Genomic DNA, 115,343 nt, shown 5'->3' with positions numbered 1-115,343 from the left:
CGCGGCGAGGCCCCCGTCGAGCACCCGGACGTCCCGGTGCCCGGCCCAGCGCAGCATCCACCAGGCACGGGCGGCCGCCCACCCCAGCCCGCCGTCGTAGACGACGACCGGGTGGTCCGAACGGACGCCCGCACCGCGCATGGCCGCGCCGAACACCGCGAGATCCGGCAGCGGGTGACGCCCCGTCAACCCGGCGGGACCGGCGAACGCCGTCTCCATGTCGACAAAGACGGCGCCGGGCAGGTGCCCCGCCTCGTACTCCGGAAGCCCCGCCGGCCCCCCGGGCTGGTAGCGGACGTCCAGGAGGACAGGCGGCCGTTCGACGGCGGACTCGTGCGCCCATTCGGTCGCGCTGATGGTCGGGTTGACGGCAGGTTTGCTGATGGTGTCATCCATGCCCCCATCCTGACGTAGATGACATTGCGCCGAATGGCCCCCTGGCCAGACGATGCGCGGCTGATCGATACTGGACGCCGATCGGCGCGGAATCGGAAGCGCACCGCGAATCCGGGCATTCTCCTGCGGGAACCCGTGAAATCCGGCGCGGCCGGGGGGCGTGTCACGACCGGTGGTGCAAGCATCTGGGTCGGGCACCGTCCCGTACCACCCCGCGCGCAACCGGAGCGGGACGCGCGGCCACGACCATGGTTTGCCGAGGAGAGACTGACGATGACCGAGGTATGGGGATCCTCCCGCGGGCACCGCCCGGACGGCGTCCGGGCGAGCGGTGAGGAGGAGACCCGGCGGCAGACACCGGGCACTCCTTGCTGGACCAGTCTCCTGGTGCACGACCTGGAGGCGACCCAGGAGTTCTACGGGGAGTTGTTCGGCTGGTCGTACTACAGCCCCGGCCCGCGTCAACTGGGCCCCTACGTCCGCGCCACGATCGAGGGTCACGACGTCGCCGGGCTGGGCGAGCTGCCGCCGGACCGGAAGCTGTCGAACTCCTGGACGACGTATCTCGCCAGCGACGACGCGGACGCGTCGGCGGAGTGGATCCGCTGCTCCGGCGGCACTGTCGGGGTGGGCCCGCTCGCGGCCGAGGACGCGGGGCGGCTGGTGCTGGCCGCTGATCCGGCGGGCGCCCCGTTCGGTGTCTGGCAGGGCCAGAAACTGATGGGCCCCCAGCTGACGGGCGTGCCCGGCACCCCGGTCTGGCACGAACTGGTGACGCACGACGCGTCCGTGGTGGTGAAGTTCTACCGCGCGCTGTTCGAATACGAGATGAAGCCGATGGACGAGGTGGACACCGACAGCCTGATGCTGCACCTGGACGGCCGTCCCGTCGCAGCCGTCCGCGGCGTGGGCACGAGACTGCGGCACCCGCACTGGATGACGCACTTCGAAGTCGCGGACGCGGACGCCGCCGCCAAGCGCGTCGCCGCCCTGGGCGGACGGGTGGTGGGCGCCCCGGAGGACACGGCGGCCGGACGGATCGTCACGGTCGCCGACCCCGAGGGCGCGCTCTTCACACTGCGGCGGTCGGCACGCTGATACCGGCGGAGGATTCCTCGGGATCCACCGGAAGCACGTCGGGCGAGAGCGCGGCGGCGTGCGCGGCGGCCGCGGTCAGCCGCCGACGGTGATGGCGACGGCACAGCACCTCGTAACCGACCGCCGATTCCGGCTGGTTGACGTCGCCGACCACGACCTGCGCACCCTCGACGACCATTTGTCCGCCGATCGTACGGGCGTTGTGCGTGGCACGCGCCCCGCACCAGCACAGCGCCTCCACCTGGAGGACCTCGATGCGGTCGGCGAGTTCGACCAGGCGCTGCGAGCCGGGGAAGAGCTTGGTGCGGAAGTCGGTGGTGATGCCGAAGGCGAAGACGTCGAGTTCGAGGTCGTCCACGATCCGGGCCAGCTGATCGATCTGCTCCGGGGCGAGGAACTGGGCCTCGTCGCAAATGACGTAGTCGGCGCGGCGGCCCGCCGAGAGGTGCGCGACCAGGTGCGCGTAGAAGTCGAACCCCTCCCCCGCCTCGACGGAGTCGGTGACCAGGCCGAGCCGTGAGGACAGCTTCCCTTCCCCCGCGCGGTCGTTGCGCGTGAAGATCATGCCCTGCAGGCCGCGGGTCGAGCGGTTGTGCTCGATCTGCAGAGCGAGGGTGCTCTTACCACAGTCCATGGTTCCGGAGAAGAACACCAGCTCGGGCATGGGAAGGCCAATGCCTTTCATAGGTCGGTACATCGGTGAGGGGTCGTGCGGGGGCGGCCGCCCGGTGCGCGGCGGCGCTGGGGCGGCCTTCGCTTCAGGAGCGTACTTCGAGGAGGGGCACCAGCTGTTCGACGGGCGTCATCGAACCGTGCAGTCCGACCATCTTCGACTCGTTGGGCTCGGTCTCGGTCGCGACGACGGCGATGTCGTCACGGGCGGCGGCGACCACATCGCCGATCCGCGCGTACACCCTGTCGTCTACGCCCTGTCCGGGCGGACCGAACCAGCCTGCCTCGATCGCCTCGTCCCGCCCCGCGACCCACATCTGCTCGCCGAGCACCTCGCGCCACACGGCCAGGACGTCGGCGGCGGCGCCGGGCACCGCGTAGACGTGCCGGGCGCGGGCCTCGCCGCCGAGCAGCGCCACTCCGGCCCGCAGCTCCCAGTCCTCGTCGAAGTCGATCCTCGACTCCGGGTCGAACGGGATGTCGATCATGCCGTGGTCGGCGGTGACGTACAGCGCTGAGCGCGGCGGCAGCTGCTCGGCCAGCCGCCGGGCCAGCAGGTCGACGTACATCAACTGGCCGCGCCACTCCTCGGAGTCGACGCCGAAGCGGTGGCCCTTGCCGTCCACCTCGCTGTAGTAGGTGTAGACGAGCGAGCGGTCGGCGGCGCCCAGCCGCTGGGCGGCGAAGTCCATCCGCTCCTCTCCGGAGAGGCGGCCGTGGAAGGTGCCGCCGCTGAGCGCGATCTTCGTCAGCGGGGTGTGCTCGAAGTCCGGCGCGGAGACCTGGCAGGTGGCCACCCCGGCGGCGTCCGCGAGCTGGAAGACGGTCGGGTAGGGCTGCCAGACGTGCGGGTCGGTCCACGGGCGCCAGCGCAGCTGGTTCATCAGCTGCCCGGTGGCCGGATCGGCGACGGTGTAGCCGGCCAGGCCGTGCGCCCCCGGCGGCAGGCCCGTGCCGACCGAGGCGAGGGAGGTCGCGGTGGTGGACGGGAAACCGGCGGTCATGGGCGAGCCGGTGCCGTTCATCGAGGTCGCCATCAGCGAGTGCAGGAACGGCGCTTCGTCGGGGTGCGCCCGCAGCAGCTCCCAGCCCAGGCCGTCGATCAGGAACACGCAGACCCGGTCGGCGGGCGCGAGCTCCAGGCCGGAGGAGAGTCCGGGCACGCCCAGGCCCGCCGCGACGGAGGGCAGCAGATCGGCGAGCGAGCCGGTGCCGTAGCGCGGCAGCGGTGCGGACCGGGGGTCCAGCGGGTTGGGGTCGTGCCAGGCCGTGCCCGCCATCGTCGGATGTGACATCAGCGGGAGGTCGCCACGGTCGCTTCGGAGAGGGCCTGGGCGAAGGCCAGGGTCTGGCGGACGGTGTCCGGGCCGTCACCGGCCTCGCTCACCCGCAGGCTGAGGTCGTCGGCGGTGGAGGAGCCGGTGTAGCCGTGGTCGGCGTCGCAGTTGGGGTCGCCGCAGGCGGCGGGCTCCAGGTCGATCCGGGAGACCGCGCCCCAGCCGATGGTGAGGACGACCTCGCGGGGCAGGGTGCCCGGGGTGTAGGACTCGGGGTTGGCGACGACGCGGCTGAGCACGACGGAGGAGATCCGGTCGAGCTTGACCGACTCGGTCGAGGTCGTGGCGTAGGGGGACGGCGAGGTGCCGTCGGCCGCCTGCTCGTCGGTGTGGCTGACGATGAAGCGGGTGCCGGTGAGGACGAGCACGGTCACATGGCGGCGGACCTCGTTGGAGTCGAACGTCGTCTCCTGGTGCACCAGGTACGACACGACCGGCTCCCCGCCCACGGCGGCCTCAACCGCCTCGGCCACGAGGGCCGGGTAGTAGCCGCTGCGCTCGATGGCCGCGCGCAGCCCCTGGGTCGTCGTACCGGTCTTCGCCATACGCCCATCCTACGGGGCGTACAGGGCCCCGCTGCCGGGGCCTGCCCGGTGGTTCCCGCCGCCGTGGGTGCTCCGCGTCACGTCCGGCCGGTGGTTCGCGGCCCGCCGCGGGCACCCTCTAATACGACGGCAGGCTGCGCGGACCGAGGTCGGTGCGGGCCGGGCGGGGCGCCAGGCGCACAGAGGAGCCCAGGATGTGCACCCCCTGCGGCGCGACGATCACCGGCTCCAGGTCGGCGCCGACGACCTCCGGGTGATCGTCGACCAGGCGGGAGACCCGGAGCAGCAGCTCCTCCAAGGCCGGGGTGTCGACGGGGGCGGAGCCTCGCCAGCCGAAGAGGAGCGGGGCGGTGCGCACCGAGCGGATCAGCTCGGCGGCGTCGCGGTCGGTGGCCGGCACCAGGCGGTGTGCGGTGTCGCCGAGCAGCAGCGAGGGCGCCCCGGCCAGCCCGAAGGAGAGCACGGCGCCGGCCGCCGGGTCGATGGCGGCCCGTACGACCGTGTCGACGCCGCGGGGGGCCATCGACTGCACGACCAGGCGGATCTCCTCCGGCTTGCCGAGCAGCTCGGTCAACTCGGCGTACGCCCTGCGCAGTTCCGTCTCGCTGCCGAGGTCGAGGCGGACGCCGCCGAGGTCGGCCCGGTGCCGCAGGTGCGGGGCGGTGGGCTTGAGGGCCACGGGGAAGCCGAGGCGGCGGGCGGCGCCGACGGCGCTGTCCGGGTCGGGGGCGGGCAGCGCGGGCAGCACGGCGATGCCGTAGCGGGCGAGGAGGCGCTGGGTGTCGGCGGCGGAGAGGGTGACGGCGCGGGGGCCCTTCGCGCCGTGCGCCTTGAGCAGCACCTCGATGTCGGCGGTGGCGCCCGCCTCGTCGATGTCCTCGTACTCGGGGACCCGGCCGGGCTCGGCGGCCTGGCGCCGCCAGCGCGCGTAGCGCACGGCCTCGGCGAGGGCGCCCACGGCCCGCTCGGCGGCGGGGTAGGCCGGTATCCGGACGGCGGGGGCGGGCTCGCCGTCGGCGGGCGGCGGGGTGGGCGGGGCGGCCAGCGCCTCGGCGAGGCCCGGGATCTCCAGGTGGACGACGGCCACGGGCTTGGCGGCCGGGGCCTGGGCGACCGCTTCCCGCAGCGCGCCCGCCAGCTCGGCGGCCGAGGCGTCGCCGACCCAGGGAATGGCGGTGACGACGACGGCGTCGCAGGCCCGGTCGGCGAGGGCCTCGGCGAGGGCGGCGCGGAAGTCGGCCGGGGTGGCGGCGGTGGTCAGGTCGCGGGGCAGCAGCGGCCGCAGGCCGTCGGTGAGACAGGCGTCGTAGGTGAGCAGGGCCAGGGACTCGGAATTGCCGAGGATGGCCACGCGGGGGCCCTCGGGGAGCGGCTGGGCGGCCAGCAGCAGCCCGGTGTCGGCCAGTTCGGTGACGGTGTCCACGCGGATGACGCCCGCCTGCCGGAGCAGGTCGGAGACGGTGGCGTCGGGCAGGCGGGTGCTGCGCACGGCGTGCCCGGCGGGGGCGGCGGCGCCGTGCCGGGCGCCCTTGACGACGACGAGCGGCTTGCGGGCAGAGGTGCGCCGGGCGAGGCGGGCGAACTTCCGGGGATTGCCGATGGACTCCAGGTACATCAGGGCGACGTCGGTGTCCGGGTCGTCGTGCCAGTACTGGAGGAAGTCGTTGCCCGAGACGTCGGCGCGGTTTCCGGCGGAGACGAAGGTGGAGACGCCGACGAGCCCGGCGGCGCGCCGGTGCAGCCCGCCGAGGAGGGCGATGCCGATCGCGCCGGACTGGCTGAACAGGCCGACCCGGCCGGGGGCTGGCAGCTCGGGCGAGAGCGAGGCGTTGAGCCGGACGGCTTCGGCGGTGTTCACCAGGCCGAAGGCGTTGGGCCCGATGACCCGCATGCCGTACGAGCGGGCTCGGCGGACCAGCTCGCGCTGGCGGCCCCGGCCGGCCGGGCCGCTCTCGGCATATCCGGCGGAGAGGACCACGAGCCCCTGGACACCGTGCTCGCCGCAGTCGTCGACGGCTTGCGGCACGTGCTCGGCGGGCACGGCGATGACGGCGAGGTCGACCGGGTCCGCGATCTCGCGGACGGAGCGGTGGGCGGGCACGCCCTCGGGCTCTAGCCGGGAAAGCCCTTCGGGAAAGGCCCGGTTGACGGCGTACGTACGGCCGGTGAAGCCGCCCGCGAGCACATTGCGCAGGACCGTGCGGCCCACACCGCCGGGCTCGCGGCCGGTGCCGATGACGGCGACGGAGCCGGGGGCGAGGAGGCGCTGGACGGAGCGGGCCTCGGCGTGCCGCTCGCGGGCGCGCTGGACGGCGAGGGACTTGTCGGTGGGTTCGAGGTCGAATTCCAGGCGGACGACGCCGTCCTCGAAGCTGCGCTTCTGGGTGTAGCCCGCATCCGTGAACACCTTGATCATCTTGCTGTTGGCGGGCAGCACCTCGGCGGCGAAGCGCCTGATCGAGCGCTCGCGGGCGACAGCGGCGATGTGCTCCAGCAGGGCGGAGGCGACGCCGCGGCCCTGATGGGCGTCCTGGACGAGGAAGGCGACCTCGGCCTCGCCCGCGGGCGGGGAGGCGGGGTGTCCGCCGCCGTCGGTGCGGTCGTAGCGGACGGTGGCGATGAACTCGCCGCCGACGGTGGCGGCCAGGCCGACGCGGTCGACGTAGTCGTGGTGGGTGAAGCGGTGCACGTCCCGGTCGGAGAGCCGGGGGTAGGGGGCGAAGAAGCGGTAGTACTTGGACTCGTCCGAGACCTGTTCGTAGAAGTCGACCAGGCGCTGTGCGTCGTCGGGGGTGATGGGACGGATCTGTGCGGTGCCGCCGTCGCGCAGCACGACATCGGCTTCCCAGTGGCTCGGGTACGCATGCTCGGACGGCGTCTGCATGGGGCCAGCGTACGGCGGGGCACCGACAGCCAGGAGCACCGTCCGTCCCCGTGCGCGGGGCCGGACGGCCCTCGCGCGGGCGCGCGCCGGAGCACTGCGCACCCCGTGCCACAATGGTCTAGACAACTACTCTCGACTTGAAGGGCATCACCATGGTTGAGCGCCGCGTAAACGTCGGCTGGGCCGAGGGCCTGCACGCCCGGCCCGCCTCGGTCTTCGTCCGTGCGGCGACCGCTTCGGGCGTGCCGGTCACGATCGCCAAGGCGGACGGCAACCCCGTCAACGCCGCCTCCATGCTGGCCGTGCTGGGCCTGGGCGCCCAGGGTGGCGAGGAGATCGTCCTGGCCTCCGAGGCCGACGGCGCCGAGGTCGCGCTCGACCGCCTTGCCAAGCTGGTCGCCGAGGGGCTCGAGGAGCTCCCGGAGACCGTCTGATTCACCGGAATCACCTGCGGTGAAGCCGCGGCCGCCGATTGAGGCCGCCGCGGCTTCGTCGTGGACAAGCACGGGCAGACATCCGCGCGACCCGTGCGCTATTCCCCGGCGATATTCACCCGGGAATAGCGGACCGCTGTTAAGAACGGGCAGCGGCGGTGTTTACGGATTGTTTCGGAGCCCGCACGCGGTTCGCACGGACCGGGCGCCGCAGCCGGAATTCCCCGGGCGAACGCTCGGCGCGGGCGGCGGCCAGCGAGCGGGCCCGCTCGACGTCCCCGCGGGCCACCGCGTCGACCAGGGCGCCGCACGTCTGCCACGTTTCCACGGGCCGCACGGCGGGGTCGGCCGCGTACACCCAGGCGATCTTGCGCCGGAGCTGGGTGAGCAGTGAGGCGAGGCTGGGGCTGCCGGAGGCCTGGGCGAGCGTCTCGTCGAACCAGTCGCCCAGGGGGCGCAGTTCGCCGATGCGGCCCGCGCGCGCCCGCTCCTGCCCGAGCCGGACCAGGCCGCGCAGGACCTTCAGATGCGCCTCCGTGCGCCGCTGCGCGGCGCGCGCGGCGCCCAGCGGCTCCAGCAGGGCGCGGATGTCGAGCAGGTCCGCGGCCTCCTGTTCGGTGGGCTCGGCCACGCAGGCGCCCGCATGTCTGCGGGTGGTCACGAAGCCCTCGGAGGCCAGGGTGCGCAGCGCTTCGCGCACCGGGACCCGGGAGACGCCGTAGCGGCGGGCCAGCAGCTCCTCGATGAGCCGGCTGCCGGGCGGGAAGACACCGGCGACGATGTCGTCGCGGATCGCCGTGCACACGGCGTGCGTGGAAATGCGGCCGCCCTCGCGCACCGCTTCGCCGTCACCGTTCACGTACGGGCCCGCATGGCTGAACCTCCGAATTGCCCCGCGATTCGCGGACGTCCAATACCTTGTCGGGCGACTCTATGGCAATCGTCCGCGATTTCCGATGGCTCAGGTGTTCCATGGCTATTTTTTGGCCAACGGACAGCACGAAGGCCCCGGCCGGAGCCGGGGCCTTTCGCGAAAGAGCGGGGCGGCAGCGCTTACCCGCCGGCGCTTACAGGTCGACGCCGTGCGCGCGCAGGTAGGCGACCGGGTCGATGTCCGAGCCGTACTGGGCGGTCGTACGGGCCTCGAAATGCAGGTGCGGGCCGGTGACGTTGCCAGTGGCGCCGGAGAGGCCGATCTGCTGGCCGGGGGTGACGGTCTGTCCGACGGAGACGTCGATGGAGGACAGGTGGCCGTACTGGGTGAAGGTGCCGTCGGACATCTGGATGACGACGTTGTTGCCGTAGGCGCCGCCCCAGCCGGCCTCGACGATGGTGCCCGCGCCGACCGCGTGCACGGAGGTGCCCGTCTCGGCGTGGAAGTCGACGCCGGTGTGGCTGCCGGAGGACCACAGGCTGCTGGAGGCCTTGTAGCCGGTGGAGACGTAGGAGCCCTCGATGGGCAGCACGAAGGTGTTGAGGCGCTTGCGCTCCTCGTCGCGCGCGGCGCGTTCCTTGGCGGCGCGCTCGGCGTCCGCCTTGCGCTTGGCCTCGTCGGCGTGCCGCTTGGCGTCGGCGGCCTGCTTCTTGGCGGCGGTCTCGGCCTGGAGGCGGGCGGCGGCCTCGTCGGCGGCGCTGCGCTGGGTCTCGGCCTGGGCGTCGACGCGGTCGGCCGTGTCGTCACCGATGACGATGGCCTGGGTGAGGCCGGTGTCCTCGGTGTGCGGGGCGCCGTCGGAGGCGAAGGCCGGGCCCGCCACACCGGCGACTGCACCGGCCGCGGTGAGCGTGGCTATGCCCGCCACATTGGCACCGACGCGAACGGCGCGGCTCGGACGACGGTGCTTCCCGGTGGGACGGGTGAACGCCATGAGTAGGCTGATCCTTTCCTTCCTTCTCGCCTACCGGGTTAGCTGACGGGTTCGGAGCAGGAAGGTCTCCTACGGATCCCTCGCGAGAGGGCTCCGATTCACCCCAGGGACGTGTGGGTCCCCGGCTCCCCATTGACGTGTGTCGCGGGGACTCGGCGATGGCTGTCCGGGACCGCGGTTGCGGCTCCGATCTGACGGACTGCCGCCCTGACGCTAATCGCCGTCAGATTCGAACGGCAAACAGAAGTGGGTTTTTATGACGTACGCCACACGACCAACGTGCAACCACTGCCCGAAATTGGACATAAGGGAGGCGCGGGGGGGCCCCCGGGGCCCCCCCCCCCCCCGGGGGGGGGGGGGGCGGCCCCCCCGGGGGGGGCGGTAACGCGCCACGCCCCAGGCCCCCCCCCAGAAGGGGGCGGGGGTTTTGGGGGCGGGGCCCCCCCCCCCCCCCCCCCCCCCCCCCCCCCCCCCCCCCCCCCCCCCCCCCCCCCCCCCCCCCCCCCCCCCCCCCCCCCGCCGCCCCCCCCCCCCCCCCCCCCCCGCCTCCCTTGTCATGCCGAGTGAGCCTCCGTCAGGAGGTAATGACCGTCACCTCGCCGATGCCCAGCGCCTTGACGGGCTCGGTGATTTCGGACGCGTCGCCGACGAGCACCGTCACCAGACGGTCGGCCGGGAAGGCGCTGACGACGGCCGCGGTGGCCTCCACCGTGCCGGTCTCGGCCAGGCGTTCGTAGAGCCGGGCCTGGAAGTCGTCCGGCAGGTGCTGCTCGACCTGGTCGGCGAGGGTGCCCGCGACGGCGGCCGCCGTCTCGTAGCGCAGCGGGGCGACGCCCACCAGGTTCTGCACGGCCGCCTCGCGCTCGGCCTCGGTGAGGCCCTCGGCCGCGAGGGTGCGCAGTACGGTCCACAGGTCCGCGAGCGCCGGGCCGGTGGAGGCGGTGTCCACCGAGCCGCTGATGGCGAGCAGGGAGGCGCCGGTGCCCTCGGCGCCGGAGCGCAGCACCTGACCGAAGGCGCGGACGCCGTAGGTGTAGCCCTTCTCCTCGCGCAGGACGCGGTCCAGGCGGGAGGTGAGGGTGCCGCCGAGGCAGTAGGTGCCGAGCACCTGGGCGGGCCAGACGCGGTCGTGGCGGTCGGAGCCGGTGCGGCCCAGTAGCAGCTGGGTCTGGACGGCGCCGGGGCGGTCGACGATCACGACGCGGCCGGTGTCGTCCGCCGTGATCGGCGGCATGGTGCGGGGCGGGGCGGCGTTGCCGGTCCAGGCGCCGAGGGTGGCGTCGAGGGCCTGGTCGAGGTCGACGCCGGTGAAGTCGCCGACGACCACCGCGGTCGCGGAGGCGGGGCGGATGTGGGCGTCGTAGAAGGCCCGCACCGAGGCGGCGTCGATGCGCTCCACGGTCTCCAGGGTGCCCTGGCGGGGGCGGGACATCCGGGAGTCGGCGGGGAAGAGCTCGGCCGCGAGCGCCATGGCCGCCCGGCGGGCGGGGTTGGCCAGCTCGTGCGGGATCTCGTCCAGGCGGTTGCGGACGAGGCGCTCGACCTCGTTCTCCGGGAAGGCGGGGGCGCGCAGGGCGTCGGCGAGCAGGCCGAGGGCCTTGGCCAGCCGGGAGGCGGGGACCTCCAGCGAGACGCGGACGCCGGGGTGGTCGGCGTGCGCCTCCAGGGTGGCGCCGCAGCGCTCGAGCTCGGCGGTGAACTCCTCGGCGGTGAGCTTGTCGGTGCCCTCGGAGAAGGCGCGGGCCATGATCGTGGCCACCCCGTCCAGGCCCTCGGGCTCGGCGTCCAGGGGCGCGTCGAGGCTGATTTCGACGGCGATGACCTGCTGGCCGGGGCGGTGGCAGCGGAGCAGGGTCAGGCCGTTCGCCAGATTGCCGCGCTGGGGGGCGGGGAAGGCCCAGGGGGTGGGCCGGCCGGGATGGGGCTGGGGGTGGAATTCCATGGCGGTGTCCGAGGTGTGCATGGTGGTCGCGGCGGCGTCGCTCACTGGGCCGTCTCCTCTTCCTCGTTCTCTTCGGCCGCGGCGGCGTCGGACTGGGGCGTCGGCTCGTAGACCAGCACGGCGCGGTTCTGCGAGTGCAGCCGGGTCTTGGCGACCGCCTGCACCTCTTCCGGGGTGACGTCCAGGACGCGCTGGACGGCGGTGAGGGCGAGCTGCGGATCGCCGAACAGCGTGGCGAAACGGCAGAATTCGTCGGCCCGGCCGCTCACGGTGGCGAGCCGGTCCAGCCACTCGCGCTCCAGCTGGGCCTGGGCGCGCTCCATCTCCTCGGCCGTGGGGCCTTCGAGGGCGAAGCGGGCCAGCTCCTCGTCAACGGCGGTCTCGATGTCGGGCACCTCGGCGCCGCCGGACGCCTTGACGTCCAGCCAGCCGAGCGAGGGGGCGCCCACCAGCCGCAGCAGGCCGAAGCCCGCGGCCACGGCGGTGCGGTCGTGGCGGACGAGGCGGTTGTGCAGGCGCGAGGACTCGCCGCCGCCGAGGATGGTCAGCGCCAGGTCGGCGGCGTCGGACTCGCGGGTGCCGTCGTGCGGCAGGCGGTAGGCGGCCATCAGGGCGCGGGAGGGCACCTCTTCGCGGAGGACCTCGCGCAGCTCCTCGCCCATGACGTCCGGCAGGGTGCCGTCGCGCGGGGGCTGCTTGGCGTCGTGCGCCGGGATGGAGCCGAAGTACTTCTCGATCCAGGCGAGCGTCTGCTCGGGGTCGATGTCGCCGACGACCGACAGGACCGCGTTGCCCGGCGCGTAGTAGGTGCGGAAGAAGGCGCGCGCGTCCTCCAGGGAGGCGGCGTCCAGGTCGGCCATGGAACCGATGGGCGTGTGGTGGTACGGGTGGCCGTCGGGGTAGGCCATGGCCGTCAGCTTCTCGAAGGCGGTGCCGTACGGCACGTTGTCGTACCGCTGGCGGCGCTCGTTCTTGACGACGTCGCGCTGGTTCTCCATCGACTCGTCGTCGAGCGCGGTGAGCAGCGAGCCCATGCGGTCGGCTTCCAGCCACAGGGCCAGCTCGACCTGGTGGGTGGGCATGGTCTCGAAGTAGTTGGTGCGCTCGAAGCTGGTGGTGCCGTTGAGCGAGCCGCCGGCGTTCTGCACCAGCTCGAAGTGGCCGTTGCCCTTGACCTGGGCGGAGCCCTGGAACATCAGGTGCTCGAAGAGGTGGGCGAGGCCGGTGCGGCCCTTGACCTCGTGGCGCGAGCCGACGTCGTACCAGAGGCAGACAGCCGCGACTGGGGTGAGATGGTCCTCGGAGAGCACCACCCTCAGGCCGTTGGCCAGGCGGTGCTCGGTCGCTGTCAGGCCGCCGGAACCGGCCTGTTGCGTGGCCGTGTGACCCATGGGCATGTACGTCCCTTCGATCGCTCGTTTTTCTCGCGATGCCTCGCCGCGCCGACGCGCGTGATGAACAGTGCTGTCACTGTATGCAAGCGCGCTGACATCTGGCGAAGTTCCCGGACCGCCTCACGCTCCCGGACGGGTCGCGGTCGGCGTTGTCGGTGGGGCGGTCCACAATGGACCGCGTCATTCCCGGTCGTCCCCGACCACGGCAATCGATCGAAGGAGCCGCAGCCGCGATGGCCCGCCGCAGCACGAAGACCCCGCCGCCGGAGAACTTCGAGGAGCGCATCCTCGACATCGACGTCGTCGACGAGATGCAGGGCTCCTTCCTCGAGTACGCCTACTCGGTCATCTATTCACGCGCCCTGCCGGACGCCCGCGACGGCCTCAAGCCCGTCCAGCGCCGCATCCTGCACCAGATGAACGAGATGGGGCTGCGCCCCGACCGCGGCTACGTGAAGTGCGCCCGCGTCGTCGGCGAGGTGATGGGCAAGCTCCACCCGCACGGCGACGCCTCGATCTACGACGCGCTGGTGCGCATGGCGCAGCCCTTCTCGATGCGGCTGCCGCTGGTGGACGGCCACGGCAACTTCGGCTCGCTGGGCAATGACGACCCGCCCGCGGCCATGCGTTACACCGAGGCCAGGATGGCGTCGGTCACATCGCTGATGACGGCCTCGATCGACGAGGACACCGTCGACTTCACGCCGAATTACGACGGCAGCGAGCAGGAGCCGGTGGCCCTCCCCGCCGCCTACCCCAACCTGCTGGTCAACGGCTCCTCCGGAATCGCCGTCGGCATGGCGACGAACATGCCGCCGCACAACCTGGGCGAGGTCATCGCCGCCGCCCGCCACCTCATCCGGCACCCGGCCGCCGACCTCGACACCCTGATGAAGTTCGTGCCCGGTCCCGACCTGCCCACCGGCGGCCGGATCGTCGGCCTGAGCGGTATCCGGGACGCCTATGAGACGGGCCGCGGCACTTTCAAGATCCGTGCCACCGTCTCGGTCGAGAGCGTCTCCCCGCGCCGCAAGGGCCTGGTGGTGACGGAACTGCCCTTCACCGTCGGCCCGGAGAAGGTGATCTCCAAGATCAAGGACCTGGTCGGCTCGAAGAAGCTCCAGGGCATCGCCGACGTCAAGGACCTCACCGACCGCAACCACGGCCTGCGCCTGGTTATCGAGATCAAGAACGGCTTCAACCCGGAGGCCGTGCTGGAGCAGCTCTACAAGCTGACGCCGATGGAGGAGTCCTTCGGCATCAACAACGTCGCGCTGGTGGACGGCCAGCCGCTGACGCTGGGCCTCAAGGAGCTGCTGGAGGTCTATGTCGATCACCGCTTCGAGGTGGTGCGGCGGCGCAGCGAGTTCCGGCGCGGCAAGCGGCGCGACCGGCTGCACCTGGTCGAGGGTCTGCTGGTGGCGCTCGTCGACATCGACGAGGTCATCCGAATCATTCGATCGAGTGACAACGCCTCGGAGGCGAAGAGTTCACTCATCCAGCGCTTCGGACTGTCCGAGGTACAGACGCAGTACATCCTCGACACCCCGCTGCGCCGCCTGACGAGGTTCGACCGCATCGAGCTGGAGTCGGAGCGCGACAAGCTCACCGCGGAGATCGAGGAGCTGACGCGGATCCTGGATTCCGACGCGGAGCTGCGCAAGCTGGTCTCGGCGGAACTGGCCGACGTCGCGAAGAAGTTCGGCACCGACCGGCGCACGGTGCTGCTGGAGTCGGCGGGCGCCCCGGCGTCGGCGGTACCGCTGAAGGTCGCGGACGACCCGTGCCGGGTGCTGCTGTCGTCGACGGGGCTGCTGGCCCGAACGGCCACGGGCGAGCCGTTCCCGCCCGGGGCGGGCGAGGCCAAGCGCGTCAAGCACGATGTGATCGTCTCGGCGGTGCCGGCCACGGCGCTGGGCGAGGTGGGCGCGGTGACCTCGGCCGGGCGGCTGCTGCGGCTGCGGGTGATCGACCTGCCGCAGCTGCCGGAGACGGCCGCGGCGCCCAGCCTCGCGGGCGGGGCCCCCATCGCGGAGTTCCTGTCGCTGGAAGAGGGCGAGCGGGTGGTCTGCCTGACCACGCTCGACGAATCGTCGCCGGGTCTTGCGATCGGCACGGAGCAGGGCGTCGTCAAGCGCGTGGTGCCCGACTACCCGGCCAACAAGGACGAGCTGGAGGTCATCACCCTCAAGGACGGTGACCGCATCGTCGGCGCGGTCGAGCTGCGCACCGGCGAGGAGGACCTGGTCTTCATCACCGACGACACACAGCTCCTGCGCTACCAGGCCTCGCAGGTACGGCCGCAGGGCCGGCCGGCGGGCGGCATGGCGGGCATCAAGCTGTCCTCCGGAGCGAAGGTGATCTCCTTCACGGCGGTCGACCCCGCGGAGGACGCGGCGGTGTTCACGGTCGCGGGCGCCGCGGGCGGGCTGCCGGGCTCCGCCTCGCAAGGGACGGCGAAGCTCACGCCGTTCGACCAGTACCCGCGCAAGGGCCGGGCCACCGGCGGCGTGCGCTGCCACCGCTTCCTCAAGGGCGAGGACTGCCTGGTGCTGGCCTGGGCGGGGGCTGCGCCGGCCCGCGCCGCGGCGGCGGACGGCACGCCTGCCGCACTGCCGGAGATCGACCCGCGCCGCGACGGCTCGGGCACGCCGCTGGCGAAGCCGGTGAGCGTGGTGGCCGGACCGGTGTAGGCAGCCCGGCCCTGGGGCCCGCCGGAGGGCGGGCCCTGTCAGGACTGGGCGTACCGCAGGACGCCCCACATGGAGTCGGCGTCCTGCGGCCCCTCCCCGGCTTCCGCCGGGAGGTGCCCCCATCGGCAGGCGTCGAGGCCCTCGCTCAGGGCCTGGGCGTCGATGCCGTTGCCGATCATGACGAGCTGTGTGGCGCGCGGCTCCGAACGCGCCCAGGGCGAGCGGTAGAACCGCAGGAAGTCGCCCACCGCATGGAGCGAGAACTTGTCGCGGTGCCCGCCGACGCCGAAGTGGACGAAGCCCTTGATGCGGTAGAGGCCGGCCGGCCGGGCGTCGAGGAAGTCCATCAGCCGCCGCGGGTGCATCGGCTCGTCGGAGACGAACTCGACGCTCTGGTAGGCGGCGTGCAGATGGTCGGCGTGCCCGTCTCCGTCCTCCTCGTGGCAGAGGTCTTCGAAGGACAGCTGGCGGATCGCCTCCACGTGGTCTTCGCGCGGCTTGCAGTCGAAGAGCAGCTCCGGGTCCACCCGCCCGTACGAGGCCGGGACCACCGGGGTGCCCGGGGCCAGCTCCGTGAGCCTGTCCTCCAGGCTCGCCCGGGCCGCGTCCTGGACCCGGTCGGCCTTGTTGAGGACCACGAGGTCGGCGATGCCGATGTGCCGGTCGAGTTCGGGGTGCCGGGCGCGGGTGCGGTCGAACTCCGCCGCGTCGACCACCTCGACCAGACCGCCGTAGACGATGTTCTTGTTCTCGCTGGCGAGGATCATCCGGATGATCTCCTGGGGCTCGGCGAGCCCGCTGGCCTCGACGACGATGACGTCGATGCGGGCGGCCGGGCGGGCCAGCCGGTCCAGGAAGCCGTCCAGCTCGCTGGAGTCCACGGCGCAGCACAGGCAGCCGTTGCCCAGCGACACCATGGAGTCCACCTGCCCGGCGACGCTCATGGCATCGATCTCGATGCTGCCGAAGTCGTTGACGACGGCGCCGATCCGGGTGCCTCCGCTCGTGCTCAGCAGGTGGTTGAGCAAGGTGGTCTTGCCCGACCCCAGGAACCCCGCGAGCACGATCACCGGTATCTGTCGCCTGGCCACGTCGGGCGCCTCCATCGTCGGTCGGGGCTGCGTCAGTCGAGCACCGCGGGCACGGCCTGCGGCGGGGGCGGGCCGACGTAGCGGGCCGCCGGGCGGATGATCTTGGTGTCTTCCGCCTGCTCCAGGATATTGGCGCTCCAGCCGACGACGCGGGCCGAGCAGAAGGTGGGGGTGAACATCTCCCGCGGCAGTCCGCACAGCTCCATGACGACGCCCGCGTAGAACTCCACGTTGGTGTGCAGCTCCCGGCCGGGCTTGAGCTCGGCCAGGATCGCCTCGACCTGCCGCTCGACCTCGACCGCGAACTCCACGAGCGGTCCGCCGAATTCCTGGGCGATCTCCCGCAGCATCCGCGACCGCGGGTCCTCGGTGCGGTAGACGGGGTGGCCGAAGCCCATGATCCGGTCGCCGGCCAGGACCCGTTCGCGGACCCAGGGGCCGATGCGGTCCGGCGTTCCGATGGCGTCGAGGGTGTCCAGCGCGCGGCTGGGGGCACCACCATGCAGCGGCCCGGAGAGCGCGCCGATGGCACCGCAGAGGCAGGCGGCGAGATCGGCGCCGGTGGAGGCGATGACGCGGGAGGTGAAGGTGGAGGCGTTGAAGCCGTGGTCGATGGTGGAGACCAGATAGCGCTCGATCGCACGGGCTCGGCGGGCGTCCGGTTCCGCACCCGTGAGCATGTACAGGTAGTTGGCGGCATACGGCAGGTCGTCGCGCGGTGCGACGGGCTCGAGCCCTTGGCCCAGCCGGTGCAGGGCGGTGAGCAGGGTGGGGACGGCCGCGCAGGTGGCGAGCGCGTCGGCGGTGCGCCGGGCGGCGTCGACGTCGTACAGCGGGCGCAGGCCCGCGGAGGCTCCCAGCAGGGAGAGCGCGGTGCGCAGCCCGGCCAGCGGTCCGGACACGGCACAGGCGCGGGCGATGCCCGGCAGTGCGTCGCGCACCTCCGCGGGGAGGTGGCGCAGGGCCGCGGTCTCGGCGGCGAAGGCGGCGCGCTGGGCGGCGTCCGGGAGGAAGCCGCGGGACATCAGGTGCCAGACGTCTTCGAAGGTGCGGCTCTGGGCGAGCTCGACGGCGGAGTACTGGCGGTAGTGGTAGAAGCCCTCGGTGCCGCGGACGTCCCCCAGTGCGGTGTCCGTGACGACGACGCCTGCGAGCCCGCGCGGAACTTCGGTGACCGGCATGGGTGCATCTCCCTCTGATCGATCAGACAGTGATGCGACTGTCCATGCTTGACTCAGTCGATGTCAATATTGATTGAATCAATGTGTACGGGCGGTGTGCACGGCCAGCGTGTACGCAGGAATCGGGCCACGGATACGGTGTGACGCATGGTGGAGCAGGGGACGGATGACGGCGGCCGGACGGGCGACGCGGAGGCGGGTGCGCCGGACGCGGACCGGCTGACCACGCGGGAGGTCGCCGAGCGCCTGGGCGTGAAGCCGGAGACCGTCTATGCCTACGTGAGCCGCGGCCAGCTCAGCAGCCGGCGCGGCCAGGGCGGGCGCGGCAGCACCTTCGACGCGAAGGAGGTCGAGGCCCTGGCCCGGCGCGGCCGGCGCGAGCCCTCGTTCGGCGCCGAGACGGCCATCCGTACCGGAGTCACCCTCATCGCCGAGAACCGGTACTACTACCGGGGCGTCGACGCCACCGAGCTCGCCGAGCGGTACGGCTACGAAGAGGTGGCGGACTGGCTGTGGACCGGCGAGCTGAGGCGCGGCGTCCGCTTCACCGCCCCCGAGGAGACGCTCACGGCGGCCCGCGCCGCGGTGGCGGCGCTGCCCGCGCACAGCGGGCCGACGGACCGGCTGCGGGTCGCCGCGATCGCGGCTGCCGTCGCCGACCCGCTGCGCTTCGACCTCTCCCCCGATGCCGTGCTGGGCACCGCTCGCTGCCTGATCCCCACGCTCGTCGACGCACTGCCGCCCGCCGGGCAGCAGCACCGGGGCGAGGGCCGGCTCGCCTGGCGGCTGTGGACCCGGCTGACGGCGCGCACTCCCGACGAAGCGTCACTGCGCGCCCTGGAGAGCGCGATGGTGCTGCTCATCGACCACGACCTCGCCGCCTCCACCCTCGCGGCCCGGGTGGCCGCCTCGGCGCGGGCCCACCCGTACGCGGTGGTCTCGGCCGGGCTCGGCGCGATGGACGGCCCGCTGCACGGCGCGGCGAGCGGGCTGGCCCACCGCATGCTCGCCGACGTGCTGGAGCGCGGCAGCGCGGCGGCCGTGGTGGCGGACCACCTGCGCGCCGGACGGCGCGTACCGGGGCTCGGGCACCGCCTCTACCCGGGCGCCGACCCCAGGGCCCAGGCACTCTTCGCACGGCTGGAATCGATCCCTCAGGCGGCGCGGGCTCTGGAGGCGGCCCGCGAAGTCGAGGCGACCACCGCCCGGCACATGCCGCTGCACGCCAACGTGGATCTCGCTCTGGCCGTTCTGTCGGTCTCCGCGGATATGCCGGCCGAAGCGGGGGAAACGGTGTTCGCCGTCTCCCGGACGGCGGGCTGGATCGCCCATGCGCTGGAGGAATACACCGAGCGCCCCCTGCGGCTGCGCCCCTCGGGCCAGTACAACGGGCCGCGACCGCCCCGGCCGTTGCCCTGAGGCACGTGCGTCACAAGGCAATTCGTCGTACAAGTCGGGGAGGTCCCCGGTATCGGCACACCCTAAGCCAGGTTAGGCTCACCTATGTGAGCACGTGCGCGACCGCCTCCCGCCTTCTGGCCGAACCCCTCGCCGGCACCGCCGCGACCGCGCGGACCTGGCTGCTGATCGAGCAGGCCGGCCCGTGGGGCGCCGACGCGCTCACTTCCAGCCACCTCGACTCCGAGACCGGACGGGCCCTGGACCGCGCCGCCAAGGGCACCGGCGTACGGGTCGCGCTGATCCGGCGCCCCGGACGGCATGCCGACTGCCACAGCCCCTCGTCGCAGCGAGTCTTCGCCGCCCACACCGCGCCCGGCCACTCCTGGATCCGCACCACGGAGATCACCGACCCCGCAGCGCTCCTCGCCGAGCTGGACTTCGCCGCGCTCGGTGCGGGCGAGCACGGCGGGCTGTGGCAGTCCTACGAGGGCGAACCGCTCGCCCTCGTCTGCACCAACGGCAAGCGCGACCGCTGCTGCGCCCTGCTCGGCCGCCCGCTGGCCGCGGAGCTGGCGGCGTCAGGCGGCACCGAGGTCTGGGAGGTCACCCACATCGGCGGCCACCGCTTCGCGCCGACCCTGTTCGTCCTGCCGTACGGCTACGCCTACGGGCGGGCCACCGCGCACGCGGTCAAGGACGCGCTGCACGCGGCCCGCGAGGGCCGGGTGGCGACCGCCGGATGCCGGGGCCGGTCCGCCTGGGAGCGGCCCGCCCAGGCCGCCGAACTGGCGGTCCGGGCGCTGACCGGCGAAGAGGACGCGGACGCCCTGGACGTCGCCGCGACCGAAGGCGCGGCCCCCCGCTGGCGCGTCACCGTCACCCACCACGACGGCCGCTCCTGGCGGGTGGAGGTCGAACAGGGCGCGGCCGCCCCGCCCCGCCCGGAGAGCTGCGGCCGGGCGCTCGGCACGCCCGCCCGCATGGACGTCGTCGCCATCGTCCCGGCCTGAGCGATCGACCCGGCCTGAGCGCCCGCGGGGGTCAGCCCGCCGTCCTCACGACCCCGTCTTCTTCACGAACTCCGTGGTGTAGGTCTTCTCCAGGTCCACCGTGGCGCTCTTGAGGTTGGGGTTGAAGGACTTGAGCACGTCGTGGACGGTCCTGGGGCCGTCGGCGGGCATCACCCCGTCCTTGGTGAACATCGGCAGCGTGCTCTCGATCGACTTGATGTAGAGCTCCTTGCCGCCCCCCTTGGCGTAGTCGGCCGGCATCTCCGCCGCGATCTCCTCGGGCGAGTGCTCCGACATCCACTTGAGGGTCTTGACCATGGCGTTGGCCAGCTTCTGGACGGTGTCCTTGTGGCTGTTGACCCAATTGGTGTTCATGTAGAGGCTGGAGGACGGGTAGAGGCCGCCGAGCGCGGCCTTGGAGCCGTCGGGGGTGCGCATGTCGACGAGCACCTTGCCCAAGTCCTTGGCGAGGATCTGCGCCACGGTCGGGTCGGTGGTCATGCCGCCGTCGATGGAGCCCTTCTGGAGCGCGGTGACGAAGGTCTGCCCCGCGCCGACGGCCACCGGGGTGACGTCGCTGACCGGTACCCCGTTCTTGACCGCCAAGTACTTCGTCAGGAAGTCGGTGGAGGAGCCCAGTCCGGTCACCCCGAGCTTCTTGCCCTTGAAGTCCTTGGGCGAGGTGAGGGAGGAGGCGGCCTCCTTGGAGACCACCTCCACCTCGCCCGGCGTCTGGGCCAGTTGGACCACCGACTCCACCTGCTTGCCCTTGACCTGGAGGTCGAGCGTGTGGTCGTAGAAGCCCACCACGCCCTGGACGTCGCCGGAGATCAGCGCGGTGGTGGCCTGTACGCCCGCGGGCTCGGTCAGCAGCTTGACCGTCACGCCCTCCTGCTCGAAGTAGCCGAGCTGCTGGGTGAGCACGGCGGGCAGGTAGATGACCTTGTCCAGGCCGCCGACCATGATCTTGACTGTGTCGCCCTTGAGCGAATCGGCCCCCGAGCTCGAGCTCGCGGACGACTCGTCCGCACAGCCTGCGAGGACCAGGCACAGCATCCCGGCGGTGGCCATGGCGAGGGTTCTGGAGGACTTGCCAGGTGCACGCATCATCGTTCCTTACGGTCGTATCGGGGGGTGGTGGGTACGGGCCGGTGGGGGCCCTCGGCCGCGAAGGCGGCAGGTGCGGCAGGGGTGGGTGGGGCGACAGGCGCAGGTCAGCGCTCTGCGCCCGGCCCGCCGGGCTTCCAGCGGAAGAGCCGCTTCTCCACGAAGGTCAGCAGCACCTCCGCGAGGAGCGCGACGACGGCGAGGATGACCATCGCCGCGAACACCCCCGCGGCGTTGAAGGAGCTCTGCGCGTCCATGACGAGCAGCCCGATCCCCTTGTCCGCCCCGATGTACTCGCCGACGATCGCGCCGATGAGCGCGAAGCCGAAGCTGATGTGCAGGCTGGTGAAGATCCAGGAGGTGGCCGACGGGATGACGACCTGCAGCGTCACCCGGCGGTCGCTCGCGCCCAGGATGCGGGCGTTGGCCACGAGGTTGCGGTCCACCTCGCGCGCCCCCTGGAAGGCGTTGAAGAAGACGGGGAAGAAGACCAGCACCACGGCCGAGGCGACCTTGGAAACCGTCCCGAGGCCGAACAGGATGAGGAAGATCGGCGCCAGCACGATCCGCGGCAGCGCGTTGAGGATCTTGATGAACGGGCCGAGCACATCGGCGAGGAAACGGACCCGGCCGAGGACGATGCCCAGCAGCACACCGCCCGTCACCCCGATGACCCAGCCGAGCAGGGCCTCGTAGAGCGTGTATCCGATCTGTTCGCCCAGCGAGCCGTGAGCGGTGCCGTGGGCCGTCCACTGGACGAGCTGGTCCCAGATCTTCGACGGCATCGAGAAGTTGAACGGGTCGATGGCCTTGTTCCTGGAGAGCACCTCCCAGGCGACCAGCACGGCGACAAGGAGCAGCGTCCGGGCTCCCAGGACCACCAGCTTGCGCCGTCGGGCAGCGCGCGCCCGGGCCTCGGTGCGCCCCTCGGTGCGCTTGCGTGTGACGACGGCGGCGGTGACGGACTCAGGCGACACGGGAGGCACCTCGCTCACGGGTGATACGGACTTCCTCACCGAGAGAGGCCCACATCTCGCGGTAGATTTCGATGAACTGCGGCTCCAGGCGCACCGATTCGACCTTGCGCGGCCGCGGCAGGGCGACGTCGAAGACCTCCTTCACCGTGGCCGGGCCCGCGGTCATCACCACCACCTTGTCGGCCAGCGCGATGGCCTCCTCCAGGTCGTGGGTGACGAAGACGACGGACGCGCCGCGCCCATGGGCACCGCCCCACAGCTCCAGCAGCTCGTCCGACATCAGCGCCCGGGTCTGGACGTCGAGTGCGGAGAACGGCTCGTCCATGAGCAGGATCTCCGGCTCGTTCACAAAGGTCTGCGCGAGCGCCACGCGCTTGCGCTGGCCGCCGGAGAGCTGGTGCGGATAGCGGTCTGCGAAGGCCGCCAGGCCCACGCGGCCGAGCCAGTCGCGCGCCCGCTCCCGGGCCTCCGCCTTGGGCACGCCGCGAAAGCGCGGCCCGGCCATGACGTTGGACAGCACCGACCGCCAGGGGAAGACGGCGTCCTGCTGGAAGACGAACCCGACCTCGGGCCGGATGCCGGTGACCGGCTCGCCGCCGATCAGCACCTCGCCCTCGGTCGGTTCCTCCAGGCCGCTGACGAGGGTGAGCGTGGTGGACTTGCCACAGCCGGTGGGCCCCACGACCGCCACGAACTCGCCTTGGCCGACGGCCAGATCAAGATCACGTACGGCCGTGTGCTCCCCGCCCGACGGCGTGCGGAAGACCTTGCTCGCCCCGCGCAGCTCGATCGCGGGGGCGCCGGCCGGCGGAGTGCCGTCCGGGGTGGGGCGTGGGGTGTCGCTGTTCATCCGTCCGCCTTCGTTGCCGTTCATTGCCCGGTCCCGCGCCGATCCGGCGGGGTGACCGGTTCGGGAGGCTAGGTGTGGCCTGGCACACAGGGGCAGCCTTGTGAGCGCTGTGCGACTTGAGCGCACGAAACCTGTTCTGCTCGTTTTGCTCGCACTAGCGCAACGAAACGGACACGAAGGGAGATCAAGGCGACACAGTCCGGATACGTTCGCTTCACACACCCCTACCAGAGGGACCCCTATGCACCCCCCGTGGCCCCGGCGCGTGTTCGCCCAAGTCCTGTCGTTCCAGCTGTTGATCACTACCGGAGTCACCGCGCTGACCGCCGGGCTTCTGCTGGCGTCCCTGGGGTCACAACTCGACGAGCAGGCCGAGCGCCGCGCCCTGGCCATCGCCCAGGCCACGGCCGCACAGCCCGGCATCGCCCACGACGTGCTGGCCGGCCCGCCCGACCCCGACGGCCCCGTCCAGACCGCGGCCGAGCGCATCCGCCTTGCCACCGACGCCAGTTACGTGGTGGTGGCCGACACCCGGGGCATCCGCTACTCCCACACCAACCCCGCCGAGATCGGCCGGCACGTCAGCACCGACCCGGGCCCCGCCCTGGCCGGACGCGAGTGGACCGGCATCGAGGACGGCACGCTCGGCCGCTCGGCCCGCGGCAAGGTCCCGCTGCGCGACGGCGAAGGCGCCATCGTCGGCGCCGTGTCCGTCGGTATCGCCTACGAGGACGTGCGCGGCCTGCTGCTGCATGCCCTGCCCGGCATCCTCCGCTACGCCGGAGCGGCCCTCGCGGTCGGCGCGCTGGCCGCGTTCGCCGTCTCCTGGCGACTGCGCAAGCGCACCCACGGCATCGAACTGTCCGAGATATCCGCCCTGCTCAACGAGCGGGAGGCGATGCTGCACGGCATCCGCGAGGGCGTGGTGGCGCTCGACCGGCGCGGCCGCGTACGGCTGGTCAACGACGAGGCGCAACGGCTGCTGGGCCTCGGCCCGGACGCCACCGGCCGGCCCCTGGAGGCGGTGCTGCCGCCCGGCCGGACCATGGACGTCCTGGCGGGCCGGGTGAGCGGCAAGGACCTGCTCATCGTGCGGGACGCGCGGGTGCTGGTCGCCAACCGGATGGACACGGCCGACGGCGGCGCGGTGGCGACCTTGCGCGACCGCACCGAGCTGGAACAGCTCGCCCGGGAGCTGGATGCCACCCGGGGACTGACGGAGGCGCTGCGCGCCCAGGACCACGAGCACGCCAACCGGATGCACACCGTCGTCGGGCTGCTGGAGCTGGAACTGTACGACGAGGCCGCCGAGTTCGTCGCCGAGGTCACCGGCGCGCGCCGGGCCACGGCCGAGGAGGTCACCGACCGGGTGCACGAGCCGCTGGTCAGCGCCCTGCTGGTCGGCAAGAGCGCGGTCGCGGCCGAACGCGGGGTGGCGCTGCGGGTCAGCGGACGGACACATCTGCCCGGGCAGGTGGTGGACCCGCGCGATCTGGTCACGGTGCTCGGCAACCTCGTGGACAACGCGGTGGAGGCCGTCGGGCGCGCTGCGCGTGCGGAGCGTTTTGTCGAGGTCGACCTGCGGACGGAGGGTGCCACGGTGGTGGTGCGGGTCTCGGACAACGGGCCGGGGGTCCCCGCGGGGGCACACGAGCTGGTGTTCGGTGACGGCTGGTCCACCAAGGAGCCCACCGCACACCGCCCCCGCGGGCTCGGCCTTCCGCTGGTGCGGCGGCTCGCCGAGCGGTACGGCGGCACGGCACGCGCGGGCGAACGAAAAGGAGGTGGCGCGATGTTCACGGTCGAATTGCCGGAGGCGCTACGAACACTCGAAAGAGTGAGCGGAAGACAGGGGTGAACGATGCCGGGAGCAGACAGGTGAACGGAGGCAGACCATGATCGAAGTCCTGGTCGTGGACGACGACTTCCGCGTCGCCGAGATCAACGCCGCGTACGTCGCCCGGGTCCCGGGCTTCCGCGTACGCGCCAAGGCCCACAACGCGGCCCAGGCACTGGCAGTACTGGAGGGCGGCGGCACCGACCTGGTCCTGCTCGACCAGTACTTGCCGGACGAGACCGGCCTGTCGCTCGTCCGCCGCATCCGCGAGCTCGGCCACCACACGGACGTCATCATGGTCACCGCCGCCCGCGACATCGCCACCGTGCAGACGGCGATGCGGTACGGGGCGCTGCAGTACCTGGTCAAGCCGTTCTCGTTCCCGGGGCTGCGGGTGAAGCTGGAGGCGTACGCGCAGCTGCGCCGCACCCTCGACGGGGCCGAGCAGGCGGAACAGGAAGAGGTGGACCGGATCTTCGGCACCCTGCGCACGGCCACCACGACCGCTCCCCTGCCCAAGGGCCACTCCGCGCCGACCACGGAGCTCATCCGCCGGGTGCTGCTGGGGGCGGCCCGGCCGCTGTCGGCGCACGAGGTGGCGCAGCGCTCGGGGCTGAGCCGCTCCACCGCCCAGCGCTACCTCAAACGGCTGGAGGAGTCGGGGCGGCTGAGCCTGACCTTGAAGTACGGGGAGACGGGCCGGCCGGAGCACCGGTACGTCTGGGCGACGGGCGCCTCCTGAACGGCCGGACCCGGGGCGAATTCAGGCCGGATTCAGGCCGGATTCAGGACGGATTCAGACCGGATCCGCAGGGGGATCAGGCCGGATCCAGACCGGAGCCGGGCCGGAGTCAGGCCGCTCCCGCGCCCGTCAGCGAGCGGACCTCCACCTCGGCGTGGCCGGCCGCGTCGGGGGCCTCGGACGAGGTGAGGGTGCCGAGCCAGCCGGCGAGGAAACCGAGCGGCACGGAGACCAGGCCCGGGTTGTCCAGCGGGAAGAGCCGGAAGTCGAGGCCGGGGAAGACGGCGTCCGGGGCGCCCGAGACGACCGGCGAGAAGACGACGAGCGCGAGCGCCGGCACCAGGCCCCCGTAGACCGACCAGACGGCCCCGCGGGTGGTGAAGCGCGGCCAGAAGAGCGAGTAGAGCAGGACCGGGAGGTTGGCCGAGGCGGCGACGGCGAAGGCGAGCCCCACCAGGAAGGCAACGTTGAGGTTCTGCGCGAGCAGCCCCAGGCCGATGGCGACCGCCCCGGTGCAGGCGGCGGCGGTGCGCGCGACCGCCACTTCACTGCGCGGACGGCTCCGGCGGTGCCCCACCGCCCGGCGACGGCTCAGCGAGGCGTACAGATCGTGGGCCACCGAGGCGGAGGAGGCGAGGGTGACTCCGGCGACGACGGCGAGGATCGTGGCGAAGGCGACGGCGGCCACCACCGCGAAGAGGATCGTTCCGCCCATGGAGTCCGAGCCGCCGCCCAGTTCGAGCGCCAGCAAGGGAACGGCCGTGTTCCCGGCGGGGTTTGCCGCCCGGACGGCGCTGCTGCCCAGCACCGCGGCGGCCCCGAAGCCCAGGACGATGGTCATCAGGTAGAAGCCGCCGATGAGTCCGATGGACCAGATGACCGACCGGCGGGCGGCGCGGGCGGTGGGCACGGTGTAGAAGCGCGAAAGGATGTGCGGAAGCCCCGCGGTGCCCAGCACCAGGGCGAGGGCCAGGCTGAGGAAGTCGAGCCGGGACGTCAGATCCCGGCCGTACTTCAGGCCGGGTGCCAGGAACGCGCGGCCGTGGCCGCTGTGGTCGGCGGCCGTGGTGAGCAGCTGCGAGACGTCACCGTGGAAGCGGAGCAGCACGAGGGCGGCCAGCACGGTCGTGCCGCCCATCAGCAGCACGGCCTTGACGATCTGGATCCAGGTCGTGGCGCGCATCCCGCCCAGGCTCACGTAGACGACCATCAGCGCCCCGACACCGACCACCGTCCAGGTCCGGGCCCGGCCGTCCGTACCGCCGAGCAGCAGGGAGACCAGGCTCCCGGCACCCACCATCTGTGCAACGAGGTAGAGCACGGAGACGGTGACGGAGGAGATCCCCGCAGCCCTGCGCACGGGCCGCTCACGCAGCCGCGCCACGAGCACATCGGCGAGCGTGAACCGGCCGCAGTTGCGCACGAGTTCGGCCACCAGGAACAGCACGACGAGCCAGGCGACGAGGAAGCCCACGGAGTAGAGCATGCCGTCGTAGCCGTAGAGGGCGATGAGGCCGGAGATGCCGAGGAAGGAGGCGGCGGACATGTAGTCGCCCGCGATGGCAAAACCATTCTCCAAAGGGGAGAACAGCCGCCCGCCCGCATAGAAGTCCTCGGTGGAACCGCGTCGTTGCCGCCCGAACCAGGCCGTGATGGCCAGGGTGACCACGACGAAGATGCTGAACAGGGCGACCGCCGGCCCCTGGTGCACCCCGCTCACCACCTGTCACCGCGCCGCCGCTGCCCGGGGAGCACGATGCCGGGGGCCTGCCCCTCCGGCGGCCGCCCGCTGGTGAGCGCCGGGCGCTGCTGCCCGAGGCCTCCGGCCCTGAGCGTCTCCACGGTGACAGCCCACCGCAGCTCCTGCGCCGCGGGGTCCCGCCGGAGCCTGGCGTGCCGAGCATAGGCCCAGGCCAGTAGGAAGGTGGAGGCGAACTGGGCCAGCCCCGCGAGTATGGCGACATTGAGCGCCCCCGTCACGGGCCGGGCCATCACCTCCGGCGCGGCGATCGCAGTCAGCACATAGGCCAGGTACCAGGCGAGGAACGCGGCGGTGGCGGGGAAGGCGAACCGGCGATAGCGGCGCCGCACCTCGCGGAAGACGGCGCTGCCCTGGACCTCCCGGTAGATGCCTGAGGGATCACGTACGGGGCCGTCAGGCTCGCCTCCGGCCCCGGCACCGGCCTTCCCGGCCCGGTGGGCGTCCGTCAGGCGAACCGTTACGGCATCGCGCCTCTGGCTCTTCTCCACAGACTTCTCCTCGGTCGCCGACCCCGTTGGCCGCGTGCCCAAGAATGGACAGACCGGGGAGATCCGGCGCCGCTCACCAGCGGACGTTCACCCCATCAGGTGATAGGCGCCCCCGGGGGCTGGGCAATGCCATGGTGAAAGGCGTATCGGACGGCCTGCGCCCGGTCGCGCACCCCGGTCTTGGCGAAGAGGTTGTTGATGTGCGTCTTCACCGTCGCCGTGCTGACGTGCAACCGCCGGGCGATCTCCGCGTTCGACAGGCCCTCGGCGACCAGGGCCAGCACCTCCGCCTCCCGCGCCGTCAGCCCGTCCGGCAACACCCGGGGCTCGGCCGGCCCGGCGGGCGGCCTCTGCCCACCCGACGCGGACAGCCGCTCCAGCAGCCGCAGTTGAATCGTCGGCGACAGCCCTGCCTGGCCCGACATCACATGCTCGACCGCGCGTACGATCTCGTCCCCGCCGGCATCCTTGGTCAGATAGCCACGGGCGCCGGCCTGGAGGGCGGGAAAGAGCGAATCGTCGTCGGCAAAGGTGGTGAGGACCACCACCTGGGTCGCCGGATACTCGGTCCGGATGCGCCGCGTCGCCTCCACCCCGTCGCAGCGCGGCATCCGAAGGTCCATCAGCACCACGTCCGGGGCGTGCTCCCCCACCAGACGCACCGCCTCCAGCCCGTCGGCCGCCGCACCCACCACCTCGATGCCCGGCAGCAACCCCAGCAGCATCACAATCCCCTCGCGCACCACCGTCTGGTCATCCGCAACCACCACGCGAGCGTCTCTGCGCCGGCCACCATCGAGCCCGCCGTCTCCCCCGGCACCGCCCTGGCCACCATGACCTCGACCGCTGCCGCTGTCGTGACCACCAACTCCCGCCGCCTGCCTGGCGTCAGCGGCATCACCCACACCACCAGCGCCTTCGACACCACCAGCACCGCCCATCACGCCGGCACCCGCAGACGCACCACAAAGCCCTCCTCACCGGGTCCGGCCGGACCGGCCTCCAGCATCCCGCCGAGCAGTTCGGCGCGCTCCCGCATCCCGAGCAGACCGTACCCGGCTCCGGAAGCCGCCAGACCGCCTGCAGCCCCATGAGCCCCCCGATCGCGGACGAACAGCTCCACCTCACCCTCCAGATAGGCGAATCTCATCTCCACCCGTGCGCCCGGAGCGTGCTTGCGGACGTTGGTCAGCGCCTCCTGCGCCACCCTGCGCACGGCCAGCCCCGCCTCCGGCGGCAGACTGCGCGGCTCCCCCTCCACATCCAGCCCCGCCCCCTCCGAAGCCGCCACTTCTCTCAGGAAGTCCTCCACCCGGGTCATCTCGCCGCGCAGCGCCGACAGCGCCTGCCGGGTCTCGGCCAGCCCCTCGCGCGCCATCCCCCGGGCCGCCGTCACCCGCTCGAGGATCTGCTGCCTGTCGGCCCCGCCCTCGATGAGCAGCCGCGCAGCCTCCAGATGCACCATCTGCGCCGACAGGCTGTGCGCCAGCACATCGTGTATCTCCCGGGCGATGCGGGCACGCTCGGCCATCGCCGCCGACTCCGCTTCGGCCCGCCGGGCCGCCCGCTCCTGGGCCAGCAACCGGAATCCCGCCCCCCGGGCCTCCTCGTCCAACCGCAGCGAATACCCCACCAGGATCACCCCGGCGACCGTCCCCGCCGTCGCACCTGGGCTGTCCGCAATCACCGCCGCGTATGCCGTCATGGCGACCGCCGCAGTGCCCAGCCCGTAGGCCAGCGGCAGCCGCTCCACCGCGATGGCCGCCCCCACGCACCACAACCCGGCCGCCGCCGTATGTGCCCCCGCCGACTCCGCGGCGGCCCCCACCGCCAGCACCCCCCCCAGCAACCCCACCGAAGGCCATAGTCGTTGGGCCAGCGTCGTGTGAAAGAAGCGCCAGACCGCGACCGCGCACACCACGAACCCCGCCGCCAGGGCCGCATACCCCCAGCCGTGGAAGGCTCCGCTCCGCAGGACCCGCCAGAGGAAGAACAGGATCAGGACGATCCGGAGCACCCAGGTCATCACCTGGCGGTGCCTGGGCACCCCCATTCGGGCAAGTGCCTCCCGGGCGGGCCACTCGGTCCATTTCTCGATCGCCACGGGCAGTCCCTCCCCCGGCACGTCAGCCTCGGCCACCGGCAGGAACACCGTACGCGGCGGGCGCGCTCCGGCATCTGAACCACCGCGCGAGCGCACCCGCGCGGACCACGACGATCACTGCGACATCGGGCGGACCGGACATGGGAAGAGCCTCCGAGGAACGCGGACAAACGCTGACGGCCAACGCATCCGACGCTACGCACTCGGCTCCTGCCCGGGATCGGAGCAGGGGTGGGTTCCGGGTGGATCCCGGGTGGAGAACCTCTCCACCCGGGAGTGGACACCGGCCGCCTCAGGCGTCGATGCGCGAGCGGTCCAGCGTCGCCGCCGAGTTGGTGATGAACTCCTTGCGCGGCGCGACCTCATTGCCCATCAGCAGGTCGAAGGTGCGCTCCGCCGCTTCCAGGTCGCTGATGTTGATCCGCCGCAGGGTGCGGTGGCGCGGGTCCATCGTGGTCTCCGCGAGCTGGTCGGCGTCCATCTCACCGAGACCCTTGTAGCGCTGGATGCCCTCCTTGTAGCGGATGTTCTTCCGCTCCAGCTCCAGCAGCGTCTGCCGCAGCTCGCTGTCGGAGTAGGTGTAGATGTACTTGTCCTGCCCCTTCTTGGGCTGGGTGAGCTCCACCCGGTGCAGCGGGGGGACCGCGGAGAAGACCCGGCCCTCCTCGACCATGGGCCGCATGTAGCGCTGGAAGAGGGTCAGCAGCAGGATCCGGATGTGCGCGCCGTCCACATCGGCGTCGGCCAGGAAGATGACCTTGCCGTAGCGCGCCGCGTCGATGTCGAAGGTCCGGCCGGACCCTGCCCCTATCACCTGGATGATCGCGCCGCACTCGGCGTTCTTCAGCATGTCGGAGACCGACGCCTTCTGAACGTTGAGGATCTTGCCCCGGATCGGCAGCAGCGCCTGGAACTCGGAGTTCCGCGCCAGCTTCGCCGTGCCGAGCGCCGAGTCGCCCTCGACGATGAACAGCTCGCTGCGGTCGACGTCGTCGCTGCGGCAGTCGGCGAGCTTCGCCGGGAGCGAGGAGGACTCCAGCGCCGTCTTCCGGCGCTGCGCCTCCTTGTGCTGGCGGGCCGCGATGCGCGTCCGGGCCGCGGCGACGACCTTCTCCAGCACGGCCCGCGCCTGCTGCTTGGCGTCGCGCTTGGTGGAGGTCAGGAACGCCTTGAGCTCCTTGGCGACCACGTTGGCCACGATGCGGGAGGCCGCCGAGGTGCCCAGCACCTCCTTGGTCTGCCCCTCGAACTGCGGCTCCGCCAGGCGCACGGTCACGACCGCCGTGAGCCCCTCCATGGCGTCGTCCTTGACGACGTCGTCCTCGGCGACCCGCAGCAGCTTGCTCGAGCGCAGCACCTCGTTGACGGTCTTGGTCAGCGAACGCTCGAATCCGGTCACATGCGTGCCGCCCTTGGGGGTGGCGATGATGTTGACGAAGGACTTCACCGAGGCGTCGTAGCCGGTGCCCCAGCGCAGCGCGATGTCCACGCCGAGCTCACGGGTGACCTCGGTGGGCGTCATGTGGCCACGATCGTCGAGGACCGGAACGGTCTCCTTGAAGGTGCCCTGCCCGGTCAGCCGCAGGATGTCGCAGACGGCCTTGTCCTGCGCGAGGTACTCGCAAAATTCGCTGATGCCGCCGTCGTAGCGGAAGGTCTCCTCGGTGGGGCCCTCGCCGTCCAGGTCGCGCTCGTCGCGCACGACGATCGTCAGGCCCGGCACCAGGAACGCCGTCTGCCGGGCACGCCCGTAGAGGTTCACCAGGGAGAGCTTGGCGTCCTTGAGGAAGATCTGGCGGTCCGCCCAGTAGCGGACGCGGGTGCCGGTGCGGACCTTCGGGACCTTCTTGCCCTTGAGCAGGCCGTTGGCCGGGTCGAAGGGGGCGTCGGGGCCCGATTCGGTGAAGATGCCGGGCACACCGCGGCGGAAGCTGATCGAGTGGGTCCGGCTGTTCCGGTCGACCTCGACGTCCAGCCGCGCCGAGAGCGCGTTCACGACGGAGGCGCCGACGCCGTGCAGACCGCCGGAGGCCGCGTAGGAGCCGCCGCCGAACTTGCCGCCGGCGTGCAGCTTGGTCATGACGACCTCGACGCCCGACAGGCCCGTCTTGGGCTCGACGTCCACGGGGATGCCGCGGCCGTTGTCCCGCACCTCCACCGAACCGTCGTCGTGGAGGATCACCTCGATGCGGTCGCAGAAGCCGCCCAGCGCCTCGTCGACGGAGTTGTCGATGATCTCCCAGAGACAGTGCATCAGGCCACGGCTGTCCGTCGAGCCGATGTACATGCCGGGGCGCTTGCGGACGGCTTCGAGACCCTCGAGGACGAGCAGGTGCCGCGCGGTGTAGTTGGATCCGTCCCGGTCTGCCCCGGTCAGCAATGCAGTGGACGGCACGGACATATCGGCGGTCACGCGGTTCGCTCCTCGCTGAATTTCTGGCTGGCCCGAGTGCGGGCACATGTGTGGCTCGGTCGCCGTTCAGAGAGTACCGAGGCCTGGTAGAGCCTTTGTGCCGCCACCCTTGAGAACAACCATGCTAATCGAGACTCGATCAAGCGTTCGATACCCCGATGGGGTGACGTGCACATCACGTTCCCTTCCAGGCATGAACCATTTAGGCTCCGGGCACGTCCTCAAGAACAACCCGGCAAGCCAGCCGGGAGGACGACAGCCCCCAGCGACGTGAAACCGTAAGCCCACGCAATACGGCTCATTCGCCGCCAATCGTCAAGATCCGGCTCACTCGGAAGGAAGTTTCGAGGAAAAGCCACGAGCGGGAACGTTTTCGGCCTGGTTGGATGTTGACCCTGGTACGACAGCTCGTCGAGCTAGAGAAGAGGCGACGTGACTACTGTTCTGACCCCCGCGAGCCCGCTGACGGCCGCTGACCGCTGCGACCGGTGCGGCGCTCAGGCTTACCTGCGCGTCGTTCTCATGAGCGGCGGTGAACTGCTCTTCTGCGCCCACCACGGGCGCAAGTTCGAGCCAGAACTCAAGAAGATCGCCGCGGAGATACAGGACGAGACGGAGCGGCTGACGGCCGTCCCGGCGTCCGCGTCCGACGAGGACCACTGAGTCCGCTTGGAACGCTGACACATCGCATCCGACGACGAGCGAGGTCCCGCCATCCAGGGCAGGACAGCCGCGGGCGGCCACCCCCAGAGGGAGGCCGCCCGCTCTCGTACCCTCCTCACCGCGCACCCGCGGGCCGCTTGGCCGCCGCCGGGGCCTGTGCGGCGGGCGGCGACACGGCCGGCGACTTGATCGGCTGAGGCGCAAGCGGCGGGGCAGCGGAAGGCTGCGCAGCGGGCTGGTGCAATCCGGGAAAGACCACCGGCGGCAGGATCAGCGGCGGCCCGGTGTGCGGTGGCGGTGGCACTGCAGGCGGCACAACCGGCACAGGAGCCCCAGGACCGCCCGGCGGCAGCCCGTCGGTACTGTGTGTCCGGACCAGGTCCGCGACCGACGAGACGCGCGTATAGACCCCTGGATGGCCCGGCTGGGCGCATCCGCTCCCCCAGGACACCAGGCCCACCAGCCGTCCCCGTGCCACCAGCGGTCCCCCGCTGTCCCCCTGGCAAGCGTCGCGGCCTCCCCGGGGCAGCCCCGCACAGAGCATCATGGCCGGCCGGTAGGTGCCTTCGGGCCCGCCCGGATAGGCGCGGCGGCACAGGGCATCCTGCATGATCCGCACCCGTGCGGCCCGCAGGTCCTCCGCGTACGAGCCGTCGCCGAGCATGTCCCCCCAGCCGTAGACACCGGCGGAGGTCCCCGGATCGTAGGCCGCGTCGCCCGATCGCGCCATGGCGATCGGATACCGGTCGGGCACCGGCTCCGCCAGGGTGAGGACGGCCACGTCCCCGGCGTTGGTCTCCGGGTCGAACTCCGGGTTGACCCAGGCGTCCCGCAGTGGCACCTCCTTGCCGTCGCCGCCCCGGAGGTCCCCGCGCCCGACGATGACCTTGAGATCCTTGGCCTCGGTCGGCTCCACGCCGAGCACCTCGCGGCTGAGGCAGTGCGCCGCAGTGATCACGGTCGTACGGCCCACCACGACGCCGCCGCAGAACTGCCCCGCCCGTACAGGGCCGAACCGTTCACGACTGGCCAGGGCCACCGTCCACGGCGCGTCCGCAACCCTCACGGGCTGTCCGCCGACGACGCCGCGGTCACCGGCACGCACCTGCCCGGGCACGGCCATGAGCAGCAGGACGGCGCCGACCAGCGGGTAGCTCAGGGCACGCATACACTCTCCCGACGGACCGGAGTTACTTGCATACCCAGAGTCAGGCCGATTGGCGATCACCGCATCCTGAAACAGCGGGGCCCGGCCCCAAATAGCGGAGCCGGGCCTACAGGGATCGCTGTTTCGTGCGGATCAGTCCAGGTAGTCCCGGAGCACCTGGGACCGCGACGGGTGACGCAGCTTGGACATCGTCTTGGACTCGATCTGGCGGATCCGCTCACGCGTCACGCCGTAGACCTTGCCGATCTCGTCCAGGGTCTTCGGCTGGCCGTCGGTGAGGCCGAAGCGCATGGAGACCACGCCCGCCTCGCGCTCGCTGAGGGTGTCCAGGACGGAGTGCAGCTGCTCCTGCAGGAGCGTGAAGCTGACCGCGTCGGCGGGCACGACCGCCTCGGAGTCCTCGATGAGGTCACCGAACTCGCTGTCGCCGTCCTCACCCAGGGGGGTGTGGAGGGAGATCGGCTCACGGCCGTACTTCTGGACCTCGATGACCTTCTCGGGGGTCATGTCGAGCTCCTTGGCCAGCTCCTCCGGGGTGGGCTCGCGGCCCAGGTCCTGGAGCATCTGGCGCTGCACACGCGCGAGCTTGTTGATGACCTCGACCATGTGCACCGGGATACGGATGGTGCGGGCCTGGTCGGCCATCGCGCGCGTGATCGCCTGGCGGATCCACCAGGTCGCGTAGGTGGAGAACTTGTAGCCCTTGGTGTAGTCGAACTTCTCCACCGCGCGGATCAGACCCAGGTTGCCTTCCTGGATGAGGTCCAGGAAGAGCATGCCGCGGCCGGTGTAGCGCTTGGCCAGGGAGACCACCAGACGGAGGTTGGCCTCCAGCAGGTGGTTCTTGGCCCGGCGGCCGTCCTCGGCGATGATCTCGAGCTCGCGCTTGAGCTTCGGGGCCAGCTTGTCGGAGTTCGCCAGCTTGTCCTCGGCGAACAGACCGGCCTCGATGCGCTTGGCGAGCTCGACCTCCTGCTCGGCGTTGAGCAGGGGGACCTTGCCGATCTGCTTGAGGTAGTCCTTGACCGGGTCGGCGGTGGCACCGGCCACCGCGACCTGCTGCGCGGGGGCGTCGTCCTCGTCGTCGTCGGAGAGGACGAAGCCCTTGTTCTCGCCGCTCTCGTCCTCCTCTTCCCCCTTGCCGGGGGTGGGGGTCTCGTCGAGGAGCTCTTCGTCGAGAAGCTCGTCGGAGTCCTTCTTGGCGGCGGTCTTCTTCGCCGTCGTCTTCTTGGCGGCGGTCTTCTTCGCCGTCGTCTTCTTGGCCACGGCCTTCTTGGCTGCGGCCTTCTTGGCGGGCGCCACGGACTCGTCACCCTCTGCGTCGCCGTACGCGCCGGAGGCGGCGGACGTGGACGCCGAGGAAGCCGACTGCCGTGCCGTGACCGTCTTGGAGGAGACGGCCTTGGTGGCGGTGCGCTTCGCCGGGCTCTTCGCTGCGACGCTCTTGCGGGTGCGCTTGGGCGCCTCTGCGGCACTGACCATCAGCGTCACACCCTCCTCGTCGAGGACCTGGTTGAGGCTGCGCAGAACGTTCTTCCACTGGGTTGGCGGAATCTGGTCAGCCTCGAAGGCCCGACGCACGTCGTCGCCGGCGATCTGCCCCTCGGCCTTTCCCTGCTCGATGAGCGCCATCAGAGACTCGGATTCGGCGATCTCCGGCGGGAGCGTACGGGATGTGCTGGCCGACACGAACAACCTCTCGGAACGATGGAAACGGCTTCCGGACCCGGCCCGCCCTTGACAGGGTGACCGGCTCCGACGACCGTCGGCAAGGATGAACCGACGGCGCGGGCGGTAGTGCGCAGCAACACAGCACCTCGGACGAGGCCTGTATTCCCTCCGCGGCTACCACCTCTTTAGTCATCGCACTGCCTCAAGGAGCGTTACGCCCAATCCTCGTGGCCCGAGTCACACCGCATAACGGAGTGAATGGCCACGGAAACAGACAGATCACCCGCGACTGCCCCGGCCCCGGCGGCGCTGTGCCCGGGGCCGACGGCGCATCCGCGGCCCACGGCCGCACGGAACGGCTCGTCCGGCGCGCGCGTACGGCCGTACGCGCGCGCTGGGCGAGCGGTCCCGCGCGAGCCGTCCCGTCCGCTCCCGGTCCCGCGGTCAGTGCTCGCGCGGCGCGGGGAGGTCGACCTCCGTCGGGCGGGCGACGAGCAGTTGGCGCATGGCGGCCTCGGCACCGCCCGGGTCTCCCGACGCCACCGCGTCGACGATCCGCAGATGGAGCCCGACCCCCGCTTCCGTGGGGCGGTCGCAGCCGCCGGCGGACGCCCCGGAGACGTGCAAGGCGGCGGAGACGATCCCCGAGAGGTGCTCCAGCATGCGGTTGCCCGCGACCTGCAGCAGCAGCGAGTGGAACTCGGCGTCGGCGCGGGTGAAGGTGAGGGAGTCACCCTGAGCCAGCGCGTGGCCCATGATCTCGGCCATGTCGGCGAGGCGCTGCTGGACGTCCTCGCGGCCGTGGCCGGCGGCGAGCCGGGCGGCCAGCGGCTCGATGGTCCAGCGCAGCTCGCACAGCTCGCGGCGCTGATCGTCCCGCTGTGGGCCGAAGGCCCGCCATTCGATGATGTCCGGGTCGAGGAGGTTCCAGTCGCTGACGGGGCGGACTCGCGTGCCGACGTTGGGCCGGGCGCTGACCAGGCCCTTGGCCTCCAGGACGCGCAGGGATTCGCGGACGACGGTGCGGGAGACCTCGAAGCGCTGCCCGATCTCCTCGGGAACCAGCGGGCGGTCGGCGCCCAGATCCCCCGAGACGATCATCTGGCCCAGCTGCTGGACGAGCTGGCCGTGCAGCCCTCGGCCACGGCTGCCGGCGGCGCGGCGGCCTGCCCGGCTGAGCTCCGCGTCCCCGTCCCATGCGGGCGAGGCTCCGCGGTCGACCCCGGGGGTCTCCGCGTAGGAGTAACGGTCAAGCTCGCCCGGGCCTGTGAGGCCGGAGTCGGCGGGGCGAGCCGCGGTCATCATGGTGTGCGCAAGGGTACTCACGCTTCCTTTGTCGGCGACCCGTTCAGAGCCCTTGAGGTCTTTGGTGAAAAGCACACGAAAGGGTGATCGCCCATTACCTCATAATTGACGCTCTATCGGACATATCGGACATGATCCAAGGGTGGCCACCTACGGAGAGTGACTACGGCGGGTCGACTTCTCCGCTCCTGCCGGAGTGATTGTCACTCTGAGTCGACGCCCGTCCGCCGTGACGTAATAGCACAGCTCTCACCGTGGTCGGCCACGGAAGACGGTCAGGACGTACGCCCCGAGGAGCACCGCAAGCGACAGGGCCAGCGCCCAGCCGACCGGCTGCGACATCAGCCGCAGGGCGGCCGAGACACCTCGGTCCAGGCCCGAGGGCCACTGCACCAGCGCGGCGGAACGCAGCCGCTGGGGCAGACCGATCAGCGACCGGGCGGCCGGCTGGGACAGCGCGCTGCCCAGCAGTGGGACGACAACGGTCGGCACGACCATGACCGCCACCAGCCCGAGGGCCGTGGAGCGGAACAGTCCCGCGGCCAGAAGTCCGGCCCAGGCGCACCCCAGCGTGAGCCCGGCCCAGCCCGCGAGCGTGCCGGGCCAGCCTGCGGGGAAGAGCAGGACGGACTCGCCGAAGAGCAGGTGCAGGACGGTCCCGTTCAGGCAGACCGAGGCGACGGCCAGGAGCAGGGCGGCCGCGGCACTGACGACGAGTTTGGCGCCCAGCAGGCCGAGGCGGCGCGGGACGGATCCGACGTCGGGCGCGAGCGCCGGGTAGCGGAACTCCTGGCCGAAGGAGAGCGCCCCGATCAGCCCCGCGGCGAAGGCGGCCGGGGGAAGCGGCAGCAGCAGCGGCCACCCGGTCAGCAGGCGCACCGCCGTGGAGTCGCCGGTGCGGGCGAGGACCACGGAGGTCAGCACGGAGAGCGCCAGAGCCACCGCCCCCACGATCCAGCCCGTCCGCACGCCCGCCGCGCGCCGCAGTTCGTAGAGCAACGGCCAGACGGGGTTCGGCGCGGGCAGCCGTGGCTGGACGGCGGACGATGCGTACGAGCCGTCGAGGCCCTCGATGGCGGCCGGCGCGAGGTCGGGGTGCGCTTCGGGCCCGCCGTCCGCGGCGTCGGCATAGCGTCCGTCGGCGCGCTCGAGCGGCGTGACGGGGCCGGTGTCGGCGGCCTCCTCCGTCAGCCGGTGCACGAGGATGCCGTGGCGGTAGGCGAGCTCTCCGACGGCGGCGCAGCTGCTGTTGTAGACGGAGATCCGGCTGCCGCCTTCGTGGACCACTTCGACCGGGGCGCCGCCGGGCGAGAGGCCCACCGGGTCGGCCTCGGCGGTGAGGAGGTGGGCGAGGCGGCCGGCGTGCGGGGAGCGGACGGCGACGCGGGGTCGCAGGCGGCATCCGGCGAAGGCGGCGGCGTCCTGGTCCGCGATGAGGCGGCCGCGGTCGATGGTGACGACCCGGTCGGCGATGCGGGCCGCTTCGAGCGCCCCGGAGGAGGTGACGAGGACGGTGCCGCCCTGGGCCGCGAAACCCCGCAGCAGCCCGTGCAGCCAGGCCGCCTCGCGTGGCGAGAGGCCCTTGGCGGGCTCGTCGAGCACGAGCGTGTGGGGGTCGCCGAGCAGGGCCGACGCCAGACCGAGGCGGCGGTCCATGCCGAGCGAGAAGTCGCCGACGCGCTGGTCGGCCAGGCCGGTGAGCCCCACGACGTCGAGTACCTCGTCGACCCGCTCGGCGGGGACGCCTGCGGCGGCGCAGAGCATGCGCAGGTGGCCCCGGGCGCTGCGCGCGGGGTGGCCGGGCACGTCGCCGAGCAGGGTGCCGATCTCGCGGGTGGGGTGGGGGATGCGGTCCAGGGGGCGGCCGCCGAAGAGCGCGATGCCGCGCCCTCGGTCGAGTCGCAGCATCAGACGCAGGGCGGCGGTCTTGCCCGCGCCGGGCTCGCCGAGCAGTGCGGTGACGTGCCCGGGACCGGCCTCGAAGGTGAGGTCGTCGACGGCGGGGGGCTGGTTGCGGCGGGGGACGCTGGTCAGTCCGATGGCCTGGATCATGGGCTGCCCTCGCGGGACGACGGAGACGAACCCCAGCACCGTAACCCGATATGTCCTATTTGCTACGCAACGTGGGCATGTGGCGCCCGCGTGTCACCGCCATGACCCCCGACCGCCCTCGCACGCTGGGCCGTTCAGTCTCGCGGGCGGTCCTCCGCTACGCCTCGGGCCGCAGCATGGGCGGGTTGAGCAGGGTGGCCCCGCCCGCCCGGAAAAGCTGCGCCGGGCGGCCGCCCTGGCGTGTCGTCGTCCCGCCCGTGGGCACCAGGAAGCCCGGGGTGCCGGTGACCTTGCGGTGGAAGTTCCGCGGATCCAGGGCGACGCCCCACACCGCCTCGTACACCCGGCGCAGCTCGCCCACGGTGAACTCCTGCGGGCAGAACGCGGTGGCCAGCGAGGAGTATTCGATCTTGGAGCGGGCGCGCTCGACTCCGTCGGCCAGGATGCGCGCATGGTCGAAGGCGAGCGGCGCGGCCTGTTCGCCGTCGCGGCCGTACCCCGACTCCTGGTCCAGCAGGTCCTCGACGGGCGCCCAGCGCACGCTGCGCGCGTCGCCGCCGGGGCGCGGGGCCGGCAGGTCGGGCGCGAGCGCGAGGTGCGCAACGCTGACCACGCGCATCCGGGGGTCGCGCTGGGGATCGCCGTAGGTGGCGAGCTGTTCGAGGTGAGCGGCGTTGGCGATGGACGGGCCCGCCGGGTCGTGGGCGAGCAGCCCCGTCTCCTCGGCCAGCTCGCGCGCGGCCGCCGTCGCCAGATCCTCGTCCCCCCGGACGAATCCGCCCGGCAGCGCCCAGCGGCCCTGGTAAGGAGGCTCACCGCGGCGGACGGCCAGAGCGCACAGGGCGTGCCGCCGGACCGTGAGCACGACCAGGTCGACGGTGACGGCGAAGGGCGGGAAGGCCGACGGGTCGTAGGGCATGGGGCGATCATAGTCGTCTGCTTGACGATAAACAGGGTCTTGGGCACTGCTCGCCACGGCGCCTTGGGGTGCACCGGACGAGCGCGTTCCCCCGTCGCCGCCCACGAGCGGTTCTTCGGACAGTCCGGCGCGCATCGTTCTCACACTCCCAGTTGCAGGCCGTCCGCGGCCTCCTCGACCATGCCGAGGCCGAGCCTGCTGATCCGCACCGCGAACGGCTGCTCGGCGACGCGCAGCCCGGTGAACCGCAACGCGCCCAGGGGCGCGGTGCGGGGCGGCCTGATGGCGACGCTTCCCGCCGGGACGTCGGGGCGCACCCCGGCGAGCGCCGTGAGCAGCTGGACGGCGCCCGCACCGGCGACCGCGGCGGGCCTGCAGGCCGCGGGGTGCGGCAGGGGTGCGCCTTTGGCCGAGCGCTGCTCCCCCGCGTACATCTCCGGCAGCCGGTAGCCGAAGGCCCCGGCCGCGTCGAGCACCCCCCGCAGCAGGGCCCCCGCCTCGTTTTCGTATCCCGCTGCGGCGAGCCCCGCCACGGCCACGGCCGTCTCGTGAATGCGTACCGCCCCGCTGCGGTGCCCGAAGGGGTTGTATCCGGGCTCCTTCGCACCGAGGCTGCGCAGCCCCCAGCCCGAGTCGAGGGCCGGCCCGCCGAACAGCCGGGCCAGTTGTTCGGTCTGTACCTTGTCGAGCAGCCCGGGGGCGTACTCGCCACCGCCGAGGAGACCGGTGTCGAGCAGGTGCGCGGCGGCGCACCCCAGCAGAGGTATCCCCCGGCCGTCGGCAGTGCGCGCGGCGAGGGGGCGGCCGCCGCCGAGATCGTCGGCCCAGAAGTCCTCCCGAAACCGGCGGCGCAGCGCGGTCGCCCATTCGCGCCAGGCCTCCGCGCCGGGACGCCCGTACGCCTCCAGCAGATCCGCTCCGAGCAGCGCAGCCCGGTGGGCGTGAGCCTGCGTCTCGCACCGGTAGGGGCCGCCCGGCGGCGGGTCCGCGAGGTATTTGCCGTCGCCCACGGCGTGGCGCAGCCAGGCCAGGCACCGCTCGGCGGCCGGCAACAGCGGCCGGACCTCCTGGTCGGGGAGGCCCCACCTGCGTGCCTCGGCGAGCACGACGGGGAACAACAGCGTCGCTTCGACCCCCGTGCAGCCGGGTGGCAGATGCGGGCCGGCGTGGCGCAGCGCTCCCGCAATGCGGCCGTTGTCGGCCCCGGGGCCGGACAGCTGGGTACGGGCGAGGGTCCGCAGGGTCCCGGCGGCCAGCCGGACGCCCAGGGGGAGTGTCATACGGGCGGCCCACAGCGCCTCGGCGGGAGCGAGCCGTCCGCAGCGCCAGGGGATGCCGGCGGCGAGGTGGACGTCGCCGGGGTGCAGGGGGTCGCGCACCAGCAGGGCCCTCAGGTCGTCGAGTGCGGCCGCCAGCAGTGCGGCAGCCCTGGGGTCGTCTCCGTCGGCCTCGGCCTCGCCCCACGGCATGGTGCCGCCCCGGCCGCGTGGAGCGACGGTCTCGGCGGGCCGCGGGCCACCGGGCACTTCCATCCGGACCCGGAGCTCGATGCTGCGGGTGCCGCCCGGCGGCAGTCGTATCTCCCAGCCGAGCAGTCCGGCCGAGGCCAGGACGTCTCCGGGCGGCGGGTCGGCGGTGACGACCGCCTGCACCCCCGGCGCCGCCCACCGCAGCCCCGAGGCGTGGACGCCGGGCGGGATCTCGGGCCCGGCCATCCCCGCCGCCACGGCGCCGAGCTCGGCGAGGTCGGTGCCCAAGGAGACTTCGACGCCCAGCCGCATCTCCTGGGCCGCCGCGCTGCGCAACGTGATCCGCTCGATGCCCTCCGCGTCCCGCAGCCGCTCGACGGTGACGGCCGGGTCGGGGCCGGCGTCACCAGTGGTGCGCACCGTGCCGACGAAGCGGGCCCGGTCGGCCGCGAGCATCCGCCCCTGCACCGGCAGCGGCTCCGCCCCACCGACCCTTACCCGGCAACGGGCCAGCAGCCGCCTGCCGCCCCGGTAGAACCCGTCGAGCCCGTGTCCCGTCAGCTGACCGTGCTCGCCGGAGATGGCCAGTGCGGGCAACGCGACGCAGATCAGCGCCTCGTGCACGGCCTGCGGACCGTGCGAGCGGGCGGTGGCGCCCCGCTGCGACGGTGCCTGGCGGCGCGGCGGATGACCGAGGGGAACGGTGGGGACGGTGCCTTGCACGTGTCTGCACTCCCTGTGAGGGTCACGGACCGGGGCGGCGGGCGACGATTGCGGGCCACTCAGGTGAACGGCACCGGACCCGCGGAGGTCACGGTGGCCCATCCGGTGCGGCGGTCACTGCCGTTCGGGCGCCCCGCGCTGCCCCGCGCGCCGTCGCGTGCGCGCCTTCCCGGCGGGGCTTTTCGCCCCGGCAGGCCCGGTCGGGCGCCGTACGCCGCCCGACGCGCCGGAGCCCGCGTCGCCGGGGACGGCCGACAGCGGGCTCGCCCACGGCCGGCTCTTGGCGTCGGGGGCGTCGGGGGCACCGGCGGACGCTGTCACGGTGGCGGAGGCGGCCCTGCGCCGACGGCCCGTGCGCGGCGCCGCCTTTGCGTTCTCCGAGGCTTCCCGGGTGCGGTCCGCGGCCGTGGCACGGTCCGCCTCGGCGAGCGCGGCGGCGTGCACGGCGCGCCCGGCCCGCTCGCGGCGCAGGCAGCGGCGCAGCAGCTCGGGGTCCATGCCGTCGTTGCAGGCGCGGTGCAGGAGCTGGGCGAAGAGGTAGTCCGGGTCGCGGGCGAGGGCCAGGCTGAGGGCGACCCTGGCCTCGGGGTGGTCGCCGAGGGACCACGCGACCCAGCCGGCGAGGGTCAAGGGGGCGGCCGCGTACTCGCTGTAGGAGGACACGCAGCGCCGGGCCAGGGCGCGCCACACGCGCAGCACCGCCGGGGCCTTGGGGCCCTCCATCCACTCGGCGGCGAAATCGCGGGTGGTGCGGTCCTGCAGGCCGAGGATGATCGCGGCCGATTCGTCGCAGGTGAGGAGGGCGTCGTCCCGGTCGTCGGCTTCCGTGCGCCGGGCGAGCGCGGGGGCCTGGCGGAAACGCTCCACCACCAGCCCGAGGAGATCGAGCGTCTCCTGGCGCACGGTCTCGCAGTCGATGCCGCCGAGGATGCGCGGGACGAGGTCGGCCGCCGCGGCGTCCAGCGCCACCTCCTGTTCACCGGCGCGGGCACCGGCGAGCGGAGCGAACCTGGCCTCCATGTCCCGGAGCGAGCCGCGGACCTGGATGCCCGCGTAGGCGGCCGCCGCGGCCATCACCGAGGTCCCGGGCAGGACCAGGGGCGCCCCTTCGGGCGGGCAGCAGCGGGCGTCGGGGCAGCAGTAGGACCAGAACCGGCCGTCGGAGATGCACAGGGCCTCGTACACGGGCACGTCGAGCCCGCCGCAGGCCAGGCGCAGGGCCTGGGCGAGCGGGCGGAGCCGCTCCATGATCTCCTGACCGTCCTCTCCCTGCGCGGGGTCCTGGCACAGGAAGAGGACGACGCCGTCGGGCCGGATGTGGTGCTTGCCTCCCACCGCGATGAGGGTTTCAGCGAGCTGCTTGCTCACGTCCGGCCACTCCTCGCGATTCGCCGGGATGCCCAGGCGCAGCCGCCCGCCGAAGCGGCCGCGCTCGCCGTGCAAGGCCAGCATCACAATGCTGTCGTTCGGGTGAAAGCCCATCAGGAAGGGCAGTGCGTCGGCCAGTTCGGCCGGGCTGCGGAGGGTGATCTGCGTGTCCGGCCTCGATTCCCACGCGGCGGACGAGGCGGACGGGCGGGCTGGTTCGTTGCGCTCGGTCATGGCCCGAGAGTCCCGCGCAGCCGTCGACCTCCGCCAGGCCTGTGGATAACCCGGTCATCTCATCCGACGAAACCTGTGGACAACGTTATCCACAGGCTTGCGACCGCGTTCGCGCTTTGTCAGTGCCGTCGTGTTGCATGGGGGCATGACCAACGATGCCCTCCGCGCCTCGGCGGACACCGTCCTCGCACGCCTCGTCGGCGACCCCACCGGCGCGGCGAGACTGCGCGAGGACCAGTGGCGCGCGATCGAAGCCCTCGTCGCCGACCGCCGCCGCGCGCTGGTGGTGCAGCGCACCGGCTGGGGCAAATCGGCGGTGTATTTCGTCGCGACCTCGCTGCTGCGCGAGCGCGGCGCCGGCCCGACCGTGATCGTCTCCCCCCTGCTCGCCCTCATGCGCAACCAGGTCGAGGCGGCCGCGCGGGCGGGCATTCACGCGCGCACGATCAACTCCTCCAACACCGAGGAGTGGGAGACGGTGCAGGCCGAGGTCGCCGCGGGCGAGGTGGACGTGCTGCTGGTGAGCCCCGAGCGGCTCAACAACCCCGACTTCCGCGATCAGGTCCTGCCCAAGCTCGCCGCCGCCACCGGACTGCTGGTCGTCGATGAGGCGCACTGCATTTCCGACTGGGGCCACGACTTCCGGCCCGACTACCGGCGGCTGCGCACCATGCTGGCCGACCTGCCGCCGGGCGTGCCCGTGCTCGCGACGACCGCCACCGCCAACGCCCGCGTCACCGCCGACGTCGCGGAGCAGTTGGGGACGGGCGAGGGAACCCACGAGGCGCTGGTCCTGCGCGGGCCGCTGGACCGGGAGAGCCTCAGCCTGAGCGTCCTGCACCTCCCGGACGCCGCCCACCGGCTGGCCTGGCTCGCCGACCACCTCGACGAGCTGCCGGGCTCCGGCATCATCTACACCCTGACCGTGGCCGCCGCCGAGGAAGTGACGGCGTTCCTGCGCCGCAGCGGGCACACCGTCGCCTCCTACACCGGCAAGACGGAGAACGCCGACCGCCAGCAGGCGGAGGAAGACCTGCTGGCCAACCGCGTCAAGGCGCTGGTGGCCACCTCGGCGCTGGGCATGGGCTTCGACAAACCCGACCTCGGCTTCGTGGTCCACCTCGGCTCCCCCTCCTCCCCCATCGCCTACTACCAGCAGGTGGGCCGCGCGGGCCGCGGCGTGCGGCACGCCGAAGTGCTGCTGCTCCCCGGCCGCGAGGACGAGGCGATCTGGAAGTACTTCGCCTCGCTGGCCTTCCCCCCGGAGGACCAGGTCCGCCGCACGCTCGACGTGCTGGCCGCCGCGGACCGCCCGCTCTCCCTGCCCGCCCTCGAGCCGCAGGTGGAGCTTCGGCGCTCCCGCCTGGAGACCATGCTCAAGGTGCTCGACGTGGACGGCGCCGTGCACCGGGTCCGCGGCGGCTGGACCGCGACCGGCGAGCCGTGGGCGTACGACGCCGAGCGCTACGCCTGGGTGGCGCGCCAGCGCGAGGCCGAACAGCAGGCCATGCGGGAGTACGCCACGACGTCCGAGTGCCGGATGGAGTTCCTGCGACGACAGTTGGACGACGAGCAGGCCGCGCCCTGCGGCCGGTGCGACAACTGCTCGGAGGCCCGCTTCACCGCCGAAGTGTCGGACGGGGCCTTGAACGCGTCCAGAGGAGAGCTCGGACGCCCGGGAGTCGAGGTCGAGCCGCGCCGCATGTGGCCAACGGGGATGCCAGCAGTCGGCGTTGACCTCAAGGGCCGTATCCCCGCGGGCGAGCAGGCCGCCTCCGGGCGGGCGCTGGGGCGGCTCTCGGACATCGGCTGGGGCAATCGACTGCGGCCGTTGCTCACACCCCAGGCGCCGGACGGCCCGGTTCCGGATGATGTGGCGGATGCCGTGGTGACCGTCCTCGCCGACTGGGCCCGCGGGCCCGGCGGTTGGGCATCCGGGGCACCCGACGCCCCCGCCCGGCCGGTGGGGGTCGTCACCCTCGCCTCCCGGACCCGGCCTCAATTGATCACCTCGCTCGGCGAGCGCATCGCCGCCATCGGCCGGATGCCGCTGCTCGGCACGGTCGCGTACCGGGACGGGGAAGCCGATACGCGCCTGCCGCGCACCAACAGCGCCCAGCGCCTGCGCGCGCTGGAGGGCGCGCTGACCGTGCCGCCCGCACTCGCCGAAGCCCTGGCCGCCCAGGAGAGCGGCCCGGTGCTGCTCGTCGACGATCTGACCGACACCGGCTGGACGCTGGCCGTCGCGGCACGCCTGCTGCGCCGCTCCGGGGCGAAGGAGGTGTTCCCCCTGGTCCTCGCCGTGCAGGGATAGCCTGCCGGGACAGAGCAGGCGGCAGCGGCGCCGGCACTCGACATCAGCGCCTCGACATCGGCGCCGACGTCACCCTCGGCACCGTCGTCGGCGAAAGGGAATTTGGACGGCGGACCGCCAGATACCGGTCAGTGGCGCCAATTGATCGTTGCCGCACGGCCCGTGGGGCCGCGAGAATTGGACCGGCTCCCACGCTCCCCGCCCTTACGAGGCCTGTCCGGCCTTGCCTTCGCGGTGTGCGCCCCCTGCCTGTCCCTCCCGCCCGGCTCGCGGGCGTGCAGACGAAGGGAGAATCATGGCCTTCGGCTTGGCTCCGCCTCCGTCCGCCAACTCCGCTTCCCACCTGGGCAGGCTGCTCGAGCCGGCCGAATGGGCCGCAGTGGGCGTGCCCTTACTGCGCAACCCGCGCGAGGTCGTCACCGGCCTGCACGCCCGGCACCTGCCGACCCCGTCCACGGCCGTGGTCGCCGTGCTGGGTCCGGACGAACGCCTCACGGCCAGCGCCTCCTTCGTCCAGCGCAGCGCGGCGGCGGCCCCCGACGGCTGGGAGCTGCGCAACGCACTGCTGGCCCAGTTACGCCGGGTCATCCCGCACGACCTGCGCAGACGCACCCCGGTCCGCACGGCCGTCCTGCTCTACTGCCGCCAGGGCGAGGCCCATTGGACCGAGGAGGACGGCGCCTGGATGTGGGCGCTGCGCGACGCCTGCGTCCTGCACGGACTGCGCTGCGGCGCGTACATCATCTTGACGGGCGCGGGCTGGCAGATCCTGGGCGAGGCACGCAGCGGCCGTCAGCCGCGGTCCCCCACCCACCCGGTCGCCCCGATCGGCGCCGGAGGCGGGGCACCGGAAGCACACCGCCACACGGCGGCACGGTGAGGCGTACGAGGCGGCCGACGCAGTTCCGGCAGGAGCGGCCGGCCACCCGGTTCGCCCGTCAGACGCCCGCGGAGAGCAGACCGTTGACCCGCTGCGGGTCACCGCAGACGATCAGCAGGGCACCGGCACGCGCCATCGCCTTGGGCAGCGCGCCGGCCACCACCGCATCGGCACCGCCGTTGACGGCGACGACCACGACCGGGCGGGCCGAGACGCGGTCCGCGTCGGCCGCCGCGTAGAAGACGTCGTCTCCGGCGTCGTGCTGCGCCCAGTAGGACGCCTCGCCGAAGGACAGCTCGTGCGCCGCCCAGGGGTGCGGGTCGCCGGTGGTGAGCACCAGGACGTCGCCGGGCGCCCGGCCGCTGTCGAGCAGCAGGTCGACGGCCTCGTCCGCGGCGTCGAGCGCCCCCTGTGCGGAGGCGGGTATCAGCTGGATCTGCGTGGTGGCCGCTGCCGGAGCATCGGGCACCGTCTCGCGCGCGGTGCGCTGGGGCGGGGCCGGGACCGGACCACGGCGGGAAGCCGGGCTGCCGGGCCGCATCGGTGCGGGGCGGGGGCCAGGGACAGGACGAGGGGTCGGCGCGGTGTGGCCGGAGGCCGCAGCTGCGCGAGGACCCGGGACACTCTCGTGAATCTGAGGCTCCTCGGGGATGAGAGGCATGAGTTGATATTTATCAAACGCCGGTGCGAGTCGCGTCGGCGGGTGGCGTTTCGGGCCAGTCAGAAGTCGAAGCCGAGCTGGCCACCGGCCTCCAACGCCATGTTCTCGGGGGTGATGCGGGCCCTCTTCAAATGCTGCCACTGCGGCAGCCCGTCCAGATAGGCCCAGGACAGCCTGTGATGCGGGGTGGGCCCCAGCCTTTCCAGGGCCGCCTTGTGGACCGGCGAAGGGTAGCCCGCGTTGTCGCAGAACCCGAAGTCGGCGTGGTCCACGCCCAGTTCGGCCATCATCGCGTCCCGCCGGACCTTGGCGATCACGGAGGCAGCGGCGACGGCCACACAGGAGATGTCGCCCTTGATGACCGTACGGACCTGCCAGGGGTCGCCGAGGTAGTCGTGCTTGCCGTCGAGGATCACCGCGTCCGGCCGGACCGGCAGCCCGTCCAGCGCACGGGTCGCGGCCAGCCGCAGAGCCGCTGTCATCCCCAGCTCGTCGATCTCCTGCGGGGAGGAGTGACCGAGGGCGTAGGCGGTGACCCAGGACTCCAGCTGCCCGGCGAGCGCGGTGCGCCGCTTGAGCGTCAGGAGCTTGGAGTCGGTGAGCCCCTCGGGCGGGCGGCGCAGTCCGGTGACGGCCGCACACACAGTGACGGGTCCCGCCCAGGCGCCCCGGCCGACCTCGTCCACACCGGCGACGATCTTGGCTCCTGTCGTCGCTCGGAGGGAGCGCTCGACACTGTGGGTAGGCGGTTCGTAGGGCATGGCGACAGTAAGGTTACGCCCCCGGCGCCGAGCTGTCCCGCCCCGCCCCCGTTCGACTGTCCAACCTCAGCGCGGGCCGTCCGGCAGCCAGTCGGGAAGCGCCTCGGTGTGCTCCAGCCAGGCCGTGGGCGGAGCACCTCGCTCCGCCGCGGCGACCACCCCTCCGGCGATCGCCGAGGTGGTGTCCACGTCACCGCCGGCCTGGGCCGTCGTCCAGAACGCCTCCTCGTACGAGCCGAGGTGGCGGGCAGCGGCCCACAGCGCGAACGGCACGGTGTCATGGGCGCTGGTGCGGCGGCCGCAGCCGAGCACGGCGGCCACCGTGGTCGCATCTCCGTAGTCGAGCATGTCCCGGGCGCGCCGCAGCCCCGCCTGCACCGCGCTGCGCGGCACGAGCGCGATCACACCGTCCAGCAGTTCCTCCGGGCCGGCCGCCCCCGGCCCCGCGGCGATGGCCGCCGCGGCGGCCACCCCCATGGCCCCCGCGACGGCCTCGCGGTGCTGGTGGGTGGTGTAGGCCGAGATCTCCGCCTGGTGCGTCGCCTGCTCCGGGTCGTCGGCGTACCAGGCGCCCAGCGGCGCGATCCGCATGGCCGCGCCGTTGCCCCAGGAGCCCTGGCCCTGGAAGAGCGCCGCGGCCAGTTCACGCCAGTCGCCGCCCTCCCTGATCAGGCGCAGCATCCGGTTGACGGCCGGGCCGTATCCACGGTCGAAGTCGTGGTGCTCGGCGAAGGACCGGGCGAGTGCGTCCTGGTCGATCCGGCCGTGCGCGGCGAGGACGGCCAGCACGGAGCAGGCCATCTCGGTGTCGTCGGTCCACTGCCAGGGGCCGGGCGGCAGCTGTCGCCGCTTGAGAGAGGGATAGTTGACGGGTACGAAGAACTGGGAGCCGAGGGCGTCGCCCACGGCCAGCCCTCGCAGGCTCGCCAGGGCTCGATGGAATCGTTCAGCGCTCATCGCAGCGAACTCTAACCGGTGAAGCCGTACGACTCGGGTGTGCACCAGCGCTCGAACGGCCGGTCAAGGTGATACCTGCCGTCGGGACCCAGCAGGAGCATGCGGCTCTCGGCGTTCCCGGGGTTGGACAGGCATTCGAACTCGGCGACGGTCCAGTGCAGCCAGCGCATGCAGAACAGCCGCATGGTCAGGCCGTGGGTGACGATCAGGACGTTCGGCGGGTGGTCGGGGTCCTCGAAGCTGCGCCACAGGCTCTCCAGGAAGGCCCCCACGCGGTCGTAGACGTCGGCTCCGGACTCACCCTGGGCGAAGCGGTAGAAGAAGTGGCCGTAGGCGTCCCGGTACGCCTTCTGGCGACGCACGTCGTCGCGGTCCTGCCAGTTCCCCCAGTCCTGCTCGCGCAGCCGGGGCTCCTCGCGGACGCGGACCAGGCGCGGGTCGAGCCCGAGGGCCTGGAAGGTCTGGTGCGCCCGGCGGTAGGGCGAGACATAGGCGGAGACCCGTTCGTCCCCGAAGAGCTCGCGCAGTGTGACGCCCGCCTGCTCGGCCTGTTTCCGGCCGGTCGCCGTGAGGCTCAGGGCGTGGTCGGGCTCGCGCTCGTAGACCGTGTCGTCGATGTTGCCCTCCGACTCTCCGTGCCGGAGGAGGACGATGCGCCGGGGCCGTGACATGCCGCCACCCTAGATCGCGCGCCGAGCAGGCGGCTGCCCGACACCCGTGCTCACACCGTCCACGCAGGCTCTATCTCGACGACGTCGCCGTTGATCGCGGCGACGTCGGCCTCCGTCTGCGCCCGCAGTGCAAGCCGCTCGATCCGCTCGACGCGGTACTTGCCGTGTTCTGCCTCGGAATCCCACATCGACAACACCAGGAACTCCTGCCCGGGTGCCTCGCCGAAGACGCCGCGCAGCATTCCGGGAGAGCCGGCCATGGCCGGATTCCACACCTTCTCCTGCATGAGCGTGAAGTGCTCGACCCGGTCCTCGCGGACCCGGCAGTGCGCGAAACGCACCACGTCGGCATCGGAGAACTGCGGCCGGAAGCCCACTTTGACGTCGAAGCGGTGCTCGAAGAGCCGCACCTGGACGTCCTTGAAGGTGCCGGCCTGCGCGGTCGCCAGCCTGTCGTGCGACCGCGCCATGAAGGAGTCGTAAAATGCCCGGCTCTCCCAGAAACCGAAGAGGTGCACCACATCCGGACGCGCCCTGCTCCAGCCACCTCCCTGTCCCCGGAAACCCGGTTCGCCGAGCAATCCCGCCCATTTTCGCTGCCCGCGTTCAAAACCGCGGCGGTCCACCACGGTGCAGCGAATCCACTTGACCAGCACCGAGCCATCGTAAGGCTCCGGCAGTGGCGCGCATCACGTACCGGAGGAGTACACCCGGGCGAGGGTCTCGGTGTCGGCGTCATCGAGCGTGATGCCGAACTCCCCGGAAAGCACATGCGCCAACTCCGCTATGCCGAGTTCCCGTTCGTCCGACGAGCCGTCGGCGCGCACACAGGACAGCACCGAGCCCACCAGCGTCCTGCGTTCCGTCGGATGGGTGCGCTGGACGACCACGCGTGAGACGAACGGTGAGCGCGGGTGTGTGGAGATGTAGTGGTTCATCACCGTGTAGTCGACCGGGAAACGGTCTTCCGGGCCGAAGGCGTAGAGGTCGAACCAGCCGTCCTTATGGAGCGAGCGCAGGACGCGTACGTCCTTCTGCTCGACCTCGATTCCAAACGTCCAGTCTCCTTGGCGTACGCGGACGCCGTCCTCCAGGGGCAGCGGCTCCAAGAGCCCCTCGCCGCCGAAGCCCACGTCGCACAGCCACTGGGCGCCGTCGGCCTCCACCTTCAGGGCCATGTGCGTGACGGGACGCATGACGTCGCTGCCCATCCGGACGCGGGCGCCCAGGCCGCTGAAGGAGAAGCCGATGCGTTCAAGGGCGGCGGCCAGCAGCAGGTTCTGCTCGTAGCAGTAGCCGCCGCGGGACTGCGCCACCATTTTGTCCTGCAGGGACTTGATCTCCAGCAGCACCGGCCGGCCGAGCAGGACCTCCAGGTTCTCGAAGGGGAAGGCGGCCACGTGGCCGCGGTGCACCGCCCGCAGCGTCGCCAGGTCCGGCCGGACCTCCCCCCGGACACCGATGCGTTCGAGATAGGCGGCCAGGTCCAATTCCCCGCCGCCCCATGTGCCACCCGTCATTGCAGCCCCCGCTCCCGTTCTTGCCTGCATACCCCACCAGTATTCCAATGCCGCCGCCGGGCAGACGCGCCGATGGGGGACCCGGCCGAGCCGGGTCCCCCATCGGTCATGCGTCGATCAGCTGCAGCCGCTGGTCGAGCCGCAGCCCTCGCACAGGTAGCAGCTGCCCGCGCGGCGCATCTTCGTGCCGCAGGAGAAGCAGAGCGGGGCGTCCGCGTTCAGGCCCAGCTGCATCTCCACCAGCTCGGTGGAGTTGTGCGCCTGCTTCGGGGCCGGGGCGGCCGCGGGCTGCGCGGGGACGTCGGGCTTGGGGGCCGCGACGTGGCGCGGGGCGGACTGCGCCAGACCCTCGACGTCGACGTCCTCGTCGGCCGCCTCGTAGGAGCCGGTGTCCAGGTGACGCTGGCGCTCCTCGGCGGAGTGGATGCCGAGGGCCGAGCGGGTCTCGAACGGCAGGAAGTCCAGCGCCAGGCGGCGGAAGATGTAGTCGACGATCGACTGCGCCATCCGCACGTCCGGGTCGTCCGTCATGCCCGCGGGCTCGAAGCGCATGTTGGTGAACTTCGAGACGTACGTCTCCAGCGGCACGCCGTACTGCAGGCCGACCGAGACGGCGATCGAGAAGGCGTCCATCATGCCCGCGAGGGTCGAGCCCTGCTTGGACATCTTCAGGAAGACCTCGCCCAGACCGTCGTCCGGGTAGGAGTTGGCGGTCATGTAGCCCTCGGCACCGCCGACCGTGAAGGAGGTGGTGATCCCCGGGCGGCCCTTGGGCAGGCGCTTGCGGACCGGGCGGTACTCGACGACCTTCTCCGTCGCCGCGGGGGCCTCGACCTTGGCCGCTTCCTTCTTCTTCGCGGAGAGCGGCTGGCCGACCTTGCAGTTGTCGCGGTAGATCGCGAGCGCCTTGAGGCCGAGCTTCCAGCCCTCGAAGTAGACCTCCTCGACCTCCTCGACGGTGGCCGACTCGGGCAGGTTCACGGTCTTGGAGATCGCACCGGACAGGAACGGCTGCGCGGCGGCCATCATGCGCACGTGGCCCATGGCGGAGATCGCGCGATCGCCCATGGCGCAGTCGAAGACCTCGTAGTGCGCGGGCTTCAGGCCGGGGGCGTCGATCACATTGCCGTGCTCGGCGATGTGATCGACGATCGCCTCGATCTGCTCCGGCTGGTAGCCGAGGCGCTTGAGGGCCTTGGGGACCGTGTTGTTCACGATCTGCATCGACCCGCCGCCGACGAGCTTCTTGAACTTGACCAGGGCCAGGTCCGGCTCGACGCCCGTGGTGTCGCAGTCCATCATCAGGCCGATGGTGCCCGTGGGGGCCAGCACCGACGCCTGGGCGTTGCGGAAGCCGTTCTTCTCGCCGAGGCGGAGGACGTCCTGCCAGGCCTCGGTGGCCGCGGCCCACACCGGGGTGTCCAGGTCGTCCATGCGCTTGGCGACGGTGTTGGCGTCGGCGTGCTGCTTCATGACGCGCTTGTGGGCGTCGGCGTTGCGGGCGTAGCCGTCGTACGGGCCGACGACCGCGGCCAGCTCGGCGGAGCGCTTGTAGGAGGTGCCGGTCATCAGCGAGGTGACGGCACCGGCCAGGGCGCGGCCGCCGTCGCTGTCGTAGGCGTGACCGGTGGCCATGAGCAGGGCGCCGAGGTTGGCGTAGCCGATGCCCAGCTGGCGGAAGGCGCGGGTGGTCTCGCCGATCTTCTCGGTCGGGAAGTCGGCGAAGCAGATGGAGATGTCCATCGCGGTGATGACCAGCTCGACGACCTTGGCGAAGCGCTCGGCGTCGAACGACTGGTTGCCACGGTCGTCGTCGCGGAGGAACTTCATGAGGTTGAGGGAGGCGAGGTTGCACGAGGAGTTGTCCAGGTGCATGTACTCGCTGCACGGGTTGGACGCGGTGATCCGGCCCGTCTCCGGCGAGGTGTGCCAGTGGTTGATCGTGTCGTCGTACTGGATGCCCGGGTCGGCGCAGGCCCAGGCCGCCTCGGCCATCTTGCGGAACAGGCCCTTGGCGTCGATCTCCTCGATGACCTCACCGGTCATCCGGGCGCGCAGCCCGAACTTCGAGCCGGTCTCGACGGCCTTCATGAACTCGTCGTTGACGCGGACGGAGTTGTTGGCGTTCTGGTACTGGACGGAGGTGATGTCCTCGCCGCCCAGGTCCATGTCGAACCCGGCGTCGCGCAGGGCGCGGACCTTCTCCTCCTCCTTCACCTTGGTCTCGATGAAGGCCTCGACGTCGGGGTGGTCGACGTCGAGGACGACCATCTTGGCCGCACGGCGGGTGGCGCCACCGGACTTGATCGTTCCGGCGGAGGCGTCGGCGCCTCGCATGAAGGAGACGGGGCCGGAGGCGTTGCCTCCGGAGGAGAGCAGCTCCTTGGAGGAGCGGATGCGGGAGAGGTTCAGGCCGGCACCGGAGCCGCCCTTGAAGATCATCCCCTCTTCCTTGTACCAGTCGAGGATCGACTCCATGGAGTCGTCGACGGAGAGGATGAAGCAGGCGGAGACCTGCTGCGGCTGCTTGGTGCCGACGTTGAACCAGACCGGCGAGTTGAAGCTGAAGACCTGGTGCAGCAGGGCGTAGGTCAGCTCGTGCTCGAAGATCTCGGCGTCCGCCGGGGAGGCGAAGTAGCCGTGCTCCTCACCGGCCTTGCGGTAGGTCAGCACGACGCGGTCGATCAGCTGGCGGAGGCTGGACTCGCGCTCGGGGGAACCGGTCGCACCACGGAAGTACTTGCTGGTGACGATGTTGACCGCGTTCACCGACCAGAAGTCGGGGAACTCGACGCCACGCTGCTCGAAGTTGATCGAGCCGTCGCGCCAGTTGGTCATGACGACGTCACGACGCTCCCAGACCACCTCGTCGTAGGGGTGCACTCCGGGAGTCGTGTGGATGCGCTCGATGCGCAGACCCTTGCCGCCCTTGTTTCCCTTGGAGCGGGAACCTCGTGCCGGGCCGCTCGTCGTCTCTGTCATGCCGCCTCCCTCTACGGGCAAAACGCCCTAATACGCCTAATTCTTCCGTGGCGCGGTGTGTGTCTGTCACCCGGGCACGCCGAGCACGCCGGGCAGGTCTGTGGTGTCGCCGCTCAGTCGGCGGCGACGGCGGGCGCGGGGACTTCGGCATCCCCGGCGCGGCCGTCGGTGTCGGTCGGAGCGCCGCCGCGGGGGGTGCCGGAAGCGCCGGGATCGCTCGCGCGCAGCTCCGCGACGGCGACCTCGAAGTCCTCGAGCGAGTCGAAGGCCTGGTACACGGACGCGAACCGCAGATACGCGACGAGGTCGAGGTCCTTGAGCGGGCCGAGTATGGCGAGCCCGACGTCATGCGTGGAGAGCTCGGCGCTGCCCGTGGCGCGCACCGCCTCTTCGACCCGCTGCCCGAGCTGGGCCAGGGCGTCCTCGGTGACCGGACGGCCCTGGCATGCCTTGCGCACGCCCGAGATGACCTTGTCGCGGCTGAAGGGCTCGGTGACCCCGCTGCGCTTGATCACCATCAGTGACGCCGTCTCCACGGTGGTGAACCGGCGGGAGCAGTCGGGGCACTGGCGGCGCCTGCGGATCGAGCAGCCGTCATCGGTGGTCCGGCTGTCGACGACCCGGCTGTCGGGGTGCCTGCAGAAGGGGCAGTGCATGGCTCTCCACCCTCCTTCACCCTCGATAAAGATGTGCACGATCTCGCGCTCCGGCGGACCCTGGGGGCCCTCGCGAAGCAGCCCCCAGCATAGGCGATGACGACCCCTGCGAATGACCGGGGGATGCCGCCGACCACAACTTGTGGGTAGCCGCCGCCATCAAACCACTAGATCTGGTACTCGGTGGCCAACCACGCCCATCGCGTGTCGGATCGCGCAGACTTGGCACGCAGCCACCAGAGGGGCCCTGGAGGCCCTACCTGGAGCCACTGATGCCACACTGGACGCGGCCCGGCGGCCCGCCCCGGACGCCGTGCCCGGCGTCGCCACCACGGACCGGGAGCTCCTCGGAGCGCGGCTCGAACGGGCTACGGCGCGACCCGCCGGTGGCGCACTCCGAGGCCTTCGACTTCGCCCTGAAGAGTACCGTAATAGGGCGAATTGATCTCCGCCCGTACACCCTCAGGTCTGATCACGTCAGCCATTCCGCGATATTTCACTCGAACGTGTGTTTGGCGCAACCTTTCGAAAGCAACTACCGTTGTCCAGCCAGGGAGAGACCATCTCGAGAGGGGCCGACGTGACCACCACCGCAGACAGCGCCACCATCACCGCCCAGGACCGCTCCCAGAATCGACTCGACCAGGCACACCCGATGAATGACGCAGCCATGAACGCCGAGGGGCAGAAGCCGGCCCGCTCACTCCCTGGACGGCCACCGGGAATCCGTGCCGACAGCTCCGGTCTCACCGACCGGCAGCGCCGCGTGATCGAGGTCATCCGGGACTCCGTCCAGCGCCGCGGCTACCCACCGTCCATGCGCGAGATCGGCCAGGCGGTGGGGCTGTCCAGCACCTCTTCCGTCGCTCATCAGCTGATGGCCCTCGAGCGCAAGGGCTTCCTCCGGCGGGACCCGCACCGGCCCCGCGCCTACGAGGTGCGCGGCTCCGACCAGCCGAGCACCCAGCCGACGGACACCACCGGCAAGCCCGCCGCCTCCTACGTGCCCCTGGTCGGCCGGATCGCCGCCGGCGGTCCGATCCTGGCCGAGGAGTCCGTGGAGGACGTCTTCCCTCTCCCCCGCCAACTGGTGGGCGACGGCGAGCTGTTCGTTCTCAAAGTCGTCGGTGACTCCATGATCGAAGCCGCGATCTGCGACGGCGACTGGGTCACGGTCCGCCGCCAGCCGGTGGCGGAGAACGGCGACATCGTGGCCGCGATGCTCGACGGCGAGGCGACGGTCAAGCGCTTCAAGCGGGAGGACGGCCATGTCTGGCTGCTCCCGCACAACGCCTCCTACCAGCCGATCCCCGGCGATGAGGCGACCATTCTGGGCAAGGTCGTGGCGGTGCTGCGCAGGGTGTGAGAACGCCCCTGGCCGGGCCCCGGAACCAACTGCGCCGGTTCCGGGGCTCTTCTTTGTGCAGCCCTGCCGCCCGCTGCGCCTGCCCTGCGCCCTACCGCCCCTCGGCCTTGGCCTGGGCGTCGATCGCGGCCAGGGAGCGTCGCGCCTGGTTACGGTCCGTGGTGTACCAGAAATCCGGCATGGAAGCCCTGAGGAAGGAGCCGTAGCGCGCCTTCGCCAGCCTCGGGTCGAGGACGGCGACGACGCCGCGGTCCCCCGAGGCCCGCACCAGACGGCCCGCTCCCTGGGCCATCAGCAGCGCGGCGTGCGTGGCGGCGACGGCCATGAAGCCATTGCCGCCCCCCTCCTCCACGGCGCGCTGCCGGGCGCTCATCAGCGGGTCGTCGGGGCGCGGGAAGGGCACCCGGTCCATGACCACCAGCTGACAGCTCGCCCCGGGCACGTCGACGCCCTGCCACAGGGAGAGAGTGCCGAACAGGCAGGTCCGCGGATCTGCCGCGAAGGCCCGGATGAGCTCGCCGAGCGTCTCCTCGCCCTGCAGCAGAATGGGCACGTCCAGCCGCCCGCGCAGCTCCTCGGCCGCCGCCTGCGCGGCCCGCATCGAGGAGAACAGCCCGAGCGTACGGCCGCCGGCCGCCTCCACCAGCTCGGTCAGCTCGTCCAGCATGTCCGTGCGGCTGCCCTCGCGGCCGGGCTGCTGCAGATGCTGGGCGACGTAGAGGATGCCCTGCTTCGGATAGTCGAAGGGCGAGCCGACGTCCACGCCCTTCCACTGCGGGACGTCATCCCCCTCGACGCCCTCGGGGGCGAGCCCCAGGGATGCCCCGACGCCGTTGAAATCGCCGCCCAGCTTGAGCGTGGCCGAGGTCAGGACCACCGAGCGCTCGTTGAAGAGCTTCTCGCGCAGTAGCCCCGAGACCGACAGCGGGGCCACGCGCAGCGACGCCCCGAAGCGGTCGTGCCGCTCGTACCAGACGACGTCGTACTCCGAGCCCTCCACGATGCGCTCGGCGACCGCGTGGATGTTCTCCACGGAGGCCAGGGCCTGCTTGCGGACGGCGTCCTCGTCCTGGACGGACTTGTCGCGGGTGTTGCCGAGCGCCGTGATGACCGTACGGGCAGCATCCCGCAGGGCCATCAGGCAGAAGCCCAGGTCCTCGGGGATCTCCTCCAGGCGGCCCGGCAGGGCGAGCTCCATCAGGCGCTCGAAGCTCTCGGCCGCCGTCTGCAGCGCGTCCGCCGCCTTCTCGTCGACGAGCTTGGCGGCCCGCCGCACGGCGCGGTTGACCTGGCCGGGGGTGAGCTCTCCGGTGGCGACGCCGGTGACCCGGGAGACCAGCTCATGGGCCTCGTCGACGATCAGTACCTCATGGCCCGGCAGCACCGGGGCACCCTCGATCGCGTCGATGGCGAGCAGGGCGTGGTTGGTGACGACGACCTCGGCGAGCTTGGCGCGCTCGCGGGCCGCCTCGGCGAAGCACTCCGCGCCGTACGCGCACTTGGAGGCGCCCAGGCACTCCCGCGAGGTGACGGAGACCTGGGACCAGGCGCGGTCGGAGACGCCCGGCGTCAGATCGTCACGGTCGCCGGTCTCCGTCTCGTCCGCCCAGTCGCGCAACCGCAGCAGGTCCTTGCCGAGCTTGCTGGAGGGCGCCGCCGCCTCGAACGGATCGAAGAGCCCCTCCTCCTCTTCCTGGGGCACTCCCTCGTGGAGCCGGTGCAGACACAGGTAGTTCGACCGGCCCTTGAGCATGGCGAATTCCGGGCGGCGGCGCAGCTGCGGATGTAGCGCATCCACCGTCCGCGGAAGATCGCGCTCGACGAGCTGGCGCTGGAGCGCGAGCGTGGCCGTCGCGACGACGACGCGCTCGCCGTGCGCCAGGGCCGGCACCAGATAGCCGAGCGACTTGCCGGTGCCGGTGCCGGCCTGTACGAGCAGGTGGGAGCCGGTGTCGATGGCGTCGGCCACGGCTTCGGCCATGGCGACCTGGCCGGGACGCTCGGCGCCCCCGACGGCGGTGACGGCGGCGTGCAGCAGGTCGGGGAGGGAGGGCTTGGAGGAGGCAGTCATAGCGTGGCCAGCCTACGGGGCGGCACTGACATCGCGTGCGGGATGCGCTTTCTTCGGGCTCTCACGCCGCCCCTGCCGCTAGAGGACCGGACGCAGGGCACGGTCGCGGATCATCAACGCCACGCGCTTGCCGGGCAGGTCGACCTCCCCGGTCAGCCGGAAGCCCGCCCCGAGGAAGGCGGCGACGGAGGGGGTGTTGCGCAGGTCCGGCTCCGCGACGACGCGCCCGCAGGACGGCCGGTGGTCGAAGATCATGTCCGCCACCGTGCGCAGCAGCCGGGTGCCGATCCCCCTCCCCCGGTCGGCGACCCTGCCGACGAGGAGGTGCACCCCCGTGTCGTGCGGCCGGGCCGGGTAGTGCCGGGCGAGGGGGTCGAGATCCGCGCGGTAGACCTCCCAGTAGCTCATGGGCACTCCGGCGAGCACGCCCAGGCAGGGGACGCTGCGCCCGTCCCCGTCCAGCTGGGCACGCAGATGGCCGGCGGTGACGGTCTCGGGGCCGGCCAGCCCCCAGAAGGCGGCGACCACCGGATCGTTCATCCACTGGGTGATCAGCCGCACGTCGCGCTCGATGCGCACCGGTACGAGCCGGAAGGGGCCCGCTTCGGTGTCCACGGGGCCCCAGTCGCCCAGTCCGTTCAGGAGGCCGGGGCCGCGGTGCGCCGGAGCCGGGGGGCCCGGACGGTCGCAGGCCGTGAGCTCGACGAGCTCTTCGGTCAGCCGCAGTTCGACGGTGTCTTCCGTGGCGGGGTCCGTACCGGCTGCCGCGCTGATGTCCGTAGGAGCGTCGTGCATCCGCGCTCACCCCGCCGACGCGACGAGAGGGTTGCCGATGGTGACGTATACGGACTGGCCATCGACGGGCCCGGCGAGTTCGTCGAGGCCGTGCAGCCGGGTCAGCATGTTCGCCTTGCAGCGCAGGGTGGGTGCTTCGAGCAGGTGGCCAGGAAGCGTGGAGCGGGTGCGGGCGGGGCCGCAGGCGGCGTCCTTGAGGAAGCGGCGCAGCGCCGCCAGCAGGATCTGCTCGTCGGCCAGCCGCTGGGCACCGAAGGCGCCGATCAGGCCGAGGATGTTGTTGATCCCGAGGTAGTAGGCGAACCGTTCGTCGGCGACCTCGTCGGAGACGAAGGTGTCGCTCTCCTTGCCGATGCCGGGGAGCCGCTGTTCGAGGACGGCGCGGTGGGATTCGCGGTAGTAGTAGCCCTGGTTGTCGCGGTAGCGGCCGCCGACCGGCCAGCCGTCCTGGTCCAGGAGGACGAGCGTGTTCTGCTGGTGTGCCTCCAGGGCGATGCCCGCTTCGCCGTCGAGCCAGAGCATGGGGCGGACGACCGCTTCGAGATAGCGCAGGAACCACTCCGCGGAGACGGCGCCGGCCGGCCGCCCGGTGCGCTGGGCGAGCCGGGCCACGGTATCGGCGAGGCGGGAGCGGACGGCGGGGTGCCCGCCGGGGGCCGCGTGCCCCGGCCAGGGGCGCGGCGAGACCAGCCCGGCGAGGCACACGGCATCGTCGCCGGGGCCGAAGGGGTTGTGCCGGACGATGACGTCGAGGCCGGGCAGCGGGGCGCCGTCCGGGGCGTCGACGGCGAGCCAGGCGGGGTCGCGCACGATGTCGAAGCCGAGGCCGCCGGGGCATGCCGCGCGCCAGCTCTCGGCGAGGCCGCTGCGCAGCAGCCGGTGCACTTCGACGCCGCGGTGCAGCTCCTTGCGGAGGTTCTCCCGGCGGGAGTTGGTGATGCGCAGGCCCAGCGAGAGCTTGAGCATGGCGGGGGCGCCGGGGCGGTGCAGGGTGCGGACGGAGGAGGTGGGGTACCAGAGATCGCCGTGGGGGCCGAGGTCGTGGAGCAGCCCGGCCTCGAAGAGCCCCGTGACGGCCGGGCGGTGGCGGATGTCGCGGGCCTGCCAGGGGTGCAGCGGCAGGGGGACGGTCTCCGGGGGGAACCGCAGCTCCGGTCCGGCGATCCGGGCGGCCAGGGTGGGGGCGTCGACGGCGCGGCCGCGCTCGGTCCAGGCGGAGTCGCAGGCCAGTACGGAGCGGTGGACGGCGAGCCAGTGCAGGGGGAAGCGGCCGCGCAGCTCCGGGGAGTAGTCGCGTGTTTCGGCGTCCGAGAGGCCCTCGCGGCTCTTGGGGGTGGGGTGCAGGGGGTGGCCGAGGAGGAGGGACTGCTCTCCGTAGAGGAAGAGGTCTCCGCCATCCGGGTCGGCCGGGTGGGTGCGCCGGTCGGTGAGGAAGGCGGTGGTGCGGCGGACCGAGTCGGCGACGCGGCCCACGAGTTCGGCCCCGTTCCAGTCGAGGGGGTCTCCCGCGCGAGCGGCGCGGTGGGCGGCTTCGCGGCCGAGCAGGGCGGCGAGGGTGACGGCTTCGAAGGGCTGGGCGTCGTCGGGGCCGCCGGTGAGGGTGACGGGGCCGAAGCGGTGCACTCCGGTGGCCGACCAGTAGCGCACGGGCACGCTGAGAGCGGTGCCGCTGGCGTTGAACGGCAGGTAGAGGGTGTCGCCGTGGGGGCGTTCGACGCCGTTCTCGCGGACCCAGCACCGCAGGAGGTTCTCCACTGCGGCGGCGTCCGCGGCGGTGGCCGGGTCGGGGTGGTCCAGCGGCTCGGCGGCCGACGGGAGGGCGCCGGGCGGCTCGGCGCGGGGGGCGCTCTGGTGGGGCACCGCGGCGACCGGGGGGTGCGGCTGCCGGGCCGGGTCGCGGTCCCGGCCGGTGGACGCATCGGTGTGGGGGGATGCGCTCATGCGGTGTGCGGCGCCCATGTCACGGCCGTGCGGCCGGGGATGCGGCGCCTGCCTCCTTCGGCGTTCGGGGGGTGGGGAGTCGGGGGGCGGTGCGGGAGACGGCGGCGATGGCGTCGGACAGCCGGTCGAGGACCGCTTCGGCCTGCTCGTCGGTGATGGTCAGGGGCGGCAGCAGCCGGACCACGCAGGAGTGCCGGCCGCCCAGTTCGACGATCAGGCCGCGGCGCAGGCACTCCTGCTGCACGGCGGCGGCGAGCGCGGGCGCGGCGGGCAGGGGAGCCGGCGCGCTCGGGGTCAAGGGGGCGCCCGCGCCACCGCTCGCGCCACCACCTGCGCCGTCGCCCCACGTATCCGCCGGCCCCGGGTCGCCGTCCCGGCCGGCGGGTGCCGCCTCGGGGTCGACCAGCTCCACACCGATCATCAGTCCGCGGCCGCGCACCTCCCCCACGCAGTCGTGCTCGCGCGCCAGCCGCCGCAGCCGGTCGAGCATCCGCTCGCCCAACACGGCCGCACGGCCCGCCAGTCCGTTCTCCCTGACGTAGCGCAGGGTCGCGGTGCCGGCCGCCATGGCGAGTTGATTGCCGCGGAAGGTGCCTGCGTGGGCGCCGGGCTGCCAGGCGTCGAGCTCTTCGCGGTAGACGATGACGGCCAGCGGCAGGCTGCCGCCGATGGCCTTCGAGAGCACCATCACGTCCGGGACGACACCGCTGTGCTCGACGGCCCAGAAGGCGCCGGTCCGGCCGACGCCGGTCTGCACCTCGTCGGCGATCAGCGGGATGGAGCGGGCCCGGGTGATCTCGCGCATCCGGCGCAGCCAGGCGTCGGGCGCGGGCAGCACGCCGCCTTCTCCCTGGACGGGCTCGACGATGACGCCCGCGGGCTCCCGCACCCCGCTGCGGGGGTCGTCCAGCATGCTCTCGGCGAGCCGCGCCGCCAGGTGTGCTCCGGTCGGGCCGCCGACGCCGAAGGGGCAGCGGTGATCCTGCGGGAACGGCAGCCTGCCGACCCGGACGCTGGGCCCCTGGCCGGACACGGCCAGCGCTCCGGCCGTCATCCCGTGGTAGGCGCCGGAGAAGGCGAGCAGCCCCTCGCGGCCCGTCGCCGTGCGGACGAGCTTGAGGGCGGCTTCCACCGCGTCCGTGCCGGCCGGTCCGCAGAACTGGATCCGGGCCGAATCGGCCAGCCCCGGCGGGAGGGTGCCGAACAGCTCACTGGTGAAGGTGTCCTTCACGGGCGTGGCCAGGTCGAGCACGTGCAGGGGGGCGCCGGAGTCGAGCACGGAGCGGATGGCTTCCAGCACGACGGGGTGGTTGTGACCGAGCGCCAGCGAACCGGCGCCGGAGAGGCAGTCGAGGTAGCGGCGGCCGTCGGCGCCCTCGATCGTCAGCCCGCGGGCCCGCACCGGCACGATCGGCAGCGACCTCGCGTACGTGCGGGCCGCCGACTCGCGTGACGACTGCCGCCGCAGGATGCCCTCCTGGGCCGTCGGCGACGGCTGCGTCTGCGGTGGCCGGGTCAGGGTCACGGCTCGGGTTCCTCCTGCTGGTGCTGAACGTTGGTCGGGTGTCCCCCGTACGTACCAACGACGCCGCGGGCCACGGATCACGGCTCCGACACAAGATCCTTCGAACCGGAACCGAGGACCCGCCCGTCCCCGTCTGACTCGGCACCGGCATAGTGGGGCCCTGCCCTCACCAGGGCCGGTGCATGACAAGTTCACATCAGGTGCGCGTACACAACGGGCATTTGACGAGCATCGATGACAACACGTACGGATCACTCAGGGGGAGCCCACTCCATGCCATCCACACGCCGGTCGGCCCTGGCCGCGGCCGCTCTCACCGCCGCGTTGGCGCTGACCGCCACTGCGTGCGGCCCGTCCGACGACAACGCCGCGGGAAGCGACAAGCAGGCCAGCGCCGCCGCCACTTCGAAGGGCGGCGACGACTTCCCCTCGCTCCCCAAGGGCATCCCCGCCAAGGATCTCGAGAAGTGGAAGCAGAAGTGGAAGAGCGGAGCCTGGAAGAACTGGGACAAGGACCAGTGGCTCCGTGAGGCCCACGACTTCATCAACCCCATCATCAAGGGCCACTGGAAGCCCGACACGATGAAGGACGCCCACTCCAGCGACAAGACGCTGGCCGGCAAGAGCGCGCCGGGCACGGCGCCGGGCGCCGGTTCGTCGAGCGACCAGGGCGTCACCGACCCGGAGCCGACTCCGGTCGAGGCCAAGGCCGTCAGCCTGCCCTACCACAACAACGCCGCCCCGGTCGGCAAGGTCTTCTTCGACAGCCCCGAGGGCCACATGGTCTGCTCGGCGACGGTCGTCAAGGACCCGGCACACCCGGGCAAGTCCAACATGGTGTGGACCGCGGGCCACTGCGTGCACGCCGGCAAGAGCGGCGGCTGGTACCGCAACATCGCCTTCGTGCCCTCGTACAACGACCAGGGCCTGCCCGCCTCGCAGGTCAACAGCGCGCCGGTGCAGGACGTCGCACCCTACGGCGTGTGGTGGGCGGACTGGGCCCAGACCTCCTCGCAGTGGATCAACCAGGGTGCCGAGACCGGTGGCGCCGGCGCCCCGTACGACTTCTCCGTGCTGCACGTGAAGTCGGAGAACGGCACCGGCAAGTCCCTGGAGGAGACGGTCGGCAACGCCCTGACCGTCGACTTCAGCACCCCGCAGGTGAAGTCCATCCAGAGCATGGGTGCCTGGGGCTACCCGGCCGCGCCGCCCTTCGACGGCCAGAAGATGTACGACTGCATCGACAAGCCGGGCCGGCTGACGATCGACCCGGCGCAGCCGACGATGTACCGGATCGGCTGCACCATGACCGGTGGTTCGTCCGGCGGCGGCTGGTTCGCCAAGTCGCCCGACGGCCAGGTGGTGCTGGTCTCCAACACCTCGATCGGCCCGGCCAACTCCACTTGGCTGGCGGGTCCGCGCCTGGGCCCGGAGGCGAAGGGCGTCTACGACGCGCTGAGCCAGAAGTTCGCCAACCAGGGGTGACCGGCTGACCGCAGCCAACCGAAGAAGCCCTCTCCCGGCATCCGGGAGAGGGCTTCTTCATGCCGTTCGGCAGGGGCTGCGGACTCAGCCGCGCGCCGCCGGCACGTAGCGCTGGAGCTCCGCGGCGAGCTCCTCGTGCACCCGCGCCTTGAGCAGCGTGCCCTCCGGGGTGTGCTCCTCGGAGATCACCTCGCCGTCGGCGTGGACCCGGGCGACCAGGGAGCCGTGCGTGTACGGCACGAGCGCCTCGATCTCGACGGCGGGGCGGGGCAGCTCCGCATCGATCAGGGCGAGCAGCTGCTCGATGCCCATGCCGGTCCGTGCCGACACCGCGATCGAGTGCTTCTCTATGCGCAGCAGCCGCTGCAGGACGAGCGGATCGGCGGCATCCGCCTTGTTGATCACCACGATCTCCGGCACGTCGAGCGCGCCGACGTCGCGGATCACCTCGCGCACGGCGGCCAGCTGCTCCTCCGGCGCCGGGTGCGAGCCGTCCACCACGTGCAGGATCAGGTCGGAGTCACCGACCTCCTCCATGGTCGAACGGAAGGCCTCGACCAGGTGGTGCGGCAGGTGCCGGACGAATCCGACGGTGTCCGCGAGGGTGTAGAGCCGCCCGCTGGGCGTCTCGGCCCGGCGCACGGTCGGGTCCAGGGTGGCGAACAGGGCGTTCTCCACCAGCACGCCGGCGCCGGTGAGGCGGTTGAGCAGCGAGGACTTCCCGGCGTTGGTGTAACCGGCGATGGCGACCGAGGGGACCTTGTTGCGCCGGCGCTCCTGGCGCTTGATGTCGCGGCCGGTCTTCATCTCCGCGATTTCCCGGCGCATCTTCGCCATCTTCTCGCGGATCCGCCGCCGGTCCGTCTCGATCTTGGTCTCACCGGGACCACGCGTGGCCATGCCGCCGCCGGACGAACCGGAGCCACCGCCACCCATCTGCCGGGACAGCGACTGACCCCAGCCGCGCAGCCTCGGCATCATGTACTGCATCTGCGCCAGGGAGACCTGGGCCTTGCCCTCCCGGGACTTCGCGTGCTGAGCGAAGATGTCGAGGATCAGGGCGGTGCGGTCGACCACCTTCACCTTGACGACGTCCTCCAGCTGGATCAGCTGGCCGGGGCTGAGCTCACCGTCGCAGACGACGGTGTCGGCGCCGGACTCCAGGACGACGTCCCGCAGCTCCTGGGCCTTGCCGGAGCCGATGTAGGTGGCCGGGTCGGGCTTGTCGCGGCGCTGGATCACTCCGTCGAGCACGAGGGCGCCCGCGGTCTCGGCGAGGGCCGCGAGCTCGGCCAGCGAGTTCTCCGCGTCCCGCACCGTGCCGGACGTCCAGACGCCGACCAGCACCACGCGCTCCAGGCGCAGCTGCCGGTACTCGACCTCGGTGACGTCCTCCAGCTCGGTGGACAGACCCGCTACACGCCGCAGCGCCGCCCGCTCGGAGCGGTCGTACTGCTCGCCGTCGCGCTCCCCGTCGATCTCGTGGCTCCAGGCGACGTCCTCTTCCATCAGGGCGTCGGCCCGAAGGCTCTCCGGGAGACTCTGCCGGTCCTGGGGAAAGGAAGAAGAGGAGGTCATTTGATCCTTTGCATCGTTGAGAGGTACTCGGAAGGGGCCTGCCCCCATGGCAGGGCTTCCAGTGACGGCAACGTCCGAGGGGCCCGGGAGATTCCCGGGCACGACGGCGCCGCCGACCCGTTGATGGTCCCATGCCGCCGCCGGAGCGTCACGCGGGTTTCGCCGCGGCCTTCCAGTCGGGGTGGCCGGGCATGGGCGGCGTCCGCTGCCCGTACAGCCAGGCGTGGAGGAAGGCGGACTGATCCCGGCCGGAGACGCGGGAGGCGAGGGCGACGAAATCGGCGGTGGTCGCGGTGGCGTCGCGGTGAGCCGCCACCCACTCCCGCTCCAGCCGCTCGAAGGCGGACGCCCCGATCCTCTGCCGGAGCGCGTAGAGGACGAGTGCGCTGCCGTCGTAGACGACCGGCCGGAAGATGCTGACCTTCTTGCCGGGGACGGGCCCCTTGGGGGCCGCGGGCGGCCCGCCGTCTGCCCGCCACTGGTCGGACAGGCCGTAGGCGGCGCGCATCCGGTCGTCCATCTTCTTCCCGGCCTTCTCCTGGGCGTACAGCGCCTCGTACCAGGTGGCGTGGGCCTCGTTGAGCCACAGGTCCGACCAGGTGCGCGGGCTGACGCTGTCGCCGAACCACTGGTGGGCCAGTTCGTGGACCATGACCGCCTCGACGTACCAGGCGGGCAGCGCGGTGGTGCTGAAGAGGCCTCGTTCGAAGAGCGAGAGGGTCTGGGTCTCCAGCTCGAACCCGGTCGAGGCGTCGGCGATCAGCACGCCGTAGGTCTCGAAGGGGTACGGCCCGACCTTCCCTTCCATCCAGGCGATCTGGTCGGGGGTCTTCTCCGTCCACTTCTCCAGCGCGGACCGTTCGTCGGCGGGCACCACGTCCCGCACACGCAGCCCGTGCGGGCCCGAGCGCTCCGGCACGGCGGAGCGGCCGATGGAGACCTGGGCGAGTTCGGTGGCCATGGGGTGGAGGGTCCGGTACGTCCAGGTGGTGTTCTCGCCCTTGGTGTTGCGGCCGAGCCGCATGCCATTGGCGACCACCGTGAGGTCCTTGGGGGCGGTGACGCGGAAGGTGAACGTGGCCTTGTCGGAGGGGTGATCGCTGCTGGGGAAGATGTGATGGGCGGCGTCCGCCTGGTTGGCCATGACCAGTCCGTCGGTGGTCCGCACCCAGCCCCCGTCGCCGTCGCCGCGCGGGTCGCTCGTGTGCCGGACGGTGACGGTGAACGTTCCGCCCGACGGCACGCGGTGCGCCGGGGTGATCGCCACGTCTTCCCCGACGGGGGTGAATTGGGCGGGCAGGCCGTTGACGACGACCGAGGTGATGCTGCCGCGGGTGAAGTCGAGGTTGAAGCGGTCCAGATCGGCGGTGGCGCGGGCGACGACGGTGGTGACGGCGTCGAGCGGCTGGTCGTTGGCGCGGTAGTCGAAGGCGATGTCGTAGTCGGTGACGTCGAAGCCGGGGTTGCCGAGGGCGGGGAAGAGCCGGTCGCCGATGCCGAGGGGGGTGGGGGGTGGCGCGGCGGCCCCGAGAAGCAGTGCTGCGACGGCGGTGGCGACGGCGGCACGGCGGCGGGCGGACCACCGACGCTGAGGGGAACGCTTCCCGGGTGAGTACGGCATGCGTCCACCGCTATCAGCGCGCGGCCGCCGGAGGGTGGCGGCACGACGCCGCCCCACCCGTACGAGCGTCTGCGATGGTCATACGAAGTGCCATGCCGACACATACGAGTGGAGTGTCACGCCCGCTCGGAACGCCGTCCACCGCCGGCCCGAGCGCCCAACCGCCCTCCGTACTACGGCCGCAGGGCGCCCGCGCCCGTACGCCCCCTGCCGCCGCTACAGGGGCACGGCGGCCACTTGGCGGCCCGCGCGCTCGACGTCGTAGACCCCCGGGACGCGGCGCATCGCGCGCATCAGGTCGGGCAGTTGGGCGGCATCGGGCAGTTGGAGGGTGTAGGTGTGCCGGACGCGCTGCTCGTGCGGGGGCTCGACGGCCGCCGAGATGACGGCCGCGCCCTTCGCCGCGATGACCTCGGTCAGGTCGGCGAGCAGATGGGGCCTGCTGAACGACTCCGCCCGCAGTGTCACCCGGTAGTCGGCGCCGCACGCACCGTCCTGATTGCGCCAGTGCACCTCCACCGGGTGGCGCCCCGCGGTCACCATGCGGTCCACCGCCGGGCAGTGCGCGCGGTGCACGGTCACAGTGCCGCCGCGGACGGTGAAACCGGTGACCTCATCGGGCGGTACGGGCGTGCAGCAGCCGGCCAGGCGGATGCCGGCGGCCGTCGGCCCGGTCCCCTCGACGACCCTGACGGGGCCCTGCGTGGCGCGGGTGGCGGCGCGCGGGGCGGACCTCGGCAGGCCCGGCGCCGGGGGCGTGGGCGGCGCCTGGGGGGCGGCGGGGTCGGGCGCGGGGTGGGTGGACAGCCAGCGATCGATGGCGATCCGGGCGGCGGGGGTGCGGGCGTGCTCGAGCCAGTCGGGGGACGGCCCGGAGACGGTGTCGGGCGACATCAGCAGGTGCAGCACGTCGCCGTCGCGCAGGACCGTGCCCAGGGAGGCCAGCCGGCCGTTGACGCGGGCGCCGATGCAGTGGTGGGCGCCGTCGCCGTACTGCGCGTAGGCGGCGTCGACACAGCTGGAGCCGGCCGGGAGGCCGATGGTGCCGCCGTCGGCCCGGAAGACGGTGACTTCCCGGTCCTGCGCCAGCTCGTCGCGGAGCGAGCTCCAGAAGGTGTCAGGGTCGGGCGTGGCGCGCTGCCATTCCAGGAGGCGGGAGAGCCAGCCGGGGCGGGTGGGGTCGGCCCGCTCGCCGTCCGCGGCGTCGGGGGCGTCGGGTGCCGCGTAGGGATTGCCCAGGGCGATCACGCCGGCTTCGGCGACGCGGTGCATCTGGTGGGTGCGGATGAGGACTTCCGCCGCGTGGCCGCCGTCACCGGCGACGGCGGTGTGCAGCGACTGGTAGAGGTTGAACTTCGGGACGGCGATGAAGTCCTTGAACTCCGAGATGAACGGGGTGAAGCAGGTGTGCAGTTCGCCGAGGACCGCGTAGCAGTCGGCGTCCTCCGTGACCAGGACGAGCAGTCTGCCGAGGTCGGAGCCGGTGAGCTCGCCGCGTTTGAGGAGCACCCGGTGGACGGAGACGAAGTGTCTGCGGCGGACGAGCACTTCGGCGCAGACGCCCGCTTCGCGCAGGACGGCGCGCACCCGCACCGCGGTCGCCTCCAGAGGGTCGGGGCGGCCCGCGTGGGCGAGGACGAGGTCGCGCGTGCGGGTGTACTCCTCGGGGTGGAGGATGGCGAAGACCAGGTCTTCCAGCTCGACCTTGAGGGCTTGGACGCCCAGCCGTTCGGCCAGCGGGATCAGCACGTCGCGGGTGACCTTGGCGATGCGGGCCTGTTTCTCGGGGCGCATGACGCCGAGGGTGCGCATGTTGTGCAGGCGGTCGGCGAGCTTGATCGACATCACGCGGACGTCGTTGCCGGTGGCCACCAGCATCTTGCGGAAGGTCTCGGGCTCGGCGGCCGCCCCGTAGTCGACCTTCTCCAGTTTGGTGACGCCGTCGACGAGATAGCGGACCTCTTCGCCGAACTGCTCCCCCACCTGATCGAGCGTCACCTCGGTGTCCTCGACGGTGTCGTGCAGCAGGGAGGCTGTCAACGTGGTGGTCTCGGCGCCCAGTTCGGCGAGGATGAGGGTGACGGCGAGCGGGTGCGTGATGAACGGCTCGCCGCTCTTGCGCATCTGGCCGCGGTGGGAGGACTCGGCCAGGACGTAGGCCCGGCGCAGCGGGTCGAGGTCCGCGCCGGGATGGTGGGCGCGGTGCACCTTGGCGACGTGGTCGATGGCATCGGGGAGGCGGCCGCGGGCGCCGGAGCCGCTGAGGGCCGCCCGCCCGAGGCGTCTCAGGTCGATGCGGCGGCCGCGCTTGCGGCCGGGAGCACCTGCATTCGTGGCCTCTGCGCTCATGGGCACCTCCGGCAGCGTCGACCGGCGGTCGGCTCGCGCCTCCAGACCGGTGCTTGATGCTACCGAGCCCATCACGCACCGCTCACCCGCTCTCGCCCAGAGTGAAACGGATCACCCATTCGAGGGAGCCGGACCGTCGGAAATCGACGGCGGCGGGCGGAGGTGTGATGCGGCGCGCGGCCTACCGGCGGGCGCCCGTCAGGCCGCGGCGTCCGTCCAGGACACACCCATCCGGGAGGCGTCGAAGGTGCCCTCGGCGATGATGACGGCCGGGCCGGTCATCTCGATGGCGCCGTCCGGGCTCTCGCTGATCACCAGCCGCCCGCCGGGGACGTCCACGGTGTAGGTGACGGGGTGGCCGAGCACGGCCGGGTCGGCGCCGTCCCGGCGGGCCGTCGCGACCATCACCGCGCACGCGCCGGTGCCGCAGGAGCGGGTCTCGCCGGAGCCGCGCTCGTGGACGCGCAGGGCGACGTGGCGCGGGCCCCGGTCGACGACGAACTCCACGTTCGTGCCGTCCGGGTAGGCGGAGGCAGGGCTGACGCCGGGTGCGGTCCGCAGGTCGCCGGCGTCGGCGAGGTCGTCGACGAAGGTGACGGCGTGCGGATTGCCCATGTTGACGTTGCGAGCGGGCCGGGTGCGGCCGTCCACGGTGACGGTGACCTCGCCCTCGGGGAGGAGCGCGCGGCCCATGCCGGTGGTGATGTCGCCCGGCTCGCCGTCGGGGCCCGGCTTGGCGACGTGGGCGCGGCGGATGCCCGCGCGCGTGGCGATCGTCATGTCGCCCGGCTCCGCCAGGCCGGCCCGCTCCAGGTAGTGCGCGAAGACGCGCAGGCCATTGCCGCACATCTCGGCAATGCTGCCGTCGGCATTGCGGTAGTCCATGAACCACTCCGCCTCGGCCGCCATCGCGTGCGCCTCGGGGTGCGCGGCGGAGCGCACGACGTGCAGCACGCCGTCGGCGCCGATGCCCGCGCGCCGGTCGCAGAGCCGGGCGACCGCGGCCGGGGACAGCTCGATGCGCCCCTCGTGGTCCGGGATGATCACGAAGTCGTTCTCGGTGCCGTGTCCCTTGAGGAAGGGGATCTGCGCAGTGCTCACGTTTCGATGGTACGGGGGACCACCGACAGCGCTTCCTGCCGGGCCCGCAGTGTCAGCGCAGGCGCGCCACACGCCAGACGGCGAGGACGACCACCAGGGCGACGAGGGCCGTGTACAAGGCCACGTACCGCCAGTCCGGGCGGCGCCCGGAGCCGCGCGGCGGCAGGCCGGGCCAGGTGTAGCCGACCCGGCGGGCCGCCATCACGCCCCAGCCTGCAGCGCAGCAGCTGAGGAGGAGGCCGAGCATGGCGACGACGGGGCCGCCGTCGCCGAATTCGAAGGCGAGCGGGAAGGCGAACATCAGCGAGCCGATAGCGGCGAGCACGACGATCGGAGCGAGCTGCCAGGCGCGCAACCTGCGCTGCGGGCGCAGTTCGCGGAAGGACGCGGGGGCGGTGACGTCCGGGGCGGTCGCGGCGTCGTCCTCCGGCCCATCCGGAGTCAGTGTTTCCGGTTCTCCCCCGGCCACTGCCGGGAGGTGTCCCCTGCGCGGCTGCTGCGGTCTGTCACGAGGGCCGGCCTCCATCGCCACGCGCCCTCCCAACCCGGACTTCACGGCTCGATCGAGGTTTGATGATGGCACGTCGGAGAAGGCGCGAACGGCGTGCGGAGCGTCCCGATGCCATCACGTGATCAGGCTGTGACCGCCCGTTCGACCAACGCCAGCGCTTGCTCGGCCAGTTCCGCCCGCCGGTCGGCGGCGCCGCTCAGCCAGTGCACGCGCGAATCCCGCCGGAACCACGAGTCCTGCCGCCGGGCGAAGCGCTTGGTGGCCCGTACGGTCTCGGCGCGGGCGGCGTCCTCGTCGCACTCCCCCGCGAGGAAGGAGAGCACTTGCTGGTAGCCCAGCGCGCGCGAGGCCGTGCGCCCCTCGCGGAGCCCTTCGCGCTCCAACGCGCGCACCTCGTCGACCAGTCCCGCCTCCCACATGCGGTCGACCCGTACGGTGATGCGCTCGTCCAGTTCGGGGCGCTCGACGTCGACGCCGATCTGCAGCGCGTCGTACACCGGCTCTTCGCCCGGCAGGTTGGCGGTGAAGGGCCGTCCGGTCAGCTCGATGACCTCAAGGGCGCGCACGATGCGCCGGCCGTTGCCGGGCAGGATGGCGCGGGCGGCCTCCGGGTCCGCGGCGGCGAGGCGCGCGTGCAGGGCGCCGGGGCCCTGCTGCTCCAGTTCGCCCTCCAGCCGGGCGCGCACGGCCGGGTCGGTGCCGGGGAAGTCCATCGCGTCGATGGTGCCCTTGATGTAGAGCCCGGAGCCGCCGACGAGCACGGGGGTGCGCCCTTCGGCGAGCAGCTTGTCGATCTCCGCCCGGGCCAGCCGCTGGTACTCGGCGACGCTCGCGGCCTCGGTGACGTCCCAGATGTCGAGCAGGTGGTGCGGTACGCCCTGCCGCTCCTCCATGGTCAGCTTGGCTGTGCCGATGTCCATGCCGCGGTAGAGCTGCATGGAGTCGGCGTTGACCACCTCGCCGCCCAGGTGCCGGGCGAGGGCGACGCCGAGATCGGACTTGCCTGCCGCCGTGGGACCGACGACGGTGATGACCCGGGGTGCTGGAGCTGCGTTTCTCACCGCATCAGTGTCCCAAACCTTCCGAGCACCCCACGAACGAGCGACGTGACGCGACGCCGACGGGTTCGTTGCCTGTTGCGAGGTTCCGAGAGCCGGTTCGCGGATCGGCGCCCCTGAGCGGCCCCTTGGGACGCTCAGGGCGAGGCGGGATTTCGCTCACACCAGTAAGGTAATGGAGTAGATATGGGCGTGTTGTCAAAGATTTTCCGTCGGCCGTCGTCGACGTCAACGGAAGATGCCTCTGCTGCCACTCAGACGGCGGAATCCCCCGACGCGGCGGAGACGGCCGAGGAGAAGCCGGAGGAGACAGCCGAGGCCAAGGCCGAGGAGACCGCGGACGAGCCGGCCGAGGGAGTGGACATCCCCAAGCAGCAGTCGGCGGACGCGGCGGCCGACAGCGAGGCCGGGGACGGCGCCCGTAAGTAGGTTGCGGCAAAGAAGGACGAGGGGGGCGGACGGCATGGGCCTGATGGACACGCTCAAGACCAGGCTCGGCCCGTTGAAGGGCAAGGGCGCCGATCTCGCGCAGCAGCACGAGGGCGAGCGCAAGGACGGCGGCGGTACGGAGCCCCAAGCCCCCTGAGGCCCTCTGAGACCCCGTCGGCGACCGGCCCGCGGAGCCCATCGCTCCGCGGCGGTCGCCGTGTCGGGGCCGCTGCGCCCCGGCCGGGCCGAATCAGGCCCAGGACGCCACGTGGTACCCCACCCCGTAGGGCGCGTCGCCGTACAGCAGCTTCCCCCGCAGTCCCGCGCCCTCCGCCGCGCCCGCGAGCACCTGCCAGGAAGCCCGCCCGGCGGCCTTCAGCTCGTGGGCGAGCTCCGCGTCCAGCGCTGCCAGTGCGGCTGTGTCGGCCGTCTCCAGGGCACGTGCGACGGCGGTGTCGAAGGGCTCGGCCCGCTCGTCGAGATAGCCCGGCGCCTTCAGGGTGCGACAGGCGCTGCCGTCGCCCATCACCAGGAGCGCCACGCGCTCGGCCCGCTCGGCCAGCTCCCGGCCGGCCTCCAGGCACCGTTCGGCCTCCAGCGGCTCGCCGACGCCCAGGCCCTCGACGGGCGCGGCCGTCCAGCCCGTACGCTCCAGCAGCCAGGCCGCGACGGCCAGGGACAGCGGCAGTTCCCGCTCACCCGCCGGACCGCCCTGTCCGAGGCGTACGTCCACGTCCACGCCGAAGCCCCGGAAGGACCCCGCGGCGCCCTGCGGGTGTGGTCCCCGGCCGGGCTGGTCGGCGGGGCCGACGACGATCAGCCGGTCGGGCCGGGCGGCCGCGAGGGCGGCCACGGCGTCCGCGCAGGCGGCCCGCAGGCCGTCCAGTTCCGGTGCGGCACCGGCGGCCACCTCGGGCACGAGAAGCGGCGGGCAGGGGCATACGGCAGCGGCGACGAGCATGGCCGGAACGATACGCCCCACCCCCGGTACTCCGCCGAAGCGGGCCGGGGGTGGTGGCGGAACGTCAGCCGTCGGGGGCTCAGTCGCAGCCGCAGCCCGCGGAGGCCGGGGCGGGGGTCGGCGCGGGCGCCCCGATGGTCGGGATGCCCAGCATCACGCCCGCCGGCTTGGCGGCCGCGGCGGCGTTGCGCTTCTCCCAGGCGTCACCCGCACGGGTACGGCGCACCGCCTTGGCGGCTCCCTCGGCGAGCAGGTGGTGCGGGGCGGCGTAGGTGATCTCGACAGTCACCACGTCGCCCGGGCGCACGTCCTCGTCCGGCTTGGTGAAGTGGACCAGGCGGTTGTCGGGGGCACGGCCGGAGAGGCGGTGGGTGGAGCCGTCCTTGCGGCCCTCGCCCTCGGCGACCATGACCTCCAGGACCCGGCCGACCTGCTTCTTGTTCTCGTTCCAGGAGATCTCCTCCTGGAGGGCGACCAGGCGCTCGTAGCGGGCCTGCACGACCTCCTTGGGGATCTGCCCCTCCATGGTCGCCGCCGGGGTGCCGGGGCGCTTGGAGTACTGGAAGGTGAAGGCGTTCGCGAAGCGCGCCTCGCGCACCACGTGCATGGTCTGCTCGAAGTCCTCCTCGGTCTCGCCGGGGAAGCCCACGATGATGTCGGTGGAGATGGCGGCGTCCGGCATGGCGGCGCGCACCTTTTCGATGATGCTCAGGAAGCGCTCCTGGCGGTACGAGCGGCGCATCGCCTTGAGCACCGTGTCCGAACCGGACTGCAGGGGCATGTGCAGCTGCGGCATCACGTTGGGCGTCTCGGCCATGGCGGCGATCACGTCGTCGGTGAAGTCGCGCGGGTGCGGCGAGGTGAAGCGGACCCGCTCCAGGCCCTCGATCTTCCCGCAGGCGCGCAGCAGCTTGGAGAAGGCCTCGCGGTCGCCGATGTCGGAGCCGTAGGCGTTGACGTTCTGCCCGAGCAGGGTGATCTCGCTGACGCCCTCGGCGACGAGCGCCTCGACCTCGGCCAGGATGTCGCCGGGGCGGCGGTCCTTCTCCTTGCCGCGCAGCGCGGGGACGATGCAGAAGGTGCAGGTGTTGTTGCAGCCCACGGAGATCGACACCCAGGCCGCGTACGCGCTCTCGCGCCGCGTGGGCAGCGTCGAGGGGAACGCCTCCAGCGACTCGGCGATCTCGACCTGCGCCTCTTCCTGGATGCGGGCGCGCTCCAGCAGCACCGGCAGCTTGCCGATGTTGTGCGTGCCGAACACGACGTCGACCCAGGGGGCCCGCTTGACGATGGTGTCGCGGTCCTTCTGGGCGAGGCAGCCGCCGACGGCGATCTGCATGCCGGGCCGCTTCGTCTTCATCGGGGCCAGCCGGCCGAGGTTGCCGTACAGCTTGTTGTCGGCGTTCTCGCGCACGGCGCAGGTGTTGAAGACGACGACGTCCGCGTCGCCCTCGGCGGTGCCCTCGGGTGCGCGGACATAGCCCGCGTCCTCCAGCAGACCGGAGAGCCGCTCGGAATCGTGGACGTTCATCTGGCACCCGTAGGTGCGCACCTCGTATGTTCCCTTGACGTCCACTGCCTGGCTCCGGTCACCGCTGCTGGTCATTCCTCAAGGGTAAGGGGGTGCCGGGGAAGCTCCGACCGGAGTCCGCGGAGCACGCGCCCCGGCCTCCGGGGCGCGGCACCGAGCGCGGGCTATCGGGCCTGGTCGGCCTGCTCCGCGTGCTTCTCCTTGATGCGCACCGCTTCCTTGCGGACCTCGGCCTGGGTGGCGCGCTCCTTCTGCAGCCACTCGGGCTGGTCCTTCTTCAGCGCCTCGATCTGCTCCGTGGTGAGGGGCTCGGTGACCCCGCCGCGCGCGAGACCGGCGATGGAGACGCCCAGCTTCGCGGCGACCACCGGGCGAGGGTGCGGGCCGTTGCGCCGCAGCTCCTGCAGCCACTCGGGCGGCTCGGTCTGCAGCGCGTTCAGCTCGGTGCGCGAGACGACACCCTCCTGGAACTCTGCGGGGGTGGCCTGGAGGTACACACCCAGCTTCTTCGCCGCGGTCGCGGGCTTCATCGTCTGGGCGGTCTTGTGCGACGTCATGACGTCAAGGGTATTCGAGCGCGTGCGCTACCTCCGACCACGACCGGTAGCCTGGCGGGGTGACAGGCTCGGATGTATCCCCTTCGTTCCGGCTCGCGTACGTCCCGGGAGTGACGCCCACGAAGTGGGTGCGGATCTGGAACGAGCGGCTGCCCGACGTCCCGCTGACGCTCGTCCCGGTGCCCCCCGCCGAAGCGGGTGAGGTGCTGCGGGACGGCGGTGCCGACGCCGGAATCGTGCGGCTGCCGGTCGACCGGACGGTCCTCAGCGCGATCCCCCTCTACACCGAGACGACGGTCGTCGTGATCCCCAAGGACCACCTCGTGGCGGCGGCCGACGAGGTGGCCACCGAGGACCTGGCCGACGAAATCGTGCTGCACCCCCTCGACGACGTCCTCGGCTGGGAGCAGTTGCCGGGACGGCCCGCGATCGAGCGCCCCGCCACGACGGCGGATGCCATCGAGCTCGTGGCGGCGGGGGTGGGCGTGCTCGTCGTCCCGCAGTCGCTCGCCCGACTGCACCACCGCAAGGACCTCACGTACCGGACGGTCACCGACGCCCCTCAGTCGAGCGTCGTGCTGTCGTGGCCGGAGGAGGAGACCACCGACCTGGTGGAGGACTTCATCGGGATCGTCCGCGGGCGGACCGTCAACAGCTCGCGGGGGCGCTCCCAGGCCCAGGCCCAGGACAAGGCGCAGCCGAAGAGCAAGCGCTCCGATGCGGGCGGTGCACGGCGCAAGCCCGCGGCCGGCAAGACAGGGGCGGGAAAGACTGCGGCCGGCAAGAGCCCGCGGCGTGGTGCGGGCGGGCCCAAGGGCGCCCCGAAGGGCGCCAAGCGCGGGAAGCCTCGCCGCCGCTCGTAGCCCGGCGCGCGGTGGGGTGCGAGCGCCCCGCTTCCTTCCGGTGCAGGTCGCGCAGGCAGCCTGGTACGCGGGTGCGGAGGCTGGCAGGATCCGCCCATGGCCCCCCGACTTCCGCTCCCGGACAGGCGCCGCGCCGTACAGACCGGTGCGGTGGCCGCCGCCGTGCTGGCGCTGCTGACGTGGTGGCTGCTGCCGCAGGGCGGGCAGCCTGCCCCCAGCGGGCGGATCTCGTTTGCGACCGGGGTGCCGACCGGCGTGTACGCGAAGTACGGCGATCTCCTCAAGGAAGACCTGGCGCAGGATCTGCCGGCACTGCAGGTGACGCTCAGGCGCAGCGCCGGGTCCCTGGACAACCTCCGGCAGCTCACGGCCGGCAAGGCGGATTTCACGCTGGCCACTGCGGACGCCGTCGCCACGTACCGCGAGCGGCGGCAGCCGGGGGCCGACCAATTGCGCGCGTGCGCGCGGCTGTACGACGACTACATGCAGCTGGTGGTGCGCAGGGACTCTCCGGTGCGGTCGGCCCGGGACCTCAAGGGCAAGCGGGTCGGGGTGGGTGCGGACTCGTCCGGGGTGCAGCTGATCACCCGGCGGTTGCTGAAGGCCGCGGGACTGGACTTCGACTCCGACATCGAGCCGGTGCGGGTGGGCATCGACAAGATGCCCGGGCTGCTGGAGAAGGGCGAGATCGACGCCTTCTTCTGGTCCGGCGGGCTGCCCACCAATGCCGTCACGTCCCTCGGCGACAGGACGCCGATCCGGCTGGTGCAGCTCGGCGATCTGCTGGGCCCGCTGCATGCGCAGGGGCAGCAGGCGGGCTACTACCGGGCGGCGATCATGCCGGTGGACGCCTATCCCGGGCTGCACGCCACCGAGGTGGTGAAGACGATCGCGGTGGCCAACCTGCTGGTGACCATGGACAGCGCCGACCCGGACCTCACCGAGAGCATCACGCGGACGGTGATACGGAGCCGCGACCGCATCGGCACCAGGGTCCACGCCGCGCAGAAGGTGGACCTCCGTACGGCGATCTACACCACCCCGCTGCCGCTGCACGCCGGTGCGCGCCGCTATTACGTGTCGGTGAAGCCCTGAACGTCGTGCCGTAGACCAGTTAGGGACGCGACCAGGGCCTCGTCCGGGGTCAGCTGCCGTGCCGCGGCACCCCGATCGTCGCCCGCAGGCCGGTGGGCTCGTTGGGCGCGTAGGTGAGGGTCGCGCCGCCCGCGGCAAGGAGCGCGCGGGAGATGGACAGGCCGAGGCCGGAGCCGGAGACGTTCTGGTGGCGGTTGCTGCGCCAGAAGCGGTCACCGATGCGGGTGAGCTCCTCCGTGGTGAGCCCGGGGCCGCCGTCGGCGACGGTGATGTCGACGCGGTCGGCGTGGACCTCGACGGAGACCTCGACGCGGGAGCCCTCGGGCGAGAACTTCAGGGCGTTGTCCACGACCGCGTCCAGGGCGCTGGAGAGGGCCGTCGGGTCGGCCCAGCCGGTGACCGCGGACGGGCCGTCGTAGGCGAGGGTGACCCGCTCGCGGTCGGCGAGCGGGGACCAGGCTCCGACCCGGTCGGTGACGAGCTCGGCTATGTCGGTCAGCTGGGCGTCGGCGGCGGCGTGTTCGGCCAGGGCCAGGTCCAGCAGGTCGTCCAGGACCCGGGCGAGCCGCTTGCCCTCGGCGCGCACCGAGGCGACCTCCGCATGGCCGTCGGGGAGGTCCAGGGCGAGCAGGTCGATGCGCAGCAGCAGGGCGGCGAGCGGATTGCGCAGCTGGTGGGAGGCGTCGGCGACGAAGGCGCGCTGCTGTTCCAGTACGTCTTCGACGTTGTCGGCCATTTCGTTGAACGAGCGGGCCAGGCGGCGCAGTTCCGGCGGTCCGCTGTCGGCGGCGACGCGGGAGTTCAGCCGGCCGGTGGCGATCCCGTGGGCGGCGGCGTCCAGGGTCCGTACGGGCCGCAGCACCCAGCCGGTGAGCCGGAAGGCGGCCGCGAGGGCGACCAGCATGGCGGCGGTCTCGCCCGAGGCCAGCAGCAGCCAGTCGTGCAGGATCCGCGAGCGCAGCTGCCCGGTGGGCGAGTCGGTGACGACGACCGCGACGACATCACCGTCACGGATGACGGGTGAGGCCACGGTGAGGCGGTTACGGCGCCAGGGCCAGACCTGGCTCGGGTCGTGGCTGCGGCGTCCGGCGAGCGCCTCCAGGAAGGCGTCCCTGCCCTCGCCCGTGGGCGGCAGGACCCAGTCGGCCGGGGCGACGCTCAGCGGCTTGCCGCCTCTGGAGAAGATTCCGGCCCTGATGTCGTACAGGTCCTGATATCGGGCGAGTTCGGTCTGGAGCGTCCGCAGGCGCTCGTTGTCGTTGCCGTCCTCGGGCGCCTCGAAGGGCTGGGTGCTGACGAACTGGGCGAGGGAGGCGAAGCGGGCGGTGTCGTCGATCCGGTCGACGACCACCCGCTGTTGCTGTACGGCGGCCATGCCCGCGGCGAGCGGGAAGCCGAGCGCGAGCAGGACGCCGGCCATGAGGACGATGAGCAGGGGGAGCAGTCGGGTGCGCACGGTCTCGTACGGCCCCTACACCGGGACGACGATCTTGTAGCCGACGCCACGGACCGTCTCGATGAGCGCGGGCAGGTGGAGTTTGGACCGCAGGGAGGCGATGTGCACCTCCAGGGTGCGCCCGGTCCCTTCCCAACTGGTGTGCCACACCTCGCTGATGATCTGTTCGCGGCGGAAGACCACTCCGGGGCGCTGGGCGAGCAGCGCCAGCAGGTCGAACTCCTTGCGGGTGAGGGGGACGGTGACGCCATGGACGCTGACGCGGCGGTTGGGCAGCTCGATGATCACGGGCCCCAGCCGCAGGGCACGCGGACCCCCGGCGTCCCCCGGCCGTCCGGGCGCGCTGTCCGCGGGCGGGGTGCGGCGGGCGACGGCGTGGATGCGCGCGAGCAGTTCGCCGGTGTCGTACGGCTTGACCACGTAGTCGTCGGCGCCGAGGTTCAATCCGTGGATCTTCGAGCGGGTGTCGGAGCGGGCGGTCACCATGATGACGGGCGTGGTGGTGCGTTTGCGGATCTTGCCGCAGACCTCGAAGCCGTCCTGGTCGGGCAGCCCGAGGTCGAGCAGGACGACGGCGAAGGGGGCCCCGTCGGCGGGCAGCAGTGCCTGGAGGGCCTCCTCACCGCTCCGGGCGTGGGTGACCTCGAAGCCGTGCCGGGCCAGTACGGCCGACAGGGCCGCGGCGACATGGTCGTCGTCCTCCACGAGCAGCAGTCTCATCGGCCCCCTCCGGGCGGCTGTGGCGCGCGCAACACCGCATCCACGCCGATGAACCCCCGGCGCGTCAAGAGGTTCTGCCCGTCAGGGGGCTTCCGTTATGCAGCCGGTACGCCCGCGCGCCCCCGTGCGCCGTGTTGACGGTGAGTGTCCGTTTGAAGCCGGATCGTTATGCTCAATTTCAGCTCAGATGTAATGACGCTGGTAGTTCCGGCTCATTAGGGTCCACCCCAACCGAGGAGGACGGAGCGAGGAACGCCGATGAGCGAGGTATCGGTGACCAAGGACGCGGCGCCCGCCGCGGACGCACTGGTCGTCCTGAAAAAGGTCAACAAACACTTCGGCGCGCTGCATGTGCTCCAGGACATCGATCTGACCATCGCCCGGGGCGAGGTCGTGGTCGTCATCGGACCGTCGGGGTCCGGGAAGTCGACGCTGTGCCGCACCATCAACCGGCTGGAGACCACCGAATCGGGGTCGATCAGCATCGACGGACGGCCGCTGCCCCAGGAGGGCAGGGAGCTGGCGCGGCTGCGCGCGGACGTCGGCATGGTCTTCCAGTCCTTCAACCTCTTCGCCCACAAGACCGTGCTGGAGAACGTGACCCTGGGCCAGGTGAAGGTCCGCAGGAAGGACCGCAAGGAGGCCGAGGCCACCGCCCGCACCCTCCTGGACCGGGTCGGGGTGGGCGCGCAGGCGGACAAGTACCCCGCACAGCTCTCCGGCGGCCAGCAGCAGCGGGTGGCCATCGCCCGCGCGCTGGCCATGGACCCCAAGGTGATGCTCTTCGACGAGCCGACCTCCGCCCTCGACCCCGAAATGATCAATGAGGTGCTGGAGGTCATGCAGCAGCTCGCGCGGGACGGCATGACGATGGTCGTCGTCACGCACGAGATGGGGTTCGCACGTTCGGCGGCCAACCGGGTCGTCTTCATGGCGGACGGCCGGATCGTCGAGGAGGCGCGGCCGGACCAGTTCTTCAACAATCCGCGCAGCGACCGGGCGAAGGACTTCCTGTCGAAGATCCTGCACCACTGATGCGGAAGTCCGTGGGCGGTGCGCCATTTGCGGACTTCCACGGTTCAAACATCCTTCCGGCTGTCTCCGTTTCCCCTCTGGTTTTCCCACCGGTTTTCCGCTTGGTTTCCCTCTCGCGAACCTCGCGAACGTCCCCAGCCGCTCGGACCGGTTCAACACCCGCCGTCCAACGCCCCGCAGACGCAAAGGATGTTCTCCATGAAGCTCCGCAACACCGCCGCGGCGGCCGCCGTGGTGCTGGCGCTCGCCGCGACCTCGACCGCCTGCGGCAAGTCGGGCAGCCCCGACGACAAGAGCGACAAGTCCGGCGGCAGCTCGTCCGCACCGGCCGCGCCGACCTACCAGGTGAACACCTCGGCCGACGTCAAGGGATCGTCCGTCTTCGAGAAGATCAAGGGCAAGGACATCACGATCGGCACCAAGGCCGATCAGCCGGGCCTGGGCTACGAGAACCCCGGCAACAAGACGCGGTCCGGCTTCGACGTGGAGATCGCCCGCATGATCGCGGCCGACCTCGGCTTCGACGAGAAGCACATCAAGTTCAAGACGGTGCCCTCCGAAGCCCGTGAGACGCAGATCGCCAGCGGCGGCGTGGACCTGTACGTGGGCACGTACACGATCAACGACGAGCGCAAGAAGCAGGTCGGCTTCGCCGGGCCGTACTACGTGGCGGGCCAGGACCTGCTGGTGAAGGCCGACAGCAGCATCAAGGGCCCGGACGACCTCAAGGGCAAGAAGGTCTGCTCCGCCACCGGCTCCACGCCGCTCAAGCGCATCAAGGAGCCCAAGTACGGCGTCGCGGAGGCAAAGGCCCAGCAGGGATACCAGCTGTGCGTGCAGGACCTCGTCAACGGCTCGGTCGACGCGGTCACCACCGACGACGCGATCCTCAAGGGGTACGCCGCCGAGAACAAGGGCGCCCTGAAGGTCGTCGGCAACCCCTTCTCCAAGGAGCCCTACGGCGTCGGCTTGAAGAAGGACGACGCGGCGCTGCGCGAGGCCGTCGACAAGGCCATCGAGGCACACGAGAAGAACGGCGACTGGAAGAAGGCGTACGACGCCACCCTGGGTCTCTCGGGGGCCGCCGCCCCGACCCCGCCCGCGATCGACCGCTACTGACCGCGCCGCCGGCCCGGCACGCGCTTTCCGGAGACTTGACGTGGACGTTCTGTCGGACAACTTCGCGATGTTCCGCGAAGGCTTCATCGGCACTGTCGAACTGACGGCGCTCAGCGCCCTGCTCGCCCTGGTGCTGGGCACCGCCGTCGCGGCGTTCCGCGTCTCCCCGGTGCCCGCGCTGCGAATATTCGGCACGGCGTGGGTGACGCTGCTGCGCAACACCCCGCTGGTACTGCTCTTCCTCGCCGTCACCCTGGGCCTGCCGGCCCTCGGCCTCAAGGGCTGGGACTCCTTCTGGCTGGCCGTCATGGCCCTGGGGTGCTACACCTCGGCGTTCGTGTGCGAGGCCGTGAGGTCCGGCATCAATGCGGTGCCGGTGGGCCAGGCGGAGGCCGCCCGCTCCATCGGGATGACCTTCGGCCAGACGCTGACCCAGATCGTGCTCCCCCAGGCCACCCGCACCGCGATCCCGCCCATCGGCAGCCTGATGATCGCCCTCGCCAAGAACACGGCGATCGCCTCCGGCTTCAACGTGACCGAACTGGGCTCCGTGCAGAAGTCGCTCAACGCGGACGCGGGCTACAACATCTACGTGATCTTCCTCTGGATCGCGGTCTGCTACATCATCATCACGTTTGCGATCAGCGGCCTGTTCCGGCTGCTGGAGAACCGGCTGGCGGTGGCCCGATGAGCGGCAACGTCCTGTACGACGTCCCGGGGCCCAAGGGCCGGGCCCGCAACCGGCTCTACGGCGGGCTCTCCACCCTCGCCCTCCTCGGCCTGATCGCCTTCATCGGCTACCGGCTGGACGACACCGGCCAGTTCCAGTCCGGGCTGTGGACCGCCTACGAGTACACCGAGACCCAGCAGCGCATCGTCGACGGCCTGCTGACGACGGTCAAGACCTTCGCCATCGCCGCCGCCCTGTCACTCGTGCTGGGCGCACTGCTGGCCACCGCCCGCCTCTCCGACCACAAGCCCGTCCGCTGGGCGGCCACGGTGGTCGTGGAGTTCTTCCGGGCCATGCCGCTGCTGATCATGATCTTCCTGCTGTACGCGGCGGTGTTCACCTCCAACCCCATGTGGGCCCTGGTGATAGGGCTGACCCTCTACAACGGCTCGGTCCAGGCGGAAATCTTCCGCTCCGGCGTCAATGCCGTGCCCAAAGGACAGAGCGAGGCCGCTTACGCAATCGGGCTGCGCAAGACCCAGGTGATGGCGAGCGTGCTCGTCCCGCAGGCCGTCCGCATGATGCTGCCGTCCATCATCAGCCAGCTCGTGGTGACCCTGAAGGACACCTCGCTCGGCTTCATCATCCTCTACGAGGAGCTGCTGTTCGTCGGCAAGTCGTTCGCGCAGCAGACCCGGCCGGTGAACGGCGTCTACGCGTTCATCCCGATGGTCATCGTCTTCGGCTCCCTCTACATCCTGATGTGCCTGGCGCTGTCCTCCGTCGCCACCTGGGTCGAACGGCGCACACAGCGCTCGCGCAAGGGCTCCCCTCCGCCGATGACCGCCACCGGCGCGGCCGTCATGGCCGGTCCCGCGCTCGGTGCCGCCGCACCCGACCCCGGAGCCTCCGGCGCGGACGGCACCAACCACCACTGATGCACCAGTGGGTGACGCCCCGTCGGTCCGGCCGGAACCGACGGGGCGCACGCGTCCGGCGCACCGCCGCGGCACCACTGATCACTTGACGCAAGCTGCGGCAATGGGTTGCATACGTTCTGTGATCGCGCACCGTTTTCCGCCCGCCAGTCCCCGTACGTCCCGTACGCACCACGCCCTCGGTGGGGGCAGCAGCCGCGGCGGGCGCCAGGGAGGCGTGCCGTGGACCCGGTGACCGTGGTCGGAGCCGGCCCGGTGGGGCTCACCCTGGCCCTGGCCCTGGCCCGGTACGAGGTACCCGTCATCGTCCTGGACGAGGCCCCGGCGCACGACGCCGCCCTGGAGGAGCACCGCTTGGCCCGGACGGCCGTGCTGCGCCCGGAGACCGGCGCCTTCCTGGAGCGGCTGGGGTGCACGACCTCGGAGGGCGCCCGGTGGGCGGGCTGGCGCACCCTCCGGCGCAGGACGGTGGTGGACCGGATGCCGTTCACCGGGCGCGGCGAGCCCGAAAAGGACGGCGAGCCGGACGGTTTCGAGGATCCGGAGAACAACGCCGAGGACGGCGGCGAGGCGGCAGGAGATCCGTCACCGCTGCATCTGCCGCAGCACGCGCTGACCCGGGAGCTGCGGGCCGCGCTCGCCGGACAGCAGGGCGTGGAGATCGTTGCGGACAGCAAGCTGACCGTTCTGCAACAGGACGCAACCGGCGTCACGGTGCACACGCGGGGCGGCAACGGCGGGGTGTGGCGGTCGAGTTACCTTGTCGGCTGCGATGGGTCCCGCTCGGTCGTGCGCAAACTACTCGGCGCGCGTTTCCCGGGCCGTACGGCGGTGGAGCGGTACGCGGTCGCGGCGCTGCGCGCCGAGCTGCCCTGGCCGGACGAGGCCGTGCTGCACCGGTCGCCGCCGCGCGGCGGCGAGGTGACGGCCCGGCCGTTGCCGGACGGGGTGTGGCGGCTGGACTGGCTGCTGCCCGCGGACGGCGAACTGGTCACCCCGGACGCCCTGCTGAGCCGCGTGCGCGACTCCTTGAGCGCCTGGTGCGGGGATGTGCCGCCGTACGAGCTGCTGGACACCGGCGTGCACGCCGTGCACCACCGCCTCGCGCGCCGCTGGCGGTCGGGGCGCGCCTTCCTCGCCGGGGACGCGGCGCATCTGATGGGGGCCTTGGGCACCCAGGGGCTCGACGAGGGGCTGCGGGATGCGGAGAACCTCTCCTGGAAGCTGGCGCTGGCCTGGCACCAGGGCGCCTCGGACGCCCTGCTCGACAGCTATCAGGCCGAGCGCAGGGGGGCCGTCGCGGCGCGGCTGCGCGCCGCCGACCGCGCGCTGCCCTCGGTGCGCGGGGACGGCGGGTGGCGTGCGGTACGGCGCACGGTCGTGCCGGGTGCCGTGCGCAGCCACGACGCGCTGCTGACCGAGGGGCACTTGGGGCGCGGCATACTCGGCGCGCCTCCTGTGTACTCCCGTACGCCCCTGATTCCCTCCGAGCCGCCCACGGGTGCGGCGTCCGTCGCCACCGCGGTGGGGGCGCAGGTCGAGGATGTGCCGGTGACCGCGCCCGACGGATCACAGGTGAGGCTGCGGGACCGGCTGGGAGGGGACTTGCTCGTGGTGCTCATCGCTCCGGGCACCGCCGTCTGGGAGCGGCGGCACTGGCTGGGCGCGGGGCTCATGCCGGGGCTGGCGGCGGCCGTCTCGGCACTGCCCATGCCGTCGGAACTGCTGGTCGCCGAGGGGTATCCGGGGGCCGCGGCGCACACGGTGCTGGTGGTGCGCCCGGACGGCCATCTGGTGGCCGCACTGTCCGGAGCGCGCCCCGCCGAGCTGTACGCCTGTGCGGACACGGCACGGGGCGGAGCGGTGGGCGCTGCCGGGACGGACGCGGTGCACGACGGCGCGACCGGCAACGCCCTGGAGCGCGTGCCCGGCACCGCGCCGGAGGCCGCCACCCGTGAGGCTACGGCCAATCGTTGACCGCCCCGTACAGCCGTGGTTGACTCCGGAGCGTGACTGACAGCGGTGCGCGTTTCTGGCGGAGGGTCCATCTGGACCTCGTCCGCTACGCCGGCTGCGTCTGTCGTCCGTCCTGTTGATCCGCTTTCTCTCCGCGCGGCCCGCGTCCGGTGCCCGCGCGCTCCTTCGCGATCACTCAGGACGGTTCTCGTGTCCCCTGCCGTACGTCCGGCTGCGCACTCCGCCGCGCCATCCGGCGCGCCATCCGCCGCCGATCTCCTCGACTTCGCACGCCGAGCCGCGGCCGACACCGCGCTCGTCGCCTCTCTGCCCCTCGATCCGCAGGGCCGCACCTGGATCCGGCTGGAAGGGCCGGGCGGCGGTGAGGCATGGCTGATCGGCTGGCCACCGGGCAGCGGCACCGGCTGGCACGACCACGGCGGCTCGCACGGCGCCTTCGCCGCGGCCGCCGGGCAGCTGACCGAGCAGTCGCTGGCCGCCCAGTTGCCCACCGAGGGGTGGAAGCTGCTGGAACTGGCCGACGGCGTCGACCGCCGCCGGGAGCTGGCGGGCGGTCAGGGCCGGGCGTTCGGCCCGCACCATGTGCACCAGGTGTTCAACGCCTCGGCACAGCTGCATGCGGTGTCCGTGCACGCCTACTATCCGCCGCTGCCGATGATGCGGCGCTACAGCCGCAGCGGTCAGGTGCTGCGGCTGGAAGAAGTCGAGTGGCCGCAGGAGTGGTCATGAGGGTCGAGGAGCTGCTGGCCGCCGCCCGCGCGGGGCTCGAGCGCCTCGGACCGGCGGGGGCCGCCGCCGTCCACGCCGAGGGCGGTCTGCTGGTCGACATCCGCTACGCCGCCCTGCGCGAGCGCGACGGAACGATACCCGGAGCACTCGTGGTCGAGCGCAACGAGCTGGAGTGGCGGCTGGACCCGCTGTGCGAACACCGCGCCCCCGAGGCCACCGGACACGACCTGCGGGTGGTCGTCATCTGCAACGAGGGCTACGCCTCATCGCTGGCGGCCGTCTCCTTGCGGCAACTGGGCCTGCACCGGGCCACGGATCTGGCGGGCGGTTTCCAGGCGTGGCGGGCGGCGGGGCTGCCGGTGGCGCGCTGAGGCGGGGCGGCGGTGCCGGTGCCGCACCCCGGCCCGCCGCTCAGACGCCCGGCAGGTAGTGCTCCAGCAGCTCCGGGTCGTCGCCCTCCTCTTCCAGCGCGCGGCGCACCACGCGCAGGGCCAGGCCCTCGGAGTAGCCCTTGCGGGCCAGCATTCCGGCCAAGCGGCGCAGACGCTTCTCCCGGTCCAGGCCGCGGGTGGCGCGCAGTTTGCGCTCGACGAGCTCACGGGCCGTGTGTTCTTCCCGCTCGGAGTCGAGCCGGCCCACGGCCTCGCTGATCACCGACGGGTCCACGCCCTTGGTGCGCAACTCGCGCGCCAGGGCGCGGCGGGCCAGGCCCCGGCCGTGGTGGCGGGACTCGACCCATGCGTCGGCGAAGGCCGCATCGTCGATCAGGCCCACGTCCTCGAAGCGGGACAGCACCTCATCGGCCACCTCGTCCGGTATCCCCCGCTTGGCCAGGGCGTCCGCCAGCTGCTTGCGGGTGCGGGGGGATCCGGTGAGCAGGCGCAGGCAGATGGCCCGCGCCTGCTCCTCCGGTGGCGGTGGCGCTCCGTCCCCGGCCCTCGACGGGGAGAGGGCGCCACCGCCCGTACGGTCGTCCGCGTGCGGTCCGCGCGGCTCGGGCCACCCGGTCCGCCGCGGCCTTGCCTCGGATGATTCGGACACGACCGCGGACTAGCTCTTGGCCGCCGTGGCCTTGGCCGCCTTCCCGGCGGACTTCGCCGGGGCGGGCACCGACTTGGCCGGCTCGCCCGCGGCGGCACCCGCCGCATCCGCACCGGGCTCGGCGGCCGGGGTCTCGGGCTTGACGCCCACGCCCAGCTTGTCCTTGATCTTCTTCTCGATCTCGTTGGCGAGGTCGGGGTTGTCCTTGAGGAAGTTGCGGGCGTTCTCCTTGCCCTGGCCGAGCTGGTCGCCCTCGTAGGTGTACCAGGCGCCGGCCTTGCGAATGAAGCCGTGCTCCACGCCCATGTCGATCAGGCCGCCCTCCCGGCTGATGCCCTGGCCGTAGAGGATGTCGAACTCGGCCTGCTTGAAGGGCGGCGAGACCTTGTTCTTGACGACCTTGACGCGGGTGCGGTTGCCGACCGCCTCGGTGCCGTCCTTGAGGGTCTCGATGCGGCGGATGTCCAGACGGACCGAAGCGTAGAACTTCAGGGCCCGGCCACCGGTCGTCGTCTCCGGGGAGCCGAACATGACGCCGATCTTCTCGCGGAGCTGGTTGATGAAGATCGCGGTGGTCTTGGACTGGTTGAGCGCGCTGGTGATCTTGCGCAGCGCCTGGCTCATCAGCCGGGCCTGGAGGCCGACGTGGGAGTCGCCCATCTCACCCTCGATTTCCGCGCGCGGCACCAGGGCGGCGACGGAGTCGATGACGATCAGGTCGAGCGCGCCGGAGCGGACCAGCATGTCCACGATCTCCAGCGCCTGCTCGCCGGTGTCCGGCTGGGAGAGGATGAGGTTGTCGGTGTCGACGCCCAGGGCCCGGGCGTACTCGGGGTCGAGCGCGTGCTCGGCGTCGACGAACGCGACGGTGCCGCCCGCCTTCTGCGCATTGGCCACGGCGTGCAGGGTGAGGGTGGTCTTACCGGAGGACTCCGGCCCGTAGACCTCCACGACCCGGCCGCGCGGCAGGCCGCCGACACCCAGAGCGACGTCGAGAGCGGTCGACCCGGTGGGGATGACCTCGATCGGCTCGTTCGGCCGGTCGCCGAGGCGCATCACGGCGCCCTTGCCGAATTGCCGTTCAATCTGTGCGAGCGCGGCGTCCAGCGCCTTCTCGCGGTCGGTGCCTGCCATGGGTTCCACCCGGTTTGCTTGAGTCGATCGCTTCACGTCCACGACGCTAACGCCTGCCACTGACAATGCGCCCGGGCGTCGCCTCCGCCTGTGGATAACTCCACCGCCGGAGAGCCCCATAAGAATGGATGTTCGATTTTCGTGTCAAGCGCGCCACTCCGGCCCCGAGCGCACTCCCTCCGCCCGCCGGTCCGGCGGCAGCTGATGAAGGGCCCGGCCGGTGCGCGCGGCGCGTCAGCGCCTGTCTTCGGGGATCTCCAGGGCCCTGCACACCCCGCGCCAGACGTCCTTGGCGTTCCAGCCCGCGTCCAGCGCCTGGTGGACCGTCCTCCCGCCGAGTTCGGACATCACATGATCGCGCGCGAAGGAGTCGGCGTACGCCGCGCCGAAATAATCCGCCATCCGCTGCCAGAAGACCGTCAACCGCATGGTCCAAGTATCCCGCCCCTGAGAGTGCAGCCGGGCACGAGCCGCTGACCGGGGCCGCCACGCGCCCTACGGTCTTGTTCATGGCCCCATCCGGAGCATCCGCCGTCGCCCGTGCCGAACACTTCGTCTGGCTCACCGCCCGCGTCCTGGAACAGCGCAGATTCGCGTATCACTTCCTCGGCGGCGGCCCCGACCCCGTGGAGGCGGCGCTGGCCGCGTACCTGGGGGACGACGGTGGCTACGGACACGCCCTCGACCCGGATCTGCGCGGCCCGGTGAGCCAGCCGCTGCACACCGCGCACGCCCTGCGCGTGCTGGACGAGATCGGCCGCTGCCGCGACCGCAGGGTCGAGCGCGTGTGCCGCTATCTGACGGCTGTCTCCACCGCGGACGGCGCACTGCCCGCGCTCCACCCCTCGCTGCGCGGTTACCCCGCGGCGCCCTGGGCCCCGGTGACGGACTCCCCGCCCAGCGACCTGCTCGCCACCGGCCCCGTCGTGGGCCTGCTGCACCGCAACGACGTCTGGCACGCGTGGCTGTTCCGGGCCACCGACTTCTGCTGGGCCGCGATCGACACCCTGGGCCGGGGCGCCCCCGCCCGCCCGCACGAGGTCACGGCGGCCGTCGCCTTCCTGGACGGCGCACCGGACCGGCGGCGCGCCCAGGTGGCGGCCGAACGGCTGGGCCGGACCGTGCGGGAGCAGCGGCTGGCCGTGCTCGACCCCGCCCGCGCGAACGGCCACCCACAGCCGGTAGACCGCGCTCCGGGCGAGTGCCACTACCCGTACGACTTCGCCCGCACCCCCGGCTCGGTGGCCCGCTCCTGGTTCACCGACACCGAGCTGGAGCGGTCGCTGGACTTCCTCGCCGCCTCGCAGCAGGGGGACGGCGGCTGGCCGATCCGCCCCCACGGCCTCGGCCACGGCGGGCACCCGCGCCGCGCCTGGGCGCCGAGCACGGCCCTGGAGTGCCGGCCGATGGCAACCATCGAAGCGTTGCTGATCTTGCGCGCGTACGGCCGCGCCATCTGACCCCCGCCCCGCCCGAGCCCCGCCCCAAAGCCCCCGGAAACCGCTGCTGACCTGCGCATACGGGGCGTTGTCAGTGGCGCGGTGCACGATGGGGGGCATGGCGAACGACAAGGCGTCAGCGGCGGCGGAGGATCCGGCCTCGGCCCTCGCCGCGTTCTCCCCCGCGACCCGCGCTTGGTTCACGGGGGCCTTCACCGCGCCCACCGCCGCCCAGGCCGGGGCCTGGCGGGCCATCGACCGCGGCTCGGACGTCCTCGTCGTCGCCCCGACCGGCTCCGGCAAGACGCTGGCCGCCTTCCTCGCCTCCCTCGACAAGCTGGCCAGCACCCCGCCCCCGGCCGAGCGGCACAAGCGCTGCCGGGTGCTGTACGTCTCACCGCTCAAGGCCCTCGCGGTCGACGTCGAGCGGAATCTGCGCAGCCCGCTCACCGGCATCCGCCAGGAGTCCGTACGGATGGGGCTGCCCGAGCCGGACATCCGCGTCGGCATCCGCTCCGGCGACACCCCCGCGGCCGAGCGCCGCGCGCTGGTCACCCGGCCGCCGGACATCCTGATCACCACGCCCGAGTCGCTGTTCCTGATGCTCACCTCCGCGGCACGGGAGGCGCTCACGGGCGTCGAGACCGTGATCCTCGACGAGGTGCACGCCGTCGCCGGGACCAAGCGCGGCGCCCATCTCGCCCTCTCCCTGGAGCGCCTCGACACCCTGCTGCCCCGGCCCGCCCGGCGCATCGGCCTGTCCGCGACGGTCCGGCCGGTGGACGAGGTGGCGCGCTATCTCTCCCCGCAGCGCAAGGTGGAGATCGTCCAGCCTCCCTCGGGCAAGGAGTTCGACCTGACGGTCGTCGTTCCCGTGGAGGATCTCGGCGAGCTGGGCGGCTCGCCTGTCCAGGAAGGCGGCGACGGCAAGGAGAAGCCGTCGATCTGGCCGCACGTCGAGGAGCGCATCGCCGACCTGGTCCAGGCCCACCGCTCCACCATCGTCTTCGCCAACTCCCGCCGCCTCGCGGAGCGGCTGTGCAACCGGCTCAACGAGATCGCCTACGAACGGGCCACCGGCGAGCCGCTGCCCGAGCACCACTCGCCCGCCGAGCTGATGGCCGAATCCGGCGCGGCGAAGGGAGCGCCCCCGCTCCTCGCCCGCGCGCACCACGGGTCGGTCTCCAAAGAGCAACGGGCCCTGGTCGAGGAGGACCTCAAGGCGGGCCGGCTGCCCGCCGTCGTCGCCACCTCCAGCCTGGAGCTCGGCATCGACATGGGCGCGGTGGACCTGGTCGTCCAGGTCGAATCGCCGCCGTCGGTCGCCTCCGGCCTCCAGCGGGTCGGCCGCGCGGGCCACCAGGTCGGCGCGGTCTCCACCGGCGTGGTCTTCCCCAAGTACCGGGGCGATCTGGTGCAGGCCGCCGTGGTGACGGAGCGGATGCGCCAAGGCTCCATCGAGGCGCTGCGCGTGCCGGCCAACCCGCTGGACGTCCTGGCCCAGCAGATCGTGGCCATGGTCTCCATGGAGCCGTGGGACGTGGAGGAGCTGCTGGCCGTCGTCCGCCGGGCGGCCCCCTTCGCCTCCCTGCCGGAGTCCGCGTACACCGGGGTGCTCGACATGCTCGCCGGGCGCTATCCGTCCGACGCCTTCGCGGAGCTCCGCCCGCGCCTGGTGTGGGACCGGGTGGCCAACACGGTCACGGGCCGGCCGGGGGCGCAGCGGCTCGCCGTCACCTCCGGCGGCACGATCCCCGACCGGGGCCTGTTCGGCGTCTTCCTGGCGGGCGCCGACCCCAAGAAGGGCGGCGGCCGCGTCGGCGAGCTCGACGAGGAGATGGTCTACGAATCGCGGGTGGGCGACGTCTTCACCCTCGGCACCACCTCCTGGCGGATCGAGGACATCACCCGCGACCGCGTCCTCGTCACCCCCGCCCCCGGCATCCCCGGCCGACTGCCGTTCTGGAAGGGCGACCAGCTCGGCCGCCCGCTCGAACTGGGGCGCGCGCTGGGCTCCTTCCTGCGCGAGATCGGCGGCCTGGCCCCCGAGACCGCCCGGGCCCGGCTGACAGCCGCGGGGCTCGACACCTGGGCCGCGGAGAATGTCCTGTCCTATCTGGACGAGCAGCGCCGCGCCTGCGGGCACGTCCCCGACGACAGGACGATCGTCGTCGAGCGCTTCCGCGACGAGCTGGGCGACTGGCGGGTGGTCGTGCACTCCCCCTTCGGCGCCCAGGTGCACGCCCCTTGGGCGCTGGCCCTCGGCGCCCGCCTCGCCGAGCGGTACGGCATGGACGCGCAGGTGATGCACGCCGACGACGGCATCGTGCTGCGCCTGCCCGACGCCGATCTGATGGGCCTGGACCTCCTCGATGCCGACCCGGCCCGGCAGGGCGCGGAGTACGACAGCGAGCAGTCCCCCGTGGGCGCCGCCGACGTCACCTTCGACCGGGGCGAGATCGGCGGCATCGTCACCGACCAGGTCGGCGGCTCGGCCCTGTTCGCCTCCCGCTTCCGGGAGTGCGCCGCCCGCGCCCTGCTGCTGCCGCGCCGCAATCCCGGCAAGCGCACCCCGCTGTGGCAGCAGCGCCAGCGTGCCGCCCAGCTCCTCCAGGTCGCCGGCGAGTTCGGCTCGTTCCCCATCGTCCTGGAAGCCGTCCGCGAATGCCTCCAGGACGTCTTCGACGTCCCCGGACTCACCGAGCTCATGGGAGACATCGAAAGCCGCCGGGTCCGGCTCGTCGAGGTGACCACACCCGAGCCCTCCCCGTTCGCCCGCTCGCTGCTCTTCGGCTACGTCGCGCAGTTCCTCTACGAGGGCGACTCCCCGCTCGCCGAGCGCCGCGCCGCCGCCCTCTCCCTCGACTCGCGGCTCCTCGCCGAGCTCCTCGGCCAGGCCGAGCTGCGCGAGCTCCTCGACCCCGAGGTGCTGGCCGAGCTGGAGCGCGAGCTGCAGTGGCTGACGGAAGACCGCCGCGTCAAGGACACCGAGGCCGTCGCCGACGTGCTGCGCCTGCTGGGCCCCCTCACCGACGCCGAACTGGCCGAGCGCGGCGCCGAACCCCACTGGGCCGGGGAGCTGGCCGCGGCCCGCCGTGCCCTGCGGGTGCGGATCGCAGGGCAGGAGCACTGGGCGGCGATCGAGGACGCCGGCCGACTGCGCGACGCCCTGGGCACCGCCCTGCCGGTCGGTGTCCCCGAAGCCTTCACCGAGCCGGTCAAGGACCCCCTCGGCGACCTCCTCGCCCGCTTCGCCCGCACCCACGGCCCGTTCACCTCGGTGCAGGCCGCCGCCCGCTTCGGCCTCGGCACGGCCGTCACCGACGGTGCGCTGCACCGCCTCGCGGCGGCCGGCCGCACCGTCCAGGGCGAGTTCCACCCCTCCGGCATCGGCCAGGAGTGGTGCGACGCGGCGGTCCTGCGCAGGCTGCGCCGCCGCTCGCTGGCGGCGCTGCGGCAGGAGCTGGAGCCCGTCCCGCCCACCACGCTCGCCGCGTTCCTGCCCCAGTGGCAGCACATCGGCTCCCACGGCCTGCGTGGCACCGACGGACTGGTGCGCGCCATCGAGCAGTTGCAGGGCGCGCCCGTGCCCGCCTCCGCCCTGGAGAAGCTCGTCCTGCCCGCCCGCGTCGCGGACTACTCCCCCGCGATGCTCGACGAACTCACCGCGGCGGGCGAGGTGGTCTGGGCCGGTGCGGGCGCCCTGCCCGGCAAGGACGGCTGGGTCTCCCTGCTGCTCGCCGACGCGGCGCCCCTGCTGCTGCCCGCCCCGCACCCGCTGGAGCTCTCGCCGGTGCACCAGGCCGTGCTGGACGCCCTGTCCGGCGGCTACGGCCTGTTCTTCCGCCAGATCGCCGACCGGGTCCGTGCGTCCGCCCCCGACTTCGGCGACGCACCCGGCACGGACGCGGGCATCGCCGAGGCCCTGTGGGACCTCGCCTGGTCCGGCCGGCTCACCAACGACACGCTCACCCCGCTCCGTTCGCTTCTCGGTTCGGGCCGTACGGCGGGCTCCACCGCCCACCGCGCCAAGCGCGCGGTGCCGCGCGGGCGTTACGGCGCCTTCACCGGCCGGGGCATGGCGGGCGCCGCGGGCCTGGCCGCGCGGCCCACGGCCTCCCGCAGCGGCCCGCCGACCGTCGCGGGCCGCTGGTCCCTGCTCCCGCAGCACGAGAGCGACCCCACCCACCGGGCGCACGCCCTCGCCCGTACGCTGCTCGACCGGCACGGCGTGGTGACGCGCGGCGCGGTCGCCGCCGAAGGCGTCGAGGGCGGCTTCTCCGCGGCCTACCGCGTGCTCTCCGCCTTCGAGGAGAGCGGGCAGGCCCGGCGCGGATATGTCGTGGAGGGTCTGGGCGCCGCGCAGTTCGCCATGGACGGAGCGGTCGACCGGCTGCGTGCCGTCGGCACGGCCCGCGAGCGGGCAGCCGCCGCGTACGAGGGCGGCCCCACCGCCCCGGACGCCTTCCGCCCCACTCCGACTGCCTCCGCGGCCCGCAGCCGGGCGGTCGTCCTGGCTGCCGCCGATCCGGCCAACGCCTATGGCGCGGCCCTGCCCTGGCCCGATCCACCTGGCGGCGCCACGCACAAGCCCGGCCGCAAAGCGGGCTCCCTGGTCGTGCTCGTCGACGGCTCGCTCGCGCTCTACGTGGAGCGCGGCGGCAAGACGCTGCTCGCCTGGCCGGACGTCGAGGACCCGATGCTGGCCGAAGCAGTGTCGGCGCTGACCGAAGCCGGGCGGGCCGGGGCCCTGGGCACAGTGACCGTCGAGCGGGTCAACGGTACGGCCGCCCTTACCTCGCCGCTGGGCGGGCTCATGGAATCGGCGGGCTTCCACGCCACCCCGCGCGGCCTGCGGCTGAGAGCTCCGTAAGCAGCGGCAGGCCCCTGCGTAGGCGGCGCCTCGCAGGCACTTGCTTCAAGTGCGCTTGAACGCCCTAGCGTGGCCGGCATGACGGTGGTCGACAGCACCCCCGTGAAGTCCCCGCCCGTGGACGCCTGTGTGTCCGCGGGGCCGGCCCATCCGCGACCCGACGGCCAGGACCGGTACACGATCAGCGAGGTCGCGGCGTACACCGGGCTCAGCGCTCCCACCCTGCGCTGGTACGAGCAGATCGGTCTGATGCCGGACGTGGAGCGGTCGCACACCGGCCAGCGCGTCTTCGGCAACAGGGATCTGGACCGGCTCGCCTTCGTGAGCAGGCTGCGGCTGACCGGAATGCCGATCCCCGGGACCCGCAAGCGCAGCCGCCTCCTCGAAAGCGCCGCGGCCACCCGGATCACGCTGAGCGCCGAGGAGCTTGCGCTGCTGGAGCCGATCGCCGGCCAGGTCGCGGGCGACCGCTACTCGGACATGTCCCTCACCTCCGCCGCCCGGGAGTCGTAGGACGCCCCCGTGCACGCCGGACGGGTTGAATACTGGCCTCATGCCCGAAGGAGACACCGTCTGGCGCACCGCGCGCGACCTTCACCGTGCGCTCGCGGGAGAGCCGCTCGTCCGCTGTGACCTGCGGGTGCCCAAGCTCGCCACCGTCGATCTCCGCGGCCGCACCGTCACCGAGGTCGTGCCGTGCGGCAAGCACCTGCTGGCCCGCGTCGAGGGCGGGCTGACGCTCCACTCGCACCTCGGGATGGACGGCTCCTGGCGGATCCACGCCACCGGTGAGCGGCAGCGCGGCGGCCCGCAGCATCAGATCCGGGCCCTCCTGGCCACCGCCTCCCACACCGCCATCGGCTACCGCCTGCCCGCGCTGGACCTCCTGCGCACCGCCGACGAGGCCACCGTCGTCGGCCACCTCGGGCCCGACCTGCTGGGCCCCGACTGGGACGCCCCGGAAGCCGTCCGCCGTCTGCTCGCCGACCCGGCCCGCACCATCGGCGAGGCCGTGCTGGACCAGAGCAACCTCGCGGGCATCGGCAATGTCTACAAGTCGGAGCTGTGCTTCCTGCTGCGCATCACGCCCTGGACACCGGTCGCCGACCTTCCCGACCCGCTGCGCCTGACGGCCCTGGCGAAAAAACTCCTGGAGGTCAACAAGTCGCGCCCGGCCCGCATCACCACCGCCGATCCCCGCCCCGGCCGCCAGTTGTGGGTGTACGGCCGCGCGGGCCGCCCCTGCCACCGCTGCGGCACTCCGGTGCGCATCGCGGACCAGGGCCCGGCGGGCCGGGAGCGCCCCACCTACTGGTGCCCCGCCTGCCAGAGCGGCCCCGCCGAGGCCCCCTCAGCCACGGGGCGCCCGATGGCGCCTCCTCCTGCGCCGAGCGGGTGAGGCCGCGACCTCCCCGGCGCCCGGCCGCTTCCGCGGCACACAACGCACCGGCAGCAGGCTCAGCCCCCACCCTCCGCCCGCGACGAGTCCCTCCACGAACCCGCCCGGGCCGGGCTGCAGGAACACCCGGATGGCAGCCCACCACCACAGCCCGCCGAGCACGACCGCGACCGCCCAGCCGGCAGGCCCCCAGGCCGGCCGGGGGCTGCGCTCGTCGCACCGGGTCATCACCGCTCCGCCATCGCCCTCAGGAAGCGGGCTCTCCGCGCAGCCGGGCCAGCTCCCGCTCCAGCTCCGCGATGGTTCGGTCCCGACGGTGCAGCTCGACGATCACCCGCTGCTCGCCGTCGCGCATGCCCTCCTGGTAGACGGACCGGACGAAGGCACCGGCAGCCCCCTGATCGAGGTCGGTGACCACCATCAGCTCATTGGTGTAGCGGATCACCGGGTGCTCGTCCATGCCCCCAGGAGACCCCGCCGCGGGCCGCCCCGCCACCCGTGGCGAGGCGGCCGGGCGGGCCTCAGGCGTTCTCGGCCTGGAACATCCAGTGGTGCTTCTCCAGGTCGCCCGTGAGGCCGATGAGGAGGTCCTGGGTGACCGGGTCGGGGTCGCCCGTCGACTGGATGCGCTCGCGCATCCGGGTGATCACGGCGCCCAGCGCCGCCACCAGCATGCGTACAGCCTCGCCGTCCTTGGTCCAGCCGTGGCCCACGGGATCGATTCCGCTGGTCTTGGCGACGGTCTCGGCCCGGCCGTCCGGGCTGATGCCCAGCGCAGAGGCGCGCTCGGCCACGGCGTCCATGTGCTGACGGGCGCTCGCGACCACCTCGTCCAATTGCAGGTGCACGGAGCGGAAACGCGGACCGACCACGGTCCAGTGAACCTGCTTGGCCACCAGCGAAAGGTCGACCAAATCGACGAGGGCGCCCTGGAGGGCGTCGGCGACAATCTTGCGGTCGTGCTCGGGCAGCGGGCTCTTCACCACAGACATCCACTTCCTCCTATTTTCCGCTTGCTCCCTGTATTTCCACCTTTGCATAGAGGTGGAGAACGGGCCCGGAAACACGGGATCCCGGTCAGACTCCTGACCGGGATCCCGTGGGTGAAACAGACGCCTTCCAGACTGTGTCAAACGCTGTGGCAGGCGTGGGATATCAGGCCGCGACCACGTCCACGGCCTCCGCGGGGGCCTTGATGGTCACGCGCTCCCCCGGTACGCCCGTCACGGACGTCACGGACACCGAATTGAACATCGGCCGCATCGGCGCGGGTACCGGCTCGCTCGCCGCCGCCGACTGCGCCAGCTCGGCGAGCGACAGCTCGTCACTCACCTCGCGCATGACCTCTGACATCCGTACGTCCAGAGCGTCGCAGATTGCGGAGAGAAGCTCGGAGGACGCCTCTTTCTGCCCGCGCTCGACCTCGGAGAGATAACCGAGCGAGACCCGGGCGGAGGAGGAGACCTCGCGCAGAGTGCGGCCCTGGCGTTGGCGCTGCCGACGCAGCACGTCACCCAGCAGGCGACGGAGCAGAATCATCGGTGGCTCCCTCCTTGGACCGCGAATCCGGTTCCTTCACGCCCCACCGTACCGCCTCGGGGTGCGGCCGTGCGGGGAGCTATGTCGTGTTCACTCAGGGCTGCAAACATCCATTCCCCCCGTTGTGTTCCGTATCCTTTGCCCCCGCGTTTTCTGTCAGTTCGCGCAACAGCAGCGCGAGGACCGCCCGTACGCTCTCCTGCCGTACGGACCGCCGGTCGCCGTCCAGCGACAGCTCGCGGACGCCACCGGCTCCGGCCGGGCCCGCGACGGCCACGAAGACCGTGCCGACCGGCTTGCCGTCCTGCTCCGTGGGCCCGGCTACGCCGGTCGTGGCGATCCCCCAGTCAGCGCCCAGCAGCGCCCGGACCCCCTGGGCCATCTGCCCGGCCACCTCGGGGTCCACGGCCCCTCGCCCGGCGAGCAGCGGCCCGTCCACCCCCAGGACGTCACGCTTGACCTCGGTGGCGTAGGCGGTGACCGAGCCCCGCACCATGGCGGAGGCGCCCGGCACAGCGGTCAGCTCGGCGACCACCAGGCCGCCCGTGAGCGACTCCGCCGCGGCCACCGTCTGCCCGTGCTCCTCCAGGACCGCCAGCACGTCGGCGGCCAGCTCTTGCGCTGCCGTCACCGCGCGGGCTCCGCTTCCCGTGCCGCCCGGCGCATCCGCACCGCCTGCCGCACGTAGTCGAAACCGGTGAGGACGGTCAACGCGACGGCGACCGCCATCACCCAGAAGCGCAGCGTCGCCAGCGGCCCGGTCAGGGCCAGGATGTACATCCCCACGCCCACGCCCTGCGCCAGCGTCTTCATCTTGCCGCCGCGGCTGGCCGGGATGACCCCGTGCCTGATGACCCAGAACCGCATCAGCGTGATGCCGATCTCGCGGAAGAGGATCACGCCCGTCACCCACCAGGGCAGGTCGTCCAGGGCGGAGAGGCAGATCAGCGCGGCTCCCATGATCGCCTTGTCGGCGATCGGGTCGGCGATCTTCCCGAAGTCGGTGACCAGGTTGTACGTGCGCGCCAGGTGCCCGTCGAACAGGTCGGTGATCATGGCGACGGCGAACGCCGCCCAGGCGAAGGACCGCCAGACCGGGTCGTAACCGCCGTTATGGAGCATCAACAAGACGAAGCCGGGCACCAGGAGCAGCCGCACCATGGTGAGGATGTTGGCGATGTTCCACAACCCGGCCGGTCGCACGCCTGTGGCCGGGGCGGGGCCTCCGGCAGCTGAGGCCGGGAGTCCGCTCATCTGCCCGCCTCCTCGGTACACCCGCCCCCGATGGTTCCCAGCGGCTCGGCCACCAGGTCCACACCCTCGCTCGCCACGACCTTGGCCACGACCATGCTGCCGGGGACCGGGACCTCGTCCAGGTCGTTCACGGTGAGCTGTACCTGGCCGTCGGTCTCGGGCGCCTGGTGCGCGGCGCGGCCGATCACGCCGTCCTCGTCGTCGACGCGGTCCACCAATACTTCGATCGTCTCACCGATCCGCTCCTCCGCGCGCTGCGCGGTGAGCTCTTCCGCGAGGCGCGAGATGTGCGCCAGGCGCTCGGCGACGACCTCCGGGTCGACCTTGTTGTCGTAGGTGGCCGCCTCGGTGCCGTCCTCGTCGGAGTAGCCGAAGACGCCGATGGCGTCCAGACGGGCCCCCACCAGGAAACGTTCCAGCTCGGCGAGGTCCTCCTCGCTCTCGCCGGGGAAGCCGACGATGAAGTTGGAGCGGGCGCCGGCCTGCGGGGCCTTGCTCCGGATCCCGTCGAGCAGCTCCAGGAAGCGGTCGGTGTCGCCGAAGCGGCGCATCGCGCGCAGCACGCCGGGCGCCGAGTGCTGGAAGGAGAGGTCGAAGTAGGGGGCGACCTTCTCCGTCGAGGTCAGCACGTCGATCAGGCCGGGGCGCATCTCGGCGGGCTGGAGGTAGCTGACCCGGATCCGCTCCAGGCCGTCGACGGCCGCGAGCTCCGGAAGCAGCGTCTCCAGGAGGCGGATGTCGCCGAGGTCCTTGCCGTAGGAGGTGTTGTTCTCGGAGACCAGCATGATCTCCTTGACGCCCTGCTCCGCCAGCCAGCGCGTCTCGCCGAGCACGTCGGAGGGGCGGCGGGAGATGAAGGAGCCGCGGAAGGAGGGGATGGCGCAGAAGGAGCAGCGGCGGTCGCAGCCGGAGGCGAGCTTGACGGAGGCGACGGGGTTGCTGCCCAGGCGGCGGCGGAGCGGCGCGCGCGGCCCGGACGCCGGGGCGACGCCCTCCGGCAGGTCCTCGGGGGCCTTCTCGGGGGCCTGGGAGTGTCCCGGCAGTGCCACGCCGTCCGTGCTCTGCCGCTCGGCAGGACTGATCGGCAGCAGCTTGCGCCGGTCGCGCGGGGTGTGGGAGGCGTGGACGCCACCGGAGAGGATGGTCTGGAGGCGGTCGGAGATGTCGGCGTAGTCGTCGAAGCCGAGCACGCCGTCGGCCTCGGGCAGCGCTTCGGCGAGCTCCTTGCCGTACCGCTCGGCCATGCAGCCGACGGCGACCACGGCCTGGGTGCGGCCGTGATCCTTGAGGTCGTTGGCCTCGAGCAGGGCGTCGACGGAGTCCTTCTTGGCGGCCTCCACGAAGCCACAGGTGTTGACGACGGCCACATCGGCATCGGCGGCGTCCTCGACGAGGTCCCAGCCGTCCGCCGCCAAGCGGCCTGCCAGCTCCTCCGAGTCCACCTCGTTACGGGCGCAGCCAAGTGTGACAAGAGCGACGGTACGGCGTTCGGGCATAGGGCTCAGCCTACTTTGTCCCGGCGCCGCATCCGCTGCCGAGTGGCGTCGGGACGCGGAGAGCCTGGTCACCCGGGGCCGGGCACGCCCGGCCGGCCCCGGATTCCGCCGCAGGTCAGCCCGCTGCGGGGTCGCCCCTGGTGTAGCTCAGGCGCTGGACCTGGCCGTCGGTGCCCGGATTCTTGATCTCCTTGCCGTTTACGAACAGTCGTACGGCGCCGGCGTTGCCGAGCACCAGGTCGATCCGGTCCTTGTCGGTGAAGGTCTTGGAGTCGCCCCGCTTGAGGACGCCTTCTTCCAGCAGTTTGCCGTTGTGGTCCTTGGCGGACATCCACGTCTGGCCGTTGTCGGCGGAGAGCTTGACGGTGACCTTGTTGGCCGGGACGCCCGCGATGGCGCTGGCCGAGGCCTCGGCCTTGGGGTCGGAGGCCGTCTTGCCCTTCTTGCCGTGGCCGCTCTTGGTGCCGGGGGCCTTGGACGGCTTGGCGGAGGCCGGGTCGGCGGTGACGGAGCCCTCGCTCTTGGCGCCCCCGTTGAAGACCGTGAAGCCCACGAAGCCGACGACGGCCACGATCGCCGCGACCATGGCGGCGGTCCAGTTGGGCCGCCGGGGCTCGGGGCGGATGCGCTCGGCATCGAAGAGCGGGGCGGCGGGGGTCGGCGCGGGGCGCCCGCCGTGCGCGGCGTCGTACTGGGCGACGAGCGGTACGGGGTCGACGCCGACGGCGCGCGCCAGGGTGCGGATATGCCCGCGGGCATAGACGCGGCCGCCACAGCGGGTGAAGTCGTCCTGTTCGATCGCATGCACGATAGGAATGCGGACGCGGGTGGTCGAACTGACCTCATCGACGGTCAGTCCCGCGTTGATACGGGCCTGCTGGAGTGATCGTCCGACCGAGGGCCGGTCGTCCTCTGGAGACTCTGGAGAGTTGCCGATGGACACGTGGGCGCCTTTCGAGCGTGCAGCCACCTGCTGGAGATTCAGTCTAGGGGGGATGCGAAACGGTCGGGCAAGCGGAAAGCCGGACTTTGTAGGCCATCAGAAGGCTCTGCGGTAACGGCGGTGACACATCGCCCCTCCCCCCTCGCTCAACTCCGATCGCGTCCAAGAAGAACGGTTGCCCAGACTCTTTCTTCCGATTTTCTGGTTTTCCGGCGTCTAAGCGGCCGAATTCGGCCGAGTCCCTCGCGGCCCGACGGGCTACGCCTGGGCGTCCCCGCGGATGACCGCGAGCACCCCGTCCAGCTCATCGGGCTTGACCAGCACGTCACGCGCCTTGGACCCCTCGCTGGGGCCCACGATGTTGCGCGACTCCATCAGATCCATGAGTCTGCCCGCCTTGGCGAATCCCACACGCAGTTTCCGCTGCAGCATCGACGTCGAGCCGAATTGGGTGGTGACGACCAGCTCGGCGGCCTGGCACAACAGGTCGAGGTCTTCGCCGATGTCCTCGTCGATCTCCTTCTTCTTCGCCGTGCCCACGGTGACGTCGTCGCGGAAGACCGGCGCCATCTGGTCCTTGCAGTGCTTGACGATGGCGGCCACTTCGGCCTCCGTCACAAAGGCGCCCTGCATACGGATGGGCTTGTTGGCGCCCATCGGAAGGAAAAGGCCGTCGCCCTTGCCGATGAGCTTCTCGGCGCCCGGCTGGTCGAGGATGACCCGGCTGTCGGCCAGTGAGGAGGTGGCGAAGGCGAGCCGCGAGGGCACGTTCGCCTTGATCAGGCCGGTGACCACATCGACGGACGGCCGCTGGGTGGCCAGCACGAGGTGGATGCCGGCGGCGCGCGCGAGCTGGGTGATGCGGACGATCGAGTCCTCGACGTCGCGCGGGGCGACCATCATCAGGTCGGCGAGCTCGTCGACGATCACCAGCAGATAGGGGTACGGCGACAGGTCCCGGCCGCTGCCCTCCGGCGGCTTGACCTTGCCCGCGCGCACGGCGGCGTTGAAGTCGTCGATGTGCCGGAAGCCGAAGGCGGCCAGGTCGTCGTAGCGCAGGTCCATCTCGCGCACGACCCACTGCAGCGCCTCGGCGGCCCGCTTGGGGTTGGTGATGATCGGCGTGATCAGGTGCGGGATGCCCTCGTAGGCGGTCAGCTCGACGCGCTTGGGGTCGACCAGCACCATCCGGACGTCCTCGGGGGTGGCCCGCACCATGATCGAGGTGATGAGGCAGTTGATGCAGGAGGACTTTCCGGAACCGGTGGCTCCGGCCACCAGGACGTGCGGCATCTTCGCCAGGTTGGCCATCTCGTAGCCGCCCTCGACGTTCTTGCCGAGCGCGACGAGCATCGGGTGGTCGTCACCGGCGGCGTCCGCTAGGCGCAGCACGTCCCCGAGGTTGACCATCTCGCGGTCGCTGTTGGGGATCTCGATGCCGACGGCCGACTTGCCGGGGATCGGGCTGATGATCCGTACGTCCGGGCTGGCGACGGCGTAGGCGATGTTCTTGGTGAGCGCGGTGATCCGCTCGACCTTCACGGCCGGGCCCAGCTCCACTTCGTAGCGGGTGACCGTCGGGCCCCGGGTGAAGCCGGTGACGGCCGCGTCCACCTTGAACTCCGCGAACACATTGGTCAGCGAGGCCACTATGGCGTCGTTCGCGGCGCTGCGGGTCTTGCCCGGGCCGCCGCGCTCCAGCAGATCGAGCGAGGGCAGCGCGTAGGTGATGTCGCCCGCGAGCTGGAGCTGCTCCGCCCGTGCGGGCAGCCCCGCGCCCGGCTCGGGGGCCGGCTTGGTGAGGTCCGGCACGGTGCCGGGCCCGCGCTCCTTGGCGGGCGCCGTCCGGTCCGCCGCGCGCGCGGTGGGGACCGCGCCGGCGGGCCCGGCGTCCGGGTGGGCACCGTCCGTCGAGATGCCGCTGCTGAGTCCGGCGAGCAGCGGGGAGGGCTGTACCCCGTGCAGGACCGCCCCGTCCAGCGAGGCGGCGGCCGCGGCGGCCAGGTCGACCGCGTCCGGCTCCCGATCGGTGGGCGGCTGTACAGGTGTGCGGCGCGGCTTGCGGCGCTTGTTGAGCGCCTCTTCCTCCGCATGCTCGGGATCCGCTCCGGCGCTCGGAGCGCGCCGGGGGCGCCTGGCGGGAGCCTCGCGCCACTCGTCGTCGTACTCGGCGTATCCGCCGGCGGACTCCGGCTCGTACTCCCCCGGGTGCGGCTCGATGATCCCGAGCCTCATGCCGGCCTGCCGCAGCCGACGGGGAATGGCGTTGACGGGGGTGGCCGTGACCACCAGCAGCCCGAAGACGGTGAGCAGGACCAGCAGGGGCACGGCCAGCACGCTGCCGACCGTGAAGATCAGGGGTTTGGAGGCGGCCCAGCCGATGAGCCCGCCGGCGTCCTGCAACGCCTGGGAGCCGTCGCCGCGGCCGGGGGCACCGCACGCCAGGTGGACCTGGCCGAGGATGCCGAGGACCAGGGCGGTCAGGCCAATGACGATCCGTCCGTTGGCCTCGGGCTGCTCGGGGTGGCGGAACAGCCGGACCGCGATGATGCCCAGCAGTATCGGCACGACCAGGTCGAGGCGGCCGAAGGCGCCGCTGACGAGCATCTTGATGAGGTCGCCCACCGGTCCCTGGAGGTTGGACCAGGTGCCGGCCGCCACCACGATGGCAAGGCCCAGGAGGAGCAGGGCGAGCCCGTCCTTGCGGTGTGCGGGGTCGAGTCCCTTGGCGCCCCGGCCGACGCCGCGGAAGAGCGCTCCGGCGCCGTGCGCCAGTCCGCGCCCGACGCGGCGGGTCGCGGCCGGGTGCCGCTTGGGGGCCGCCTTCGCCGCGGCCTTCTTGGCGGGTGCCCTGCGCGCGGGAGCGCGGCCCGCGGGCCGCGCCGGCGCCTTCTTCGCCGGTGTCTTCTTGGCGGTGCCCCCAGAGCGTCCGGCGCGCTGCTGGGAGTTGCCCGCCGTGCTCTGGGAACCCTTGCCGGACGTACGTGAGGCCATGTGCCCGAGATTACCGTCGACTGACGGGTGGGACACGTGCGCCCGGGTGTTCACCCTTTCGTGTCGCGCTGTGATGTTTCAGCGGTGACGCGACGTCAAACAAGCGAAGGGCCGGGCGGGATCCGGCCCGGGATGGCGGCTGCCGCGGCCTCAGGTCTGGGACGGCAGCGGGCTCGCCCCGCTGCCCGCCCCCGGCTCCAGGGCGTCCAGCGCACGCCGCAGCCCGGTGAGTTTGCGCTCCAGGTGGGCGGCGGTGGCCACGGCGGCGGCGTCGGCCGACTCGTCCAGCTGTTTGGAGAGCGCCTCGGCCTGCTCCTCCACGGCGGCGAGCCGGGCGGAGAGCTCCGCGAGGAGGCTCGCGGGCTCCTGGGCCTCCCCGAGCCCGCTCCGGCCCGCCTGGCCGCTCTCCAGCTGCAGCCGCAACAGGGCCGCCTGCTCGCGCAACTGGCAGTTCTTCATGTAGAGCTCGACGAAGACCGAGACCTTGGCGCGCAGCACCCACGGGTCGAAGGGCTTGGAGATGTAGTCCACCGCACCGGCCGCATAGCCGCGGAAGGTGTGGTGGGGGCCGTGGTTGATGGCGGTGAGGAAGATGATCGGGATGTCCCGGGTCCGCTCCCGCCGCTTGATGTGCGCGGCGGTCTCGAAGCCGTCCATGCCGGGCATCTGAACGTCCAGCAGGATTACCGCGAAGTCGTCCGTCAGCAACGCCTTGAGCGCTTCCTCCCCTGACGATGCCCGTACCAGTGTCTGATCGAGCGCCGAGAGGATGGCCTCCAGCGCGAGCAGATTTTCCGGCCGGTCATCGACCAGGAGGATCTTGGCCTTCTGCACCATGGCCCGTCCTCCTCGCCCCGGCAGTGCACCGGGCGCCGCCCCAGGGGACGACTCCCTTGCGCCGCCCGTCCTTGTGCCGGTCATGGTAGCCGCACCCCGCCTGTCGCCACACCCTGTCACCGCGATGTCACTGTGCACGTAGCAGAAACGTGGCGCGAGACCAGAAGGTTCCCCGAATACCGCGGTCCCACACGTCTTCGGCCACACTCAGTCAGCAGGCAGTCCAAGAGCGCTCGTACGGCTGTCACTCCCCGCGCATCCACTGCTCCATCACCGACAGCAGATGATCCGTGTCGACCGGCTTGGTGACGTAGTCGGACGCTCCGGCGTCGATGCTCTTCTCCCGGTCGCCCTTCATCGCCTTCGCCGTGAGCGCGATGATGGGCAGCCCCGCGAACTGCGGCATCCTGCGGATCGCGGCCGTCGTGGCATAGCCGTCCATCTCCGGCATCATGATGTCCATCAGGACCACCACGACGTCGTCGTGCTGCTCCAGGACCTCGATCCCCTCCCGCCCGTTCTCGGCGTAGAGCACCGAAAGCCCGTGCTGCTCCAGCACGCTCGTCAGGGCGAACACATTGCGGATGTCGTCGTCGACGATCAGCACCTTCTCGCCGTTGAAGCCCACGGTCGAGCCCGTGCCGAAGCCATGGGGCGCGGGCTCCTGTCCGTTACTCTGCGCATCCGTCAGCCAGGGCTCGTGCGCCGGAGCGGACGGCGCGTGCTGCACTCCCCGCGCTTCCGGCAGGGCGGGCGCCTGTCCGGCCGCCTGGGCGGCCCGGCGGCGGCGCAGGAAGAGCCCGGCCGCCCCGCCGCGCGCGGGCGAGCCGGCGCCCACGTCGGCGAGCTCGCCCTCCAGCAGCGACGACTCGTGGCCGATGGAGCCGTCCGCCTCCAGGTGCGGGTAGCCCTGGGGCGGCAGCTCGCCGGGGTTGAGCGGCAGATAGAGCGTGAAGGTGGAGCCACGGCCCGGCTCGCTCGCCGCGTCGATCTCGCCGCCGAGCAGCCGGGCGATCTCCCGGCTGATCGACAGCCCCAGGCCCGTACCGCCGTACTTGCGGCTGGTGGTGCCGTCCGCCTGCTTGAACGCCTCGAAGATGACCCGCATCTTGCTGGCCGCGATGCCGATGCCGGTGTCGGTGACCGAGAAGGCGATCATCTCGGCGTCGGCGTCCCGGAGGGATCCGGCCTCCAGCAGCTGCTCGCGGATGCTGTCCGGCACGTCCGTCCCGGCGGGGCGGATGACCAGCTCGACGGCGCCGGTGTCCGTGAACTTCACCGCGTTCGACAGCAGGTTGCGCAGCACTTGCAGCAGCCGCTGCTCGTCGGTGTGCAACGTGGCCGGGAGCTCCGGCGAGACCCGCACCGAGAAGTCCAGGCCCTTCTCCGCGGTCAGCGGCCGGAAGGTGGCCTCCACGTAGTCCACCAGCTGGACCAGCGCGATCCGCGTCGGGCTGACGTCCATCTTGCCCGCCTCGACCTTGGACAGGTCCAGGATGTCGTTGATCAGCTGCAGCAGGTCCGAGCCCGCGCCGTGGATCGTCTCCGCGAACTCCACCTGCTTCGGGGAGAGGTTGCCGTCCGCGTTGTCGGCGAGCAGCTTGGCGAGGATCAGCAGCGAGTTGAGCGGGGTGCGCAGCTCGTGCGACATGTTGGCGAGGAACTCGGACTTGTAGCGCATCGAGACCGCCAGCTGCTCGGCGCGCTCCTCCAGCACCTGCCGGGCCTCTTCGATCTCGGTGTTCTTGACCTCGATGTCGCGGTTCTGGCGGGCCAGCCGGTCGGACTTCTCCTCCAGCTCGGCGTTGGAGATCTCCAGCGCCTTCTGCCGGTTCTCCAACTCTGCCGACCGCTCGCGCAGTTGCTCGGTGAGCTCCTGCGACTGCTTGAGCAGCATCTCCGTCTTGGTGTTGACGCTGATGGTGTTGACGCTGGTGCCGATCATCTCCGCGATCTGGCTGAGGAAGTCCTTCTGGATCTGCGCGAACGGCTGGAAGGACGCCAGCTCGATCACGCCGAGGATCTGCCCTTCGAAGAGCACCGGCAACACGATGACGTGCGCGGGCGGCGCCTCCCCCAGCCCCGAGGCGATCTTGAGGTAGCCCGGCGGCACGTTCTCCACCAGGATCGTGCGCTTCTCCTTCGCCGCCGTGCCGATGAGCGACTCCCCGGGCCGGAAGGAGGTGGGCATCGAGCCCATCGAGTAGCCGTACGAGCCGAGCATCCGCAGCTCGTACGCATCCTCGGCGCTCTCGGCCTCCTGCGAGCCCGTCGGCATGGCCAGGAAGAACGCGCCGTGCTGGGCGGAGACCACCGGAGTGAGCTCGCTCATGATCAGTCCGGCGACGTCCTGGAGGTCCCGGCGGCCCTGCATCAGGCCGGAGATGCGGGCGAGGTTGCCCTTGAGCCAGTCCTGTTCCTTGTTGGCCAGCGTGGTCTCGCGGAGGTTGGCGATCATCGTGTTGATGTTGTCCTGGAGCTCCAGGATCTCGCCCGCCGCATCCACGTCGATCTTGAGGTTGAGATCGCCGCGGGTCACCGCGGTGGCCACCTCCGCGATGGCGCGCACCTGACGGGTCAGATTGCCCGCCATCTCGTTCACCGACTCCGTGAGGTCGCGCCACGTGCCGTCCACATCGCGCACCCGGGCCTGGCCGCCGAGCTGACCCTCGGTACCCACCTCGCGGGCCACCCGCGTGACCTGGTCGGCGAACGACGACAGCTGGTCCACCATCGTGTTGATGGTCGTCTTCAACTGGAGGATCTCGCCGCGCGCATCGATGTCGATCTTCTTGGTGAGGTCGCCCTGGGCGATGGCGGTGGTCACCATCGCGATGTTGCGGACCTGCCCGGTGAGGTTGGAGGCCATCGAGTTCACGGACTCGGTGAGGTCCTTCCAGGTGCCGCTGACGCCCGGGACGCGCGCCTGGCCGCCCAGGATGCCGTCGGTGCCGACCTCGCGGGCCACCCGGGTGACCTCGTCCGCGAAGGACGACAGCGTGGTCACCATGGTGTTGACCGTGTCGGCCAGCTGCGCGACCTCGCCGCGCGCCTCCACCGTGATCTTCTTGGTCAGGTCGCCGTTGGCGACCGCCCCCGCCACCTGCGAGATGTTGCGCACCTGGCTGGTGAGGTTGTTGGCCATCAGGTTGACGTTGTCGGTGAGGTCCTTCCAGATGCCGGTGACGTCCCGCACCCGCGCCTGACCGCCCAGCTGACCCTCGGTGCCCACCTCACGGGCCACCCGCGTCACCTGCTCGGCGAAGTCCGACAGCTGGTCCACCATCGTGTTCACGGTGGTGACGAGCTCCAGGATCTCGCCCTTGGCGTCGACGGTGATCTTCTTCGACAGATCGCCCTTGGCCACCGCCGTCGTCACCTCGGCGATGTTGCGCACCTGCGACGTCAGGTTGTTGGCCATGAAGTTGACCGACTGCGTGAGGTCCTTCCAGGTGCCCGAGACGCCCTGGACCTCCGCCTGGCCGCCCAGGATGCCCTCGGTGCCCACCTCGCGGGCCACGCGCGTGACCTGCTCGGCAAAGGAGGACAGCTGGTCGACCATGGTGTTGAGGGTGTTCTTCAGCTCCAGGATCTCGCCGCGCGCATCCACGTCGATCTTCTGCGACAGGTCGCCCCGCGCCACAGCCGTCGCGACCTGCGCGATGTTGCGGACCTGGGCGGTCAGATTGCCCGCCATGCCGTTTACCGAGTCCGTGAGGTCACGCCACACGCCCGCCACACCCGGCACCTGCGCCTGACCGCCGAGCCGGCCCTCGGTGCCCACGTCGCGGGCCACGCGCGTGACCTGCTCGGCGAAGGCCGAGAGCTGGTCGACCATCGTGTTGATGGTGTTCTTCAGCTCCAGGATCTCGCCGCGCGCATCCACGTCGATCTTCTGCGACAGGTCGCCCCGCGCCACGGCCGTGGTCACCTGGGCAATCTGCCGCACCTGCGAAGTGAGGTTGCCCGCCATGAAGTTGACGGAGTCGGTCAGCTCCTTCCAGGTGCCGCTGACCCCGTCCACCCGGGCCTGGCCGCCGAGCCGGCCCTCCGTGCCCACGTCCCGCGCCATCCGCGTGACCTGGTCGGCGAACGACGACAGCTGGTCCACCATCGTGTTGACGGTGTTCTTCAGCTGGAGCATCTCGCCGGAGACGTCGACCGTGACCTTCTGCGACAGGTCGCCGTTGGCCACCGCCGTCGTCACCTGCGCGATGTTGCGGACCTGGCCGGTCAGGTTGCGGAAGGCGGTGTTCACCGAGTCGGTGAGGTCCTTCCACGTACCCGCCGCACCCGAGACCTGCGCCTGACCGCCGAGCTCGCCCTCGACACCGATCTCCCGTGCCACGCGGGTGACTTCGGAACCGAAGGCGGACAGCTGGTCCACCATCGTGTTCACGGTGTTCTTGAGCTCCAGCATCTCGCCGGACACGTCGACCGTGACCTTCTGGCCCAGATCGCCGTTGGCCACCGCCGTCGTCACCTGCGCGATGTCGCGCACCTGGCCCGTCAGGTTGCGGAAGGCGGTGTTCACCGAGTCGGTGAGGTCCTTCCACGTACCCGCCGCACCCGGCACCTGCGCCTGACCGCCCAGCAGCCCCTCGGCACCGACCTCGTTCGCCACCCGCGTCACCTCGTCGGCGAACGTGCGCAGCGTCTCCGTCATCTGATTGATGGTCTCGGCCAGCTGCGCGACCTCGCCGCGCGCATTCACCGTGACCTTCTGCGACAGGTCGCCGTTGGCGACCGCCGTCGTGGCCTGCGCGATCTCGCGCACCTGGGCGGTGAGGTTGCCGGCCATCAGGTTGACGGAGTCGGTGAGGTCCTTCCACACGCCCGCCACGCCCGGCACCTGCGCCTGACCGCCCAGCTCGCCCTCGGTGCCCACCTCACGGGCCACCCGCGTGACCTCGGAGGCGAAGGAGGACAGCTGGTCCACCATCGTGTTGACGGTGTTCTTCAGCTCCAGCATCTCCCCGGCCACATGGACCGTGACCTTCCGGGAGAGATCGCCCTTGGCGACGGCGGTCGTCACCAAGGCGATGTCACGCACCTGAGCGGTCAGCCGGGACGCCATCGTGTTGACGGAGTCCGTGAGGTCCTTCCACGAACCCGACATTCCGCGCACCCGGGCCTGCCCGCCCAGCTTGCCCTCCGTGCCGACCTCGCTCGCCACCCGCGTGACCTCGTCGGTGAACGCCGACAGCTGGTCCACCAGGCCGTTGACGGTGCGCCCCACCTTGAGGAACTCACCGCGCAGCGGATGCGCCGACCCGTCCGACCCCTGCGAGCGCAGGTCCATCCGCTGCTCCAGGTCGCCCTCGGCCACCGCCGACAGCACCCGGCCCACCTCGGACACCGGCCGCACCAGGTCGTCCACCAGGGCGTTGGAAGCATCGATCGCCGCCGCCCAGGCGCCCTCGCAGGCCCCGACCTCCAGCCGCTCTGTGAGCTTTCCCTCCCGGCCGACCACCCGGCGCACCCGCGCCAGCTCGCCGGTGAGCTGCAGATTGCGGTCCGCGACTTCGTTGTAGACCGCGGCGATCTCGGCCATCACGCCGTCGCCCGAGACCGTCAGACGTTTACGGAAGTTCCCGTCCCGCATCGACTCGAGAGCCGACAGCAGCCGGTTCAGGGCCGCGGTGTCCACCTCCGTCGTCCCATTGGGCCGGGACCGTCCGCCCTTTGCGCGCGTGCTTGCGCCCCGCGCCGCTGCGCCAGACTCCACCGTGTCCCTCCCGCAGGGTCGATCATCCTCGTCGGGCTTCCGCTTCGAGCTTTCCCAGTGTTTCACCCCAGCCCAACCAGGCCATAACAGTCGGCAGCATCGCACACGGTCCACGGGCACTCCCAAGGTGGAATCCCCGTGCACCGGCCTCCGCGCACCCGGCGGAGGTAAGTAACCTGGCATCCGGCCAGGGCAATGGAGGGGCGCTGCACATGGGTGAGCAGACCGCCGACACATACACGAGGAGACCTGTGATCACCGCGCGGGCTGCCGCCACCTTCGAGCCGGTCGGGCGCTCCGTCGCCGCCGCCCGCGCCTTCGTCCGCGACACCCTCCAAGGCTGGGGCTTCCCCGACGTCATCGACGACGCTGTCGTCCTGACCAGCGAGCTCGTCACCAACGCCGTCGTCCACGCCGGCACCGCCGCCGACGTCAGCTGTGTACGTACCGATGCGGGGGTCCGCATCGAGGTGTCCGACCGCTACCCCGAACGAGAGCTTCCACTCCAGGCATCCGGCCGCCAGCTCGGCGGCCTCGACCGGGAGGGCGGCCGCGGCCTGCTGCTGTGCGGAGCGCTCGCGGCCCGCTGGGGCGTGGAGTACAGTGCCGCCCGCAAGACCGTCTGGTTCCGCCTCGACCTGCCCGACCGACCGGCGGGCACCCGCTCGGCGGGCCCCGCCCTGCCCACCGAGGCCCTTCCCGTCGCCGAAACGCGTGTCCGCGTCGCCGTCATCCAGATCGACCGCACCGGCGGCATCAGCGCGTGGAACGACGACGCCCATGAGCTCTTCGGCTTCAGCGTCGACCAGGTCACCGGCAAGCCCCTGACGGACTTCGCCGCCTGGCCGCACACCCCCGGCACCTCCACCGGCATCGCCGAGGCCCTGCTGCTCTCCCGCTGGGAAGGCTCCTACGGCATAAGGGGCGCCGACGGCCGCATCATCCCCGTCTACGCCTCCCACCTGCGCGTCCGCGACAACGTGGGCGCGCCCTCCACGGTCTGCCTGCTGGTACGGGATGACGAGCGCGCCGTGCTGCAGAGCCCCCAGCGCTCCTCCTCCGCCGACGCCTCCGGCTCCGAGCGCGGCACCGCGGCCGACCCCTTCGAGGTCTTCATCGGCTCCCCCGCCCCCGACGACCTCGACGGCCTCCTCCAGCGCACCGTCGAGCGCGCCCGCGACATGCTCGACGGCGACTCCGCCTACCTGCTGCTCGCCACCGACGACGAAACGGAACTGGAGGTACGCGCCTCCACGGGCCTGCCCTCCACCCGCCAGCGCTTCGCCCGCGTCCCCGTCGAGGCCGGCACCGGTCGCTACGGCTCCGCCCGCATGCCCGCCGTCCACGACGACCTCGGTGCCGTGCCCGACGCCGTGCCGCTGCTCACCGACACCGGCATGCGCTCCGTCGTCACCGTCCCGCTCAAGGTCGAGGGCCGCCTCACCGGCTCCCTCGGCGTGGCCGCCGAATCACCGAGGCGCTACGGCAACGAGGAGGCGCTCCGGCTCCAGTTCGCCGCCGACCGCATCGCCCTCGCCGTGGAATCCGCCCGTCTGGGCGAGCTGGAGCGGCTCCGCCGCGGCTCCCTCTCCTTCCTCGTCGAGGCCTCCGACCTCCTCGCCGGCACCCTCGACCGCGACCAGACGCTCGCCCTGATGGCCCAGATGACCGTCCCGACCCTGGCCACCTGGTGCGCGGTCTACACCATCGCCGACCAGTCCTCCGAGCCGGAGCTCTCCTACGTCCTCCACGAGGACGAAGACCGCATCGACGGCCTCAAGGCCCTCCTCTCCAAGGTCTCCCCGCCGGATCCCGTGCCCACCCCGGGCGCCCGCGTCTGGACCGCCCCCTCCGAGGCCGCCCACGCGGCCGCGCTCCGCACCTCCCTGCGCAGCCTCGGCCTCACCGACGCCTCCGAGCACCTGCCCGCCGCGCCCGGCACCTCCCTGGCCACGGCGGCGGCCGTCGGCGGCGAGACCGTCGTCCTGCCGCTGGTGGCCCGCAACCGCGTCATCGGCATGCTCACCCTCGGCAAGCCCACCGACGACCACTTCCGCCAGGAGATCCTCGAACTCGCCGAGGACCTCTCCCGCCGCGCCGCACTCGCCCTGGACAACGCCCGCCTCTACAGCGAGCGCACCGCCATCAGCCAGAGCCTCCAGCGCAGCCTCCTGCCGCCCGAGCTCCCGGACGTGCCCGGTGTGGAGGTCGAGGTCATCTACCGCGCCGCGGGCGAGGGCAACGAGGTGGGCGGCGACTTCTACGACCTCTTCCCCATCCGGGACGGCGCCTACGGCTTCGCCATCGGCGACGTCTGCGGCACCGGCCCGGAAGCCGCCGCCGTCACCGGCCTCGCCCGGCACGCGCTGCGCCTGCTGGCCCGCGAAGGCTTCGGCGGTCCCGCGGTGCTGGAGCGGCTCAACGCCGCCATCCTCGACGAGGGCGCCCGCAGCCGCTTCCTCACCCTCCTCTACGGGGAGTTGTGGCCGCAGGAGGACGGCAGTGCGGTCCTCAAGGTCGTCTGCGCCGGCCATCCGCTGCCGCTGCGCCTGCGTCAGGACGGCAGCGTGGAGCCGGCCGCCGACCCGCAGCCGCTGCTGGGCGTCATGGACGACCTGGAGCTCTACGAGCAGACGGTGACGCTGGAGCCGGGCGACGTCCTGCTGTGCGTCACCGACGGCGTCACCGAACGCCGCGAGGGCGCGCGCATGCTGGGCGACGACGGCCTCAGCGACGTCCTCACCACATGTACGGGCCTCACGGCGGGCGCGGTCGCTGCCCGCATCCTGCGCGCGGTCGAACGATTCGCAGCCGAGCCCGCTTCGGACGACATGGCGATCCTCGCCATGCGGGTGCCGGAACGTCAGGAGCCGTAAGGCACAGGGCATACGAGAAAGGCCCCCGCCATTGGCGGGGGCCTTTCTCTTTACAGAGCCCCAAAACGGAATCGAACCGTTGACCTTCTCCTTACCATGGAGACGCTCTGCCGACTGAGCTATTGGGGCCGGCAACGAGATAAAGCATACCCGATGTTCGTACGTGCTTTTGACCAGCCGGGCGCCTCGGTCAGGCCGCCATGTACAGGGGTCCGCCGAGCCCATTGCAGGCCGACACCATGCGATGCAGTTCGCGCCGCGACATCCCCTCGTCGACGGGCAGCGCAAGGCATTCGTCGGCGGCCCGCTCGGTCTCGGCCAGCCACAACTCCCGCCGGAACGGCGGCATTCGGTGTACGGGCGTCTGTACGGGCACGTGGCACCGCACACCGCGGGCCCGGAGCGCCCGGGCGAAGGCATCCCGGTCGGGGCGGCCGTTGCCGGGGACGCGCACGACGTAGCAGTGGTAGAGGTGTTCGATGCCCGGGGCCACGGTGGGCGTGACGACGCCGGTGAGACGGGCCCCGAGGTAGGCGGCGTTGGCCCGGCGCCGGCTCACGGCGGCGGCGGTGTTCCGGCCGCCGAGCTGCCGGGCGAGGTCGGTGGGTTCGGTGTGCTCGATGATGTGCAGCGAGCGGCTGAGCACGATGGAGCGGAGGGCCGCCAGGTCGGCGGGGTGCCCGAAGAGGTGTACGGCCACGATGGCCGCGGTCCGCGGGGTCACCACGGCGGACGCGGACGCGGGGTCGAGGCAGAGGGTCACAGGATCGATGTCCGCGAACACCGGCAGGGCCCCGACGTTCCGCACGGCTTCGGCAACTGCGACGGTGGCGAACGAGGGCACGACGACCTCATCGCCGAAGCCCACCCCTGCTGCCCGCAGCTTCTCTTCTGTCCCCATGCCGCGGATGCTTCCCACGGAACGTGAACATGCCGTGTCCCTTTGTGGTTGATCGTGAAAACAAAAAAGCTCTGGCGTCTGAACCGAAGTTCAAACACCAGAGCTTTTCTGAAAATTAGTTCGGCGGCGTCCTACTCTCCCACACGGTCCCCCATGCAGTACCATCGGCGCTGAAAGGCTTAGCTTCCGGGTTCGGAATGTAACCGGG

Annotated in this window: 92 protein-coding genes, 1 tRNA gene, 1 rRNA gene and 1 riboswitch (1 of these 95 running past the window's edge); of the genes, 29 read left to right on the top strand and 65 right to left on the bottom strand. The window is 72.0% G+C overall.

Annotation, left to right across the window (positions count from 1 at the left end; genetic code table 11):
- On the bottom strand, positions 1 to 396 hold the 5' portion of the coding sequence (locus FHS39_RS24150) for a sulfurtransferase (RefSeq protein ID WP_184351611.1). It extends 468 nt beyond the left edge of the window; only the first 396 of its 864 coding nucleotides appear in the window; it begins with the start codon at positions 394 to 396; its stop codon lies beyond the left edge, outside the window.
- 273 nt (positions 397 to 669) lie between these two features.
- Between FHS39_RS24150 and FHS39_RS24145 the strand changes: the two genes are divergently transcribed.
- Positions 670 to 1,494: a VOC family protein gene (locus FHS39_RS24145; protein ID WP_184351610.1), complete on the top strand. Its 825-nt coding sequence runs from the start codon at positions 670 to 672 to the stop codon at positions 1,492 to 1,494.
- Here the strand turns inward: FHS39_RS24145 and FHS39_RS24140 are convergent.
- The 4 genes from FHS39_RS24140 to FHS39_RS24125 form a co-directional block, all read right to left on the bottom strand.
- A complete protein-coding gene (locus tag FHS39_RS24140; RefSeq protein WP_184351609.1) occupies positions 1,469 to 2,158 on the bottom strand; it encodes a thymidine kinase in 690 nt (229 codons plus the stop codon). The genes FHS39_RS24145 and FHS39_RS24140 overlap by 26 nt on opposite strands.
- Before the next feature lie 94 nt (positions 2,159 to 2,252).
- Positions 2,253 to 3,446: an alkaline phosphatase family protein gene (locus FHS39_RS24135; RefSeq protein WP_184351647.1), complete on the bottom strand. Its 1,194-nt coding sequence runs from the start codon at positions 3,444 to 3,446 to the stop codon at positions 2,253 to 2,255.
- Between the two features lie 14 nt (positions 3,447 to 3,460).
- Entirely contained in the window at positions 3,461 to 4,048 is a 588-nt protein-coding gene (locus FHS39_RS24130) for a DUF5998 family protein (RefSeq protein WP_045932177.1), read from the bottom strand.
- Between the two features lie 118 nt (positions 4,049 to 4,166).
- Complete coding sequence (locus FHS39_RS24125) at positions 4,167 to 6,932, bottom strand: bifunctional acetate--CoA ligase family protein/GNAT family N-acetyltransferase (RefSeq protein ID WP_184351608.1); 2,766 nt, start codon at positions 6,930 to 6,932, stop codon at positions 4,167 to 4,169.
- Positions 6,933 to 7,084: 152 nt separating this feature from the next.
- Between FHS39_RS24125 and FHS39_RS24120 the strand changes: the two genes are divergently transcribed.
- A complete protein-coding gene (locus tag FHS39_RS24120; protein ID WP_045932179.1) occupies positions 7,085 to 7,366 on the top strand; it encodes an HPr family phosphocarrier protein in 282 nt (93 codons plus the stop codon).
- Between the two features lie 139 nt (positions 7,367 to 7,505).
- On the opposite strand, the gene FHS39_RS24115 is transcribed toward FHS39_RS24120, so the two are convergent.
- The 4 genes from FHS39_RS24115 to FHS39_RS24100 all read right to left on the bottom strand — a co-directional run bounded on the left by FHS39_RS24115 (position 7,506) and on the right by FHS39_RS24100 (position 12,567).
- Complete coding sequence (locus FHS39_RS24115) at positions 7,506 to 8,225, bottom strand: GntR family transcriptional regulator (RefSeq protein WP_343069720.1); 720 nt, start codon at positions 8,223 to 8,225, stop codon at positions 7,506 to 7,508.
- A 208-nt stretch (positions 8,226 to 8,433) separates the two neighbouring features.
- Positions 8,434 to 9,234 (bottom strand): M23 family metallopeptidase, encoded by an 801-nt coding sequence (locus FHS39_RS24110; RefSeq protein WP_184351607.1) that lies wholly within the window; start codon positions 9,232 to 9,234, stop codon positions 8,434 to 8,436.
- Positions 9,235 to 9,246: 12 nt separating this feature from the next.
- A riboswitch (cyclic di-AMP (ydaO/yuaA leader) is annotated at positions 9,247 to 9,402 on the bottom strand.
- A gap of 406 nt (positions 9,403 to 9,808) precedes the next feature.
- Positions 9,809 to 11,197, bottom strand: a complete 1,389-nt coding sequence (locus FHS39_RS24105) for a M16 family metallopeptidase (RefSeq protein WP_246470462.1) — start codon at positions 11,195 to 11,197, stop codon at positions 9,809 to 9,811.
- Between the two features lie 20 nt (positions 11,198 to 11,217).
- Positions 11,218 to 12,567, bottom strand: coding sequence for a M16 family metallopeptidase (locus FHS39_RS24100; protein WP_184351645.1), 1,350 nt, complete (start codon positions 12,565 to 12,567; stop codon positions 11,218 to 11,220).
- A 236-nt stretch (positions 12,568 to 12,803) separates the two neighbouring features.
- Between FHS39_RS24100 and FHS39_RS24095 the strand changes: the two genes are divergently transcribed.
- Positions 12,804 to 15,263, top strand: coding sequence for a DNA gyrase/topoisomerase IV subunit A (locus FHS39_RS24095; RefSeq protein WP_184351606.1), 2,460 nt, complete (start codon positions 12,804 to 12,806; stop codon positions 15,261 to 15,263).
- A 38-nt stretch (positions 15,264 to 15,301) separates the two neighbouring features.
- Here FHS39_RS24095 and FHS39_RS24090 read toward each other — a convergent pair whose 3' ends face one another.
- Together FHS39_RS24090 and FHS39_RS24085 are read right to left on the bottom strand one after the other, a co-directional pair.
- The gene (locus tag FHS39_RS24090; protein WP_184351605.1) at positions 15,302 to 16,354 is read right to left on the bottom strand and encodes a GTP-binding protein; all 1,053 of its coding nucleotides are present in this window, start codon (positions 16,352 to 16,354) and stop codon (positions 15,302 to 15,304) included.
- Between the two features lie 32 nt (positions 16,355 to 16,386).
- Positions 16,387 to 17,535, bottom strand: a complete 1,149-nt coding sequence (locus FHS39_RS24085) for a citrate synthase/methylcitrate synthase (protein WP_184351604.1) — start codon at positions 17,533 to 17,535, stop codon at positions 16,387 to 16,389.
- Between the two features lie 147 nt (positions 17,536 to 17,682).
- On the opposite strand from FHS39_RS24085, the gene FHS39_RS24080 reads away from it, so the two are divergent.
- On the top strand, positions 17,683 to 18,954 hold the full coding sequence (locus tag FHS39_RS24080) for a citrate synthase (RefSeq protein ID WP_184351603.1): 1,272 nt from the start codon (positions 17,683 to 17,685) through the stop codon (positions 18,952 to 18,954).
- An 86-nt stretch (positions 18,955 to 19,040) separates the two neighbouring features.
- On the top strand, positions 19,041 to 19,946 hold the full coding sequence (locus FHS39_RS24075) for a sucrase ferredoxin (RefSeq protein ID WP_184351602.1): 906 nt from the start codon (positions 19,041 to 19,043) through the stop codon (positions 19,944 to 19,946).
- Between the two features lie 45 nt (positions 19,947 to 19,991).
- Here FHS39_RS24075 and FHS39_RS24070 read toward each other — a convergent pair whose 3' ends face one another.
- The 3 genes from FHS39_RS24070 to FHS39_RS24060 all read right to left on the bottom strand — a co-directional run bounded on the left by FHS39_RS24070 (position 19,992) and on the right by FHS39_RS24060 (position 22,880).
- The gene (locus FHS39_RS24070; RefSeq protein WP_184351643.1) at positions 19,992 to 21,053 is read right to left on the bottom strand and encodes an ABC transporter substrate-binding protein; all 1,062 of its coding nucleotides are present in this window, start codon (positions 21,051 to 21,053) and stop codon (positions 19,992 to 19,994) included.
- A gap of 107 nt (positions 21,054 to 21,160) precedes the next feature.
- The gene (locus FHS39_RS24065; RefSeq protein ID WP_184351601.1) at positions 21,161 to 22,030 is read right to left on the bottom strand and encodes an ABC transporter permease subunit; all 870 of its coding nucleotides are present in this window, start codon (positions 22,028 to 22,030) and stop codon (positions 21,161 to 21,163) included.
- The gene (locus tag FHS39_RS24060; protein WP_184351642.1) at positions 22,020 to 22,880 is read right to left on the bottom strand and encodes an ABC transporter ATP-binding protein; all 861 of its coding nucleotides are present in this window, start codon (positions 22,878 to 22,880) and stop codon (positions 22,020 to 22,022) included. Before FHS39_RS24060 ends, FHS39_RS24065 begins: the two co-directional genes overlap by 11 nt.
- A 241-nt stretch (positions 22,881 to 23,121) precedes the next feature.
- Here FHS39_RS24060 and FHS39_RS24055 point away from each other — a divergent pair, with 241 nt between their 5' ends.
- On the top strand, positions 23,122 to 24,738 hold the full coding sequence (locus FHS39_RS24055) for a sensor histidine kinase (protein WP_184351600.1): 1,617 nt from the start codon (positions 23,122 to 23,124) through the stop codon (positions 24,736 to 24,738).
- A gap of 37 nt (positions 24,739 to 24,775) precedes the next feature.
- Positions 24,776 to 25,459 (top strand): response regulator, encoded by a 684-nt coding sequence (locus FHS39_RS24050; RefSeq protein WP_184351599.1) that lies wholly within the window; start codon positions 24,776 to 24,778, stop codon positions 25,457 to 25,459.
- A gap of 109 nt (positions 25,460 to 25,568) precedes the next feature.
- Here FHS39_RS24050 and FHS39_RS24045 read toward each other — a convergent pair whose 3' ends face one another.
- The 5 genes from FHS39_RS24045 to FHS39_RS24025 all read right to left on the bottom strand — a co-directional run bounded on the left by FHS39_RS24045 (position 25,569) and on the right by FHS39_RS24025 (position 32,226).
- The gene (locus FHS39_RS24045; protein WP_184351598.1) at positions 25,569 to 27,179 is read right to left on the bottom strand and encodes a sodium:solute symporter family transporter; all 1,611 of its coding nucleotides are present in this window, start codon (positions 27,177 to 27,179) and stop codon (positions 25,569 to 25,571) included.
- Complete coding sequence (locus FHS39_RS24040; RefSeq protein WP_184351597.1) at positions 27,176 to 27,709, bottom strand: DUF485 domain-containing protein; 534 nt, start codon at positions 27,707 to 27,709, stop codon at positions 27,176 to 27,178. The genes FHS39_RS24045 and FHS39_RS24040 overlap by 4 nt, the downstream gene beginning before the upstream one ends.
- A 95-nt stretch (positions 27,710 to 27,804) precedes the next feature.
- Complete coding sequence (locus FHS39_RS24035; RefSeq protein ID WP_343069719.1) at positions 27,805 to 28,476, bottom strand: response regulator transcription factor; 672 nt, start codon at positions 28,474 to 28,476, stop codon at positions 27,805 to 27,807.
- A 173-nt stretch (positions 28,477 to 28,649) separates the two neighbouring features.
- Positions 28,650 to 29,762 (bottom strand): sensor histidine kinase, encoded by a 1,113-nt coding sequence (locus tag FHS39_RS24030; RefSeq protein WP_184351640.1) that lies wholly within the window; start codon positions 29,760 to 29,762, stop codon positions 28,650 to 28,652.
- 343 nt (positions 29,763 to 30,105) lie between these two features.
- Positions 30,106 to 32,226, bottom strand: a complete 2,121-nt coding sequence (locus FHS39_RS24025; RefSeq protein WP_184351596.1) for a DNA gyrase subunit B — start codon at positions 32,224 to 32,226, stop codon at positions 30,106 to 30,108.
- A gap of 432 nt (positions 32,227 to 32,658) precedes the next feature.
- Here FHS39_RS24025 and FHS39_RS24020 point away from each other — a divergent pair, with 432 nt between their 5' ends.
- Complete coding sequence (locus tag FHS39_RS24020) at positions 32,659 to 32,889, top strand: DUF7455 domain-containing protein (protein ID WP_086567216.1); 231 nt, start codon at positions 32,659 to 32,661, stop codon at positions 32,887 to 32,889.
- Between the two features lie 115 nt (positions 32,890 to 33,004).
- Here FHS39_RS24020 and FHS39_RS24015 read toward each other — a convergent pair whose 3' ends face one another.
- The 7 genes from FHS39_RS24015 to FHS39_RS23985 form a co-directional block, all read right to left on the bottom strand.
- The gene (locus FHS39_RS24015) at positions 33,005 to 34,057 is read right to left on the bottom strand and encodes a S1 family peptidase (protein WP_184351594.1); all 1,053 of its coding nucleotides are present in this window, start codon (positions 34,055 to 34,057) and stop codon (positions 33,005 to 33,007) included.
- A 132-nt stretch (positions 34,058 to 34,189) separates the two neighbouring features.
- Positions 34,190 to 35,746, bottom strand: a complete 1,557-nt coding sequence (locus tag FHS39_RS24010) for an RNA polymerase sigma factor (protein ID WP_184351592.1) — start codon at positions 35,744 to 35,746, stop codon at positions 34,190 to 34,192.
- A 426-nt stretch (positions 35,747 to 36,172) separates the two neighbouring features.
- Positions 36,173 to 37,108: a FadR/GntR family transcriptional regulator gene (locus FHS39_RS24005; RefSeq protein WP_343069718.1), complete on the bottom strand. Its 936-nt coding sequence runs from the start codon at positions 37,106 to 37,108 to the stop codon at positions 36,173 to 36,175.
- Positions 37,109 to 37,282: 174 nt separating this feature from the next.
- Positions 37,283 to 39,085 carry an ATP-binding cassette domain-containing protein gene (locus tag FHS39_RS24000; RefSeq protein WP_184351589.1) on the bottom strand — a complete coding sequence of 601 codons (1,803 nt, stop codon included), beginning with the start codon at positions 39,083 to 39,085 and terminating at the stop codon, positions 37,283 to 37,285.
- Between the two features lie 157 nt (positions 39,086 to 39,242).
- Positions 39,243 to 40,004: an NUDIX hydrolase gene (locus tag FHS39_RS23995; protein WP_184351588.1), complete on the bottom strand. Its 762-nt coding sequence runs from the start codon at positions 40,002 to 40,004 to the stop codon at positions 39,243 to 39,245.
- 140 nt (positions 40,005 to 40,144) lie between these two features.
- Positions 40,145 to 42,196 carry a glycogen debranching N-terminal domain-containing protein gene (locus FHS39_RS23990; protein WP_425507812.1) on the bottom strand — a complete coding sequence of 684 codons (2,052 nt, stop codon included), beginning with the start codon at positions 42,194 to 42,196 and terminating at the stop codon, positions 40,145 to 40,147.
- Positions 42,197 to 42,310: 114 nt separating this feature from the next.
- Complete coding sequence (locus FHS39_RS23985) at positions 42,311 to 43,798, bottom strand: DUF4192 domain-containing protein (protein ID WP_184351584.1); 1,488 nt, start codon at positions 43,796 to 43,798, stop codon at positions 42,311 to 42,313.
- A 145-nt stretch (positions 43,799 to 43,943) separates the two neighbouring features.
- On the opposite strand from FHS39_RS23985, the gene FHS39_RS23980 reads away from it, so the two are divergent.
- Positions 43,944 to 46,112: a RecQ family ATP-dependent DNA helicase gene (locus tag FHS39_RS23980; protein ID WP_184351583.1), complete on the top strand. Its 2,169-nt coding sequence runs from the start codon at positions 43,944 to 43,946 to the stop codon at positions 46,110 to 46,112.
- A 295-nt stretch (positions 46,113 to 46,407) separates the two neighbouring features.
- The gene (locus tag FHS39_RS23975) at positions 46,408 to 46,992 is read left to right on the top strand and encodes a hypothetical protein (protein WP_184351581.1); all 585 of its coding nucleotides are present in this window, start codon (positions 46,408 to 46,410) and stop codon (positions 46,990 to 46,992) included.
- Positions 46,993 to 47,050: 58 nt separating this feature from the next.
- Here FHS39_RS23975 and FHS39_RS23970 read toward each other — a convergent pair whose 3' ends face one another.
- From FHS39_RS23970 to nrdR, 8 genes are all read right to left on the bottom strand, one after another.
- Positions 47,051 to 47,653, bottom strand: coding sequence for a hypothetical protein (locus tag FHS39_RS23970; RefSeq protein WP_184351580.1), 603 nt, complete (start codon positions 47,651 to 47,653; stop codon positions 47,051 to 47,053).
- Positions 47,654 to 47,712: 59 nt separating this feature from the next.
- Positions 47,713 to 48,414 carry a ribonuclease HII gene (locus tag FHS39_RS23965; protein WP_184351579.1) on the bottom strand — a complete coding sequence of 234 codons (702 nt, stop codon included), beginning with the start codon at positions 48,412 to 48,414 and terminating at the stop codon, positions 47,713 to 47,715.
- A gap of 66 nt (positions 48,415 to 48,480) precedes the next feature.
- Positions 48,481 to 49,371 (bottom strand): ADP-ribosylglycohydrolase family protein, encoded by an 891-nt coding sequence (locus FHS39_RS23960; RefSeq protein ID WP_184351578.1) that lies wholly within the window; start codon positions 49,369 to 49,371, stop codon positions 48,481 to 48,483.
- A gap of 11 nt (positions 49,372 to 49,382) precedes the next feature.
- Entirely contained in the window at positions 49,383 to 50,042 is a 660-nt protein-coding gene (locus tag FHS39_RS23955) for a histidine phosphatase family protein (RefSeq protein ID WP_184351576.1), read from the bottom strand.
- 50 nt (positions 50,043 to 50,092) lie between these two features.
- Positions 50,093 to 50,698, bottom strand: coding sequence for a DUF4937 domain-containing protein (locus tag FHS39_RS23950; RefSeq protein ID WP_184351575.1), 606 nt, complete (start codon positions 50,696 to 50,698; stop codon positions 50,093 to 50,095).
- Positions 50,699 to 50,731: 33 nt separating this feature from the next.
- Positions 50,732 to 51,562 (bottom strand): arylamine N-acetyltransferase family protein, encoded by an 831-nt coding sequence (locus FHS39_RS23945; RefSeq protein ID WP_184351574.1) that lies wholly within the window; start codon positions 51,560 to 51,562, stop codon positions 50,732 to 50,734.
- 117 nt (positions 51,563 to 51,679) lie between these two features.
- Complete coding sequence (locus FHS39_RS23940) at positions 51,680 to 54,544, bottom strand: vitamin B12-dependent ribonucleotide reductase (protein ID WP_184351572.1); 2,865 nt, start codon at positions 54,542 to 54,544, stop codon at positions 51,680 to 51,682.
- Between the two features lie 113 nt (positions 54,545 to 54,657).
- Positions 54,658 to 55,200 carry a transcriptional regulator NrdR gene (nrdR, locus tag FHS39_RS23935; protein ID WP_184351570.1) on the bottom strand — a complete coding sequence of 181 codons (543 nt, stop codon included), beginning with the start codon at positions 55,198 to 55,200 and terminating at the stop codon, positions 54,658 to 54,660.
- 580 nt (positions 55,201 to 55,780) lie between these two features.
- Here nrdR and lexA point away from each other — a divergent pair.
- A complete protein-coding gene (lexA, locus tag FHS39_RS23930; protein WP_184351568.1) occupies positions 55,781 to 56,566 on the top strand; it encodes a transcriptional repressor LexA in 786 nt (261 codons plus the stop codon).
- 91 nt (positions 56,567 to 56,657) lie between these two features.
- Here lexA and FHS39_RS23925 read toward each other — a convergent pair whose 3' ends face one another.
- The 4 genes from FHS39_RS23925 to FHS39_RS23910 all read right to left on the bottom strand — a co-directional run bounded on the left by FHS39_RS23925 (position 56,658) and on the right by FHS39_RS23910 (position 62,898).
- Complete coding sequence (locus FHS39_RS23925; protein WP_184351567.1) at positions 56,658 to 58,637, bottom strand: ATP-dependent DNA helicase; 1,980 nt, start codon at positions 58,635 to 58,637, stop codon at positions 56,658 to 56,660.
- Positions 58,638 to 58,715: 78 nt separating this feature from the next.
- A complete protein-coding gene (locus tag FHS39_RS23920; RefSeq protein ID WP_184351566.1) occupies positions 58,716 to 59,432 on the bottom strand; it encodes a GNAT family N-acetyltransferase in 717 nt (238 codons plus the stop codon).
- 6 nt (positions 59,433 to 59,438) lie between these two features.
- A complete protein-coding gene (locus FHS39_RS23915) occupies positions 59,439 to 61,373 on the bottom strand; it encodes an IucA/IucC family protein (RefSeq protein WP_184351564.1) in 1,935 nt (644 codons plus the stop codon).
- Between the two features lie 19 nt (positions 61,374 to 61,392).
- Positions 61,393 to 62,898 carry a diaminobutyrate--2-oxoglutarate transaminase family protein gene (locus tag FHS39_RS23910; RefSeq protein ID WP_343069717.1) on the bottom strand — a complete coding sequence of 502 codons (1,506 nt, stop codon included), beginning with the start codon at positions 62,896 to 62,898 and terminating at the stop codon, positions 61,393 to 61,395.
- Between the two features lie 273 nt (positions 62,899 to 63,171).
- On the opposite strand from FHS39_RS23910, the gene FHS39_RS23905 reads away from it, so the two are divergent.
- Entirely contained in the window at positions 63,172 to 64,383 is a 1,212-nt protein-coding gene (locus FHS39_RS23905; protein WP_184351562.1) for a trypsin-like serine peptidase, read from the top strand.
- Between the two features lie 84 nt (positions 64,384 to 64,467).
- Here FHS39_RS23905 and hflX read toward each other — a convergent pair whose 3' ends face one another.
- The 6 genes from hflX to miaA form a co-directional block, all read right to left on the bottom strand.
- Positions 64,468 to 65,961: a GTPase HflX gene (hflX, locus tag FHS39_RS23900; protein ID WP_184351560.1), complete on the bottom strand. Its 1,494-nt coding sequence runs from the start codon at positions 65,959 to 65,961 to the stop codon at positions 64,468 to 64,470.
- A gap of 148 nt (positions 65,962 to 66,109) precedes the next feature.
- The gene (locus FHS39_RS23895; RefSeq protein WP_184351558.1) at positions 66,110 to 67,582 is read right to left on the bottom strand and encodes a M1 family metallopeptidase; all 1,473 of its coding nucleotides are present in this window, start codon (positions 67,580 to 67,582) and stop codon (positions 66,110 to 66,112) included.
- Positions 67,583 to 67,798: 216 nt separating this feature from the next.
- A complete protein-coding gene (locus FHS39_RS23890) occupies positions 67,799 to 69,931 on the bottom strand; it encodes a RelA/SpoT family protein (protein WP_184351556.1) in 2,133 nt (710 codons plus the stop codon).
- Between the two features lie 198 nt (positions 69,932 to 70,129).
- On the bottom strand, positions 70,130 to 71,032 hold the full coding sequence (dapF, locus tag FHS39_RS23885) for a diaminopimelate epimerase (RefSeq protein WP_184351554.1): 903 nt from the start codon (positions 71,030 to 71,032) through the stop codon (positions 70,130 to 70,132).
- Positions 71,033 to 71,084: 52 nt separating this feature from the next.
- Complete coding sequence (locus FHS39_RS23880) at positions 71,085 to 71,558, bottom strand: hypothetical protein (protein WP_184351638.1); 474 nt, start codon at positions 71,556 to 71,558, stop codon at positions 71,085 to 71,087.
- 107 nt (positions 71,559 to 71,665) lie between these two features.
- Positions 71,666 to 72,604, bottom strand: coding sequence for a tRNA (adenosine(37)-N6)-dimethylallyltransferase MiaA (gene miaA / locus FHS39_RS23875; protein WP_184351553.1), 939 nt, complete (start codon positions 72,602 to 72,604; stop codon positions 71,666 to 71,668).
- A gap of 183 nt (positions 72,605 to 72,787) precedes the next feature.
- Here miaA and FHS39_RS23870 point away from each other — a divergent pair, with 183 nt between their 5' ends.
- Entirely contained in the window at positions 72,788 to 73,030 is a 243-nt protein-coding gene (locus FHS39_RS23870; protein ID WP_184351551.1) for a hypothetical protein, read from the top strand.
- Positions 73,031 to 73,064: 34 nt separating this feature from the next.
- Positions 73,065 to 73,187 carry a hypothetical protein gene (locus FHS39_RS25765; RefSeq protein WP_281396904.1) on the top strand — a complete coding sequence of 41 codons (123 nt, stop codon included), beginning with the start codon at positions 73,065 to 73,067 and terminating at the stop codon, positions 73,185 to 73,187.
- A gap of 93 nt (positions 73,188 to 73,280) precedes the next feature.
- Here the strand turns inward: FHS39_RS25765 and FHS39_RS23865 are convergent, their stop codons facing one another.
- The 3 genes from FHS39_RS23865 to FHS39_RS23855 all read right to left on the bottom strand — a co-directional run bounded on the left by FHS39_RS23865 (position 73,281) and on the right by FHS39_RS23855 (position 76,079).
- Complete coding sequence (locus FHS39_RS23865; RefSeq protein WP_184351549.1) at positions 73,281 to 73,991, bottom strand: class III extradiol dioxygenase subunit B-like domain-containing protein; 711 nt, start codon at positions 73,989 to 73,991, stop codon at positions 73,281 to 73,283.
- Between the two features lie 79 nt (positions 73,992 to 74,070).
- Entirely contained in the window at positions 74,071 to 75,567 is a 1,497-nt protein-coding gene (gene miaB / locus FHS39_RS23860; protein WP_184351637.1) for a tRNA (N6-isopentenyl adenosine(37)-C2)-methylthiotransferase MiaB, read from the bottom strand.
- 119 nt (positions 75,568 to 75,686) lie between these two features.
- Positions 75,687 to 76,079 carry a DUF5997 family protein gene (locus FHS39_RS23855; RefSeq protein WP_184351546.1) on the bottom strand — a complete coding sequence of 131 codons (393 nt, stop codon included), beginning with the start codon at positions 76,077 to 76,079 and terminating at the stop codon, positions 75,687 to 75,689.
- A gap of 59 nt (positions 76,080 to 76,138) precedes the next feature.
- Between FHS39_RS23855 and FHS39_RS23850 the strand changes: the two genes are divergently transcribed.
- Together FHS39_RS23850 and FHS39_RS23845 are read left to right on the top strand one after the other, a co-directional pair.
- Complete coding sequence (locus FHS39_RS23850) at positions 76,139 to 76,942, top strand: LysR substrate-binding domain-containing protein (protein WP_184351544.1); 804 nt, start codon at positions 76,139 to 76,141, stop codon at positions 76,940 to 76,942.
- A 96-nt stretch (positions 76,943 to 77,038) separates the two neighbouring features.
- Positions 77,039 to 78,037 (top strand): TAXI family TRAP transporter solute-binding subunit, encoded by a 999-nt coding sequence (locus FHS39_RS23845; RefSeq protein WP_184351542.1) that lies wholly within the window; start codon positions 77,039 to 77,041, stop codon positions 78,035 to 78,037.
- 49 nt (positions 78,038 to 78,086) lie between these two features.
- Here FHS39_RS23845 and FHS39_RS23840 read toward each other — a convergent pair whose 3' ends face one another.
- Positions 78,087 to 79,493, bottom strand: coding sequence for an ATP-binding protein (locus FHS39_RS23840; protein WP_184351540.1), 1,407 nt, complete (start codon positions 79,491 to 79,493; stop codon positions 78,087 to 78,089).
- 15 nt (positions 79,494 to 79,508) lie between these two features.
- On the bottom strand, positions 79,509 to 80,213 hold the full coding sequence (locus FHS39_RS23835; protein WP_184351538.1) for a response regulator transcription factor: 705 nt from the start codon (positions 80,211 to 80,213) through the stop codon (positions 79,509 to 79,511).
- A gap of 258 nt (positions 80,214 to 80,471) precedes the next feature.
- Here FHS39_RS23835 and FHS39_RS23830 point away from each other — a divergent pair, with 258 nt between their 5' ends.
- The 8 genes from FHS39_RS23830 to FHS39_RS23800 all read left to right on the top strand — a co-directional run bounded on the left by FHS39_RS23830 (position 80,472) and on the right by FHS39_RS23800 (position 87,052).
- Positions 80,472 to 81,248 carry an amino acid ABC transporter ATP-binding protein gene (locus tag FHS39_RS23830; protein ID WP_184351536.1) on the top strand — a complete coding sequence of 259 codons (777 nt, stop codon included), beginning with the start codon at positions 80,472 to 80,474 and terminating at the stop codon, positions 81,246 to 81,248.
- A 198-nt stretch (positions 81,249 to 81,446) separates the two neighbouring features.
- Positions 81,447 to 82,367 carry a glutamate ABC transporter substrate-binding protein gene (locus tag FHS39_RS23825; RefSeq protein WP_184351534.1) on the top strand — a complete coding sequence of 307 codons (921 nt, stop codon included), beginning with the start codon at positions 81,447 to 81,449 and terminating at the stop codon, positions 82,365 to 82,367.
- A gap of 40 nt (positions 82,368 to 82,407) precedes the next feature.
- Positions 82,408 to 83,058: an ABC transporter permease subunit gene (locus FHS39_RS23820; protein WP_184351532.1), complete on the top strand. Its 651-nt coding sequence runs from the start codon at positions 82,408 to 82,410 to the stop codon at positions 83,056 to 83,058.
- Entirely contained in the window at positions 83,055 to 83,975 is a 921-nt protein-coding gene (locus FHS39_RS23815; RefSeq protein WP_184351530.1) for an amino acid ABC transporter permease, read from the top strand. The genes FHS39_RS23820 and FHS39_RS23815 overlap by 4 nt, the downstream gene beginning before the upstream one ends.
- A gap of 222 nt (positions 83,976 to 84,197) precedes the next feature.
- Positions 84,198 to 85,952, top strand: coding sequence for an FAD-dependent monooxygenase (locus FHS39_RS23810; protein ID WP_184351528.1), 1,755 nt, complete (start codon positions 84,198 to 84,200; stop codon positions 85,950 to 85,952).
- Positions 85,953 to 85,984: 32 nt separating this feature from the next.
- On the top strand, positions 85,985 to 86,071 hold the full coding sequence (locus tag FHS39_RS26090) for a putative leader peptide (RefSeq protein WP_361520831.1): 87 nt from the start codon (positions 85,985 to 85,987) through the stop codon (positions 86,069 to 86,071).
- Between the two features lie 70 nt (positions 86,072 to 86,141).
- Positions 86,142 to 86,681: a cupin domain-containing protein gene (locus FHS39_RS23805; RefSeq protein WP_184351526.1), complete on the top strand. Its 540-nt coding sequence runs from the start codon at positions 86,142 to 86,144 to the stop codon at positions 86,679 to 86,681.
- The gene (locus FHS39_RS23800) at positions 86,678 to 87,052 is read left to right on the top strand and encodes a rhodanese-like domain-containing protein (RefSeq protein WP_184351524.1); all 375 of its coding nucleotides are present in this window, start codon (positions 86,678 to 86,680) and stop codon (positions 87,050 to 87,052) included. Before FHS39_RS23805 ends, FHS39_RS23800 begins: the two co-directional genes overlap by 4 nt.
- 40 nt (positions 87,053 to 87,092) lie before the next feature.
- Here FHS39_RS23800 and recX read toward each other — a convergent pair whose 3' ends face one another.
- From recX to FHS39_RS23785, 3 genes are all read right to left on the bottom strand, one after another.
- A complete protein-coding gene (gene recX, locus FHS39_RS23795) occupies positions 87,093 to 87,722 on the bottom strand; it encodes a recombination regulator RecX (protein WP_184351522.1) in 630 nt (209 codons plus the stop codon).
- 9 nt (positions 87,723 to 87,731) lie between these two features.
- On the bottom strand, positions 87,732 to 88,856 hold the full coding sequence (recA, locus tag FHS39_RS23790; protein ID WP_184351521.1) for a recombinase RecA: 1,125 nt from the start codon (positions 88,854 to 88,856) through the stop codon (positions 87,732 to 87,734).
- 234 nt (positions 88,857 to 89,090) lie between these two features.
- Positions 89,091 to 89,285, bottom strand: coding sequence for a DUF3046 domain-containing protein (locus FHS39_RS23785; RefSeq protein WP_184351519.1), 195 nt, complete (start codon positions 89,283 to 89,285; stop codon positions 89,091 to 89,093).
- 80 nt (positions 89,286 to 89,365) lie between these two features.
- Between FHS39_RS23785 and FHS39_RS23780 the strand changes: the two genes are divergently transcribed.
- From FHS39_RS23780 to FHS39_RS23765, 4 genes are all read left to right on the top strand, one after another.
- Positions 89,366 to 90,316, top strand: a complete 951-nt coding sequence (locus FHS39_RS23780; protein ID WP_184351517.1) for a hypothetical protein — start codon at positions 89,366 to 89,368, stop codon at positions 90,314 to 90,316.
- A gap of 97 nt (positions 90,317 to 90,413) precedes the next feature.
- On the top strand, positions 90,414 to 95,168 hold the full coding sequence (locus FHS39_RS23775) for an ATP-dependent helicase (RefSeq protein WP_184351515.1): 4,755 nt from the start codon (positions 90,414 to 90,416) through the stop codon (positions 95,166 to 95,168).
- A gap of 78 nt (positions 95,169 to 95,246) precedes the next feature.
- Positions 95,247 to 95,681, top strand: coding sequence for a MerR family transcriptional regulator (locus FHS39_RS23770; RefSeq protein ID WP_184351513.1), 435 nt, complete (start codon positions 95,247 to 95,249; stop codon positions 95,679 to 95,681).
- A 40-nt stretch (positions 95,682 to 95,721) separates the two neighbouring features.
- Entirely contained in the window at positions 95,722 to 96,567 is an 846-nt protein-coding gene (locus FHS39_RS23765; protein ID WP_184351511.1) for an Fpg/Nei family DNA glycosylase, read from the top strand.
- 247 nt (positions 96,568 to 96,814) lie between these two features.
- On the opposite strand, the gene FHS39_RS23760 is transcribed toward FHS39_RS23765, so the two are convergent.
- The 10 genes from FHS39_RS23760 to FHS39_RS23715 all read right to left on the bottom strand — a co-directional run bounded on the left by FHS39_RS23760 (position 96,815) and on the right by FHS39_RS23715 (position 111,358).
- Complete coding sequence (locus FHS39_RS23760) at positions 96,815 to 97,027, bottom strand: hypothetical protein (protein WP_184351509.1); 213 nt, start codon at positions 97,025 to 97,027, stop codon at positions 96,815 to 96,817.
- A gap of 61 nt (positions 97,028 to 97,088) precedes the next feature.
- The gene (locus tag FHS39_RS23755; protein ID WP_184351507.1) at positions 97,089 to 97,559 is read right to left on the bottom strand and encodes a Dps family protein; all 471 of its coding nucleotides are present in this window, start codon (positions 97,557 to 97,559) and stop codon (positions 97,089 to 97,091) included.
- A 163-nt stretch (positions 97,560 to 97,722) separates the two neighbouring features.
- Positions 97,723 to 98,106 (bottom strand): helix-turn-helix domain-containing protein, encoded by a 384-nt coding sequence (locus FHS39_RS23750; protein WP_086566431.1) that lies wholly within the window; start codon positions 98,104 to 98,106, stop codon positions 97,723 to 97,725.
- Positions 98,107 to 98,200: 94 nt separating this feature from the next.
- On the bottom strand, positions 98,201 to 98,737 hold the full coding sequence (locus tag FHS39_RS23745) for a nicotinamide-nucleotide amidohydrolase family protein (RefSeq protein ID WP_184351505.1): 537 nt from the start codon (positions 98,735 to 98,737) through the stop codon (positions 98,201 to 98,203).
- On the bottom strand, positions 98,734 to 99,360 hold the full coding sequence (gene pgsA, locus FHS39_RS23740) for a CDP-diacylglycerol--glycerol-3-phosphate 3-phosphatidyltransferase (protein WP_184351503.1): 627 nt from the start codon (positions 99,358 to 99,360) through the stop codon (positions 98,734 to 98,736). The genes FHS39_RS23745 and pgsA overlap by 4 nt, the downstream gene beginning before the upstream one ends.
- On the bottom strand, positions 99,357 to 100,856 hold the full coding sequence (rimO, locus tag FHS39_RS23735) for a 30S ribosomal protein S12 methylthiotransferase RimO (protein ID WP_184351502.1): 1,500 nt from the start codon (positions 100,854 to 100,856) through the stop codon (positions 99,357 to 99,359). Before rimO ends, pgsA begins: the two co-directional genes overlap by 4 nt.
- Before the next feature lie 115 nt (positions 100,857 to 100,971).
- Complete coding sequence (locus FHS39_RS23730) at positions 100,972 to 101,799, bottom strand: RodZ domain-containing protein (RefSeq protein WP_184351500.1); 828 nt, start codon at positions 101,797 to 101,799, stop codon at positions 100,972 to 100,974.
- Between the two features lie 258 nt (positions 101,800 to 102,057).
- Positions 102,058 to 104,793, bottom strand: coding sequence for a DNA translocase FtsK (locus FHS39_RS23725; protein WP_184351499.1), 2,736 nt, complete (start codon positions 104,791 to 104,793; stop codon positions 102,058 to 102,060).
- Between the two features lie 150 nt (positions 104,794 to 104,943).
- A complete protein-coding gene (locus tag FHS39_RS23720) occupies positions 104,944 to 105,630 on the bottom strand; it encodes a response regulator (RefSeq protein WP_184351497.1) in 687 nt (228 codons plus the stop codon).
- A 244-nt stretch (positions 105,631 to 105,874) separates the two neighbouring features.
- On the bottom strand, positions 105,875 to 111,358 hold the full coding sequence (locus FHS39_RS23715) for a HAMP domain-containing protein (RefSeq protein WP_184351496.1): 5,484 nt from the start codon (positions 111,356 to 111,358) through the stop codon (positions 105,875 to 105,877).
- Positions 111,359 to 111,570: 212 nt separating this feature from the next.
- Between FHS39_RS23715 and FHS39_RS23710 the strand changes: the two genes are divergently transcribed.
- Complete coding sequence (locus tag FHS39_RS23710) at positions 111,571 to 114,234, top strand: SpoIIE family protein phosphatase (RefSeq protein WP_221463174.1); 2,664 nt, start codon at positions 111,571 to 111,573, stop codon at positions 114,232 to 114,234.
- Between the two features lie 56 nt (positions 114,235 to 114,290).
- On the opposite strand, the gene FHS39_RS23705 is transcribed toward FHS39_RS23710, so the two are convergent.
- The 3 genes from FHS39_RS23705 to rrf form a co-directional block, all read right to left on the bottom strand.
- Positions 114,291 to 114,363: transfer RNA gene (locus FHS39_RS23705), tRNA-Thr, on the bottom strand.
- A 61-nt stretch (positions 114,364 to 114,424) separates the two neighbouring features.
- Positions 114,425 to 115,135 carry a DegT/DnrJ/EryC1/StrS family aminotransferase gene (locus tag FHS39_RS23700; RefSeq protein ID WP_184351494.1) on the bottom strand — a complete coding sequence of 237 codons (711 nt, stop codon included), beginning with the start codon at positions 115,133 to 115,135 and terminating at the stop codon, positions 114,425 to 114,427.
- 118 nt (positions 115,136 to 115,253) lie between these two features.
- Positions 115,254 to 115,343: ribosomal RNA gene (gene rrf, locus FHS39_RS23695) — 5S ribosomal RNA — on the bottom strand; the annotation flags it as partial.

The sequence above is a fragment of the Streptomyces olivoverticillatus genome, from assembly GCF_014203555.1.
Taxonomy (GTDB): Bacteria; Actinomycetota; Actinomycetes; order Streptomycetales; family Streptomycetaceae; genus Streptomyces; species Streptomyces olivoverticillatus.
The sequence above is the reverse complement of the archived record's forward strand: the minus strand, read 5'-3'. Positions and strand labels throughout refer to the sequence as shown.

Coding starts and splice junctions, on each gene's coding strand:
- FHS39_RS24145 (WP_184351610.1), top strand. CDS start 670: ATGACCGAGGTATGGGGATCCTCCCGCGGGCACCGCCCGGACGGCGTC.
- FHS39_RS24140 (WP_184351609.1), bottom strand. CDS start 2,158: ATGCCCGAGCTGGTGTTCTTCTCCGGAACCATGGACTGTGGTAAGAGC.
- FHS39_RS24135 (WP_184351647.1), bottom strand. CDS start 3,446: ATGGCGGGCACGGCCTGGCACGACCCCAACCCGCTGGACCCCCGGTCC.
- FHS39_RS24130 (WP_045932177.1), bottom strand. CDS start 4,048: ATGGCGAAGACCGGTACGACGACCCAGGGGCTGCGCGCGGCCATCGAG.
- FHS39_RS24125 (WP_184351608.1), bottom strand. CDS start 6,932: ATGCAGACGCCGTCCGAGCATGCGTACCCGAGCCACTGGGAAGCCGAT.
- FHS39_RS24120 (WP_045932179.1), top strand. CDS start 7,085: ATGGTTGAGCGCCGCGTAAACGTCGGCTGGGCCGAGGGCCTGCACGCC.
- FHS39_RS24110 (WP_184351607.1), bottom strand. CDS start 9,234: ATGGCGTTCACCCGTCCCACCGGGAAGCACCGTCGTCCGAGCCGCGCC.
- FHS39_RS24105 (WP_246470462.1), bottom strand. CDS start 11,197: ATGCACACCTCGGACACCGCCATGGAATTCCACCCCCAGCCCCATCCC.
- FHS39_RS24100 (WP_184351645.1), bottom strand. CDS start 12,567: ATGGGTCACACGGCCACGCAACAGGCCGGTTCCGGCGGCCTGACAGCG.
- FHS39_RS24095 (WP_184351606.1), top strand. CDS start 12,804: ATGGCCCGCCGCAGCACGAAGACCCCGCCGCCGGAGAACTTCGAGGAG.
- FHS39_RS24085 (WP_184351604.1), bottom strand. CDS start 17,535: ATGCCGGTCACCGAAGTTCCGCGCGGGCTCGCAGGCGTCGTCGTCACG.
- FHS39_RS24080 (WP_184351603.1), top strand. CDS start 17,683: ATGGTGGAGCAGGGGACGGATGACGGCGGCCGGACGGGCGACGCGGAG.
- FHS39_RS24070 (WP_184351643.1), bottom strand. CDS start 21,053: ATGCGTGCACCTGGCAAGTCCTCCAGAACCCTCGCCATGGCCACCGCC.
- FHS39_RS24060 (WP_184351642.1), bottom strand. CDS start 22,880: ATGAACAGCGACACCCCACGCCCCACCCCGGACGGCACTCCGCCGGCC.
- FHS39_RS24055 (WP_184351600.1), top strand. CDS start 23,122: ATGCACCCCCCGTGGCCCCGGCGCGTGTTCGCCCAAGTCCTGTCGTTC.
- FHS39_RS24050 (WP_184351599.1), top strand. CDS start 24,776: ATGATCGAAGTCCTGGTCGTGGACGACGACTTCCGCGTCGCCGAGATC.
- FHS39_RS24030 (WP_184351640.1), bottom strand. CDS start 29,762: ATGGGGGTGCCCAGGCACCGCCAGGTGATGACCTGGGTGCTCCGGATC.
- FHS39_RS24015 (WP_184351594.1), bottom strand. CDS start 34,057: ATGCGTGCCCTGAGCTACCCGCTGGTCGGCGCCGTCCTGCTGCTCATG.
- FHS39_RS24000 (WP_184351589.1), bottom strand. CDS start 39,085: ATGATCCAGGCCATCGGACTGACCAGCGTCCCCCGCCGCAACCAGCCC.
- FHS39_RS23995 (WP_184351588.1), bottom strand. CDS start 40,004: ATGCCCTACGACCCGTCGGCCTTCCCGCCCTTCGCCGTCACCGTCGAC.
- FHS39_RS23985 (WP_184351584.1), bottom strand. CDS start 43,798: ATGACCGAGCGCAACGAACCAGCCCGCCCGTCCGCCTCGTCCGCCGCG.
- FHS39_RS23980 (WP_184351583.1), top strand. CDS start 43,944: ATGACCAACGATGCCCTCCGCGCCTCGGCGGACACCGTCCTCGCACGC.
- FHS39_RS23975 (WP_184351581.1), top strand. CDS start 46,408: ATGGCCTTCGGCTTGGCTCCGCCTCCGTCCGCCAACTCCGCTTCCCAC.
- FHS39_RS23970 (WP_184351580.1), bottom strand. CDS start 47,653: ATGCCTCTCATCCCCGAGGAGCCTCAGATTCACGAGAGTGTCCCGGGT.
- FHS39_RS23965 (WP_184351579.1), bottom strand. CDS start 48,414: ATGCCCTACGAACCGCCTACCCACAGTGTCGAGCGCTCCCTCCGAGCG.
- FHS39_RS23960 (WP_184351578.1), bottom strand. CDS start 49,371: ATGAGCGCTGAACGATTCCATCGAGCCCTGGCGAGCCTGCGAGGGCTG.
- FHS39_RS23955 (WP_184351576.1), bottom strand. CDS start 50,042: ATGTCACGGCCCCGGCGCATCGTCCTCCTCCGGCACGGAGAGTCGGAG.
- FHS39_RS23945 (WP_184351574.1), bottom strand. CDS start 51,562: ATGACGGGTGGCACATGGGGCGGCGGGGAATTGGACCTGGCCGCCTAT.
- FHS39_RS23940 (WP_184351572.1), bottom strand. CDS start 54,544: ATGACAGAGACGACGAGCGGCCCGGCACGAGGTTCCCGCTCCAAGGGA.
- nrdR (WP_184351570.1), bottom strand. CDS start 55,200: ATGCACTGCCCCTTCTGCAGGCACCCCGACAGCCGGGTCGTCGACAGC.
- FHS39_RS23925 (WP_184351567.1), bottom strand. CDS start 58,637: ATGACTGCCTCCTCCAAGCCCTCCCTCCCCGACCTGCTGCACGCCGCC.
- FHS39_RS23920 (WP_184351566.1), bottom strand. CDS start 59,432: ATGCACGACGCTCCTACGGACATCAGCGCGGCAGCCGGTACGGACCCC.
- FHS39_RS23915 (WP_184351564.1), bottom strand. CDS start 61,373: ATGAGCGCATCCCCCCACACCGATGCGTCCACCGGCCGGGACCGCGAC.
- FHS39_RS23905 (WP_184351562.1), top strand. CDS start 63,172: ATGCCATCCACACGCCGGTCGGCCCTGGCCGCGGCCGCTCTCACCGCC.
- hflX (WP_184351560.1), bottom strand. CDS start 65,961: ATGACCTCCTCTTCTTCCTTTCCCCAGGACCGGCAGAGTCTCCCGGAG.
- FHS39_RS23895 (WP_184351558.1), bottom strand. CDS start 67,582: ATGCCGTACTCACCCGGGAAGCGTTCCCCTCAGCGTCGGTGGTCCGCC.
- FHS39_RS23890 (WP_184351556.1), bottom strand. CDS start 69,931: ATGAGCGCAGAGGCCACGAATGCAGGTGCTCCCGGCCGCAAGCGCGGC.
- FHS39_RS23880 (WP_184351638.1), bottom strand. CDS start 71,558: ATGGAGGCCGGCCCTCGTGACAGACCGCAGCAGCCGCGCAGGGGACAC.
- FHS39_RS23870 (WP_184351551.1), top strand. CDS start 72,788: ATGGGCGTGTTGTCAAAGATTTTCCGTCGGCCGTCGTCGACGTCAACG.
- FHS39_RS25765 (WP_281396904.1), top strand. CDS start 73,065: ATGGGCCTGATGGACACGCTCAAGACCAGGCTCGGCCCGTTGAAGGGC.
- FHS39_RS23865 (WP_184351549.1), bottom strand. CDS start 73,991: ATGCTCGTCGCCGCTGCCGTATGCCCCTGCCCGCCGCTTCTCGTGCCC.
- FHS39_RS23855 (WP_184351546.1), bottom strand. CDS start 76,079: ATGACGTCGCACAAGACCGCCCAGACGATGAAGCCCGCGACCGCGGCG.
- FHS39_RS23845 (WP_184351542.1), top strand. CDS start 77,039: ATGGCCCCCCGACTTCCGCTCCCGGACAGGCGCCGCGCCGTACAGACC.
- FHS39_RS23835 (WP_184351538.1), bottom strand. CDS start 80,213: ATGAGACTGCTGCTCGTGGAGGACGACGACCATGTCGCCGCGGCCCTG.
- FHS39_RS23830 (WP_184351536.1), top strand. CDS start 80,472: ATGAGCGAGGTATCGGTGACCAAGGACGCGGCGCCCGCCGCGGACGCA.
- FHS39_RS23825 (WP_184351534.1), top strand. CDS start 81,447: ATGAAGCTCCGCAACACCGCCGCGGCGGCCGCCGTGGTGCTGGCGCTC.
- FHS39_RS23815 (WP_184351530.1), top strand. CDS start 83,055: ATGAGCGGCAACGTCCTGTACGACGTCCCGGGGCCCAAGGGCCGGGCC.
- FHS39_RS23800 (WP_184351524.1), top strand. CDS start 86,678: ATGAGGGTCGAGGAGCTGCTGGCCGCCGCCCGCGCGGGGCTCGAGCGC.
- recA (WP_184351521.1), bottom strand. CDS start 88,856: ATGGCAGGCACCGACCGCGAGAAGGCGCTGGACGCCGCGCTCGCACAG.
- FHS39_RS23785 (WP_184351519.1), bottom strand. CDS start 89,285: ATGCGGTTGACGGTCTTCTGGCAGCGGATGGCGGATTATTTCGGCGCG.
- FHS39_RS23780 (WP_184351517.1), top strand. CDS start 89,366: ATGGCCCCATCCGGAGCATCCGCCGTCGCCCGTGCCGAACACTTCGTC.
- FHS39_RS23775 (WP_184351515.1), top strand. CDS start 90,414: ATGGCGAACGACAAGGCGTCAGCGGCGGCGGAGGATCCGGCCTCGGCC.
- FHS39_RS23770 (WP_184351513.1), top strand. CDS start 95,247: ATGACGGTGGTCGACAGCACCCCCGTGAAGTCCCCGCCCGTGGACGCC.
- FHS39_RS23765 (WP_184351511.1), top strand. CDS start 95,722: ATGCCCGAAGGAGACACCGTCTGGCGCACCGCGCGCGACCTTCACCGT.
- FHS39_RS23760 (WP_184351509.1), bottom strand. CDS start 97,027: ATGGACGAGCACCCGGTGATCCGCTACACCAATGAGCTGATGGTGGTC.
- FHS39_RS23755 (WP_184351507.1), bottom strand. CDS start 97,559: ATGTCTGTGGTGAAGAGCCCGCTGCCCGAGCACGACCGCAAGATTGTC.
- FHS39_RS23750 (WP_086566431.1), bottom strand. CDS start 98,106: ATGATTCTGCTCCGTCGCCTGCTGGGTGACGTGCTGCGTCGGCAGCGC.
- pgsA (WP_184351503.1), bottom strand. CDS start 99,360: ATGAGCGGACTCCCGGCCTCAGCTGCCGGAGGCCCCGCCCCGGCCACA.
- rimO (WP_184351502.1), bottom strand. CDS start 100,856: ATGCCCGAACGCCGTACCGTCGCTCTTGTCACACTTGGCTGCGCCCGT.
- FHS39_RS23725 (WP_184351499.1), bottom strand. CDS start 104,793: ATGGCCTCACGTACGTCCGGCAAGGGTTCCCAGAGCACGGCGGGCAAC.
- FHS39_RS23720 (WP_184351497.1), bottom strand. CDS start 105,630: ATGGTGCAGAAGGCCAAGATCCTCCTGGTCGATGACCGGCCGGAAAAT.
- FHS39_RS23710 (WP_221463174.1), top strand. CDS start 111,571: ATGGGTGAGCAGACCGCCGACACATACACGAGGAGACCTGTGATCACC.
- FHS39_RS23700 (WP_184351494.1), bottom strand. CDS start 115,135: ATGGGGACAGAAGAGAAGCTGCGGGCAGCAGGGGTGGGCTTCGGCGAT.